Origin of the sequence: Brevibacillus sp. LEMMJ03 (assembly GCF_007197875.1) — a bacterium.
Classification (GTDB): domain Bacteria; phylum Bacillota; class Bacilli; order Brevibacillales; family Brevibacillaceae; genus Brevibacillus; species Brevibacillus thermoruber.
Genome location: NZ_VKJN01000012.1, coordinates 1 through 112597, shown reverse-complemented (window position 1 = coordinate 112597; position 112597 = coordinate 1). Strand labels below are relative to the sequence as shown.

At 58.1% G+C, this 112597-nt stretch carries 120 protein-coding genes, 2 tRNA genes, 1 other RNA gene, 1 pseudogene and 2 other annotated features (1 of these 126 cut by a window edge); of the genes and pseudogenes, 25 read left to right on the top strand and 99 right to left on the bottom strand.

Annotated elements, in window-relative coordinates:
• Positions 1 to 773 carry the 5' portion of a CpaE/TadZ family protein gene (locus FOI68_RS16135; protein WP_029097987.1) on the bottom strand. It extends 628 nt beyond the left edge of the window, so 773 of the gene's 1401 nt are visible here — the first part of the coding sequence; it begins with the start codon at positions 771 to 773; its stop codon lies off the left edge, out of view.
• Entirely contained in the window at positions 773 to 1498 is a 726-nt protein-coding gene (gene cpaB, locus FOI68_RS16130) for a Flp pilus assembly protein CpaB (protein ID WP_143863736.1), read from the bottom strand. The genes FOI68_RS16135 and cpaB overlap by 1 nt, the downstream gene beginning before the upstream one ends.
• Before the next feature lie 309 nt (positions 1499 to 1807).
• On the opposite strand from cpaB, the gene FOI68_RS16125 reads away from it, so the two are divergent.
• Positions 1808 to 2140 (top strand): FmdB family zinc ribbon protein, encoded by a 333-nt coding sequence (locus tag FOI68_RS16125; RefSeq protein WP_143863735.1) that lies wholly within the window; start codon positions 1808 to 1810, stop codon positions 2138 to 2140.
• Between the two features lie 342 nt (positions 2141 to 2482).
• Here the strand turns inward: FOI68_RS16125 and FOI68_RS16120 are convergent, their stop codons facing one another.
• Together FOI68_RS16120 and FOI68_RS16115 are read right to left on the bottom strand one after the other, a co-directional pair.
• Entirely contained in the window at positions 2483 to 3352 is an 870-nt protein-coding gene (locus FOI68_RS16120; protein WP_143863734.1) for a hypothetical protein, read from the bottom strand.
• A gap of 22 nt (positions 3353 to 3374) precedes the next feature.
• Positions 3375 to 3722 carry a hypothetical protein gene (locus tag FOI68_RS16115; RefSeq protein WP_221935124.1) on the bottom strand — a complete coding sequence of 116 codons (348 nt, stop codon included), beginning with the start codon at positions 3720 to 3722 and terminating at the stop codon, positions 3375 to 3377.
• 696 nt (positions 3723 to 4418) lie between these two features.
• On the opposite strand from FOI68_RS16115, the gene FOI68_RS16110 reads away from it, so the two are divergent.
• Complete coding sequence (locus FOI68_RS16110) at positions 4419 to 4781, top strand: FmdB family zinc ribbon protein (protein WP_035296661.1); 363 nt, start codon at positions 4419 to 4421, stop codon at positions 4779 to 4781.
• Positions 4782 to 5035: 254 nt separating this feature from the next.
• Positions 5036 to 5248, top strand: coding sequence for a GNAT family N-acetyltransferase (locus tag FOI68_RS24000; RefSeq protein ID WP_255433607.1), 213 nt, complete (start codon positions 5036 to 5038; stop codon positions 5246 to 5248).
• 227 nt (positions 5249 to 5475) lie between these two features.
• Here FOI68_RS24000 and FOI68_RS16100 read toward each other — a convergent pair whose 3' ends face one another.
• Positions 5476 to 6114 (bottom strand): hypothetical protein, encoded by a 639-nt coding sequence (locus tag FOI68_RS16100; protein WP_143863732.1) that lies wholly within the window; start codon positions 6112 to 6114, stop codon positions 5476 to 5478.
• A gap of 61 nt (positions 6115 to 6175) precedes the next feature.
• Here FOI68_RS16100 and FOI68_RS23560 point away from each other — a divergent pair, with 61 nt between their 5' ends.
• Positions 6176 to 6313, top strand: a complete 138-nt coding sequence (locus FOI68_RS23560) for a hypothetical protein (protein WP_185973969.1) — start codon at positions 6176 to 6178, stop codon at positions 6311 to 6313.
• A gap of 55 nt (positions 6314 to 6368) precedes the next feature.
• On the opposite strand, the gene FOI68_RS16095 is transcribed toward FOI68_RS23560, so the two are convergent.
• The 7 genes from FOI68_RS16095 to FOI68_RS16065 all read right to left on the bottom strand — a co-directional run bounded on the left by FOI68_RS16095 (position 6369) and on the right by FOI68_RS16065 (position 13195).
• Positions 6369 to 7133, bottom strand: a complete 765-nt coding sequence (locus FOI68_RS16095; protein WP_035296656.1) for a type III pantothenate kinase — start codon at positions 7131 to 7133, stop codon at positions 6369 to 6371.
• 11 nt (positions 7134 to 7144) lie between these two features.
• Entirely contained in the window at positions 7145 to 7990 is an 846-nt protein-coding gene (gene nadC / locus FOI68_RS16090; RefSeq protein WP_143863731.1) for a carboxylating nicotinate-nucleotide diphosphorylase, read from the bottom strand.
• Entirely contained in the window at positions 7980 to 9602 is a 1623-nt protein-coding gene (nadB, locus tag FOI68_RS16085; protein ID WP_143863730.1) for an L-aspartate oxidase, read from the bottom strand. The genes nadC and nadB overlap by 11 nt, the downstream gene beginning before the upstream one ends.
• A 324-nt stretch (positions 9603 to 9926) precedes the next feature.
• Positions 9927 to 10349, bottom strand: a complete 423-nt coding sequence (locus tag FOI68_RS16080; RefSeq protein ID WP_029097996.1) for a Fur family transcriptional regulator — start codon at positions 10347 to 10349, stop codon at positions 9927 to 9929.
• Between the two features lie 31 nt (positions 10350 to 10380).
• On the bottom strand, positions 10381 to 11220 hold the full coding sequence (locus FOI68_RS16075) for a metal ABC transporter permease (protein WP_143863729.1): 840 nt from the start codon (positions 11218 to 11220) through the stop codon (positions 10381 to 10383).
• A 31-nt stretch (positions 11221 to 11251) separates the two neighbouring features.
• Positions 11252 to 12022 carry a metal ABC transporter ATP-binding protein gene (locus FOI68_RS16070; protein WP_035296648.1) on the bottom strand — a complete coding sequence of 257 codons (771 nt, stop codon included), beginning with the start codon at positions 12020 to 12022 and terminating at the stop codon, positions 11252 to 11254.
• Between the two features lie 159 nt (positions 12023 to 12181).
• Positions 12182 to 13195, bottom strand: coding sequence for a metal ABC transporter substrate-binding protein (locus tag FOI68_RS16065; protein WP_143863728.1), 1014 nt, complete (start codon positions 13193 to 13195; stop codon positions 12182 to 12184).
• Between the two features lie 169 nt (positions 13196 to 13364).
• On the opposite strand from FOI68_RS16065, the gene FOI68_RS16060 reads away from it, so the two are divergent.
• On the top strand, positions 13365 to 13856 hold the full coding sequence (locus FOI68_RS16060; RefSeq protein ID WP_143863727.1) for a PCYCGC motif-containing (lipo)protein: 492 nt from the start codon (positions 13365 to 13367) through the stop codon (positions 13854 to 13856).
• Between the two features lie 132 nt (positions 13857 to 13988).
• On the opposite strand, the gene nadA is transcribed toward FOI68_RS16060, so the two are convergent.
• From nadA to glmU, 29 genes are all read right to left on the bottom strand, one after another.
• A complete protein-coding gene (nadA, locus tag FOI68_RS16055; protein WP_029098001.1) occupies positions 13989 to 14933 on the bottom strand; it encodes a quinolinate synthase NadA in 945 nt (314 codons plus the stop codon).
• A gap of 94 nt (positions 14934 to 15027) precedes the next feature.
• Entirely contained in the window at positions 15028 to 15891 is an 864-nt protein-coding gene (locus FOI68_RS16050; RefSeq protein WP_255433606.1) for an HAD family hydrolase, read from the bottom strand.
• A gap of 234 nt (positions 15892 to 16125) precedes the next feature.
• Positions 16126 to 16539: a hypothetical protein gene (locus FOI68_RS16045; protein ID WP_029098003.1), complete on the bottom strand. Its 414-nt coding sequence runs from the start codon at positions 16537 to 16539 to the stop codon at positions 16126 to 16128.
• A gap of 201 nt (positions 16540 to 16740) precedes the next feature.
• Positions 16741 to 17400 carry a hypothetical protein gene (locus tag FOI68_RS16040; RefSeq protein WP_143863726.1) on the bottom strand — a complete coding sequence of 220 codons (660 nt, stop codon included), beginning with the start codon at positions 17398 to 17400 and terminating at the stop codon, positions 16741 to 16743.
• A 232-nt stretch (positions 17401 to 17632) separates the two neighbouring features.
• A complete protein-coding gene (gene ftsH / locus FOI68_RS16035) occupies positions 17633 to 19558 on the bottom strand; it encodes an ATP-dependent zinc metalloprotease FtsH (RefSeq protein ID WP_029098005.1) in 1926 nt (641 codons plus the stop codon).
• Between the two features lie 69 nt (positions 19559 to 19627).
• Positions 19628 to 20167: a hypoxanthine phosphoribosyltransferase gene (gene hpt, locus FOI68_RS16030; RefSeq protein WP_029098006.1), complete on the bottom strand. Its 540-nt coding sequence runs from the start codon at positions 20165 to 20167 to the stop codon at positions 19628 to 19630.
• Complete coding sequence (gene tilS, locus FOI68_RS16025) at positions 20164 to 21591, bottom strand: tRNA lysidine(34) synthetase TilS (protein WP_143863725.1); 1428 nt, start codon at positions 21589 to 21591, stop codon at positions 20164 to 20166. Before tilS ends, hpt begins: the two co-directional genes overlap by 4 nt.
• Positions 21563 to 22018 (bottom strand): threonine/serine exporter family protein, encoded by a 456-nt coding sequence (locus FOI68_RS16020; RefSeq protein ID WP_035288859.1) that lies wholly within the window; start codon positions 22016 to 22018, stop codon positions 21563 to 21565. The genes tilS and FOI68_RS16020 overlap by 29 nt, the downstream gene beginning before the upstream one ends.
• Before the next feature lie 6 nt (positions 22019 to 22024).
• Positions 22025 to 22774 carry a threonine/serine exporter family protein gene (locus tag FOI68_RS16015; protein WP_035296642.1) on the bottom strand — a complete coding sequence of 250 codons (750 nt, stop codon included), beginning with the start codon at positions 22772 to 22774 and terminating at the stop codon, positions 22025 to 22027.
• A gap of 16 nt (positions 22775 to 22790) precedes the next feature.
• Positions 22791 to 23714 (bottom strand): serine/threonine protein kinase, encoded by a 924-nt coding sequence (locus tag FOI68_RS16010; RefSeq protein ID WP_176703322.1) that lies wholly within the window; start codon positions 23712 to 23714, stop codon positions 22791 to 22793.
• The gene (locus FOI68_RS16005) at positions 23704 to 24459 is read right to left on the bottom strand and encodes a VWA domain-containing protein (RefSeq protein WP_029098011.1); all 756 of its coding nucleotides are present in this window, start codon (positions 24457 to 24459) and stop codon (positions 23704 to 23706) included. Before FOI68_RS16005 ends, FOI68_RS16010 begins: the two co-directional genes overlap by 11 nt.
• 72 nt (positions 24460 to 24531) lie before the next feature.
• Entirely contained in the window at positions 24532 to 27006 is a 2475-nt protein-coding gene (spoIIE, locus tag FOI68_RS16000) for a stage II sporulation protein E (RefSeq protein ID WP_143863724.1), read from the bottom strand.
• Between the two features lie 294 nt (positions 27007 to 27300).
• The gene (locus FOI68_RS15995; RefSeq protein ID WP_065067590.1) at positions 27301 to 27666 is read right to left on the bottom strand and encodes a S1 RNA-binding domain-containing protein; all 366 of its coding nucleotides are present in this window, start codon (positions 27664 to 27666) and stop codon (positions 27301 to 27303) included.
• 42 nt (positions 27667 to 27708) lie between these two features.
• Positions 27709 to 28017: an FtsB family cell division protein gene (locus FOI68_RS15990; protein WP_029098014.1), complete on the bottom strand. Its 309-nt coding sequence runs from the start codon at positions 28015 to 28017 to the stop codon at positions 27709 to 27711.
• Between the two features lie 21 nt (positions 28018 to 28038).
• Complete coding sequence (gene yabQ, locus FOI68_RS15985) at positions 28039 to 28611, bottom strand: spore cortex biosynthesis protein YabQ (RefSeq protein ID WP_143863723.1); 573 nt, start codon at positions 28609 to 28611, stop codon at positions 28039 to 28041.
• Entirely contained in the window at positions 28608 to 28892 is a 285-nt protein-coding gene (gene yabP / locus FOI68_RS15980; RefSeq protein ID WP_029098016.1) for a sporulation protein YabP, read from the bottom strand. The genes yabQ and yabP overlap by 4 nt, the downstream gene beginning before the upstream one ends.
• 235 nt (positions 28893 to 29127) lie before the next feature.
• Entirely contained in the window at positions 29128 to 31155 is a 2028-nt protein-coding gene (locus FOI68_RS15975) for a copper amine oxidase N-terminal domain-containing protein (RefSeq protein ID WP_255433604.1), read from the bottom strand.
• Positions 31156 to 31320: 165 nt separating this feature from the next.
• Positions 31321 to 31989 (bottom strand): tetratricopeptide repeat protein, encoded by a 669-nt coding sequence (locus tag FOI68_RS15970; protein ID WP_029098018.1) that lies wholly within the window; start codon positions 31987 to 31989, stop codon positions 31321 to 31323.
• A gap of 90 nt (positions 31990 to 32079) precedes the next feature.
• On the bottom strand, positions 32080 to 32373 hold the full coding sequence (locus FOI68_RS15965) for an RNA-binding S4 domain-containing protein (protein WP_029098019.1): 294 nt from the start codon (positions 32371 to 32373) through the stop codon (positions 32080 to 32082).
• Between the two features lie 21 nt (positions 32374 to 32394).
• Complete coding sequence (yabN, locus tag FOI68_RS15960) at positions 32395 to 33870, bottom strand: bifunctional methyltransferase/pyrophosphohydrolase YabN (protein ID WP_065067589.1); 1476 nt, start codon at positions 33868 to 33870, stop codon at positions 32395 to 32397.
• A 30-nt stretch (positions 33871 to 33900) separates the two neighbouring features.
• Positions 33901 to 35538: a putative polysaccharide biosynthesis protein gene (locus FOI68_RS15955; protein WP_143863722.1), complete on the bottom strand. Its 1638-nt coding sequence runs from the start codon at positions 35536 to 35538 to the stop codon at positions 33901 to 33903.
• Positions 35539 to 35681: 143 nt separating this feature from the next.
• The gene (spoVT, locus tag FOI68_RS15950; protein ID WP_029098022.1) at positions 35682 to 36224 is read right to left on the bottom strand and encodes a stage V sporulation protein T; all 543 of its coding nucleotides are present in this window, start codon (positions 36222 to 36224) and stop codon (positions 35682 to 35684) included.
• A gap of 283 nt (positions 36225 to 36507) precedes the next feature.
• Positions 36508 to 37584 (bottom strand): peptidylprolyl isomerase, encoded by a 1077-nt coding sequence (locus FOI68_RS15945; RefSeq protein WP_044899267.1) that lies wholly within the window; start codon positions 37582 to 37584, stop codon positions 36508 to 36510.
• Positions 37585 to 37620: 36 nt separating this feature from the next.
• The gene (mfd, locus tag FOI68_RS15940; protein ID WP_143863721.1) at positions 37621 to 41169 is read right to left on the bottom strand and encodes a transcription-repair coupling factor; all 3549 of its coding nucleotides are present in this window, start codon (positions 41167 to 41169) and stop codon (positions 37621 to 37623) included.
• 108 nt (positions 41170 to 41277) lie between these two features.
• Complete coding sequence (locus FOI68_RS15935; RefSeq protein ID WP_029098025.1) at positions 41278 to 41508, bottom strand: anti-sigma-F factor Fin; 231 nt, start codon at positions 41506 to 41508, stop codon at positions 41278 to 41280.
• Between the two features lie 115 nt (positions 41509 to 41623).
• Positions 41624 to 42190, bottom strand: coding sequence for an aminoacyl-tRNA hydrolase (gene pth, locus FOI68_RS15930; RefSeq protein WP_029098026.1), 567 nt, complete (start codon positions 42188 to 42190; stop codon positions 41624 to 41626).
• 193 nt (positions 42191 to 42383) lie between these two features.
• Complete coding sequence (locus FOI68_RS15925; protein ID WP_143863720.1) at positions 42384 to 43007, bottom strand: 50S ribosomal protein L25; 624 nt, start codon at positions 43005 to 43007, stop codon at positions 42384 to 42386.
• A gap of 89 nt (positions 43008 to 43096) precedes the next feature.
• Positions 43097 to 44047 carry a ribose-phosphate diphosphokinase gene (locus FOI68_RS15920; protein ID WP_035296614.1) on the bottom strand — a complete coding sequence of 317 codons (951 nt, stop codon included), beginning with the start codon at positions 44045 to 44047 and terminating at the stop codon, positions 43097 to 43099.
• 24 nt (positions 44048 to 44071) lie between these two features.
• On the bottom strand, positions 44072 to 45454 hold the full coding sequence (glmU, locus tag FOI68_RS15915; protein ID WP_143863719.1) for a bifunctional UDP-N-acetylglucosamine diphosphorylase/glucosamine-1-phosphate N-acetyltransferase GlmU: 1383 nt from the start codon (positions 45452 to 45454) through the stop codon (positions 44072 to 44074).
• Positions 45455 to 45710: 256 nt separating this feature from the next.
• Between glmU and FOI68_RS15910 the strand changes: the two genes are divergently transcribed.
• Positions 45711 to 46730, top strand: coding sequence for a CobW family GTP-binding protein (locus FOI68_RS15910; RefSeq protein ID WP_035296929.1), 1020 nt, complete (start codon positions 45711 to 45713; stop codon positions 46728 to 46730).
• Positions 46731 to 46883: 153 nt separating this feature from the next.
• On the opposite strand, the gene spoVG is transcribed toward FOI68_RS15910, so the two are convergent.
• The 12 genes from spoVG to metG form a co-directional block, all read right to left on the bottom strand.
• A complete protein-coding gene (gene spoVG / locus FOI68_RS15905) occupies positions 46884 to 47171 on the bottom strand; it encodes a septation regulator SpoVG (protein ID WP_029098031.1) in 288 nt (95 codons plus the stop codon).
• 178 nt (positions 47172 to 47349) lie between these two features.
• The gene (locus FOI68_RS15900; protein ID WP_143863718.1) at positions 47350 to 47733 is read right to left on the bottom strand and encodes a RidA family protein; all 384 of its coding nucleotides are present in this window, start codon (positions 47731 to 47733) and stop codon (positions 47350 to 47352) included.
• Between the two features lie 7 nt (positions 47734 to 47740).
• Positions 47741 to 48571, bottom strand: a complete 831-nt coding sequence (purR, locus tag FOI68_RS15895) for a pur operon repressor (RefSeq protein ID WP_029098033.1) — start codon at positions 48569 to 48571, stop codon at positions 47741 to 47743.
• A gap of 57 nt (positions 48572 to 48628) precedes the next feature.
• Positions 48629 to 49507 carry a 4-(cytidine 5'-diphospho)-2-C-methyl-D-erythritol kinase gene (ispE, locus tag FOI68_RS15890; RefSeq protein WP_044899273.1) on the bottom strand — a complete coding sequence of 293 codons (879 nt, stop codon included), beginning with the start codon at positions 49505 to 49507 and terminating at the stop codon, positions 48629 to 48631.
• Between the two features lie 88 nt (positions 49508 to 49595).
• Positions 49596 to 50753, bottom strand: coding sequence for a YdcF family protein (locus tag FOI68_RS15885; RefSeq protein ID WP_143863717.1), 1158 nt, complete (start codon positions 50751 to 50753; stop codon positions 49596 to 49598).
• Positions 50754 to 51023: 270 nt separating this feature from the next.
• A complete protein-coding gene (locus tag FOI68_RS15880) occupies positions 51024 to 51206 on the bottom strand; it encodes a small, acid-soluble spore protein, alpha/beta type (protein ID WP_029098035.1) in 183 nt (60 codons plus the stop codon).
• A 173-nt stretch (positions 51207 to 51379) separates the two neighbouring features.
• Positions 51380 to 51652, bottom strand: a complete 273-nt coding sequence (gene veg, locus FOI68_RS15875; RefSeq protein ID WP_029098036.1) for a biofilm formation stimulator Veg — start codon at positions 51650 to 51652, stop codon at positions 51380 to 51382.
• A gap of 292 nt (positions 51653 to 51944) precedes the next feature.
• Positions 51945 to 52847: a 16S rRNA (adenine(1518)-N(6)/adenine(1519)-N(6))-dimethyltransferase RsmA gene (gene rsmA, locus FOI68_RS15870; protein ID WP_035296608.1), complete on the bottom strand. Its 903-nt coding sequence runs from the start codon at positions 52845 to 52847 to the stop codon at positions 51945 to 51947.
• Positions 52844 to 53398 (bottom strand): ribonuclease M5, encoded by a 555-nt coding sequence (rnmV, locus tag FOI68_RS15865; RefSeq protein WP_029098038.1) that lies wholly within the window; start codon positions 53396 to 53398, stop codon positions 52844 to 52846. Before rnmV ends, rsmA begins: the two co-directional genes overlap by 4 nt.
• 152 nt (positions 53399 to 53550) lie before the next feature.
• Entirely contained in the window at positions 53551 to 54636 is a 1086-nt protein-coding gene (locus FOI68_RS15860; RefSeq protein ID WP_029098039.1) for a resuscitation-promoting factor, read from the bottom strand.
• Between the two features lie 461 nt (positions 54637 to 55097).
• On the bottom strand, positions 55098 to 55877 hold the full coding sequence (locus FOI68_RS15855; protein WP_044899275.1) for a TatD family hydrolase: 780 nt from the start codon (positions 55875 to 55877) through the stop codon (positions 55098 to 55100).
• 19 nt (positions 55878 to 55896) lie between these two features.
• Positions 55897 to 57927, bottom strand: a complete 2031-nt coding sequence (gene metG / locus FOI68_RS15850; RefSeq protein WP_143863716.1) for a methionine--tRNA ligase — start codon at positions 57925 to 57927, stop codon at positions 55897 to 55899.
• A gap of 47 nt (positions 57928 to 57974) precedes the next feature.
• Positions 57975 to 58228, bottom strand: a binding site (T-box leader).
• A 436-nt stretch (positions 58229 to 58664) separates the two neighbouring features.
• Here metG and FOI68_RS15845 point away from each other — a divergent pair.
• Positions 58665 to 58916, top strand: coding sequence for an AbrB/MazE/SpoVT family DNA-binding domain-containing protein (locus FOI68_RS15845; RefSeq protein WP_029098042.1), 252 nt, complete (start codon positions 58665 to 58667; stop codon positions 58914 to 58916).
• 93 nt (positions 58917 to 59009) lie between these two features.
• On the opposite strand, the gene rsmI is transcribed toward FOI68_RS15845, so the two are convergent.
• The 16 genes from rsmI to FOI68_RS15765 all read right to left on the bottom strand — a co-directional run bounded on the left by rsmI (position 59010) and on the right by FOI68_RS15765 (position 71946).
• Positions 59010 to 59894: a 16S rRNA (cytidine(1402)-2'-O)-methyltransferase gene (gene rsmI, locus FOI68_RS15840; protein WP_029098043.1), complete on the bottom strand. Its 885-nt coding sequence runs from the start codon at positions 59892 to 59894 to the stop codon at positions 59010 to 59012.
• Complete coding sequence (locus tag FOI68_RS15835) at positions 59891 to 60196, bottom strand: GIY-YIG nuclease family protein (RefSeq protein WP_081656440.1); 306 nt, start codon at positions 60194 to 60196, stop codon at positions 59891 to 59893. Before FOI68_RS15835 ends, rsmI begins: the two co-directional genes overlap by 4 nt.
• The gene (locus FOI68_RS15830; protein WP_029098045.1) at positions 60147 to 60914 is read right to left on the bottom strand and encodes a tRNA1(Val) (adenine(37)-N6)-methyltransferase; all 768 of its coding nucleotides are present in this window, start codon (positions 60912 to 60914) and stop codon (positions 60147 to 60149) included. Before FOI68_RS15830 ends, FOI68_RS15835 begins: the two co-directional genes overlap by 50 nt.
• A 119-nt stretch (positions 60915 to 61033) precedes the next feature.
• A complete protein-coding gene (gene yabA / locus FOI68_RS15825; RefSeq protein ID WP_029098046.1) occupies positions 61034 to 61399 on the bottom strand; it encodes a DNA replication initiation control protein YabA in 366 nt (121 codons plus the stop codon).
• Positions 61400 to 61448: 49 nt separating this feature from the next.
• On the bottom strand, positions 61449 to 62264 hold the full coding sequence (locus FOI68_RS15820) for a PSP1 domain-containing protein (RefSeq protein ID WP_029098047.1): 816 nt from the start codon (positions 62262 to 62264) through the stop codon (positions 61449 to 61451).
• 3 nt (positions 62265 to 62267) lie between these two features.
• On the bottom strand, positions 62268 to 63248 hold the full coding sequence (holB, locus tag FOI68_RS15815; RefSeq protein ID WP_143863715.1) for a DNA polymerase III subunit delta': 981 nt from the start codon (positions 63246 to 63248) through the stop codon (positions 62268 to 62270).
• Positions 63249 to 63258: 10 nt separating this feature from the next.
• Positions 63259 to 63705 carry a YaaR family protein gene (locus tag FOI68_RS15810; RefSeq protein ID WP_143863714.1) on the bottom strand — a complete coding sequence of 149 codons (447 nt, stop codon included), beginning with the start codon at positions 63703 to 63705 and terminating at the stop codon, positions 63259 to 63261.
• 93 nt (positions 63706 to 63798) lie between these two features.
• The gene (locus tag FOI68_RS15805; protein WP_029098050.1) at positions 63799 to 64128 is read right to left on the bottom strand and encodes a cyclic-di-AMP receptor; all 330 of its coding nucleotides are present in this window, start codon (positions 64126 to 64128) and stop codon (positions 63799 to 63801) included.
• A gap of 140 nt (positions 64129 to 64268) precedes the next feature.
• Positions 64269 to 64925 carry a dTMP kinase gene (tmk, locus tag FOI68_RS15800; RefSeq protein ID WP_029098051.1) on the bottom strand — a complete coding sequence of 219 codons (657 nt, stop codon included), beginning with the start codon at positions 64923 to 64925 and terminating at the stop codon, positions 64269 to 64271.
• A gap of 7 nt (positions 64926 to 64932) precedes the next feature.
• Positions 64933 to 66420 carry an aminotransferase class I/II-fold pyridoxal phosphate-dependent enzyme gene (locus FOI68_RS15795; protein WP_143863713.1) on the bottom strand — a complete coding sequence of 496 codons (1488 nt, stop codon included), beginning with the start codon at positions 66418 to 66420 and terminating at the stop codon, positions 64933 to 64935.
• 105 nt (positions 66421 to 66525) lie between these two features.
• Positions 66526 to 66708: a sigma factor G inhibitor Gin gene (locus FOI68_RS15790; RefSeq protein ID WP_029098053.1), complete on the bottom strand. Its 183-nt coding sequence runs from the start codon at positions 66706 to 66708 to the stop codon at positions 66526 to 66528.
• Positions 66709 to 66756: 48 nt separating this feature from the next.
• The gene (locus tag FOI68_RS15785; RefSeq protein ID WP_143863712.1) at positions 66757 to 67770 is read right to left on the bottom strand and encodes a Rossmann-fold NAD(P)-binding domain-containing protein; all 1014 of its coding nucleotides are present in this window, start codon (positions 67768 to 67770) and stop codon (positions 66757 to 66759) included.
• A gap of 92 nt (positions 67771 to 67862) precedes the next feature.
• Positions 67863 to 68585 carry a glycosyltransferase family 2 protein gene (locus FOI68_RS15780; protein WP_029098054.1) on the bottom strand — a complete coding sequence of 241 codons (723 nt, stop codon included), beginning with the start codon at positions 68583 to 68585 and terminating at the stop codon, positions 67863 to 67865.
• Complete coding sequence (locus FOI68_RS15775) at positions 68539 to 70059, bottom strand: alkaline phosphatase family protein (protein WP_143863711.1); 1521 nt, start codon at positions 70057 to 70059, stop codon at positions 68539 to 68541. Before FOI68_RS15775 ends, FOI68_RS15780 begins: the two co-directional genes overlap by 47 nt.
• Positions 70037 to 71002 (bottom strand): lysylphosphatidylglycerol synthase transmembrane domain-containing protein, encoded by a 966-nt coding sequence (locus FOI68_RS15770; protein ID WP_185973968.1) that lies wholly within the window; start codon positions 71000 to 71002, stop codon positions 70037 to 70039. The genes FOI68_RS15775 and FOI68_RS15770 overlap by 23 nt, the downstream gene beginning before the upstream one ends.
• Entirely contained in the window at positions 70999 to 71946 is a 948-nt protein-coding gene (locus tag FOI68_RS15765; protein WP_143863709.1) for a GDP-mannose 4,6-dehydratase, read from the bottom strand. Before FOI68_RS15765 ends, FOI68_RS15770 begins: the two co-directional genes overlap by 4 nt.
• A gap of 303 nt (positions 71947 to 72249) precedes the next feature.
• Here FOI68_RS15765 and FOI68_RS15760 point away from each other — a divergent pair, with 303 nt between their 5' ends.
• Positions 72250 to 72768, top strand: coding sequence for a hypothetical protein (locus FOI68_RS15760; protein WP_143863748.1), 519 nt, complete (start codon positions 72250 to 72252; stop codon positions 72766 to 72768).
• Between the two features lie 4 nt (positions 72769 to 72772).
• On the opposite strand, the gene FOI68_RS15755 is transcribed toward FOI68_RS15760, so the two are convergent.
• From FOI68_RS15755 to hmpA, 11 genes are all read right to left on the bottom strand, one after another.
• Positions 72773 to 73039 carry a pro-sigmaK processing inhibitor BofA family protein gene (locus FOI68_RS15755; protein ID WP_029098058.1) on the bottom strand — a complete coding sequence of 89 codons (267 nt, stop codon included), beginning with the start codon at positions 73037 to 73039 and terminating at the stop codon, positions 72773 to 72775.
• A gap of 3 nt (positions 73040 to 73042) precedes the next feature.
• On the bottom strand, positions 73043 to 73279 hold the full coding sequence (locus tag FOI68_RS15750) for a DUF2508 family protein (RefSeq protein ID WP_029098059.1): 237 nt from the start codon (positions 73277 to 73279) through the stop codon (positions 73043 to 73045).
• Between the two features lie 15 nt (positions 73280 to 73294).
• On the bottom strand, positions 73295 to 74269 hold the full coding sequence (locus FOI68_RS15745; protein WP_143863708.1) for a CPBP family intramembrane glutamic endopeptidase: 975 nt from the start codon (positions 74267 to 74269) through the stop codon (positions 73295 to 73297).
• A 110-nt stretch (positions 74270 to 74379) separates the two neighbouring features.
• Entirely contained in the window at positions 74380 to 74976 is a 597-nt protein-coding gene (gene recR, locus FOI68_RS15740) for a recombination mediator RecR (RefSeq protein WP_029098061.1), read from the bottom strand.
• A gap of 13 nt (positions 74977 to 74989) precedes the next feature.
• On the bottom strand, positions 74990 to 75301 hold the full coding sequence (locus tag FOI68_RS15735; protein WP_029098062.1) for a YbaB/EbfC family nucleoid-associated protein: 312 nt from the start codon (positions 75299 to 75301) through the stop codon (positions 74990 to 74992).
• A gap of 32 nt (positions 75302 to 75333) precedes the next feature.
• The gene (dnaX, locus tag FOI68_RS15730; RefSeq protein WP_143863707.1) at positions 75334 to 77031 is read right to left on the bottom strand and encodes a DNA polymerase III subunit gamma/tau; all 1698 of its coding nucleotides are present in this window, start codon (positions 77029 to 77031) and stop codon (positions 75334 to 75336) included.
• A gap of 125 nt (positions 77032 to 77156) precedes the next feature.
• Entirely contained in the window at positions 77157 to 78590 is a 1434-nt protein-coding gene (locus tag FOI68_RS15725) for a PAS domain-containing sensor histidine kinase (RefSeq protein WP_143863706.1), read from the bottom strand.
• A 188-nt stretch (positions 78591 to 78778) separates the two neighbouring features.
• Positions 78779 to 79044: signal recognition particle sRNA large type (ffs, locus tag FOI68_RS15720), an RNA gene on the bottom strand.
• Between the two features lie 70 nt (positions 79045 to 79114).
• Positions 79115 to 80860 (bottom strand): HD domain-containing phosphohydrolase, encoded by a 1746-nt coding sequence (locus FOI68_RS15715; protein WP_185973967.1) that lies wholly within the window; start codon positions 80858 to 80860, stop codon positions 79115 to 79117.
• Positions 80861 to 81270: 410 nt separating this feature from the next.
• Positions 81271 to 82566, bottom strand: a complete 1296-nt coding sequence (locus FOI68_RS15710; protein ID WP_143863704.1) for an NCS2 family permease — start codon at positions 82564 to 82566, stop codon at positions 81271 to 81273.
• 216 nt (positions 82567 to 82782) lie between these two features.
• A complete protein-coding gene (gene hmpA, locus FOI68_RS15705) occupies positions 82783 to 84003 on the bottom strand; it encodes an NO-inducible flavohemoprotein (RefSeq protein WP_143863703.1) in 1221 nt (406 codons plus the stop codon).
• A 264-nt stretch (positions 84004 to 84267) separates the two neighbouring features.
• Between hmpA and FOI68_RS15700 the strand changes: the two genes are divergently transcribed.
• Positions 84268 to 84576: a DUF4870 domain-containing protein gene (locus FOI68_RS15700; protein WP_029098068.1), complete on the top strand. Its 309-nt coding sequence runs from the start codon at positions 84268 to 84270 to the stop codon at positions 84574 to 84576.
• A 43-nt stretch (positions 84577 to 84619) separates the two neighbouring features.
• Here FOI68_RS15700 and FOI68_RS15695 read toward each other — a convergent pair.
• A pseudogene (locus FOI68_RS15695) lies at positions 84620 to 84862 on the bottom strand (cation efflux transmembrane domain-containing protein); the annotation flags it as partial.
• A gap of 185 nt (positions 84863 to 85047) precedes the next feature.
• On the opposite strand from FOI68_RS15695, the gene FOI68_RS15690 reads away from it, so the two are divergent.
• The gene (locus tag FOI68_RS15690) at positions 85048 to 85374 is read left to right on the top strand and encodes an ArsR/SmtB family transcription factor (protein ID WP_143863702.1); all 327 of its coding nucleotides are present in this window, start codon (positions 85048 to 85050) and stop codon (positions 85372 to 85374) included.
• 67 nt (positions 85375 to 85441) lie between these two features.
• Positions 85442 to 85855, top strand: coding sequence for an ArsI/CadI family heavy metal resistance metalloenzyme (locus FOI68_RS15685; protein WP_065067571.1), 414 nt, complete (start codon positions 85442 to 85444; stop codon positions 85853 to 85855).
• Positions 85856 to 85923: 68 nt separating this feature from the next.
• Here FOI68_RS15685 and arsC read toward each other — a convergent pair whose 3' ends face one another.
• The 5 genes from arsC to FOI68_RS15660 all read right to left on the bottom strand — a co-directional run bounded on the left by arsC (position 85924) and on the right by FOI68_RS15660 (position 88630).
• Positions 85924 to 86349: an arsenate reductase (thioredoxin) gene (gene arsC / locus FOI68_RS15680; protein WP_143863701.1), complete on the bottom strand. Its 426-nt coding sequence runs from the start codon at positions 86347 to 86349 to the stop codon at positions 85924 to 85926.
• Between the two features lie 33 nt (positions 86350 to 86382).
• Complete coding sequence (arsB, locus tag FOI68_RS15675; protein ID WP_143863700.1) at positions 86383 to 87474, bottom strand: ACR3 family arsenite efflux transporter; 1092 nt, start codon at positions 87472 to 87474, stop codon at positions 86383 to 86385.
• Complete coding sequence (locus tag FOI68_RS15670) at positions 87465 to 87794, bottom strand: ArsR/SmtB family transcription factor (RefSeq protein ID WP_035296559.1); 330 nt, start codon at positions 87792 to 87794, stop codon at positions 87465 to 87467. The genes arsB and FOI68_RS15670 overlap by 10 nt, the downstream gene beginning before the upstream one ends.
• Positions 87795 to 87922: 128 nt before the next feature.
• Entirely contained in the window at positions 87923 to 88333 is a 411-nt protein-coding gene (locus FOI68_RS15665) for a hypothetical protein (protein ID WP_044899293.1), read from the bottom strand.
• Positions 88334 to 88538: 205 nt separating this feature from the next.
• Positions 88539 to 88630 (bottom strand) — tRNA-Ser (locus tag FOI68_RS15660).
• Positions 88631 to 88772: 142 nt separating this feature from the next.
• Between FOI68_RS15660 and FOI68_RS15655 the strand changes: the two genes are divergently transcribed.
• The gene (locus FOI68_RS15655) at positions 88773 to 89513 is read left to right on the top strand and encodes a pseudouridine synthase (protein ID WP_029098076.1); all 741 of its coding nucleotides are present in this window, start codon (positions 88773 to 88775) and stop codon (positions 89511 to 89513) included.
• Here the strand turns inward: FOI68_RS15655 and tadA are convergent.
• Positions 89504 to 89983, bottom strand: coding sequence for a tRNA adenosine(34) deaminase TadA (gene tadA / locus FOI68_RS15650; protein WP_035288896.1), 480 nt, complete (start codon positions 89981 to 89983; stop codon positions 89504 to 89506). The two genes, FOI68_RS15655 and tadA, sit on opposite strands and share 10 nt — an antisense overlap.
• A complete protein-coding gene (locus FOI68_RS15645; RefSeq protein WP_044899295.1) occupies positions 89983 to 90582 on the bottom strand; it encodes a nitroreductase family protein in 600 nt (199 codons plus the stop codon). Before FOI68_RS15645 ends, tadA begins: the two co-directional genes overlap by 1 nt.
• A 112-nt stretch (positions 90583 to 90694) precedes the next feature.
• Here FOI68_RS15645 and FOI68_RS15640 point away from each other — a divergent pair, with 112 nt between their 5' ends.
• The 7 genes from FOI68_RS15640 to FOI68_RS15610 all read left to right on the top strand — a co-directional run bounded on the left by FOI68_RS15640 (position 90695) and on the right by FOI68_RS15610 (position 96593).
• Entirely contained in the window at positions 90695 to 91198 is a 504-nt protein-coding gene (locus FOI68_RS15640; RefSeq protein WP_029098079.1) for a DinB family protein, read from the top strand.
• A gap of 167 nt (positions 91199 to 91365) precedes the next feature.
• Positions 91366 to 91866, top strand: a complete 501-nt coding sequence (locus FOI68_RS15635) for a ribonuclease H-like YkuK family protein (RefSeq protein WP_035296550.1) — start codon at positions 91366 to 91368, stop codon at positions 91864 to 91866.
• 247 nt (positions 91867 to 92113) lie between these two features.
• Complete coding sequence (gene glcT / locus FOI68_RS15630) at positions 92114 to 92977, top strand: glucose PTS transporter transcription antiterminator GlcT (protein WP_143863699.1); 864 nt, start codon at positions 92114 to 92116, stop codon at positions 92975 to 92977.
• Positions 92978 to 93108: 131 nt separating this feature from the next.
• Positions 93109 to 93618 carry a PTS sugar transporter subunit IIA gene (locus FOI68_RS15625; RefSeq protein WP_143863698.1) on the top strand — a complete coding sequence of 170 codons (510 nt, stop codon included), beginning with the start codon at positions 93109 to 93111 and terminating at the stop codon, positions 93616 to 93618.
• Entirely contained in the window at positions 93615 to 93878 is a 264-nt protein-coding gene (locus tag FOI68_RS15620; RefSeq protein ID WP_029098083.1) for an HPr family phosphocarrier protein, read from the top strand. The genes FOI68_RS15625 and FOI68_RS15620 overlap by 4 nt, the downstream gene beginning before the upstream one ends.
• A 240-nt stretch (positions 93879 to 94118) precedes the next feature.
• On the top strand, positions 94119 to 95561 hold the full coding sequence (nagE, locus tag FOI68_RS15615; RefSeq protein WP_143863697.1) for an N-acetylglucosamine-specific PTS transporter subunit IIBC: 1443 nt from the start codon (positions 94119 to 94121) through the stop codon (positions 95559 to 95561).
• Between the two features lie 114 nt (positions 95562 to 95675).
• Positions 95676 to 96593: a DUF7916 family protein gene (locus FOI68_RS15610; RefSeq protein ID WP_143863696.1), complete on the top strand. Its 918-nt coding sequence runs from the start codon at positions 95676 to 95678 to the stop codon at positions 96591 to 96593.
• Positions 96594 to 96659: 66 nt separating this feature from the next.
• Here FOI68_RS15610 and FOI68_RS15605 read toward each other — a convergent pair whose 3' ends face one another.
• Both FOI68_RS15605 and FOI68_RS15600 read right to left on the bottom strand, forming a co-directional pair.
• The gene (locus FOI68_RS15605; protein ID WP_029098086.1) at positions 96660 to 96854 is read right to left on the bottom strand and encodes a hypothetical protein; all 195 of its coding nucleotides are present in this window, start codon (positions 96852 to 96854) and stop codon (positions 96660 to 96662) included.
• 62 nt (positions 96855 to 96916) lie between these two features.
• Positions 96917 to 97135 (bottom strand): helix-turn-helix domain-containing protein, encoded by a 219-nt coding sequence (locus FOI68_RS15600; protein WP_029098087.1) that lies wholly within the window; start codon positions 97133 to 97135, stop codon positions 96917 to 96919.
• A 163-nt stretch (positions 97136 to 97298) separates the two neighbouring features.
• Here FOI68_RS15600 and FOI68_RS15595 point away from each other — a divergent pair, with 163 nt between their 5' ends.
• Both FOI68_RS15595 and FOI68_RS15590 read left to right on the top strand, forming a co-directional pair.
• On the top strand, positions 97299 to 97655 hold the full coding sequence (locus FOI68_RS15595; protein ID WP_255433584.1) for a helix-turn-helix domain-containing protein: 357 nt from the start codon (positions 97299 to 97301) through the stop codon (positions 97653 to 97655).
• A gap of 110 nt (positions 97656 to 97765) precedes the next feature.
• A complete protein-coding gene (locus FOI68_RS15590; RefSeq protein ID WP_029098089.1) occupies positions 97766 to 98302 on the top strand; it encodes an ImmA/IrrE family metallo-endopeptidase in 537 nt (178 codons plus the stop codon).
• Positions 98303 to 98430: 128 nt separating this feature from the next.
• Here the strand turns inward: FOI68_RS15590 and FOI68_RS15585 are convergent, their stop codons facing one another.
• Positions 98431 to 98763, bottom strand: a complete 333-nt coding sequence (locus FOI68_RS15585; protein ID WP_029098090.1) for a winged helix-turn-helix transcriptional regulator — start codon at positions 98761 to 98763, stop codon at positions 98431 to 98433.
• 242 nt (positions 98764 to 99005) lie between these two features.
• On the opposite strand from FOI68_RS15585, the gene FOI68_RS23555 reads away from it, so the two are divergent.
• The 3 genes from FOI68_RS23555 (at position 99006) to FOI68_RS23550 (ending at position 100905) form a co-directional block, all read left to right on the top strand.
• Positions 99006 to 99158: a hypothetical protein gene (locus tag FOI68_RS23555; protein ID WP_160297130.1), complete on the top strand. Its 153-nt coding sequence runs from the start codon at positions 99006 to 99008 to the stop codon at positions 99156 to 99158.
• Positions 99159 to 99334: 176 nt separating this feature from the next.
• Positions 99335 to 100126 (top strand): delta-lactam-biosynthetic de-N-acetylase, encoded by a 792-nt coding sequence (gene pdaA / locus FOI68_RS15580; RefSeq protein WP_029098091.1) that lies wholly within the window; start codon positions 99335 to 99337, stop codon positions 100124 to 100126.
• Between the two features lie 638 nt (positions 100127 to 100764).
• Entirely contained in the window at positions 100765 to 100905 is a 141-nt protein-coding gene (locus FOI68_RS23550; RefSeq protein ID WP_185973966.1) for a hypothetical protein, read from the top strand.
• 518 nt (positions 100906 to 101423) lie between these two features.
• Here FOI68_RS23550 and FOI68_RS15575 read toward each other — a convergent pair.
• The 8 genes from FOI68_RS15575 to guaB form a co-directional block, all read right to left on the bottom strand.
• A tRNA-Arg gene (locus FOI68_RS15575) sits at positions 101424 to 101500 on the bottom strand.
• Between the two features lie 85 nt (positions 101501 to 101585).
• Positions 101586 to 102866, bottom strand: coding sequence for an isocitrate lyase (gene aceA, locus FOI68_RS15570; RefSeq protein ID WP_143863694.1), 1281 nt, complete (start codon positions 102864 to 102866; stop codon positions 101586 to 101588).
• Positions 102867 to 102884: 18 nt separating this feature from the next.
• Positions 102885 to 104495, bottom strand: coding sequence for a malate synthase A (aceB, locus tag FOI68_RS15565; protein ID WP_029098094.1), 1611 nt, complete (start codon positions 104493 to 104495; stop codon positions 102885 to 102887).
• 437 nt (positions 104496 to 104932) lie between these two features.
• The gene (gene serS, locus FOI68_RS15560) at positions 104933 to 106222 is read right to left on the bottom strand and encodes a serine--tRNA ligase (RefSeq protein WP_044899310.1); all 1290 of its coding nucleotides are present in this window, start codon (positions 106220 to 106222) and stop codon (positions 104933 to 104935) included.
• A 154-nt stretch (positions 106223 to 106376) separates the two neighbouring features.
• Positions 106377 to 106604: a binding site (T-box leader), on the bottom strand.
• A 111-nt stretch (positions 106605 to 106715) separates the two neighbouring features.
• A complete protein-coding gene (gene pdxT, locus FOI68_RS15555) occupies positions 106716 to 107306 on the bottom strand; it encodes a pyridoxal 5'-phosphate synthase glutaminase subunit PdxT (RefSeq protein ID WP_029098096.1) in 591 nt (196 codons plus the stop codon).
• 10 nt (positions 107307 to 107316) lie between these two features.
• Positions 107317 to 108201: a pyridoxal 5'-phosphate synthase lyase subunit PdxS gene (gene pdxS, locus FOI68_RS15550; protein WP_029098097.1), complete on the bottom strand. Its 885-nt coding sequence runs from the start codon at positions 108199 to 108201 to the stop codon at positions 107317 to 107319.
• Positions 108202 to 108305: 104 nt separating this feature from the next.
• Positions 108306 to 109610, bottom strand: a complete 1305-nt coding sequence (locus FOI68_RS15545; RefSeq protein WP_029098098.1) for a D-alanyl-D-alanine carboxypeptidase family protein — start codon at positions 109608 to 109610, stop codon at positions 108306 to 108308.
• Positions 109611 to 109787: 177 nt separating this feature from the next.
• The gene (gene guaB, locus FOI68_RS15540) at positions 109788 to 111248 is read right to left on the bottom strand and encodes an IMP dehydrogenase (RefSeq protein ID WP_029098099.1); all 1461 of its coding nucleotides are present in this window, start codon (positions 111246 to 111248) and stop codon (positions 109788 to 109790) included.
• 170 nt (positions 111249 to 111418) lie between these two features.
• Between guaB and FOI68_RS15535 the strand changes: the two genes are divergently transcribed.
• On the top strand, positions 111419 to 112423 hold the full coding sequence (locus tag FOI68_RS15535; RefSeq protein ID WP_143863693.1) for a YaaC family protein: 1005 nt from the start codon (positions 111419 to 111421) through the stop codon (positions 112421 to 112423).
• Positions 112424 to 112597 lie beyond the last annotated feature (174 nt).

Below are 112597 nucleotides of genomic sequence, written 5' to 3'. Positions count from 1 at the left end.
TCCTGCCACTCCTCGGGGCGTACGTCCAGCGGATCTCGGCCGTGACGGCGAACCAGCTCGTGCAGCCGGGCATCGATTTCCTGCACCCAGGTGAACAGGTTGGGCGAACGCGGCAGATTGAGCGACGTGGCGAACGTGCCCAGATCCAGGTTAAAGTCGACTGCCAGCACCTTGAGCGGCCGTCCGTCCCGCTTTTGCAGGGAAAAGTAGACCGCCAGCTCCCGCGACAGAAAGGTCTTTCCCACCCCTCCCTTGGGGCCGTAGACGGTAATCAGGTGCTTGGTCGACGAGCGGCCCGCCAGGTAAGGCTGGACCGGTCTCGCCTCGGCGGCGTGCAGACCGGGCGTAGGTCCTGTCTCTCCGGCAAACGATGGGGCTCCTCCCGCCTGCACTCCCCCCATCGGCAGGACCTGCAGGGAAGCGAGCTGCATCGCCAGCGCCTCCAACTGTCCGGGCTGGATCGGCTTGGCGATCACCCAGATGCCCAGGTTGCGAAAAAACGGTTCCCACGCCAGCTCCCGGGTCCCGCAGGCGGCGATAAACGCCAAATGGGGAAACGCCAGCCGAAATTGCTGGCACAGCACGCCCCGTTCCGCCTCCTTGATCCCGCCCAGCAGCACCAGATCGGGCCGGGCGTCACGCAGCATCCGCCAGGCGGCTTCCACATTCTCCGCCTGGCCGCACGGCTCCAGCCACCGGCTGCCCGCCAACTGCTCCCCAAGCGCGCTGCCCACGGCGGGATCGTCATCCACGATCAGCAGTCGTTTTCTCACTAACGTTCCTCCTCTCCGTCGATCCATCGTTTTTTGGTCTTGATCAAGGCGCCGGCAAACGCCGCGTCGCCAATACCCGCTTTTTGCCCGTCCGCCGTTGACGCCTGTCCCAGGCGAATTTTGCCGTAGTGAAGCGCATGGGTGAGCAGAACGGCCTCGTCCAGTTCGAGCGACAGGGTCACCGCCTGCAGCCGGGGATGATCCCCCTCCATCTCCCGCTGGACGCCGATGACCGGCATGTTTTTCAGGAGCAGCCCCGTGTGGGCGCCGGCGTCGTCTTCAAACGATGCGTACACGTGCACCCGCTCCCCGACGGCGACGTAGGGTGTCACACCGGACACGTTGTCGACGGGGATGCTGATGCCGGTCATGGATGCGCCCAGTGCCCGCTCCTGCCCTGCTTCTCCCGGCCGTTCCACATCCTCCGCCAACAGCGGCCGTCCTCCCTCCACCCGGCGAGCAAGGGGCCGGCCGACAAAGCGCGGCGCCTCCTCCCACGCAATCAGCCCGGGCACCGGAGACGACTGCATGCGAAACAGGCCGCCCAGCGACAGCTCCGCCCGCTCCAGGTCGGACGCTTCCAGCCGTTGGCCGCTCTCTTTGGCGACTCCCTCCCGCAGTTTGACGTAGGCGATGGTGTGCGGCTTCAGCACGTGATATGCACCGGCCGCCACGCAGGCCGCCAACAGCAGGATCGCCACCAGCCGCAGCGGATGTATCGACATCCCGCAACCTCCTCTCCTGTGTTCTGCCATCAGCGTACAGGGGGACGGCGGGACAAAAAAAGCCGCTCCAGGTGTGGAGCGGCACAGACGGAGGACAAAACGTTTGGATTGACGGAGAAGCATGTTTCCAGGCAGAGCGACATGCGAAACCCTACCCAGCGGAGCAGCGATTTGCGGTTTACCCTTTTCTTTCCCGCCCTGAGATCATCCAGTCGCCCCCCGTCAAAAACCATGTTTATTTCCCCACCTCCCCGCATATGGACTTACTAGGGGGCAGCAACGAGACATTGCCAAAAAGGGGGAACGCCCATGCCCATTTACCCGTTTTTCTGTGAAACATGCGGTGTGTTTGACCTGCACCGCAGCATAGCCCAGGCAGCGGAGCCGGGCCACTGCCCCGAGTGCCGGAAGCCGGCGGCCCAGCTCTTTTCCCCGGTCGGTCTGGTTACCTCCTCCCAGGCGCTGCACACCCGGAGAGAGAAAAGCACGGTGCCCAACGTGGTGAAAAAGGAGCCGGCCCGCAGCTCGTGGTATCAGCACGGGCGGTACGGACATTTCGGCCATTACGAACATCACGAGCATCACACCCATGCCCACTCACACCGGTACGGCGCCTCTGCCCATGCCCCCAGCCGCCCGTAACGGATTGGCCATTGAGTCGTGGTATGATTAGAAGTACCTCGATCTTCCCGCAGGGCAGGTGGCTGGAATGATTTCGATTGAACAGGCGACGGCACGCGACGCCGACGCCATTTGCCGTATCGACGCGACCGTGCTGGGCGACATGGGCCGAAACGGGCAGCTTCGTCAGTGGTTACGCAGCTCGGCAAGACGGCGAGGTTGTGGTGCTTGCGGTCATGACCAGTCGTTTCTTCACCAGAGCTTTGTGGAGCCAGTTGTGCATCCGCGCCGTGAACGAAAAGGCATTGGCGAAGCGCTGTTCCTTCTCTCAGGAGCCGGTCTGTTCGAGTTTGACCGATTTCATTATCCGGTTGATGCCGGTTTTTCGTTCATCTTCTCTGTTACCTCTTTGATTTCAGCTCCTGCAAAATCTTTAAACAGATTTTCTGGAATATCGGTAATCACGTTGTATTCTTCGGTCGATTCATTTACTAATGCATCTTTTCCATCTTTTTTGTGATAGGTTACTGTTTTGAATGGAAGCCCGGTGCTTTCATCAATAAAAAGAAATCTCGTCACCTCACCGAACCTCGGGTGATTATCCGTGTGTTTCAGTTTGACAGCTTCTTTACCGTTAACCTTTTCTTTTCCCACTTTCTCTGCTTTTGAAAACTGCGCTTTTTTATTCTCAATCAAAGAAAGCTTATTTATTTTTTGATTTTCATTCGCGATAGCTTCGGGTAGCTTCCAAGTTTCTCCTACCAGTTTCCCTTCAACATTGCTGATAACATAAACACGGCTTCCGTTTTCCGTTACTATTGTTCTGTTTTGCAAATGATTGGCTGCATCGACAGTATCAACACGTTCTTCACCAGTGACAAGATTTCTCCATGTTTCAATGTAGCTGCCATCTTTGTTTATTACTTTAATATGTTCAATTTTCGGCTTCCCGTTAACAAAAGCACTATTTACTTCCTGATTGCTTGCTGTCGAATTTACTTCCTGATTGCTTGCTGTCGAATTTACTTCCTGATTGCTTACCGTCGAATTTACTTCCTGATTGCTTACCGTCGAATTTACTTCCTGATTGCTTACCGTCGAATTTACTTCCTGATTGCTTACCGTCGAATTTTGAGCTAGAACTGGTGAATTTGAAGTTGCGTTCGTAATCAAACAGATAGAGGCTACCCCGGCTGAAGCCAAGGCCCATGCAGCTTTTTTCTTCAAACTCATTTTGAACACCACCTAAAATTTTTTATTTTCTGGCATTAACCTTCATACCATCAACATAAGCTGCATTTCCCATAACATCAACTTGCCAAGCTCTCGGGTTACAACTAGAGGCCACTAATAATCCAGAAGCATAGACCGTACCTGTGTGGCTTTTATATTGTGAGCCCAACGGACATGCTTGAGCATAACTATAATAAGTGGAACCTGAATAAACAGAAGTAGTATCTTCAATATATTCACCGACACCGTCGTAATAAGCAAGGTAACCAGATTTCGAATAACCATAGGTGCTATCCGGGTAGTAGTGATGGAACCAATTCCAACCATCAGCATAGAAGTCAAAATCGTCGCTACTACCGTAAGCTACCACATCATCATTGTACGACAATGTTTTGATGATTTGATAACTTAATCCAGGCCCCGATCTAACATTTCGATCTCCTTTTAAGTTTTCAACATAACGTGGAGCTGCAACCGCCTCACAGGATGGTCGACTTTATACCATGCAAACTTTCCATAACTATGTAATTTTGGGTTATCCCTTCACTTTTTAATGTATTGCATCTTCTGATGTATCAAACCATTTTAAATCAGCCTCATCTTTTGCCAAGAAAGAACATAACCAAAAGAGAAGCAATATTGGAATAAAAATTTTCAAGTAAAATTTCCCTTTTCTAGTAGTTACGTTGGAAAAGAACCATGCATCTTTCAGTACCCGTCTACACGTGAGTCCATCACGTTCTTCCAGCCAAACATTACCATTGTTTTTCATAAATGTAAATAGGTCCTATTTCCGGTTTTCCGAATACAGAAAAGAGAAAAGTGCATCCGAAGTGGGGTTATCCAAATGAAAAAACCGGCGAAAACCCCGAAAAAGCCGCTCCAGATGTGGAGCGGCAGCTTGCAAGACGTTGTGTTTATTCTGTGAACGGTCCTTACCCTTTTCCTTCCCATATCCGAGATCACCCTGTCGTCCCCGTCAAAAACCATGTTTATTTCCCCACCTCCCCGCATATGGACTTACTAGGGGGCAGCAACGAGACATTGCCAAAAAGGGGGAACGCCCATGCCCATTTACCCGTTTTTCTGTGAAACATGCGGTGTGTTTGACCTGCACCGCAGCACAGCCCAGGCAGCGGAGCCGGTCCACTGTCCCGAGTGCCGGAAGCCGGCGGCCCGGCTCTTTTCCCCGGTCGGTCCGGCTACCTCCTCCCAGGCGGTGCGCACCCGGAGCGTGCAAAACACGGTGCTCCACGTGGGGAAAAAGGAGCCGGCCCGCAGCTTGAAGCATCAGCACGGCCGGTACGGACATTTCGGCCACCACGGACATCACGAGCACCACACCCATGCCCGCTCACACCGATACGGCGCCTCGCCCATGTCCCCATTCGTCCGTGGCAGGTTGGCCAGTGAATCGTGGTATGATTAGAGGTACCTCGATCTTCCCGCAGGGCAGGTGGCTGGAATGATTTCGATTGAACAGGCGACGGCACGCGACGCCGACGCCATTTGCCGTATCGACGCGACCGTGCTGGGCGATATTGGACGAAACGGGCAGCTTCGGCAGTGGATCACTGCCGGACGATGCTACGCAGCCCGGCAAGACGGCGAGGTGGTGGGGTATGCGGTCATGGACCAGTCGTTTTTTCGCCAGAGCTTTGTCGAACTGATCGTTGTGCATCCTTGCACCGTCAGCGAAAAGGCATTGGCAAAGCACTGCTCCTTTATCTGGAGGCGGTCTGCCCGACGGAGAAACTGTTCGTCTCGACCAACCTCTCCAACAAGCAAATGCAGCGCCTCTGCCGCCGGCTGGGGTATATGCCGAGCGGCATGATCGACAACCTCGACCCCGGCGACCCGGAAGCGTTTTCCTGCAAAAAGCCGCAGCGTTCCTGACGAAGCTGCGGCTTTTTGTGACGTATTTTTCGATTTGGAATTATTTTACTTTTTGCTAACTCGACAACCCATTGCTTTCCGTCTTTATTCCTTTCCATCTTCACGTTCAAAATGATCGTTTTGGATATATCGTCATTTACCCACAAACAGAAACGCTGGCCGTTTACCGAACAATCCGTACGGTAGTGTGAGAGGAAAGGGGATGGGGTAGCCTCTACCTCCTACTTTTATTGTTGGTAAATCATATTTCCATCTTTATCTAGTGCTACGATTTTAGCTTTCTCTTCCTTTCGAGGAGACACATACAGAAACTGTTTCTGGTCTTCACTTATCTTAATAACATACATACGATCATCAGTCGTAGTAATATTTATTTGTTTTACCCTTTTGTCATGTATATAGCCTGAATAAATTCGAAACGGCTTTTCTATCGTTTCATTTTCTTCAATTAGATCATTACCCACAGTCATTTGTAACGCAACAGGTACAGCGATTTCGGGCCCCTCATCGATTGTTTGAATTACCCAGCCTTTATCTTTGGGAAAGGCATGAACAAGCCCATAATGCAGCTTACCGTCCACCTTGAAGTTGATGGTGCAAAATATTGTCTTGCTTATTTTAGAGTAATTCGTAACCTCAAAATCACTTACCGATCTCGGATTATAATGCTTAACCAACCTCTCCTTGATAGGCTGTTCTATGCTTTTCTCGTCTGTTACATCGCCAACAATGGGGGGATTGTCAGCCGGAAATGTAGACTCATTTATTGATTGGGTAACTTGCTCGTTGTTTATTGATTTCTCGGTATTACTACATCCACTATATAGTAAAGCCAGTGTTAAGAATAGAATTAATCTTCGAATCATACAATCACTCCATCCTATTTTTTGCTTCTTGTAAAGACCTGTTAATGTCAGTTGTACTATTTTGTTTTCAACCAACCTCTCCAACCAGCAAATGCAGCGTCTCTGCCGCCGGCTGGGGTATGTGCCGAGCGGCATGATCGACAACCTCGACACCGGCGACCCGGAAGTGCTTTCCTGCAAAAAGCCGCAGCGTTCCTGACGAAGCTGCGGCTTTTTCCTTCCCACTGCGTACGCATTTCCTGCGCGTACGCCCCTTATTGATTCCGTTCGTAGATCAGGCGAAGTCCCTTCAAGGTCAGGTAGGGATCGACCACGTCGATGCACGACGTCTCGCCTGCGACCAATGAGGCCAGGCCGCCGGTCGCCACCACGGTAGGACGGGTTTTGTACTCGGCGATGATCCGCCGGACGATGCCCTCCACCTGGCCCACAAACCCGTAGTAGATCCCGGCCTGCATGGCGGCAATCGTGTTGCGCCCCACCACGCTGGGCGGTTTGGCGATCTCGATGCGCGGCAGCTTGGCGGCGCGGCTCACCAGCGCTTCCGTGGAGATGCCGATCCCCGGAGCGATCGCTCCGCCCCAGTACTGGCCCCGCTCGTCCACGTAGCAAAACGTGGTGGCCGTCCCGAAGTCGACGACGATCAGCGGCGCGCCGTAGTGGTGGATGGCCGCCACCGCGTTGACGATCCGGTCCGAGCCCACCTCGCGGGGATACTCGTACTTGATGTTGAGGCCGGTCTTGATCCCCGGTCCGACGATCAGCGGTTTGATACGAAAGTATTTGTCGCACATCCGCTCGATCGTAAAGTTGAGCGGCGGCACCACCGAAGAGATGATCACCCCGTCCACCTGATCCAGCGTCAGGCCGACGCTGTCAAACAAGCTGCGGACCAGCATGCCGTACTCGTCCTCGGTCTTGTTGCGGTCGGTGGCGATCCGCCAGTGGTGCCGCAGCTCTTCGCCCGCGTACAGCCCCATGACAATATTGGAGTTGCCGACATCCATCACCAGTAGCATGCGGGTTCCCCTTACCGTTTCCGTGTATTGAGATCGAGACTGATATCCAGCGCCTTGACCGAATGCGTCAACGCCCCGACGGAGATGACGTCCACGCCCGTCTCCGCGATGGCCCGGATCGTTTCCAGCGTGACGCCGCCGGAGGCCTCCACCACGGCGCGGCCGCCAATCAGCGCCACCGCCTGTTTCATCACGTCCAGCGGCATGTTGTCCAGCATGATAATGTCCGCCCCCGCGTCCAGCGCCTCCTGCACCTGGTCGAGCGTCTCCGTCTCCACCTCAATCGTCATCGTGTGCGGAACCGCCGCGCGGGCCGCTGCCACCGCCTGGGCAATGCCGCCGGCGCCCTTGATGTGGTTGTCCTTGATCATCACCGCGTCGTACAAGGCGTAGCGGTGGTTGTGTCCGCCGCCGACGCGGACCGCGTACTTCTCCAACATGCGCAGCCCCGGCGTGGTTTTGCGCGTATCCACCACCCGCGCCTTGGTCCCGGCGACGGCTTGGGCGTACTGGCTGGTCCGGGTGGCGATGCCGGAGAGGCGCTGCAGCAGGTTGAGCGCCAGCCGTTCCCCGCTGAGAATGGAGCGGACCGAGCCGCTCACTTCGGCGATCTGCTCCCCCTTTTCGACGCGGGCCCCTTCCTTCACCAGAGCGGTAAAAGAGAGCGCCGGATCCACGGTCTTAAACACCAACTGCGCCACCGGCAGACCGGCGATGACGCCCGCTTCCTTTGCGTACAGAATCCCGACGCCCTGCGCCTCTTCCGGGATGGTGCTCATCGTGGTCACATCGCCAAAGCCAATATCTTCCTGCAGCCACTCTTCGATTTTGCGCTGCAATTCCCGTTTACTCCACATCGTACTGTTCACTCTCCTCGCGCACGCCTTCGCCGATCGATTGGATGATGTGCTTGCGCCAAATCAGGTCGTCCTTGTTGGGGAAATCGATACGATAGTGACCGCCCCGGCTTTCCTCCCGCAGCAGCGCCGCGCGCGTCGTCAGCACGGCGGTATTCAGAAGGTTGAGAAACTCAAACGCTTCCCGGTCGCGGTACACACCGTAAAAGAACCGCTGCATGCGCTCCAGCTCGTCCAGCGCTTTTCGCAGTCCCTTCTCCTGCCGCTTCAATCCCACGTGGCGCAGCATCAGCTTTTGCAGTCGGACCCGCTGCTCCCGCGTGTCCACGCTGCGGGACGTCCGCTTTGGTTCCACCGCGGCAAACGGACGCACCTCGGGCAGCGGCGACAGTTCGCGGATGCGGCGAACGATGCGGTGGCCGAACACCACCGCCTCCGACAGCGAGTTGCTGGCCAGCCGGTTGGCGCCGTGCACCCCCGTGCAGGACACCTCCCCGCAGGCAAACAGCCGCCTGGTGGAGGTCTCGCCGTTCAGATCGGTCTGCACCCCGCCCATGATGTAGTGGCAGGCGGGCGCCACCGGAATCCAGTCCGTCACCATGTCCAGGCCGTACTGCAGGCAGAACCGGTAGATGGTCGGAAACCGGTGCTTGATCAGCTCTTCCGACTCATGGGTAATATCCAGGTACACGTAGGCCGAATGGGTCCTCTCCATCTCCGACACGATCGCCCGGGCCACGACGTCGCGGGGAGCCAGTTCTTTTTGCGGATGGTACTTTTCCATGAACCGTTCGCCGCTGGTGTTGCGCAAAATGGCTCCTTCGCCGCGCACCGCCTCCGAGATGAGAAAACGGGGCGCCCCCGGGTAGTACAGCGCGGTGGGGTGGAACTGGATAAACTCCACGTCCTTGATCCGCGCGCCGGCGCGGTACGCCATCGCGATCCCGTCTGCCGTAGCAATGTCGGGGTTGGTCGTGTAGCGGTAGAGCTGACCCGCTCCTCCCGTCGCCAGCACGGTTGCGTTTGACTCGAGGAAAAAGAGGCCGCCTTCCGGGTTCTGCACGATGACGCCGACGCACTCGCCGTCCTGCGTCACCACGTCGATCGCGAAGTGGTTTTCCAGCACGGTGATGTTGGCGTGTTCGCGCACACGGGCGGACAAGGCGCGGACGATCTCCGCCCCGGTCGCGTCGCCGTGGGCGTGCAAAATGCGCCGCTTGCTGTGCGCTCCCTCTTTGGTCAGCTCATAACGCCCCTGGGCGTCCTTGTCAAATTCCGTACCGTACGCGATCAGCTCTTTCAACCGCTCCGGCCCTTCGTGCACCAGCACCTCCACCGCCGCGTACGAGCAGAGGCCCGCTCCGGCGATCAAGGTATCCTGCCGGTGCAGCGCGGGGGAGTCCGATTTGGCCGTCACAGCGGCGATCCCGCCCTGGGCCCAGCGGGTGTTGCTGTCGTCCAGCCCCTTCTTGCTGATCATCACCACGTCGGCGTACTCGCTCGCCTGGAGCGCCGTGTACAATCCGGCAATCCCGGCGCCGATTACCGCCACGTCCGTTTTTACGCGAGGCAGGGAATGCAGGTCAAAGTCAACGATATAACGGGGGATCATACCACTGTGTCCCTTCTCTCTTCCGTGATCAAATGGCACATCTTGTCCCACTCATTATAGCAAATACCCGTTTGCAGCCAAAAGCCGGTATGCCGCCGGACAAACGAGCGGATGGCCGATTGCCGCTCGTTACAGCCAGCCGCGAACATTCACACTGCCTCCAGCCCCCTCGAACCCTGGAGCGGCTGAACAAAACGAAAACATGCCGCCCATCTCCAGGCGGCATGTTTCGCTAACACTTTCGTTGGCGGAAACCCCATCTCGTCCCTTTCTCTGAGGGATTCCCTTCCTCTCGTATCGTCGGCAGGCGGGCCATCCCCGCACTCACTGCGCCGCCCGGCACTCCTTGCACGTTCCGTACACCTCAAACTTGTGGCCGGTCACCTGGAATTCCTCCGGGATCGCTTGCAGCACGCTCATCGGACAGCCGGGCAGTGCCGACGTCTTGCCGCATACCGTGCAGATCACGTGATGGTGGTGGCGGCCGTCAGCCGAGCAGGCCAGCCGGTACTTCCCTTCCCCGTCCAGCTCCGTCTCTTCCAGGATGCCCAGTTCCACAAACGTGGAGATGTTGCGATAGACCGTGTCAAAGCTGAGAGAGGGGTAGTGGTCCTTGATTCGTTCCATGATTTCCTTGGCCGACAGGTACCGTTTCTCTGCCGCGCAGATGCGGATCATCTCTTCCCGTTTGCCGGTGTATTTGTACCCGTTTTCTTTCAGTATCTGCAGCGCTTCTTCTACCGTCATCGCCAACGCTCCTTCCCGCAAAACTATGGTCTTACCGCAGAGCGGCCCTCAGCCGTTTCACACCCAAGACCGCGAACAAGATGAGGACAGCCATCAACACTATGGTACCACCCGAAGCCCAGTCCAGCAGATAGGCAAGGTAGAGTCCGCCCAGCACGGACGTCTCCGCGAACACGATCGCGTACAGGATCGTCTGGTGGAAGCTGCCGGCAATCTGCAGGCTGGCCGCCACCGGAATGGTGATCAGCGCGGAGATCAAGAGCACGCCGACGATCCGCATCGACGCCGCGATCGTCAGCGCGACCAGCACCATGAACCAGAGGTTGATCGACCGGCGGGCCACGCCGGAGACGCGGGCAAATTCCTCGTCAAACGAGACGGCAAACAGCTCCTTGTACATCAAAAACACGGTGACCAGCACCACCGCCGCCACGCCAATCAGCGCATACAAGTCGTCCTTGGTCACGGCGACGATCTTCCCGAACAAATACGAGTACAGGTCGGCGTTAAACCCTTTGGCGATGCTGATCAGTACCGTAAACAGCCCCAGCCCGCCGGAGATGATGATCGGTATCGCCAGATCCTGATACGATTTGTACACCTTTCGCAGCCGCTCGATAAACAGCGACCCCGCCACCGAAAACAGCATGCCGAAAAACAGCGGATTGATCGCCTGAAACAGCGCCACCTTTTTGGACAGCAGCATCCCCGCCGCCACGCCGGAGAGCGTCACGTGGGACAGGCCGTCTGCCATCATCGACAGGCGGCGCACAATCAAAAACGTCCCCAAGATGGGACAAATCAGTCCAATCAGCACCCCGGACAGCAGGGTGTAGCGCAAAAAGTCATACTGCCACCAGTCAGCCAGCATGTTCATACTCCTTCTTTCCGTTCCCCGTTTGTCAATGATGGTGAGCCAGCAGCTTCACCGTGTCGCCGTACATCTGCTGCAGGATTCGCTCGTGATTGTGGGCAAACTCGTCCGCCGTCCCGTGGAAGTGCAGCCGCCGCTGCAGGCAGGCCACCTTGTTCACCCACTGGGTCATCACGCCCACATCGTGGCTGACGATCATCATCGTCATGCCGTTCTCTTCCTTGAGCGAGCGCAGCAGTTCGTAAAACTGGTCGATCGATTCCTGATCCACGCCCACCGTCGGTTCGTCGAGGATCAACAGTTCCGGCTCCGCCACCAGCGCCCGGGCGATAAACACCCGCTGGAGCTGACCGCCGGACAGGCTGCCGATCCGCTGGTCCAGCTTTTCCGTCAAGCCGACGCGTTCCACCACGTCCCGCACCTTCTCGTGATGATGCGGCTTCAGGCGGCGGAACAGCCCGACCTTGCCCACCAGGCCGGAGGAGACCACTTCCCGCACGGTAGCCGGGAAGCCACCCGCTCCGTGGGCGGCCTGCTGGGCGACGTAGCCGATCTTGGTCCAGTCGCGGAACCGGGAGAGCGGCTGCCCGAACAGTTCCACCTTCCCTTTTGTCGCCGGCAGCAGGCCGAGGATCAGCTTCATCAGCGTCGATTTGCCCGACCCGTTGGGACCGACGATGCCGACAAAATCGCCCCGCTCCAGCGTAAAGGTGACGTCGTCCAGCACCACTTTGTCTTCGTATTGAAAGGTGACCGAGGTGAGCTTTACCACGGCCTCTTCCTGATGTGTCCGTTCCATAAGACAATCCCTTCTCAAATCGGATTTGTTCTGATTTGCTTACTTCATCCTACTACGATTTGGCCGGTTTCACAAGGCCGCCGTTTACAGCAGACCCAGGCAAAACAGCAATTTCATAAAAAAGATGCCGCTTTGGGGGAGCGGCATCCGACGTGTCGATTATTGCAGCGCTGCGCGCAGCATGTTCAGATTGTCGCGCATGATGGAGAGATAATCCTTGCCGGACTTGGCTTCCTCCTCGGTCAGTCCTTCCAGCGGGTTGAGCGTGCCCGTTTTCACGCCTGCCTCTTTGGCGATCACTTCCGCCACTTTCGGAGAGACCAGCGTTTCAAACAGAACGTAGGAGATGTTGTGCTCCTTGACGTGCTCCACCAGTTCTTTCATGTCGGCCGGGGACGGTTCGTCCGCCGGGTTGAGTCCGGAGATGGCCACCTGTTCCAATCCATAGCGGTGGGCCAGATAGGCAAACGCGCTGTGGGAGACCATAAATTCTTTTTTCGGCGCTTTTGCCACCATCTCCTTGAACTCCTTGTCAAGCTGGTCCAGGTCGCTGTCCAGTTGCTGGAAGTTCTTCTCGTAATCGGCCGCGTGCGCCTGGTCTTTTTGCGCCAGCGCCTCCTTGATTTTTTCGGCCTGCGCCTTCAGCATGGTCGGGTCGAGCCACACGTGCGGGTCAAACTCCCCGTGCTCGTGCTCGTGGGCCTCCGCCGTGGAGCCTTCCTGGTGCTCCTCGTGACCCTGTTCCGCGGTCCCCTCCTGATGTTCGTCGCCGTGCTCGTGATCCTCCGCCGCCTTGAGCAGCTCCAGCCCTTCCGTGGCGTTGACCACAGCCGTCTTGTTTTTGTCGAGACCCTCGACCGCTTTGTCCACCCACGCCTCAAAGCCGCTGCCGTTGTAGATGAACAGATCGGCTCCCGACAGACCGACCATGTCCTGGGCCGTCGGTTCGAAATCGTGGGGTTCGACGCCGGTCGGCACGATGTTGACCACGTCGGCGTGATCGCCGGCGATCCGCTTGGCCGCGAACTCCAGCGGGTAGATGGAGGTGTACACTTTCAGTTTGGACGCGCCCGCATCCGCCTGCGGCGCGTTTTGGGAGGCTTCCTGCGCTCCGCAGCCGGCAAGCGCTGCCGCCGTGATGACACTCAGCATAGCCAACAGGCTCTTTTTCATCCTCACTCGTCCTCTCCAAATTCATAATCATTACGATTTACAAAATGTCGTTCTTAATTATACGGACAGTTGCCCGGAATGTAAATAGGATTTGTTCCGATTTATCTGTTTGCCTTCACACTTTCTGCACAAGGATATGATATGATTGTCGCGAGGAGGTATGTCCCGAATGAAACGGAAACCGTTGCTCTCCATCAGTCTCCTGGCCGCAGCCCTGATTGCCGGCTGCGCTTCACAGGATAACGCCCAGGGCGGCCACGCCGGTCACCAGCAGCACGCCCCCAACGGAGACCTGCAGGAACTGACCGCCTCGGCGGACCAACTGCCCAGCTTTTTGAACGACCTGGATCCCCGGATCGTAGAGGCCTACAAAATCGCCGCCGCCAACCGCGACCTGCTGAAATCCATCCCCTGCTACTGCGGCTGCGGGGAAAGCGCCGGCCACCAGCACAACGGCAACTGCTTTATCAAGGAAGAAAGGGAAGACGGCTCCATCGTCTGGGACGATCACGGCACGCGCTGCGGCGTCTGCATGGAAATCGCCGTCATCTCGTCCAAGCTGAAGCAGGAGGGCAAATCGGTCAAGGAAATCCGCCAGTTTATCGACAACACCTACAAGGAAGGCTACGCCGAACCGACGCCAACCCCGATGCCGTCGTAATCACGCGCATCCCATCCCGCAAGGAACGCTTCCCCTGCATGAATGCCGTAACCCCCCACAAGCAAAAAAACCTGCTCCCCCGCGCATTGCGCACAAGGGTGCAGGTTTTTGCCTGTTTGCTAGCCTTTTTCGTTACGCCGGCGCCACTTCCAGCATGCGCTCCAGCGAAGCGCGGGCCCGGTTGGCGACATCCTCCGGCACGTAGATTTCCGGTTTCATGTTTTCCAAGGCTTCCACGCATTTTTTCAGGTTGTTTACCTTCATGTTCGGGCAGACCAGGTACTTGGACGCGAAGATAAAGGTTTTGTCCGGACTGTCCTTCTCCAGCATGTAGCGCGTGCCGTCTTCGGTCCCGATGATGAACTCCTTGTGGGAGGACTCGCGGCAGAACTTCAGAATGCCCGTCGTGGAGCCGACGTAGTCCGCCAGGGCGACCACTTCCGGACGGCACTCCGGATGGACGACGACCAGCGCGTTGGGATGCTGCCGTTTCAGCGTCATGATGTCTTCGACGGAGAGCTGGTCGTGGGTGTTGCAGTACCCTTCCCAGATGATCATTTTCTTGTCGGTAAACTGGGAGACGTAATGGCCCAGGTTTTTATCCGGCACCCAGATGATCTCGTCGCTGTCAATTGACTCGATCACCCGTTTGGCGTTGGAGGACGTACAGCAGATGTATGTTTCCGCTTTCACGTCTGCCGATGTATTAATGTACGCCACGACTTTGGCGTTGGGGTGCTGGGCTTTGAGGCGGCGCAGGCCTTCCACGTTGACCATGTCGGCCATCGGACAGCCGGCCCGCTCGTCGGGGATGATCACCTTCTTGTTGGGATTGAGAATTTTTGCACTTTCTCCCATGAAGTGAACACCGCAGAACAGAATCACGTCCGCATCGGTCTCTTTCGCCTTTTGGGCCAAACCGAACGAATCTCCAATATAGTCAGCCACTTCCTGAATCTCCGGCCGTTGGTAGTAGTGAGCCAAGATGATGGCATTGCGTTCCTTTTTCAACTGCATCAGCCGTTCGCGTAACTCAGCATTTCGCTGCGCTTTTTTCTCTAACGCCAAGGCTTCCATGGATTATCCCCCTACATGGTGTCATAACTTAGGGCCATTGTAATCCCAACGCTCCCCCTTGTCAATGTATTGTCCTTGGGGGAACTGCTGGTTTTTACCCGCGCCCGAGCACGCGTTCCCGGATAAACCGGGCGACCCCGTCTTCGTTGTGGTGCGGGGCGATAAACCGGGCGATTGCCTTGATCGCCGGGTCCGCATTCTCCATCGCCACGGAGTAGCCGGCATGGGTCAGCGCTTCGCGGTCGTTGTCCGCGTCGCCAAACGCCATGACCTGTTCCGGCGCAAAGCCCCACTTGCGGCAAAAATAGAGAAGTCCCTCCCATTTGGATACGTGTTTGGGAATCACCTCGATGTTGTAGGGACCCGATGTGGTGATCGCCACGGCCTCGCTCCACTGTTCCAGCCGCCGGCGCACCGGTTCCAGCCGCTCCGGGACGGGGTGCCAGACAAACAGCTTGACGATCTCCGCCTCGCCTGTCGAGACCAGCCGCATCATCTCCTCCAGCGGTGCGACGCGGGACCACTCGTAAAACGAAAAGCGGCGCAGCGCCAGCCCTTCCACCGAAGTATCCTCCCCGATCAGCGATTCTATGCGCTCCCGGTCTTCCTGCACCATCCAGCGGTTGCTGGCCGTGTCGTGCAGCTCGTAATACAGCAGCTCCTGCCTCAGTGTATCCACCACTTCCCGCACCATGTCCGTCGGCAAAAAGGTGCGCTGTACCAGCCGTCCGTCCGCTTCATACACGGCCGCCCCGTTGCTGCAGACGTAGCCGTCAAACGGAAAGTCGTCAATCGGAAGCCGGGCCGACGCGTACGTCCTGCCCGTCGACAGCACCAGCTTGCAGCCGCTGGCCTGAAGCAGGCGGCACGCCTCCCGGGTCGCCTCCGTCATCCGTGCGTCCTCATTCAACAGCGTACCGTCCATGTCAAATGCCGCCAAGCGCAGTTGGGAAAACAACGCGATCTCCTCCTTTTGCTAAAAGAAAAGCGCAGGCTGCCGCTCCTGCACTTTTTCATTCCGTTCGTGTTCCGTTGATCCACCTTCACTGTACCCGATTCTGTCCCGAGTTTCAATAGGAGGTACGCATAAATCCCGATCACACCAGATGACAAGCGACGTAGTGCTCCCCGCCCACGTGCCGGTAAGCCGGGGGCTGTTCCCGAATGGTCCATCCAGATAATCTCGTTATACTCACCCATTTCTTTTTGTCAATTGTACATTTCTTTCAAATACAAGAGCAAACAGTAATGTTTCTGATACAGGAATGAGTGGATACAAAAAGGCAGAAACAGGGTGTATCTCATACATGTACCAAAGGGTAAACATGATCGCCAGCAATGAGTAGTAAATAAAGCTGTTTACGCTTATTTTTTGGGTCAACCACCGCTTGAACCATACACTCAAACCATTTTTGATTAGAGTAGCAATTGAAAACAAACCCCACAAGTAGAAAAAAGCAAAAAAGGGCATTTGTTTGGAAACCTTCTCGAAACTGTCCAAACCAGGGTCATAGTAATTGATTATTAACTCAAGGGCAGCCATGTAAGCACCCATGATAAGGTTAATACCCAACAATAACACCCATATCTGCTTGTTTTTCATCATTTTCTGATTCCCCCTCCATATATAGTACCATAAGAAAGCGAAAAATAACAAAATTTATTAAGAATTCATTTTTATGGAATTTCAAGTAGATACGTATCATGCATTACCCATTTCTTATCGAGTTTCTCAAGCGGGATTTCATCAGGAAAAAAGACCAACTCCCATAGGAATTGGTCCAATATAATATATTCACTTACAGATTTAATAATCCTTTTTCACCCTGACGATGTTAAACAGATAACGATCTTCTCCGTAAAAGCAATAGTTTTTCTTCTGATTACCGTCATCGTATACCTGAATGGAAGTAGAACCTGATCCATCCAGTACGATGGCATTCTTAGGATCCAAACCAATAAACTCAATAGACTGTTTCGCATGAGGAACAGTGACAGGGTCCGTGAATGCGATCAGATATGCATTTGTATCGTCCCAAGCGAAAATCGTTCGATAGGTAGGTAACTGGTATGCCAAAGGAGACCAATCCGATTCCGCAAAGCTGGTTCCCCCAATTACATTGGTAATATTGTCATAACGAGCTTTGACGTCATCCAAGTTTCGAGCATACATGTAGTCAGCCTTGATGGTTCCTTTCTTTTCATAAAGAACGGCTGTTTTTCTGGATTTCTGATTCTTGGCTGTACCGTTATACTCGTAGATCTCCGGAAGCGTCCGTCCTTTATAGGTTACCTTATCTCCTTCGTCAAACTCGTTATACGCAATGGAACGACCTTCTGTCGGTGGTTCGTCATAGCTGTCTGCTGCAAAGAACCCACCATTGATTCCCGTGTAATCAGTTTTGGACAGCGGGCGCAAAATGGTTTCGGTACGAATGTTATCAAGTTTGGTTTTGATAATGATCATCTCAGGGCCAAGTGAATGATTGTTTAGCGGACGGCCAAATTTTTTTCATATAATCAAAATATTTAGCCATAAGACATTTCCCCTTTCTGTTCTCTGAGCGACTTTGACCGGTCATAATGTCGCCTTCACCTATCTAGGCAAAAAACCAAGGTAAAAACTACCAAGAGAACATATTTTCTTTATACAGAAAAGGGAAATGTATGGAAAAGGAAAGGAGCGCTCTCGGCGCTCCTTATTCCTTCGGTTCTCCGTTTGTCTCTTCGTCCTTTTTGGGCTGGATATTGACCACGACGTCGCTGTTGTCCGCCGCGTCGTCTTCTTCCAGTTTGCCCGTTTCGATCAGCCGCTTGATCTGTTCCGCATCCAGCGTTTCGACGCGCAGGAGCGTGGTCGCCACCAGCTCAAGCTGGTCGCGGTGCTTGATGAGCAGCTCTTTGCATCGCTCGTAGCACTCGTTGATGATGCGCTGCATCTCCTGGTCGATCTCGTACGCGATCTGATCGGAGTAGTTGCGCTCGTGGCCGATGTCGCGGCCGAGGAACACCTGTCCCTGGTTGCGGCCGAACTGCATCGGGCCCAGACGGCTCATGCCGTACTCGGTGATCATGCTGCGGGCGATCGCCGTCGCGCGCTGGAAGTCGTTGTGCGCGCCGGTACTGATGTCGCCCAGCACCAGTTCTTCCGCGACCCGTCCGCCCAACAGACCGGTGATCTTGTCAAGCAGGTCGGACTTGGTGGCGAAGAAGCGGTCTTCTTTCGGCAGCATCACGGTGTAACCGCCTGCCTGACCGCGCGGAATGATCGTCACCTTGTGCACCATTTCCGCATTTTTCAAATGATAGCCGACGATGGTGTGGCCCGCTTCGTGGTACGCCACGAGGCGGCGTTCTTCCTCGCTGATGACGCGGGATTTTTTCGCCGGACCGGCGATGACGCGGTCGATCGCCTCGTCCACTTCTTCCATGCTGATCTGTTTCTTGTTCTTCCGGGCGGTCAGGAGAGCCGCTTCGTTCAGCAGGTTCTCCAGATCGGCGCCGGTAAAGCCCGAGGTTCCGCGGGCGATGACGTCCAGCTTCACGTCGTCGCCGAGCGGCTTGTTGCGGGCGTGGACTTTCAGCACCGCTTCCCGTCCCTTGATGTCCGGGCGGTCTACGGTAATTTGACGGTCAAAACGTCCCGGACGCAGCAGGGCCGGGTCCAGAATGTCCGGACGGTTGGTCGCGGCGATGATGATAATGCCTTCGTTGCCGGCGAACCCGTCCATTTCCACGAGCAGTTGGTTCAGCGTCTGCTCGCGTTCGTCGTGGCCGCCGCCCAAACCGGCTCCGCGCTGACGGCCGACGGCGTCAATCTCGTCGATAAAGATAATGCACGGCGCGTTTTTCTTCGCGTTTTCAAACAGGTCGCGAACGCGGGATGCCCCCACCCCGACAAACATCTCCACGAAGTCGGAACCGGAGATGCTGAAAAACGGCACACCCGCTTCACCCGCTACGGCACGCGCCAGCAGGGTTTTACCCGTACCCGGAGGGCCGACCAGCAGCACCCCTTTGGGGATGCGGGCACCGACCGCGTTGAATTTGCGCGGGTCCTTGAGGAAATCGACGACTTCCTCCAGCTCCGCCTTCTCTTCGTCTGCCCCTGCCACATCGTCAAACGTAACGCGTTTCTTCTCTTCGTTATACAGCTTCGCGCGGCTTTTGCCGAAGTTCATCACCCGGCTGCCGCCGCCCTGGGCCTGATTCAAGAGGAAGAAGAACAGGATGAAGATGATGACAAAAGGAATGATCGAGGTCAGGAACGTCAGCCAGATGCTGTTTCCTTCCTGCGGGCCAAACTCCACCCGTTTCACCTTTTGTTCATCAATCTTTTCGTTCAGCAGCGCGATCATATCCGAATCGTACAACGGCACATACGTAACGAACTTACCGCTTTCCTGTCCCGGAACTGCTTTCACCAACGTACCTTCCACGCGATAGGTGCTGCCCTCGGGACGGAGGGAGAGCTCGCTGATGTTGTTGGCTTGCAGTTGTACCCGGAATTCCTGATATGTAAGTTTCCCAACCTTATCAGTACCGGAGAGGATAAAATTCACGATCCCGACCGTGACAAGAAATATTAGTAGGTAGAACCCGGTGTTACGAAAAAAGCGATTCATTCCTTACCTCCTCTCACGAACAGACACTTTTCACATTTTACCATAGGAAGCAGGGTCTTCACAACAAAGCTACTTGGTGTAAACTTCCGGCTTCAACACGCCGATGTACGGCAAATTGCGGTAGTGCTCGGCGTAATCCAGCCCGTAGCCGACCACGAATTCGTCCGGAATGGTAAAGCCGCTGTAGTCCGGCGAAATGTCCACTTTGCGCCGCTCCGGCTTGTTCAGGAGCGTCACCACTTTGACCGAAGCCGCCTCCCGGTGGCGGAGCAGCTCCACCAGACGGCTCAGGGTGAGGCCGCTGTCCATGATGTCCTCGACGACCAGCACGTGCCGGTTCTGTACGGAGGTGTCCAGGTCCTTCAGGATTTTGACCATGCCGCTCGACTCCGTGCCGCTGCCGTAGCTGGACACGGCCATGAAGTCCATTTCGCAGGGGATGTTCATCTGCCGGACCAGATCAGCCATGAACAAAACAGCCCCCTTCAGCACGCAAATGACCAGCGGGTTTTTGTCCCTGTATTCCTCGCTAAGAATTTCGCCCAGCTCTTTTACTTTTGCCGCGATTTCTTCCTGCGTCAGCAAGATCTTCTTGATGTCCTGATTCATGATAAAACCTCCCGCCAATCTTCTCCAAACTCAACTTCCATGTACAAAACCCGCCTGGTCTGATCCTCGACAGGCGCAATGGCGGAACGGCGGACGCCGGGCACCCAGATCAGTTCCTCCCCCGACGCCACAAGCGGCAGTTTGTCCCGCCACGCCAGCGGAACCTTGGCGTCGATCAAGAGCTCTTTCAGCTTTTTGGCACGTTCCGCACCAAACGGGGTGAACCGGTCGCCCGGGGTTCGGCTGCGTACGAACAGCGGCCCGGGAAGCCGATCCGCATCAAAAACGGCCGCATTGTCCGGCAGTTGTGCCCAATCGACTGGGCTTTCACGAAAAGACGTATGTATCCTGGCTCCGCTCTCCGCGATCAAGGTCGTCCCCGGGACAGCGAGCGGATAACAAAAACCGTGTATGTGTCGATTCCGTCCATCCCGCTGAAAACGGACCTGCCCGTACATCCGCTGTACGGTCACCTGTTCGGGCAAATGCAGCTCGGCCGATGGACGGTTTCCCTCTATCATGTGCAAAACGGCCTCCACATGCTGCGAAGACCATTCGGTTTGCCTTGAGAGATAACTTAATATTAGAGTAATCATTCTCCTTTGTAAAGCAACGTCACAAGTTTGAAACTTGTCAATATCAACCGTTACAGCGTCCTGTTTCCTCCGGGTCACCACCTGTTCCAGCCGCCGTTCGCTTTCCCGCTGCAGATACGCCTCGTCCTGCCGCACGGCATCCGCGAGCGACAGGATGTGTTCGCGGTAGCGCTCGTTCACCTGCTCCAACAGCGGCATGACGTCCAGCCTGAGCAGGTTGCGCTTGTACTTTCGCGAGCGGTTGCTGCTGTCCTCACGCGGCGCAAGGCCGTTCTCGCGGCAGTAGCGCTCCAGGTCGGCCCGGCTGGTCCCGAGCAGCGGCCGCACCAGCTCGATTCTGCCCTCCTCCAGCCAGCGGCGCCGCGGCATGCCCGCCAAGCCGTGCAGCCTCGTTCCGCGCAGCAGCCGAAACAGGATCGTCTCCACCTGATCGTCGGCGTGGTGCGCCAGCGCCACTTTGCCCGCGCCGTGACGTTTTGCCACCTGTCTGTACAGCTCGTAGCGAATCGCCCGGCTGGCTTCCTGCGCCCCCATCCCCGTTTCTTCCATATAAGCGGGGACATTCCGCTCAAACAGGTGAAACGCGACCCCGAGCCGCCGACAGAGGGCCTCCGCGCAGCGGGCGTCCTCCCTGGCTTCCTCCCCGCGAAAGCCGTGGTTGAGGTGCACCGCGTGCAGCGTCCAGCCGTACGGATAGTGTTGATTTAACGACCACAAGATATGCAGAAGCGCCGTCGAGTCGTTTCCGCCGGACAGGCCGACCACGATGGTGTCGCCCGGTTTCAACAGGCCGTCCCGCTCAATGTCGCTGCGCACGTTTTCCAGCATGGCGGACTCCTTTCCAGATGGTCACGAGCGACATGCCAAAAATCAGCCCGAACGCAATCGCTCCGGCCACCATAGCCGTCTGCGTCGCCAGCGAAATCCCCTCCATGGTCTGACCGTTGACGAACGCAAGCATCGCCTTGTAGGCCAGCGAACCGGGCACCAGGGGAATGATGCCGGCCACGCTGAAGTTAGTCGACGGGACGCGCAAAAAGATGGAGAGCAGTTGGCTCAAGAGCGAAACTGCCGTCGCCGCGGCAAACGTGGAGAGGATCACTTCCGCACCCCCCAGCGGAAGCAGGGAAAAGACCAGCCACCCCGTCACGCCGGCCAAACCGCAGGCCAACAGCGTGCGGACGGGCACGTTAAACAGCATCCCCCACGCGATCGAAGAGAACAAGCTCAATCCCAAGCCTTTCAACAGTACCATCGCACCTCACCTCGTAAACCACAGGGTAACCGCTGTCGCCGCCGCCACGGAGAGTGCCGTGAGCAGCGCTTCCGCTCCTCTGGACACGCCGGCCACCAGGTCGCCGGCCATCAGGTCCCGAAGCGAGTTGGTAATGGCAATCCCGGGAAAGAGCGGCAGCATCGCCCCGATGATGAGGACGCTGATGCGCAGTTCGGGAAACAGCGCAACGAACAGCAGCGCCAGCATTCCGCCCAACAGCGCGGAGACAAACTCAAAGAAAAATTTTACCCGTAAAAACTGTTCAAAAAAATCCGAGCTGATCTTGACCGTTAATGCCGCCAACGCCGCCGGCAGCACTTCGTACCAAAATCCGCCGGCGAGCATGGCAAAAGAGCCGCTGGCAACGCCAGCCGCCACAAGCTGCAGCCACTGCGGATAGATGTTTTTTTTCTGATCGATTTCGCAAAGCATCCGATACGCCTGCTCCAGAGTGATTTGCCCGGAGACAAAGCGGCGGGACACGTCGTTGGCGAGCGTCACCTTGTTCAGATCGATGGTCCGGTGGGGGGTGCGGATCATGCGCGTATGGTCCTGCCCGTTGGCGCGGAACGAAAGAATAATGCTGGTCGGCGTCGCCGAGCTGTTGACCGAATCCATGCCGGCCGCCCGCGCGATCAACGTCATCGTCTCCTCCGAGCGGTACGTCTCGCCGCCGTTCTTCAACATGATTTCGCCTGCCAACAGGCACGTATCCATAACCAGGTCTGGGGACACCGACAAGTCACACCCTTCACATCATCCATGCGTAATACAGAGTCCCCGCAAGCAGCAGCAAGGAGGCGACAAACAGCCCTCCCACCAGCTTGCCTGCAGAGTCGGACGCCTGTTTGCCCCGATGGCCGGTCGTACGCTCGCGCACGATGGCGAGCATCTCCGACCGCATTTCCCCCGCCGACGCGTACTTGCCGTGAAACGCTTTTACGAGGGACACCCGGTACGGGTACAGGCTGTCGCTGTTCCGTATTATATCACAGAGCAGACCGGTTTGACGCGGTTCCTGGCGCCTGCTTTTCCACACCTCCGGATCGGCCGACAGACGCACGGCCATCACCGCCAGGGAAAACAGGTCGTACGCGATGTCCGCCCGCCGGTCACCCGCCTGCCAGGCGGCGCGGTCGTACTCCTCGGTGAACTGGCGGACCGCGTTCCCCATCTTGGTTACTCCGCCGAAATCAATCAGACGGACCTGCTTGTCCGCATGGGTGACCATCACGTTTTCCGGTTTCAGGTCGCCAAACACCCAGCCGTGCCGATGCAAAATCTCCAGCCGGGCCAGCAGTTGGATCATCAGGATGGGCACCCATTCGGTCCCCATCCGCTTGACATAGCGATCCAACTGCTCCCCCTCCAGGTACTCCATGGCGTAAAAGGTGAAGGTCCTGCCGTTGATGACCAGGTCGTCCACGTCGCTCACCAGCGGCGCCACGCGGACGTCCCGCCCCTGCTGCACGCTTTTCAGCACGTTCACTTCCATTAAAAGATCCATGCCTTCCGCCCCGATTTTGACGGCCCGGCGCACGCCTCCCTGAGCGGCCAGATAAACGGCGCCATTCGCCCCGCGTCCCAGCTCCCGCAGGACGCGGTACGACTTTTGGTTCCATTTTCCGCAAAACTGCAGGGGCAGGTCGGGTATCGCCGGTTTGTTAGAAGACATGGTCGCGCAGGCTGCCGTCGTCGTCTTCCGCTTCGGCGCGGTAGCGGTCGGACAGCGGGGCCGGGAGCTGGACGTGCTCAAAGAGCGCAATCGCTTCCACGATCGCCGGGCCGGTAGGCGTGATTCCGCTCATGGTCAGCCCTGACGTCAATTGATGCGCCTGGTCCACCTGATCCGTCCACGGAATGCGCACATCCAGATGCTTTTGTTTCCCAGGAAATGAACAAACGGCCATGCGGCTCTGCCCGCTGCGCGAGCGCAAGCTGATGCTGAAATCGTGGATCGCCTGCTGAACGGCGCTGAGCTTCGGCTTCATGCTGCCGGAGGTATCGACAAGCATGACCACGTCCAGGCGGCTTCGTTCCCCCAGCTCGTCCACCATGCCGGCTACCTGGACCCGTTTTTCCGGCGCCAGCACGTCCATGGCGGAATCGCCCAAAATCTCCTTCAATTCCTTGTTGACGACATGATGGATCGTTCGGGTCATCGCTTTTCGCGTCAGCATCTGCACCGTTTGCGCCAACTGCTGCGGATAGACGATGTCGTACAGGCCTCCGCCCGCATCCGCGATCTCGCGGATTTCCTTTTCCCCCTGCTCGCCCATTTCGCCTTTGTCAATGACGCCGATGACGTTTACCGTTATCCCTTGTTCCCTGGCCAGCGCCGCTGCTGCCACCGGGCTCATGCCGGCATTGGAGCAGCCGTCCGTGACGACCAGAATCTGCCGCAGTGTAGCTTCTTTCACAAAAATCTCCCCATTCTGCCTATATTTGTATTTTGATACCAGTATCGACAGGGGGGGAGAGAATCATACCTTTCAGCTCACGACCCGCGGCCGTTCCAGTTTGGGCATGCCGTGCACCTGGATGGCCGACCACTGCGGCACGAAGCGGTCGAGGCGGGCCACCAGCACAGTCATGTCGTCGACGATGCTGCCGGAGTGCTGCCGGATCACCCGCTCGAGCAGCAGGTCGGCCACTTCCTGCGGGTCGTCCGTCTGCAGTTCGGAAATCAACCGCTTCATCCAGGCCTGCCTGTTTTCGATGTGGCGGGGCGCCTCGTAGATGCCGTCGGACATCATGATCAGCAGGTCGCCCGGCTTCATCGTCCGCGAGACCACATCCACCTCGATCTCCTCCAAAATGCCGGCGGGCAGGTTGCTGGCGGTCACGGTGATGACGTCGTCGCCCCGTTTGATGAAGCTGGGGGTGGAGCCGATTTTGACAAACCTGGCATGGGCGGTCTGCAGGTCGATCAGCGCGAGATCGACCGTGGCGAACATCTCGTCGGTGGAGCGCAGCGCCAGGACGGAATTGACCGTCTTGATCGACAGCTTCTCGTCGATTCCCGACCGGAGAAGCTGCTGCAGCATGTCCAGCGCCGACTGGCTCTCCAGAAACGCCCGCTCGCCGTTGCCCATGCCGTCGCTGATCGCCAAGGCCATCTTGCCGTTGCCCAGATCCATCGTGCGGAAGCTGTCGCCGGACAGCAGCTTGCCGTCCTTGGCGGCTCCGGCCACGCCGATGTCGATGTCGAACGCTTTGGCGGAAGCGAGGCACATCCGGCACGTCCCGTCCTTTTGCGGCTCGCAGTGCCGCTCCCTCACCACGATGTTCTCGCCCAGGATCTCCGTCAGCATCGGGGCGACGATTTTGGCGCACTCGTCCCGTCCGTAGCAGGTCGGCTGGCTGATCTCGATGTCCACCTTGCCTTCTTCCAGATTATGGATTTCCACACGGCGCACGGACAGCCCCAGTCCTTCCAGCGCCTGCGACACCTGCTTTTCCTGCAGGGTCAGCTCCATGCCCTCCCGCTGAATCTCGCGGGCGAAATCGCTCATTACCCGGGAGACGCCCGACAGTTGGTCGGCCACCAGCTTCCGGCTTTCCCGCACCTGCCGCTTCAACTGCTCAAAGGACTGCTCCCGGTCGAACTCCTGTTCCATCACGGTCAGCACCTTTTCCACCTTGACGCATTTGCGCTCCCAGTCGCGCGGCGGGGTCACGCCGGCCAGCGTGCCGGTTTCGTACAGTTTTTCCGTCAGCCAGCGCATCCCCTGATACGTGGCCTGCGTTTCCTTTTCCCAACACTGTTCCTTTTTCCAGCACTTCTGGCAGGTAAACGAGGTCACCCGGCTCAGGAACACGTCCGCCTGTTCTTCCCGCTCCTCGCCGTCGGACGTCTGGGCGAAGCTTTTGGAAAGCTGCGTGAACAGCTCGGAGAACTGCTGGATTTTCCCCGCCGTCACGTCCCGCACCCGCCGCATGTACTCCTGATGGGACTGCAGGTTTTCCGGCGTGCCGGGGATAAACCGGGCCACTTTTTTCCACACGGCCGCCGGCGTCAGGACGAACAGGAGGATCGCCAATCCCGATTCGGCCAGCGACAGGTACAGGGTGTCCTCCGCCCCGCCGTAAATCGCCAGAATCGCCGTGCCGATCAAAAGCCCGGCGGAGACCCCCGCCTTGCCCGCCTCCTTGAGCAGTCCGGCCAGCAGCCCGGAAAAGGCGAGCAGATTGATTTGCAGCAGCGCGCTGACGTTGGCCAGGCTGAGGATGAGGCCGGTGACGACCCCCACCGCCGCCCCGATCGTCCCGCCCCCGGTAAAGGCAAACAGCAGCAGCAGGTAGCGGGTGAGCACGTGCTCCATGGAGACGCCCTCGATGATCCAGTCCACCGTCCCCGTCATCAGCGACGCCAGCAGGATGACCAGCGACACCACTTCTTCATTTTTCAGCGGTTCGTACGGTTTGGCCAAGTGGACGATCGACAGCGACTGGATAAAGATCAGCGTCAGCACGAAGCTGAGCACGCCCTCCACCGCCACCATCACCAGTTTGTACGTGGTCACCTGATTGGTAATGGCGGCAAACAGCAGATGGCTGACGAACACCGTCACGAACACCAGGAGAGGCGTCCGGGAAAAATCCTTCCGCCGGAACCGTTCACTCCATTTGCAAACGAACAGGCTGAGCGCGACGCTGACGGCCGCCTGCAGGCCCAGCGGGATCGTCTGCGTAAACGCGCCGAGGATCAGCGCCGCGGCCGAAATGATCACGCAATCCCGCCGCAGGTAGTACATCACCATGAGATACGGCACAACAAACGGCGACAGCTCCTCCAGGATCAGGGCCCGTCCGAGCAAAAAGCCCATCAGCAGCGGAAGGACATTCCATTTTTGCGCGGTATCGGCGACCTTCTCTCCCCAGCTTACCGTCGCCGCACTCCATTGATGTGAGACACGGCGCGCCCATACATGGCCCGTGCCGGTTATGTTCTTGTTTGCGATCATCGTTACACCACCCCGTTCTGGCTTCAATGTGGTTACCATTATACGGAGGCGGCCTTGTAAATTTTGTCAAAATACCTTGGCGTATTCACAGAATCGTGCGACAAATTCATTGACGCAATGGGACAAAAAAAAACCGACGTTTTTGGCGGTCAACGTCGGCTGACAGGTGATTCGCGCTTAGCGAAACGGGCTTATTATTACCATTCGTCACGTTTTTAAAATGCCCTTCCTCAATTTATCGTCAAATTGCGCATTTTTGTTAGAAAGAAAAGTGGAAAAAGTCAAAACTTTTATCTAACGCCCTCGTCCTCTCTTGTCCCGGTTTTTGCGCAGGGACAACTGGCGGTCTTCGCTGTCCTTGAGAAACCGGCTCAGCTTCTCTTCAAACCCGTCTCCGCGCTCCCGCTGGGGACGCGGCCCCCGCTCCTTGTCCTGGGCTTTTTTGATGGACAGGCCGATCTTGCCGTCACGGACGTGCAATACCTTCACCGTCACGACATCGCCCACTTTCAGGTACTGGTGAATATCTCTCACATACGTGTCCGCAATTTCGCTGATGTGCACGAGACCGGTCACTCCGCCGGGCAGCTCCACAAACGCGCCGAATTTCGTGATGCCAGTCACTTTTCCTTCAAGCTTGCTCCCTACCTCGACTCCCATGAAAGTGGAAAGCCTCCCTCTGCATGTAGATATCCTGTGCGACTATTCCGGAATCACGTATATGCTCTCCCCCGGCTTGGTGAAAAACCACTCTTTCCGCGCCAGTTCGGCGATGTACTCCTGGTCGTACAGACGGCTTGCCTTGTACGCCAGCTCCGCTTGCTGCTGCTGTACCTCGGCCGCTTCCTTCTTCAGGGTTTCCAGCTCTGCTTCTTTCTCGGACAGCATTCCACCCTGCAGGTAGAGCGTGTAGCCGATCCAGACAAACAGGCAGAGGACGAAGAACAGAAAGAGACGAATTCTCCGCTTTTGCCCTTTTCTGTTGACGTGAGAGGGGGATGGTGTAGTCATGTCAGGCCACCTCGGATGTCGTTACTCCTGCTTCTTCTTAGAGTGAAACCAATTCTTCCAATTGGTCCAAAATCCTGTTGATTTCCGGTACATTTTTTTCACCAAATGCCGACCCCATCTGGCAAAAGGAGACGCGGCAAAGCGCGCCAGCTTCCACCCAAACCCGAACACGGTCATCACGGCCGCATACAGAAACGCGAGCAGCATGAAGACCAGGCGGTAGACAAACAGGATGGGCCGGATGACGAGAAGGTCGATCACCCGCAATATGGTTCGATATAACCACTTACAAAATTTTATCACGGCCCTCAGGAATTGGATATACTTCTTACTTCCTATGACAAAATACACCCAGGCCCCGAACAGCATGCCGATAAAGATGGGAAACCGCACAATGCCGTCGTTCACCTTGACCAGGATGAAAAAGACGAGCCCCATGCTGCCCAGCCAGAACAACACGTCAAAAACAAACAACAGCCACGCCGGGAGCCTGCTTCTTCCCGTAAAGACGTGGTAGGTGTCGTACCCCATCCCCATCAACGCCCCGCACGCCGACATGACCAGAACCGTTTGAAACTGAACGGCAATGCTCACTTGAACAACTTCCCGAAGAATCCTCTGGACCGATCGCCGGCCTGCCCCTGTTCCAGATAGGCCATCTCGTGAACCAGGCCTTCAATCGCCACTTCTCCGGTCTCCAGACTAAGGTTTTTCATATGCAGGTTCTGGCCGCGTATGGTTAAAAAGCCGCCTTCCGTTTCCAGCAAAAACTCCTCGCTGTCAAAGCTTTCGACGTTTTTCACTCCGGAAATCGCCAGGCTGCGGCGGTTAATCATCACGACTTCGTGGCGAGGCCGCTTCATCTGGTCGTTCATCGTGCTCCCTCCTAACGTACCGCTTCTTGTACCATCGTATGGAGGGGGATGTCCTTTTAGACCAAAAAACAGCCCCACCGCAATGACGGTGAGGCTGCCGGTCGGCACGTCCTGCATGGCTGCGGGGTTTGGACGGAAACGGGAGCAGGCGAAAGCGGACGTTGACGCAGGCATGCACAAAACAAAGCCCCGTTTCCACGGAAACGGGGCAGGCTCGGACCGTGCTGACGTGCTGTTACTTGTACACGGTGTAGTTGCCGTTGTAGTAAGTGATCTTGTACTGCGTCCGCTCGGCGACGAACCGGAGCGGCACCACCGGCATGTTGTTGCGCGCCTGTACGGCGACCGGCAGCGTCACCGCCTTGCCGTTGACCGTCGCTGTCTTGGATCCCACTGTGAACTGGATGGTGGTGCCCCCGCTGACGATCCGCGCGGAGGTCTTGGTCCAGGTCACGGACATGCCGAGCGCGTCGCGGAAGAAGGACGCGGGCATCAGCGTGTGGCCGTTTACGGTAAACGGCGCAGCCGCCAGGGCTTGCGTCTTGCCCTGTTTGGTAAACGACGCCACGTTCGCCTTGAAGCTGACCCCGTTTGGCGACACGACGGTAACCGGGCGGGCGAACAGCAGTCCCGGCTCTTCGGACGAATAGACCCCGATGCTGTAGGTGCCCGGCGCCGCCGGTGCGGCGATGCCCGCCGACTCCAGTACGTTGACCTGAACCGGCACGCCGACCGGAATGTCCTGCGCGGGGTAGACGAGCAGATTCTGCCCGCGAACGCCGACGTACGCGGCCGCAACCCCGTTGACCGTCACGCTGTTCGGCTGGATGTACGCCGGTACGCGGAAGTCGAGCGGCAGCACGATTTCGACAAAGTCCTTGTTTCGCACCAGCGGCACGCCCAGCGCCTTGATTCCGACCTGCAGGCCGGTGACCGCCTGCGCCGCCGTTTTGGTCAGCCCCACCGTCGCCGTGCTGTTGTCCACCGCCACCGGCGTGGCGGGAGCTGCCGAACCGGTGATGTCGAACGGTTTGGACCAGTACTTTTTCTTGTCCACCGTGACGACCATCTCGTACGTTCCCGCTGTTTTCGGGTTGGTCACAAACGCCTCCAGGCCAAACACGATGCTCAGCTTGCTGCTGCTGGTGAACCGGCTGGGCGTGCGAAATGAGACCTTGCCGCCGCTGACGCCGACGTTGGACGCCTGTTCGCCGTTCACCGTGACCGCGTAGTCGGAGATGAAGGGCGGGACCATGTCCGCACTGGGGAACTCCACCGTGATATCGGTGCCGGCGCTCACCTTGGCGTCCAGATCCAGGTCCATCCGGTAGCTGCTGCGGGCTCCCGGGGCCTTGTCGGAGAGGGCAACGTCAAAGGACGCCCGTTTGGAAGCCTTGACTTCGACCTTCTCCGACTGGTAGGTACGGCTGTTGTACGACACCTTGTACACGTATCCGGTGCCGGCCTCGGACGGGTTCTGAATATCCGCCGATGTGGCAAACTCCAGCTTGATGTAGTTGTCTCCGTCCGCGCCGCTGGGCACTTCGATCCGCACGGTGTCGCTGTCCGTGACGGAGACGTTCTGGGCCTTGTAGCCGTTTACCTTGACGTCGGCTCGGTCGATGCTCTTCGGCAGCATGTCCTTGGCCGGGAAGTCGACGTAGATGTACTTGCCCTTTTTCAACTTGTCTGACGAGGACAGGCTGATTTTGCCCAGCGTCAGCGAGGTGGCGGCTCCTGCTTCATGGCTGCTTTGGCCGACCTCGAAAGTCTTGCTGCTGCTTGTGGATTTGCCGATGGAAATCTTGTGGCTTTTCGACGACTCGTTTGAGGTCTCCACTTTGATGGTGTAGTCGTCCTTGCTTTTCGGGTTGGTGATCTTGTCGACCGTCAGGGTCAGCGTGGTGCCCGCCTTCACCCGTTCATCCACTGTTACGTAGACGGTGGTCTTGCTCACCGACACGCTCTTGATGTCGATCGTGCCGCCCCGGTCATCCTCCAGGCTGACGTCCGACCGTTTCAGACTTTTGTAAACCTTGTACTCGGCAGGAAACTTGACGATGATCTCGTCTCCGGCCTTCAGCTCTTTGTCGATTTCAAACTCGATCGTGTATTCGGTCTCCTCATCCGTGTCCGTATCGTCGGCGGATACGTCCTCCACGGTCAAGGCATGGGCGGCCTGCGGAACCGCCGCGAACGGCCCGGTCAACACCGTGGCGGCCAACAGCGCGGACAAGCCTGTTTTCGCGCTTTTGTTCACCATAAACGCCTCCTTTTCCTGCAACTCTCTCCATGATAGGAAATGAGTGGGAAGGAAGTCGTTACAAACAGGTAACAAATCCTTGCGAACCGCTTGTTCCGGCTTGTTTCCCGCAGCCGTGTTCTCTACACCCTGATGGCCAGGAGGCCGCCATTCACGCGTCCATCTTCATCGATTCAGCCACGCCAGCAGCGCCCACCGCCGTTCCGTGCGCCGCTTGTAGGCCGGCAGTCCGCGATAGACCTCAACCGCCTCGCGAAACGCCTGCTTGGCCCGTTCCTTCTGCGTAAGCTCCGCGTACAGCTTCCCCAGCTTGTAATAGACCTCGCACGACGACGTGTGCATGGACGCCAGCTCTTCCAGGAACCCCAGCGCCTTTTCGCGCTGGTTGTGGGCGGCATAGGCTTCGCCCAGCCGGAGGTACGGTTCCCCGTATTTGACGCGCGGATTGAGCGTCAGAGCTTGCTGAAGCAGCCGCTCTCCCTCCTCCACCCGGCCCAGTTTGAGGCAGCAGATGCCGCGATCGCTCAGATACTCGGCCGATTCTCCCATCAACGGCGCTATCTCTTCCAGGTAGGCCAATGCCTCCTGGTACCGCCGCCTCTCCATGAGCAGCCGGGCGGCCTCCAGCTTTGCCGAGGTGTCGTGCGGATTGAGCGCCACCTGACGCTTGAGCGCAGCCAGACGCCGGTTTTGGCGAAACGGTTTGGTAATGTCGGGCAGCAGCCGGACAAAGCGAAGATCAAGCAGATACAAAAGAAGCAAAATGATGATCAGGGCCGCAAACGGGTTGCCGGTCAGCCACCACAAGATCGAAAACAAGAAGACTTTCCCCACGGTTTCTCCCTCTATTCTTCGCGTATGTTGTTCGCTTTTACTATAAGAGGCTCCCTGATCATTGTCAATTTTTGTGAGAAAAAGAAAAGACTACCCTCTGAGGTAGTCTTCCTCTTCCTTTTCGTCGCGCGGCACCGGCACTTCGCCCACTACGGTGTAGAGCGAAGCGGCCTCCTCCTTGCGCGGGTTTTCCTTGATGTCCTCCACTTTGACCACGACGATCTTCTGGCCGAAGCGGATCGCCAGCTTGTCGCCGATCTTGACGGTGCTGGAGGCTTTCGCGGGCCGGTCGTTGATCTCCACGCGCCCCTGGTCGCACACTTCCTTGGCCAGCGTGCGGCGCTTGATCAGCCGCGACACTTTCAGGTATTTGTCCAGCCTCATGGTCACGGTTCCCCCCTTCTTTTATTCGTGATGTTTCGCTTCCTCCCACCAGGCGTCCATCTCCTGCAGATTGGTCTCGGCAAAGGTACGCCCCGCCTGGCGCAGTTTCTCCTCGATGTAGGCAAAGCGGCGCTTGAATTTGCGGTTGGTCTTCGCCAGCGCTTCCTCCGGGTCCAGCTTGAGGAAGCGGGCGAGGTTGACGACGGCAAACAGCAGATCGCCCAGTTCGCCGGCGCGCTCTTCCGGCGCGGCCTCCCGCAGCTCCCGGAACTCTTCCTCCACTTTCCGGCAGACGTCGGCGATGTCGTCCCAGTCAAACCCGACTTCCGCCGCCTTTTTCTGCAGCTTGTAGGCGTACATCAACGCCGGCAGGTCGCGCGGGATGCCGTCCAACTGCGACCGGGAGCCCGGCTCGATGCCTTTGGCCGCCTTTTCCCGGGCCTTGATCTCCTGCCAGTTGGCCAGCGCTTCCTCCGCGTTGCCCGCGCTTTTGTCGCCAAACACGTGCGGGTGACGGCGAATCAGCTTTTCGTTCAGTCCGGCGACGACGTCGTCCACGGTAAAGTAGCCGTCCTCCGCCGCCATCTGGGCATGCAGCATGATCTGCATCAGGAGGTCTCCCAACTCCTCGCACATCGCGTCGGGATCGTCGTCGTCGATGGTCTCCAGCACCTCGTACGTCTCTTCGAGCAGATTCTTGCGGATGCTCTGGTGCGTCTGCTCCCGATCCCACGGACAGCCATCCGGGCTGCGCAGGATGGCGACGATCTCCTTCAGATAGGAGAACTGCCGGTAGCGCACCCGCTCCTCCTGCGTCGGCGCCACGTAGACCAACGTCAGGTTGCCGAAGTGATCCAACCGGTCCAGCTCGTACAGCGGCACCGTTTCGATCCGCTCCTGTCCGGCTACGCCGACCGCGGTCGCCACCGTGACCGGATACTCGTCCGGCAGCACCTCCATCAGCGTCAGCTTGACGTCGGAGGCCACAAACGTGTCATACACCTGGGCGATAATGGTGTGCAGCGCCGGATTTACCTGATCGGCCCGCATGTCCGTGCCGTCCAGCAGGGCAAACCCCTCGATCGGATCGATCTGCAGGCGGGCAAACAGCGGGTCGAGAAAACTTTGTCCGCCGCCGATCACGACGCGGATCTCTCCCTTCGCCTCCCGCTCCAGCAGCAGTTGGACGGTGCGCTCCGCCACCAGCGGATGACCGGGCACGGCGTAGACGATGCTGCCCTCCTCCGCCGTTTTTGCCAACAGCGTCTCGACAATCCGTTCGTACACCTCTTCAAACGTCCCGTGCTGTTCGTAAATCTCGTCGAACGACTCGTAGGCGACACCCTCCGCGGCCAGACTGGCCACCACCGGGTGCTCCCGGGTCCTGAGGTAGAGCCGTTTTGCCTGCTTCAGCGTACGGTAGACCCCGTACGGCAGTTGTTCCAGGTCGCCCGCGCCGAGTCCGACGACCGTAATCGTGCCCGCCGCATCACTCATGCGCCGTCCCTCCTTGTTTTCCATCTCGTCTCATGGTTCGCGCAGCAAACCAAACCGTTCCAGCAGCGCGGCGATGCGCGCCCCCTTCGGCAAAAAGCGGATATCGGCCCGCGTCAATCCGCCCGTTTTCAACAGCGCCAGCAGATAGACCACCGCGCCGGAACCGACCGCCGCCAGGCCCACCAGCGTGTAAGCCAGCCGGCTGGACGGGATCGTGTCGTGCAGCAGCAGCATGCATCCCCATTCCACCACAAGCACGACGACGGACATGATCAGCACCGACAAAAACGGCTTCCCGGCGATTTGCCGCCAGCCGATTCGTGCCTTGGTGTACTTGACGACACCCAGCACGTTGAGCCCCATGGCGACCAGATACGCCATCACGGTGGCAAACGCAGCGCCGGCAATGCCCCAGAACGGCACCAGCACCAGGTTCAGCACCAGTTTGACCACCACTCCGATCAACAGGTTGCGGGCCGGGCGCATCACCCGTCCCAATCCCTGCAGGATGCCGGCGCTGGCAATGCTCAGCGTGGCAAACAGGATGGTAAAGGCCTGGATGGCCAGCGCTTCCGTCCCTTTGTCGTCGCCGTAAAGCATGACGTTGATCGGTTCCGCCAGCAGCGCCAGTCCGACCGAAGCCGGCAGTCCCAGCAAAAAGGTGAGCCGGATCGCCACTTCCGAACGGCCGGCGATCAGCCGGTACTGCCGCTGTGCCACCGCCTCGCTGATCGCCGGAACCAGCGCCAGCGAGAGGGAGGTGGCGAAAAACGTGCCGAACTGAATCAACGGCTGCCCCCGGTCAAAGGCGCCCTTTGCTACTTTCGCCAATCCTTCCTCCATGCCGCTCCACTGCAGCATGTTGACGACGGTCAGCGAGTCCACCAGCGGGATCAAGGGCAGCACCAGCGCCCCCATGCAGATCGGCAGGGCGTAAAACACCAGGCTTCTCAGCACCTGCCGGTTGCCCCAGACCGCCACGTCGGCCGATTGCGTCACGCCCTCCCCGATCGGTCCGGCCTGCTTGTCCTTTTTCCAGTACCACAACAGGACAAGCACCGCGGCCACCGCCCCGGGAAATGCGGCAAAGACCGCGCCCGTCCCGGCCAAATAGGCGTCCTGGTAGACGCTCATTGCCCAGTAGGCGGCCAGCAGAATGAAAACGACCCGGATAAGCTGTTCGATCACCTGCGATACCCCGGTCGGCATCATGTTTTGATGACCTTGAAAGTACCCTCGCAAAATGGCTGCCATCGGCACGATGGGCAGCGACCAGGCGACCGCCCGGAGCGGGGTGACCAGGTGTTCATCCCCCATCAACCTGGCGATCAGCGGCGCCCCGCCGTACAGCAGCGCGAAGAAAAAGAACCCCAGCACCACCAGCGTGACGCTGGCGACGCGAAACGCCTTGCGCGCGCCGAGCACATCCCCGACCGCGACGCGTTCGGAGACGATCTTGGAGATGGCGATGGGAAACCCGGCCGTCGCCAGGATCAGCAGCGTGGTGTACAGCGGATACACCTGCATGTAGACATACAAGCCGATGTCGCCGGCAATGTTTTGGTACGGGATGCGGTACACTGCCCCCAGCAGCTTGGAGACCAGCCCGGCTGCCCCCAATATGGCCGCTCCTTTCACAAATTGGACGGATGCCTTTTCCTGAGCCATGCGCGTGATGTTCTCCTCTCCAAACACAAACTGCGTCCATTATATCACAACCGATCAACGGGAAGAAAAGCCGGGGATTCACGCGCGCGCCCCGCATCCGGACGTAAAAAAAACAGCCCCGCCGCGCGAGGCTGTTTGAAGCGTTACTGCTCCATCTGCTTGGCCAGGAAACCGGCCGCTGTCTCCGCCATTTTCATTTCCAGATCGCCCATCTTGGTCCCCTCGTTTTTCGTGAGGAGAATCACCGAGCCGATCGGGTCGCCGCCGGCCACGATCGGCGCGATTACAAAGGACCCGTACGTTTCGTTCAGGTCGCGGCAGATTTCATACGTGCCCGTATTCTTCTCGACGCGCGTTTTCCGCTCTTCCAGACATTTTTCCACGATGCTGCCGATCGCCTTCTCCAGGTACTCCTTCTTGGATGCGCCGGACACGGCAATGACGCTGTCGCGGTCGGAAATCAGGACGATATGGTTCAGGCTTTCGTACAGCGAGTCAGCATATTCCTTGGCGAAATCACCCAGTTCTCCGATGGGCGAATACTTCTTCAGGATAACCTCCCCGTCGCGGTCCACGAAGATCTCCAGCGGATCACCTTCGCGAATGCGCAGGGTGCGACGAATCTCCTTCGGTATCACGACCCGGCCGAGGTCGTCGATGCGACGAACAATACCAGTTGCTTTCATGTCATGTTGCCTCGCTTTCGTGAGAAGTGGGTTGTGAAAGGGTTGGTGGTTACCTGTATTTTTTCCTCAGATTCTCATTTTAACGACGGGTGACGACTGCAACATTTTCCAGCTTGTTTCCGTTACTCTCCCCCGGGCGGTAGCGAGTGACTATAGTATTCGCCGGTGCTTCAAGAATATGCGAGAAAACGAAAAAACAGGGAACTCAGGTTCCCTGTCTGTTCGACGGACATGGGCGAACGAGTCCCCCATCGGTGAAGGGACGGGACGTCAAAGGACCCCGTCACTTTTTGGCTTGTCCCGCAGCCGGTTTCGGCTCCGGAAGGTTGTACTTGGTGATCAGCTTGTCCAGCTCGGTTTTGCCGAATTTGTCGTACTCCTGCTCCAACGCCTGCGCGCGAAGCTGTTCTTTCATCTCGTCGAAGCTCTTTTGCTTGCGGCTTTCCACCTTCATCACGTGGTAGCCGTAATCGGTTTTCACCGGTTCGCTGATTTGGCCGATCGGCAGGTTCAGGGCGGCGTCCTTGAACTCCGGCACCCATTGGCTCACGTCGGCGTCTTCGTACAGACCGCCGGTGTCCTTGCTGCCCGGGTCGTCGCTGTACTCTTTGGCCAGTTTGGCGAAATCCTCCCCTTTTTTCAGGCGGGCCGCCAGATCGTTGGCCAGTTTGAGCGCTTCTTCCGGCTTCCGTTTCTCGGTGGAGATCAGGATGTGGCGGACAGAGGCGACGGTCAGCGATTCCTTGTTCATCCCGTCGTACATCTTTTTCAGCGCCGCGTCATCAATGTTCTTTTTCAGCACGTTGATCGAGTTGTTGATGAGCGTCATCTGATCGATCACGACATCCTTGGAAACGCCCTGGTTCTCCATCAGCTTGTCAAACTTGGCTTCGTCCTTGCCCAAGAGGCTGAGATACTGCCCCTTGATCTTGTCGAAGCTTTTCTCGGCCGTCTCCCTGGACTCTTTCTCGATGGCAGCGTCGGCTTTGGCGGCCAGGATTTTCGTCGCCGTGAATTCGCGGGCGAACGTTTTCAGCATCTCCTGGTCGGCCGCCTCAATCATTTGGCCCTGCATCGGATTGAGGAAGTTGATCACCCGCAGGAACGTCTCAAACTCTTTCCCGCTCAGGGTGCCTCCCTGGTACTCGACGACGGCGGCGTTGGGATCGACGCTGAACGGCAGGTTCAGCTTGGGAAACTGCGCCAGCGGATCGTTGGCATTGGCTTGATCACCCGCTTGTGCCGGTTGGTTCTGGTTGGTCGGTTTGGAAGCCTCCGCGTTGTCGTCTCCTTTTCCGCATCCGGTCAACAGCGCCACGACCAGGACGGCGGAAGACAAAATGGCTACAGATCGTTTCATGGAATGGCTCTCCCTTCCCGAAAAGCCCGTTCCCCCTCAGGAGACGGTGCTTTCCGTACTGGTGTCCTTGCGCACCAAGTGAAATTGACGCAGCAGCTTTTCTACAAGCTGCACGCCTTCATCTTCCTGTAACCCTTTTACTTTAACAGTAATGACGATCTGTTGTCCACCCGAGAGACCCAATCGCCTGCTCCAATTGCTGGCTAGCGCGAACAACGCGCCGCCGTCGATGTTGTTGTTCTGGCTGGGGTGCAGATACAGTTTGATCTCGTCCGGATTTTTCTGGCTGATCTCGGTGATGCGGTGTTTCAGCGCGTAGACGCGCAGGCGGGAGATGGTGAGCAGGTTCTCCACCGGTTTCGGCACGGGGCCGAAGCGGTCCAGCAGCTCTTCCGCCAGGTCGTCCACGTCCTCCAGGGAGGAGACGGCCACAAATTTTTTGTACATCTCGATTTTCTGCCGGCTGTCGGTGATGTAGAGCGACGGGATGTAGGCGTCCAACTGCAGGTTGATCTCCACCGGGGAGACGCTCTCCTGCTTCACTTCCCCTTTCAGCTCGTCGATCGCCTCTTTCAGCATCTGGCTGTACAGGTCAAACCCGACCGAGTTGATGAAGCCGTGCTGCTCGGCGCCCAGCAGGTTCCCGGCGCCGCGGATGGAGAGGTCGCGCATCGCGATCTTGAAGCCGGAGCCGAGCTCGGTAAACTCCTTGATCGCCTGCAGGCGCTTCTCCGCCACTTCGGTCAGCACTTTGTCCCGCTGGTAGGTAAAGTAGGCATAGGCAATCCGGTTGGACCGGCCGACCCGTCCGCGGAGCTGGTACAGTTGGGACAGGCCCATTTTGTCCGCATTGTAGATGATCAGCGTATTCACGTTGGGGATGTCGACGCCCGTTTCAATGATCGTGGTGCTGACCAGCACGTCGTAATTGCCTTCCAAAAAGTCCAGGATGATGCCTTCCAGTTCGCTCTCGTTCATCTGGCCGTGCGCCACGGCGACGCGGGCGTCCGGCACGAGCGCGGCGATTTGCTCCGCCATCTGCTCGATCCCCTGCACCTGGTTGTAGAGGAAAAAGACCTGGCCGCCGCGGGCCAGTTCCCGCTCGATCGCCTCCCGCACCAGCGCCGGGCTGTACTCCATGACGTACGTCTGCACCGGGAACCGGTTTTCCGGCGGCGTCTCGATCACGGACAGGTCGCGCACGCCGATCATTGACATGTGCAGCGTCCGCGGAATCGGCGTCGCGGTCAGGGTCAGCACGTCCACGTTGGTCTTCATCTGCTTCAGTTTTTCCTTGTGGCTGACGCCGAAGCGCTGTTCTTCATCGACGATCAGCAGCCCGAGATCGCGAAACTGAACGTCCTTGGACAGCAGACGGTGCGTCCCGATGACGACGTCCACCGTGCCTTCCTTCAGCCCTTTCAGCGCGGCGTTCTGCTCTTTGCGCGAGCGGAACCGGCTGAGCACCTCGACGCGGATCGGGTAGTCGGCAAAGCGCTCGCGGAAGGTCTCGTAATGCTGCTGCGCCAAAATGGTGGTGGGCACAAGCACGGCCACCTGCTTGCCGTCCATGACCGCCTTGAACGCCGCCCGGATCGCCACCTCCGTCTTGCCGTAGCCCACGTCGCCGCAGACGAGCCGGTCCATCGGCCGGCGCTTTTCCATGTCCGCCTTGACCTCGGCGATCGCCCGGAGCTGGTCCGGCGTCTCCTGGTAGGGAAACATCGCCTCAAACTCCCGCTGTTCCTCCGTGTCGGGCGAGAACGCGTGTCCCACGGCCGCTTCCCGGGCCGCGTAGAGCTTGATCAGGTCTTCTGCAATGTCCTTGACGGAGGACTTCACCTTGTTCTTGACGCGCTTCCACTCGCTGCCGCCGAGGCTGTAGATTTTCGGCTCCGCCTCTTCGCTGCCCACGTATTTCTGCACGTGGTCAATCTGGTCGATCGGCACAAACAGGCTGTCTCCGCCGGCGTACTGAATATGCAAGTAATCTTTATGAATTCCGAGAATTTCTTTGGTTTCAATCCCCAGGTATTTGCCGATCCCGTGGTTGACGTGCACGACGTAGTCGCCCGGCTTCAGCTCCAGGTAGTTTTTGATCCGCTCGGCGTTGGTCATCGTCTGCTGGACCTTGCGCGCCTTGCGCTGTTTCGGGGTAAAGACTTCCCCCTCGGTGATGACGACGAGCTTGTTCAGCGGCAGTTCAAACCCGGTTTGCAGGTTGCCGAGAATGATGGTCGGACGGCCGGGCGGGACTGATTCCACCGGCTCCGTCAACAGGTCCGCTTCCATCTCGTAATCGTGCAGCACCCGTTCCAGACGCTTGGCCCGCTCCAGATCGGCGGCCACGAAGACGATCTGGTCCTGCGATTTTTTCCAGCGGGCCAGCTCCGTTTTCAGCACGTTCATCTGGCCGTGGAAGTTTTGCATCGTCCGGCAGGTGAGATTGACGATGTTTTGCGGCTGCGTTTTCGGCGACTGGCGCAAAAACAGGGACAGGTAGACGATCTGCCGCTTTTTCGCGCCCACGGTCTCCTCGTAGGAGCGGGACAGGCTCAGGTTGGCCATGTACTCCCCTTCGGTGATCCGGCCGGTCAGCCACTCCGCCTCCTCTTTTTGGAGCTGCGCCGCCGTATCCAGCACGCGGGACGGTTCGTCCACGATCAGCACCGTGTCGGACGGCATGTAGGAGAGCAGCGTGTCGTTTGTCGGGTAGATGACCGAGATGTAGGAGTAGAGATGGGAAAACCGCTGTCCCTGCATCATTCGCTCCACGTCGGCGCCGATTTTTTGCACCACTTTTTCCTTGGCCGCCCCGTCCTTCAGCTTGGCCACCGTTTCGCCCAGCTTCTGCTCCAGCCGGACAGCCGCCTCCTGCAGCAGCGCGGTCGTGGCGATGACCTCCTTGGCCGGCCCGATCGTAAACGACTGGACGGACTCCAGCGAGCGCTGCGTCCCCATGTCAAACGTGCGGATCGAGTCGATTTCCACGTCAAACAGCTCGATCCGCACCGGCCATTCCGAGTCGATCGGGTAGAGGTCGATGATCCCGCCGCGCACGCTGAATTCGCCTTTTCGCTCCACCATGTCGACGCGCTCGTAGCCCAGCTCCACACAGCGGAGCAAAAACGTGTCGATGTCCAGTTCTTCACCGACCCGCAGTTCGATCTGCGCGTCCCGCCAGATGTGAGGCGGCACGACCAGACGGCGCACGCCGGCAAATGGCGCAACCAAAATACCCGTAAAGCCCTGGGCTAAACGGTTGAACACGTGAATACGCTGCGCCAGCATCTCGGGACTGGCGATCGCCAATTCGGAGCCGATCAATTCGTTTCCGGGGTAGAGCAGCACCTCGTCGGCGGGGAGGAGTTCGATTAGGTCCTCGTACACCTTTTGCGCTTGAAACATGTTATGAGTGATGACGCACATCGGACGGCCCGCCATCTGTTTGAGCGCGACCATCAGCGCCTGCCGGGCGGAACCGGCCAAACCGGAGACGAGCTGTTCGTGCAGCCCCTTTTCCAGGCCGGCGACAATTGTCCCGATGTTGGCGTCCTGTTTCATCGGGTTAATGATGACTTGCATCCATTAGTCCCCTCTCTGGTTTTTCTGTCATGCGAAAAGAAGCCTTAGCTCAAGAAGCCAAGGCCTTGTCCTTGCAAGCCTTCCACCGAAAGCCTTTCGTTTCCTATGTTATTGGAGCGGATTGCCGACCAGGGAAAGTTCCGGGTGCAGATCCAGCGCCTCACGGCAGTAGGCGCACGTGATGCTGACAACCGTGTCCCCCTCTGGTTCTTTGGTTATTATAAGAGCACGTTCTTCCGGGGTCAAGGAATCCAACCCCAACTGTGCTTCCGTCACGCGCGTGTCGTCAAATTCCGCAATCCTGATGCCGCAGCAGCGGCAGACATAGCGAAAGCTCACTCGCATTACACCCCCCGGCCATTCTACCGCTTAGTATGGCCGAGGGGGTGGAAAAACATACTAGACCCGCCGCCTGGAGCAAGCGGGTCCTTTGGCTCTCGGGCGCTTATCCGCGTTACTTCCGACTGTTGTAGTGGTTCATCACGATCTCAAACGGTTCTCTCGCCCACATCGCGGCGGCGTCGGCCGCCTGCTCCACGGCGGCGTCAATCACCGGACGCTCGGCGGCGGAAAAAGACTGCAGGACGTAATCGCTTACACTCCTTCCCGGTTCGGGGCGGCCGATGCCCACCTTGATTCGCTTGAACTCCTGGGTGCCCATGTGCTGGATCAGCGATTTGATGCCGTTGTGTCCGCCTGCGCTGCCCTTTAACCGCAGGCGAAGCTGGCCCGGAGGCAGATCCAGATCGTCGTAAATGACCACGACATCGTCCGGAGTCAGCTTGTAAAACTTCAGCACCTCGGCTACGGACTCTCCGGACAGGTTCATGTAGGTCTGCGGTTTGACCAGCAGCACCTTTTCCCCTTCAATCCGTCCCTCGCCGACGATGGCGCGAAACTTGTTCTGCTGTACGGGAATGTTCCACTTGTCGCTAATTTTATCTATGGCCATAAACCCTGCATTATGTCTTGTATCTTCATATTTTTTCCCGGGGTTGCCCAGTCCGATGATCACTTTCACGGTTGTTCCCTCCTAACCTCCCCTCATTGTACATAGAAAACCCCGCTCCGCCAAGCCGATGCGGTGCCCCGCGGTGCGGCATCCGTCCACATCGGCCGGCGCGGACCGTTTTCCCGCTCCGCCTTTCCTGCGACAACGCCAAGGAAGGGTCGCGGCCATAAGAAAAGCCCCGAACGTCCCGGGGCAGGAGCCTCTATGCGTTTTTGGCTTCCTCTGTCGGCGATCCCGCCTCTTCGGCCACAGCCTCGGCCGACTGTTCCGCCTCCACCGATTCGTCCGATTGGGCCTTCACCGGCAGCACGCTGACGATCACTTCCATCTCGTCAATCCCGAGATCGACATCGGGCGCGATCTCCAGATCTTTGGCCAGCACCACGTCCCCGATGTTGAGGCCGTCGACGTTGACGGTAAACGATTCGGGGATGCTCCCGGGCAGGCAGGAGATTTCCACGCTGTGGCGGACCAGGGTGGCCACCCCCAGCTCCGGGTCGCCCGACAGCAGCACCGGGACGCTGGTGTGCACTTTTTCATTCATGCTGATTTTCTTGAAGTCGGCGTGCAGGATGCTGCCCTTCACGGGATGACGCTGCAGTTCGTAGACCATCACGGGATGTTCGTTGCCGTTGATCACCAGCTTGAACGGCTTGTTGGTCGACTGATGGCGCAGGGCCTGATCCAGCTCCCGTCCATTCACCTGGATCGGCAGGTTCTGGACGTCGCTTCCGTAGACGACGGCCGGGACCCAGCCCTGGCGGCGCAGCTCGTTGTTCGTCGGCTGTTCTCCCTTGCGGCGGATGATCGCCTTGATCGTTTCCACAAAAAAACCTCCTCTGGACAGCTAGCAGATTCTTCCTACTCCCTAGCTTGTCCAGCGGAGGCGTATTTCAATCCCCTGACCGGGTTGTACTAATCAAACAGCTTGCTGACGGACAGCTCTTCGTGAACGCGGATGATCGCTTCCCCGATGATCGGCGCCACGGACAGCACCTTGATCTTGTCGATCATCCGGTCCTGGCTCAACGGAATGGTGTTGGTCACCACCAACTCGCGAATCTTGGAGTCGTTGATCCGCTGGATGGCCGGGCCGGACAGCACCGGATGCGTGCAGCACGCGTACACGTCACGCGCACCCGCTTCCACCAGCGCGTTGGCCGCCAGCGTGATCGTGCCGGCCGTATCGATGATGTCGTCGATGATGATTGCCGTTCTGCCCTCGATGTTCCCGACGATGTTCATCACTTCCGCCACGTTTGGTTCCGGACGGCGCTTGTCGATGATCGCGATCGGCGCTTCCAGGCGCTCCGCCAGCTTGCGGGCGCGGGTTACGCCGCCGTGGTCCGGCGAGACGACGACAATGTCCTGCAGGCCTTTTTCGGAAAAGTATTTCCCCAGAATCGGCACGCCCAACAGGTGGTCGACCGGGATGTCGAAGAAGCCCTGGATCTGCGTCGCGTGCAGGTCCATCGTGATGACGCGGTGCGCCCCTGCGGTCTCGATCAGGTTGGCGACCAGCTTGGCCGTGATCGGATCGCGCGCGCGGGCTTTCCGGTCCTGGCGGGCGTACCCGTAATACGGAATCACGACGTTGATGCTCTTGGCGGAGGCGCGTTTCAGCGCATCGACCATCACCAGCAGTTCCATCAGGTGTTCGTTAACGGGAGCACATGTTGGCTGAATCACAAACACGTCACAACCGCGAACGCTTTCGTTCAGTTTGATTTGACACTCGCCATCGCTGAAGCGGACTGCTTCCGCATTGCCCAGCGGCACGCCGATGTGCTCCGCAATCTCTTTCGCCAGTTGGCGATTTGCGTTGCACGTAAAGACCTTCAGTTTAGGATCGCGGTAGTTAGCCATGATATTTAAGAAAACCCCCCGTTGTTAATCCTTCTTGCCTTTGCGCGGCAGTTTGTTGGCATAACCCGGCTTGTTTACCTGACGCTCACGAGCGATGGCCAGCGCTTCGTCCGGCACGTCCTGCGTAATGGTGGAACCTGCGGCCACGTACGCGTTTTGTCCCACAGTAACCGGCGCAACGAGATTGGTGTTGCAGCCGATAAAGGAGCCGTCCATCACGACCGTTTTGTGTTTGACGGCGCCGTCATAGTTGACCGTAATCGTACCGCAGCCGATATTGACGCCCTCGCCGATCTCGGCGTCGCCCACGTAGCTGAGGTGCGGCACCTTGGTGCCTTTGCCGATTTTCGCATTTTTCAGTTCGACAAAGTCGCCGATTTTGACATTCGGGCCGATTTCCGTTCCCGGCCGCACATAGGCAAACGGTCCGACCGTAGAGTCTGCCTCCACACGGGCGTCGACCATGACGGAGTAGGAGATGGTGACGTGATCCGCCACCTGCACATTGGTCAAATCCGCCTGCGGACCAATCACGCAATCGGCGCCAATGGTTGTCCCTGCACGCAAAAACGTTCCGGGCTGAATCACCGTATCCGCACCGATCACCACGTCCGCTTCGATGTACGTGGATGCGGGATCGACAATCGTCACGCCGTTTTTCATATGGCGCACGGCGATGCGCCTGCGCATGTACGCTTCGGCTTCGGCCAACTGCGCGCGGTCGTTGACGCCCATCGTTTCATCCGGGTCCACCGCTTCAAAGGCGGCCACCTTTTCGCCCGCCTGCCGCAGAATGCCGATGCAGTCCGTCACATAGTATTCGCCTTGGGCGTTGTCATTTTTCACTTGTGCCAAGGCTTTCAACAATTTTTGATTGTCAAAACAGTATATGCCTGTGTTGATTTCTCTGATCGCCCGTTCCGACGGAGTAGCGTCCTTGTGCTCGACGATGCGCAGCACCTCGCCCGTTTCACTGCGCACGATGCGTCCGTAACCGGTCGGGTCGGGGACGACGGCAGTCAGTACGGTCGCAGCTGCCTGCTGCTCTTCGTGATAGCGCAAGAGAGCAGTGAGCGTCTCCTCGGACAGGAGGGGTACATCTCCGTACAAAATAAACGTAGTTCCTTCTTTCGCCTGCAAAAACGGTACCGCCTGCTGCACGGCATGGGCCGTACCCAACTGTTCCTTCTGCAAAGCGTACGTGACGCGTTCGCCCAGCGTGGAACGGACAGCGTCAGCACCGTGACCTACGACGACAATGACATCTTCCACCCGCATGGAAGCCAGCGTGTCCACCACATGCTGGACCATGGGCTTGCCGCAGACGGGGTGAAGAACCTTGTACAGCTTCGATTTCATCCGTGTTCCCTGGCCCGCAGCCAGTACCACGGCATGGATCTTAGACATGTCAACCCTCCAGCGTATAAGTTCCACAATGACTATATCTTAATCAAATGGTGATTTCAAGACGGTAGGCACTGGTTTCCGATGGCGATTTTTAGACGTTTGACGCCTGTTTCCCGCCTGGATTATGATGGGAGGGGAACCGAGAGCGGATCGCCGCAGGAATCGTCCGTCTTTTCCGAAAAAGAAAAACGGACTTCCCCCACCTCCGCCCTCCGTGTTCTCACCGTTACATGAAAAGGCAAGGGGGATGGACGCGTTGAGCGCTGGCGTATACATTTTGACCGGGTATCTGGGCAGCGGCAAGACGACGCTGCTGCAGAAACTGCTGGCCTATCTGCGGAACCAGGACGGCCGGGTCGTGGTCCTGATGAATGAGATGGGCGAAGAAGACATCGACGGCGAGCAGATTCAGGGCTTCGGCTTTCCGGTGAAAAAGCTGCTGGACGGCTGCATCTGCTGCTCCATTCGCGGGGAGCTGACGGACGGACTGAAGGACGTTCTCTCCTCCTTCGAGCCTGACCACATCCTGATCGAAACCACCGGCGTGGCCGATCCGGTTGACGTGGTGGACGCGCTTACCCATCCGGAGCTGTACGACAGGATGGAGCTCAAGGGAATCATAAGCGTCGTGGACGCTTCCCGCTTCCGCGACCTCAACTCCCGCTTCCAGTCGAGCGGCTCGCTGGTCAAGACGATCCGCAACCAGGTGAAGTACGCCGATTTGCTTCTATTAAATAAAATCGATCTGGTCACCCCGGAGGTGTTGGAAAAAGTAAAGGCCAAGCTGCTTGAGCTGAATCCGCACGCCCCGATCCACCAGACGATCCAGAGCGACATGGACCTGCGGGAACTGTTGAACGTCAAGCGCGCCGCCGAACGCAGCGCGGCGGAACGGGCCCGGGACAAGGCGGCCGGCTCTCCTGTGCAAAAAAGCATAGGACGAATGTCCGCCCTGGAAAAAGTGAAACGATCGCTCGGTATTTCAGCCGGTCAGCCGTCGCTGTACAACAGCATTGAGACCTTTTCCTACCATTTTACTGGACCGGTGGACGCAAAAAAGTTTGAGGATTTTCTCTGGGATCTGCCGAAAAACGTCTACCGCGCCAAAGGATACGTGCTGTTTAAAGGGCGGGAGGAACTGATTTCATTTCAGCACACCGACAATCAGGTGAACCTGTTTCCCTTCGAAAACTTCGGCCCGAAGATGGTCGCCGTCTTTATCGGCGAAGGGTTGGACAGGGAAAAAATCATAGCCGATCTGGAGGCCTGCTATTAGCGGAGGGCCGCTGCCGTCCAGCTCGTGGCCGGCGGCGGGTCGGCAGCCGGGCCGGGACCGGCCGAACAGCCGCGCCTGGCGTCTTTCTGCCGGCCGCTCCGGCAAGAACAAAGCACCCAGTCGTCGCGACCGGGTGCTTTTGTTGGGCTTGAATCAAGCGCCTGCTTCGATGGTGTTCTCCTCTTCCTGACCGACGCGCTCGTATTCAGCCAGCACAGCAGCTTGAATCTTTTCGCGCGTGGCAGAGGAGATCGGATGTGCGATGTCGCGGAACTCCCCATCCGGGGTGCGTTTGCTGGGCATCGCAACAAACATGCCATTGTTCCCGTCAATGACACGGATATCATGAACCACGAATTCATGGTCAATCGTAATGGACGCAATGGCTTTCATTCGACCATCCGTATTCACGCGGCGAAGTCTGACGTCTGTTACTTCCATCAAGTTCACTCCCTTTATCTATCAAAGCGTTTAGGAGTAATTCCACGCTCTGGGTAAATATTCCTGCTGGGTTACCGAATTTTTGCAAAAAAAACTATAATTTTATCTCCCCTGCCGAATAAATTGGAAAAAAACAAGCCCGACACTGCCTGGGTGTCGGGCTTGTCATACCTGATGTTTATTCTCCCGTGTACGCAACGACTTCAATTTCCACCTTCACGTCGCGCGGCAGACGGGCCACTTCCACCGTGGAGCGGGCCGGTTTGTGATCGCCGAAGTATTCGGCGTACACTTCGTTCAGCCGGCCAAAATCGTTCATGTCCTTGATAAACACGGTCGCTTTCACCACGTCGGAGAGCGTCAGCCCGGCTTCGGCCAGGATCGCCTTGATGTTGGCGAACACCTGGTGCGCCTGTTCCACGATATCCCCTTCGACCAGGGTGCCGTCCGGGCGCAGCGGAATTTGGCCGGACGCAAACAGGAACGGGCCTGCCTTGGCCGCCTGGCTGTACGGACCGATCGCCGCCGGCGCCTTGTCCGTCGAAACAAATGAAATCGCCATCTGTCCATTACTCCTCTCTCTCGTGAAAATAACTGCCCAGCTCGATCTCGATCTGCTTGCCCTTGACGTCCACATCGCGCAGCTTGGCCAGCGAGACGTACTCGTCCACGAGGCGGTCCGTGACGTCAGCCGTCTCCACCAACACGCCGCAGCCCACCACGGTGGCGCGGAACTCCTGCAGGAGATCGATCATGCCGCGAATCGTGCCGCCGGCCTTCATGAAATCGTCGACGATCAGGACGCGGGACTGTTCGGCCAGCGCACGGCGGGCCAGCGACATCGTCTGAATGCGCTTGCTCGAGCCGGACACGTAATTGATGCTGACCACGGACCCTTCCGTCACCTTGTTGTCGCGCCGGACGATCACGACAGGCACGTTCAGATAAGCGGCCGTCGCGTAGGCGAGCGGAATCCCCTTGGTTTCCACCGTCATGACCACTTCCACGTTCTTTTCCGCAAAGGCGGTGGCAAACAGCTTGCCGATCCGGGCCATGGTGGCCGGATGACCGAGGATGTCGGACATGTACAGGTAGCCGCCCGGCAGCAGGCGGTCGGGATTTTCCAAATGGCCGATCAGTTCGCGCATGAAGTGAAGGGCGTGTTCCGTCTTCATCTGGGGAATGTACTTCACTCCGCCGGCCGCTCCCGCTACCGTTCGCAGCGCGCCCACACCCTGGCTCTCAAACGCTTCCTTGATAATGGACAGGTCTTCGCTGATGGACGACTTGGCCGCCCCGTACTGTTCGGCAAACATGGTGAGTGGAATCAACGTGTGGGGATGGGCGAGCAAGTGCTGCGTCATGTCGACCAGACGCGCACTTCTGCGCATTTTCTTCATGATTCTTCCTCCAAAAAACCGAATATTATGGTGCTAATGTATCATTTCCATACGGGTTCATGCAAGCATTTCCCCATCCGGCATCCCCAGCATGCGGGCGACGAACACGTCTTTGACAAACCCGCGCAGCGCGTTGTAGATACGGTGCACCTTCGCTTCCTTTTGTACGAGGGCAAACACGGTCGGGCCGCTCCCCGACATCAGCACGCCGTCCGCTCCCGACTGCTCCATCAGCTCCTTGATCTGCCGCACTTGCGGGTGCATGGCCAGCGTCACCTCTTCCAGCACGTTGCCCATGGAGCGGCACATCAGCGAAAAATCCTGTTCGCGAATCGCCTTGATCATCTGTTCCGTCGAAGGATGGCAGGCGATCTCCTGAACGCGCAACTGGCCGTACACGTCAGCAGTGGAGACCCCGATCGGCGGTTTCGCCAAAATGACCCAGCAGGGAGCGGGAGCCGGCAGATGGGTGATCTGCTCGCCCCGCCCCCTGGCGAGTGCCGTGCCGCCGTAGACGCAAAACGGCACATCGGATCCGATTTCCGCCCCGATGGCGGCCAGCTCGTCCAGACTCAGCCCGAGGTTCCACAGCTTGTTCAGGCCGCGCAGGGCGGCTGCCGCGTCACTGCTTCCCCCGGCCAGTCCGGCGGCTACGGGAATCTGTTTGTCGATATACACATGTACGCCCTGGCGCACCTGATAGCGTTCACGCAGCAGCACCGCCGCCTTGTAGGCGTGGTTGCGTATGTCGTCCGGTACAAAACTGGCAGAGCAGTCCAGCGTAATGGCGCCGTCCTGGCGCAAGGTCAGGTCTACGCGATCCGCCAAGTCCACCGTGGTCATCACCATTTCCACTTCGTGATAACCGTCCGGCCGTTTGGCCAGCACGTCGAGAGTCAGGTTGATTTTGGCGGGCGCTTTGACCGAGATACGCATGTTGTTCACCTCTGCCTACGTTCAGATTTCCTAGTCTCTTATTGTAGCACAGGGGTTCTCTGCCATGCCAGTTGGACGGAAGAAAAGCCTATCGCTGTTTTCCGGGATACGCCCAGATGCCCGACGCTCTCAGCAGGTCACGGTAGGTGACCAGCCGCTCGTCTTTCGTCACCTGCTGCGCCTCCTCGATCGTCGGGTAATCCAGGCTGGCCGCATGGCTAAATCTGACGCTCCCGCTGCCGCCGTTCATCTTCGCGTATAATTCGCCGGCTTCGCGAAAGACGGTCAATGCCCGTCTCATATGGCTCGCGCTGGTCACCAACGTGACGTCGCGGATCCCTTCCCTCTCCAGGATCGCCGTCGTAAACAGGGCGTTTTCCACCGTGTCCGTCGACTTGTTCTCCAGGAGGATGCGGTCCTGGTCAATCCCTTGGGAGACCAGCCACCGGCTCATCGCATCCGCTTCGGTGACGCCCTGCTTCGGCACTCCGCCGGTAACGATGATGTTGGCCTGCGGGTATTGTCTGGCGACCGCCAGGCCCGTTTTCAGCCGGTCCACGAGCGGCTGGCGCATCGAACCGTCGTCCGCCAGCGCGTAGCCCAGGATCACGATCGCGTGCCGGGTTTGCGGCAGCCCGGCCGGAACCGCGGTGTTGAGCCTGCCGGCCAGGATCTCGTCTGTCGCCCGCAGCTTTTCCAGATAGGCGGCCGTCCTTTGCGGATCGATCGTCCGCAGCCTGGACACGGCCTCCTGAAACGCCCGCTCGTCTCCGTTCGCCTTGGAGTAGACGGCGAACAGCAGGGTGGCGTTGAAATTGTCAGGGTCCAGGCGCAGGATCTGCCGGTACGTCTGCAGGGCTTCGGGCAGCTTTTTCTGGATGACCTGCGTCGACGCCAGCGAAAACTTCAGATCCAGATTGTACGGATCGAGGATCGTCGCTTCCCGAAAGGCGTGTTCGACCACATCGTATTTGCCTTTCAGGGTGATGCCCTTGAAGATTTCCTTTTCCGCTTGCTGCAGGTCGCCGCCGTGCCAGTAGTAGTACATGGCCGTGTCGACCAACTGATTGATGCGGACGGATGTGGGCTCGTCGTTTTGGATGACGCTCGCCGGCGCTTCCGCAGACGCTGATGGCGGCGGCTCGGGAGTTGCCGCCTCCGTTTGGGCCGAAACTGGCGTATAGAGCGCCGCAGAGATGACAAGAGCGGCCACTGTTCCCCGTACGATTCCCTTGCTTTTCCACATGCTTCCCATTCCTCCTGTCGCTGATCGATCTGTTTGGTGCGTAACCCTCGCCTGTTCCCGGTCTGCTGCCCGCTTTCACCTCCTGAAAAAAGCATGAGCGTCCGGAGCAGAGGGACTCGCCCCTGCCGCTTCCGTTCGCTCATGCCTAGTTCGCCTAGTGACACGCGTGTGTATTTTTCTGAATATTCTATCATAATAGGCAATGCAGAGCAACTGCCGCGAAACCAAAAACGCAGGAAGAAGCCGGGTTGCCCCGGCCCGTCAACGAGTTTATTTGGCATTCTGTTTGGCTAACGCTTCCTCGGCGATCTGAATCGCGCGTTTGACCAGATTCCCGGCATCGCGCGTGGTGATGGCGCCCCAGCCTTCGGTTTTCACCGTGTCGTAAAACCCCAGCTCCTTGGCCAACTCCATCTTGAACGCTTCAGACATGATGCCTCGTCTGCGACCCATAACATCCTCCTTTTCCCGTTGACAGCCTTAGTATGCGCGAGGCCGGGCAAAAAAACCCCGGCCGCTGTCTCGATTCAGCCGACACCGAAACGGCGCCGGACGTATATGATATCGAGTACACCGAACCGGGGACGACAGGAAGGCAAAAACAAAACAGCAGAGCCCCCAGGGCTCTACTGCTGTACAAAAGTAATGCGAATGTGCTCGTTGTCACGGCACACTGTCAATTCTACTGTTTCCGTCAAGATGTCAGCATAGCTGTATGAAACTCGCTCAAACAATTGGTCGTCATCAAGCTTTACAACGAATACAGATGGGTACGTTTCTTCGAGGATGCCCGTCCGTTCGACGGTTTTGCGGCGACCGCCATTGGCTTTCAGCAGGATGCGTTCGCCAATGTGCTCGTCTAAACTGCGTTTAATGTCAAGTAACGCGTTTCTTGCCATTGTTCCATCCACCTCGCTTGATTCCATTATAACAGTCTATGCTTATTTTGTCAAAGAAATAAAAAATTATAGCAACCAAAATCAGTTCTTGTCAACGGTGTTTTTTTCGTGAAATCAGCGGATTTTTGTCACATGGCTTGTCCGGGGACAGGCACGTCCGGCAAAAAAATTCCCGACCGACTTCCTCCGTCCCATTATCATCGTGCCCTCAGATGGCTGAGACAGTCCCCTTTCGACGAAAAAAGAGACTGTCCCAACAATCCGAACGCCCCTTGTTTCCAAGGGGCGTTCCTCATGTTCGATGCGGCATCAGATTGCTGCGGCGGATGGCGTTGGCGAGCCGGGCAAATTCTTCGATGCCCAGGGTCTCGCCGCGGCGGCCGGGGTCGATCCCCAGCTCAGCCAGCAGCCGAACCACATCGTCTTTTTGTGTTTTGTCGAACAAACCGTTCATCAGGTTGTTGAGCAGCGTCTTCCGCCGCTGCGCAAAACAAGCCCGTACCACGCGGAAAAACAGCGCTTCGTCGTCCACCTCGACAGGAGGCTGCTTGCGGATCGTCAGCTTGATCACGGCGGAATCGACATTGGGCCGGGGAATGAAAACGCTGGCCGGCACCACCATCGCCACTTCCGTCTCCGCGAAAAACTGCGCGGCGACGCTGAGCGAGCCGTAGTCCTTGGTACCCGGCTTGGCAGCGATCCGGTCCGCCACCTCTTTCTGGATCATCACCACGATATGCTCCAGCGGCAGCCGTTCCTCCAGCAGCTTCATCAGGATCGGCGTCGTCACGTAGTACGGCAGGTTGGCCACGACGCTCACCTGTTCGTAGCCAGCCAGCTTGTCCGCCAGGAGCGCCCGCAGATCCAGCTCCAGCACATCTCCGTGCACCACTTCCACGTTTTCATAGGGAGCCAGCGTTTCCGCCAGGATGGGCAGCAGCCGTTGGTCGATTTCGACCGCCACGACACGGCCGGCGGCTCTGCCCAACTGTTCGGTCAGCGCGCCGATGCCGGGACCGATCTCCAGCGCCGCCTTCCCCTTGTCCAGTTCGGCCGCCGCCACGATGTTGTGCAGAATGTTGGTGTCGATCAAAAAGTTTTGGCCCAGGCTTTTCTTGAACGAAAAGCCGTACTTCTCCAGGATTTCCCTGGTCCGCGTAGGCGTGGCGATATCTTTGCCGACGGCTCGGGTCATGGCTGCTCCCCTCCTTCGTCAATGGCCTTCATGGCGGCGAGAAACTCCGCCCGGCTGATTTGAAAGGCGTTCAGGCGCTGCAGCATCTGCTTGGCGTTGGCGTACCCGATGCCCAGCCGTTCGCCCAGTTTGATTCGCCGCTCCTTGGAATCCGGACCCGAGGTCAATCCGTAGGCGATCATGTCGTCGGGCGTGATCTCCCCGGCCTGATCGGCCATCTCGGTACGCACCTCGGAGAGCGCGCGGACGATCACCTCGGGGGAAGCGTTCTCCACGCCGATGTCCCCTTTTTTCGTCCCGTCCTCCTGGGTGATGAACGCGTGCTTGCAGCCCGGCACCGCCCGGCTGATGATCTTGCGTATCCGCTCTCCCTGGTAATCGGGGTCGGTAAAAATAATGACGCCGCGTTTTTGTTGGGCCAGGCGAATCTTTTCGATCGTTTTCGGGTTGATGGCAGACCCGCCCGTCTCGATCGTGTCCGCCTGGACGGCCCGCTTGATGGCGGCCGTGTCGTCCCGCCCTTCCACGACGATGACTTCTTTGATCTTCATGTCGCTGCTCCCGCTTTCCTACCGTGTTGGAATGGTATTAGTGTACACCAAAAACAAGTTCCGTTTCTGTCCGTGTGGCTGAAACGTTTCCGCTCCCCACCCGTCATATTGGTAAGACAGCAAACAGAAGACAGGAGCGCAGGCTCCTGTCCCTAAGGCTTGTGCGGTCCGATAATGTAGACCGTGCGATTTCGCTTGCGGCCGAACTGGACCGCTTCCGCTTCGGTGCTGACGAACACGTCGATCTTGTGACCGTGTATCGCTCCGCCCGTATCCTCCGCCCGACGATACCCGATTCCGTCGATAAACACCCACCATCCCAGCGGAATGACTTTGGGATCGACGGCAATGGTGTGCCCGGCTTTCGCCTTGACACCGGTAGCCGTGCGGCCATAACCCGGCGAGCCGACGGGTTTGCCTCCTCCTGCCGGAGAGTAGGCGGTCAAAGTAACCCCGTTCAGTACCTGTTTCGGCCGGAACACTTTGCCGCCGCGGGAGACCAACCCCGCTGCGGCAACGACCCGTTTTGACGTGTCGGCTTGAACGGATGCGGCCGTTCCCACCGCGACAATACGGTCTTTTTTCGGTGTGATGACATCTCGTTTCACCAGTTCACGGGATATTTCTTTGCCGTTTTCCGTGACCAGTCTGTAGTGCGCGATGGCCTTCCCTTCCTGCCCGCTTTGCAGTACGCGGGTCTGTCCCTTTGTCAGAGAACCATCGCTTTTGCGAATTTCCTGGTATGGCACGCGCTCCTCCACCGTGACGATCCGTTCGCTGACGCGCGTGACGGAGATCGTCGAGTCTTTGGAGAGAGACGCTGTCAGTGCCGGTTCCACCCGGTCCTGTTTGCCCAGCGTGATTCCCGCGTCCTTCAAGACGCCGGCGACGTCACGGCTGAGCGTTTGCACGACTTTTGTCTGCCCGTCCACGTGGACAGGGATTGCCCAGCGTGTATGTAAGGTAATGGTTGTTCCGTTGGTGATTTTGGTGTCTGCGTCTGGCTGCAGGTAATCGCTGTCTGTCACCGCAATGTGTCGTTCTTCCAAAAACTGCTCGACGGTTTGCGCCTTGGTCCCCACCTTTTGGGTGACGCCGTCCAAGGTAAACGTGACCTGCTTCGGTTGCGTTGCTTGGGCAGAAAAATAGCCAATCATGGGTACCAGCACCAGAGCGAGACCGCCCAGTACGGCAATCGCTCGCTTCTTCTGCCGTTCCCATACCGTGCGTAACTCCATTTCCCACACTCCTTTTTCCTAGAAAAGCACAAGGCTTTTCCTGTCTGGTCAGGCAAGGGTGATGAAATCGCACCAATATTTTGGAAATTGGCCAGTTCTGAACAAGGTCGGTCTTGATTGTATGCTACTTTCTCCGGTTTGTCAAATTGCCCCCTTCCTAGATCCAAATGATGATTGCTACCAGCCTAGCAAAAAGCGAATGGCGAATGGAAGCAAGTTTGTGTCGAGCATCTCTGTCGAGGAGAATGGAATCGTTCGACATATGGACTATGGTATGCAGGGCAAAACGGCGGGAGAACCTGGCTTGGCGGGAAACGCTCAGCCGCCTGCCGGAAAACGCCGCCGGATGTGCGCAAAGAACAAGCCGGGATTTGATTTGAAAAAAACAGGGCCCTTCTGCGATGCGCTGATGCGCGATCACAGAAGGGCTTTCGTCATTGGTCATGCGGCTTCGGACACGGTTATTCCGTACGGGCCTCCAGCCGGAACAGCCGGCGGGCATTCTCGGCGGTGATCCGGGCCATTTCCTCGTAGGACAGGCCGTGGATGTCGGCCATTGCCTCGCAGACGTAGCGGACGTACCCGCTCTCGTTTCGTTTGCCGCGATACGGGTGCGGGGTCAGGTACGGGCAGTCGGTCTCGATCAGCAAACGGTCGAGCGGCACCTTGGCCGCCACCTCCTTCGGCTGCTTCGCGTTCTTGAACGTGAGCGGACCGCCGAACGAGATGTAGAAGTTCATGTCGAGCGCCATTTTGGCCGTCTCCCAGCTCCCGGAAAAGCAGTGCATGATGCCGCCCACTTCGGCCGCCTTCTCCTCCCTCAGAATCGTGATGACATCCTGGTGGGCGTCCCGGTTGTGAATGATGATCGGCAGGCCCAGCTTTTTGGCCAGGCGGATCTGCTTGCGGAACACCTCCGCCTGCACGTCCCGCGGCGAGGTGTCCCAGTAGTAATCCAGACCCATTTCTCCCAGTCCGACCACTTTCGGGTGGCGGCTCAGCTCCTCCAGCCACTCCAGATGCTCGTCGGTCATGTCCTTGGCGTCCTGCGGGTGCCAGCCGACCACGGCGTAGATGAAGTCGTAGCGCTCCGCCAGCTCCAGGCAGGTGGGGATCGTCTCGGCGTTGAAGCCGATGTTGACGATGGTGCTCACGCCGTTTTCCCGCGCGCGGGCAATCACGTCCTCACGATCCTCGTCAAACTCCCGGGCATTGAGGTGCGCGTGCGTATCGAATAACACGGGATCGACCTTCCTTTCCCTACTTCACGATTGCTCCGTTCGGCATGCTCGGATCGACGGTCGCCAGCGTCAGTTGATCGCCTGCGGACGCGGCCAGGATCATGCCCTGCGACAGTTCGCCGCGCAGTTTCACCGGTTTCAGGTTGGCGACCAGGATCACCTTTTTGCCGATCATTTCTTCCGGCGTGTAGTACTTGGCGATGCCGGAAACCACCTGGCGCTTCTCATAGCCGAGGTCCAACTGGAGCACCAGCAGCTTGTCGGCGTTGGGGTGCTTCACGCACTCGACGACTTGCGCCACGCGCAGTTCCACTTTGGCAAAATCGTCGATCGTGATTTCCTCTTTCGCGTCCGCCGGTTTGTCGTTTGCCTGTGCATCGGTTTGGTTCGCGGTTGTCTCTTTCACGGATGCTTCTCCTTTCAACGCTTCCTGTTTTCGCTTGTTCTCTTCTGCCTGACGGCGCGCTTCCGCCGTGGATTCGTCGATGAACGCCAGCTCCGCCTGCACGTCCAGACGCGGGAAGAGCAGCTCCTTGCGGCTGACCGTGCTGCCGACCGGCAGGCCTCCCCAGACGCCGGCGGACTCCCAGGTCAGTGCTTCCGGCTTGTCGAGGATGCCCAATTGGTCCCAGATTTTCGCCGGGGCTTTCGTCATGAACGGCTGAATCAGGATGGAGACGATGCGGATGCATTCCGCCAGATTGTACATGACGGTGGCCAGGCGGCCTTTGGTCTCGTCGGATTTGGCCAGGTTCCACGGCATGGTCTCGTCGATGTACTTGTTGGTCCGGCCGATCAGCTCCCAGATGTGGGCCAGCGCGTTGCTGAAGCGCATTTCGTCCATGTGCTCCTCCACCAGCGCTTTCGTCTTGGTGGCAAGTTCGATCAGGCTGTCGTCCGGTTCGCCCGCCTCCTGCGGAGCAGGCACGATGCCGTCGAAGTATTTTTCAATCATCGTCGCGGTGCGGCTCAGCAGGTTGCCGATGTCGTTGGCCAGGTCATAGTTGAGCCGCTGGATGAACGACTCCGGCGTAAAGACCCCGTCCTGGCCGAAGTTGATTTCCCGCAGCAGGAAGTAGCGCACGCCGTCGGAGCCGTAGCGGTCGATCAGAAGCTTCGGATCGATCACGTTGCCTTTGGATTTGGACATCTTTCCGTCCGGCATCAGCAGCCAGCCGTGGCCGAACACCTTTTTCGGCAGCGGCACGTCCAGCGCCATCAGGAGAATCGGCCAGTAAATGGTGTGGAAACGGAGGATGTCCTTGCCCACCAGATGGACGTCCGCCGGCCAGTATTTGCGAAACTTGCTGTCGTCGTCGGACAGGTAGCCCAGCGCGGAGATGTAGTTGGTCAGCGCGTCAATCCAGACGTAGATGACGTGCTCGGGATCGTCCGGCACCTTGATGCCCCAGTCGAAGCTGCTGCGGGAGACGGAGAGGTCCTGCAGACCCGGCTTGAGGAAGTTGTTGATCATTTCGTTGCGGCGGGACTCCGGCTGGATGAAGTCCGGATTCTCCTCCAGGAACTTCAGCAGCTTGTCCTGGTACTTGGACAGGCGGAAGAAGTAGTTTTTCTCCTTCACCTTTTTCACTTCGCGGCCGCAGTCCGGGCAGAAGTAGCCTTTGTCCGTCTTGCACTGCGTCTCGGTCCAGAACGCCTCGTCCGGTACGCAGTAGTAGCCCTCGTATTCGCCCAGGTAGATGTCTCCCTGGTCCAGCAGCCGTTTGAACACCTTTTGCACGACTTCCTTGTGGCGCGGCTGGGTCGTACGGATAAAATCGTCGTAGGAGATGTCCAGCTTTGCCCACAGATCCTTGATCCAGTCGACAATCGGGTCGATAAATTCAAGCGGCTGCTTGCCGTCTTCGGCCGCCCGCTCCTGCAGCTTTTGCCCGTGCTCGTCCGTACCGGTCAGGTAGTAGACGTCGTAGCCGCGCAGCCGTTTGTAGCGCGCCATTGCATCGGCGGCAATGGTGGTGTAGGCGTTGCCAATGTGCAGCTTGTTGCTCGGATAGTAAATCGGCGTGGTAATGTAGTACGTCGGTTTCATGCAACAAAACCCTCCTGACATACGTTAAAAAATAAAAGCCCGCCCCAGATTGGGACGAGCCTTGTTCTCGTGGTACCACCCAAATGCTCCGCCTTCTCGCGAACAGCGGACTTGTCGAGTCAGACTGCTGCTGACTCACCCGTAACGCAGGCTTGCGTCGCAGACTACTTGGCGCCGGAAACGGCGGTTCATCCGCGAGACTCGGGGGCCATTTTCGGCTTGATCGCTTATACCGGTTCGCAGCTACCCCGGCTCTCTGTCATAAGGATGGCAAGCCTACTCTTCCCGTCATCGTCGTTCGCTATGAAATACCTGATTCACCCTCTATTGTACACAACCGCCTCATTTTGTAAACCACCCGCCTGCAACTTTGCGGCGGGACAGACGCTTGACGGGCAAAAGGGCAAAAAAAGGAATCAAGGGGAAAAAAGGCCACTTTTGTCGAATCACCTTCTCTATCATTCGACATAAAGTGACGAATTCGCCCCTATGCGCTTCCAGTTACTTTTTTCCAAGATACCGATGAATATTGATGTCGAGCACATGCAAACAATGATGCTGTACATATCTGTCAAACCCGCGCCAGATGTGGCTTCAAAGATTTGTAAAAATCATATTGACACCTTTGGGAATCGCTGGTATGATGAGAACAACGGAAATTGTCGAATATTGACGATTAATAATCCGATTTGCACAATAAACGACACTGGGCAACATTGTGAGAGGAGAGACGATTCATGATGAAATCGACGGGGATTGTACGTAAAGTGGACGAGCTGGGCCGCGTGGTGATTCCGATTGAACTGCGCCGCACCCTGGGCATCGCCGAAAAGGACGCGCTGGAAATTTACGTGGACGGAGAGCGCATTATCCTGAAAAAGTACGAGCCTGCATGTATTTTCTGCGGCAATGCGGACCGGGTTTCCTATTTCAAAGGCAAAATCATTTGCCAGGACTGCCTGAACGAACTGCCTGCGGTCAAGCGTTAATCGTCCGCTCAACCATACAGAGCCGCTTTGTACGAAGCGCTGCCGGTAAGACGAAGGAGGCCGGGGATGACTCCCCGGCCTTTTTTCATGCGATCACGCTTCCGGATCGCGGTGGTATTCATTGTAGACGTCCCGCCTGGACAGGCCCCGGTCGTCCGCTGCCTTCTTGATCGCTTCCTTTTTGCTCATGCCTTGTTCGCAGTAGCGGTCGACATGCTCCCGGATGTCAAGCGGCTGCCACCAGGCCGCTTCTTCTTCCGGAGCGGCCGGCGCGCCGCGGTATCCTTCCACGATCAGGCAGTACTCGCCTCGCGCCTCCCCCGCCGCCAGCCAGTCGATCAGCTCCCCCAGCGTGCCGCGGGCAAACTCTTCGTAGCGCTTGGTCAACTCCCGCGCCAGCACGGCCCGGCGATCGCCCCAGGCTTCCCGGATCGCCTGGAGCGTTTTCACGATGCGATGGGGCGCTTCGTAAAACAGCAGCGTCTCCGGGTAGCGCTCCAGCCGCTGCAGTTCTTCCCGGCGGTCTTTGTTGTCGCGCGGCAAAAAGCCGCAAAACACAAAGCGGTCCGTCGGCAGGCCGGAGGCGATCAGCGCGGTCAGCGCCGCGTTTGCGCCGGGGACAGGAACGACGGGAAAGCCGGCCGCCACGGCATCCCGCACCAGATCGGCCCCCGGGTCGGAGATGGCGGGCAGACCGGCGTCACTGACCAGGGCAATCCGCTTTCCTTCCGCCAGCCATTGCAAGAGACCGCTGCCGCTGGCCTCCTTGTTGTGTTCGTGGTAGCTGACCGTCCGCTTCTCAATCTGAAAATGGTTCAGCAGCTTGCGGGTTTGCCGGGTGTCTTCGCAGGCGATCACATCGACGGCCCGCAGCGTCTCCAGACAGCGAACCGTGATGTCGTCCAGATTGCCGATGGGCGTGGCCACCAGGTAGAGGACTCCCGTCTGTTCGTCGGCGAAACTGCGCTGGACGTTCATGACTTACGACCACCTTCCTCGATCAGTTCTTCCTTTTGAGAGCGGGTCAGGCGTTTGATCGCTTCCTCCCGCCTGATTCCCCACGAGCGGTCCGTCCCTTCTTCCCAATACATCAGCTCCACCGGCCCTCGGCCCCGCGTGTACTTGGCCCCTCTGCCCTCGTTGTGCTCCCGGATGCGGCGGGCCAATTCCGTGGCATACCCGGTGTAATAGGTCCCGTCCGCGCAGCGCAGGATGTAGACAAAGTGGCTTTTATGCGAGGGAATCCCGCTTTCCGAAATAGATCTCCTGCAGTTCTTCACAGTATTCCTCTCCGTTTTCGTAGACAATCAGCGGCGGCTGGATGCGCAGTTCCGGCCTGCCGTTGCGCATCCCCTCGATCAGGAGCATGTTGGGCTCGGCGTCGCGGCGCGGGTAGACCAGCCGCATCCGCTTCGGCTCGATGCCGTACTGGCGCATCAGCGTGATGATGTCCACCAGGCGCGTCGAGCGGTGCACCAGGGCGATCTTCCCGCCGTTTTTCAGCAGTTGGCTGCCCACCCGAATGACGTCTTCCAGCGACAGCAAGATTTCGTGGCGGGCGATGGCAAAGTGTTCGCTGACGTTTTTCTCGCCGCTGGTCGCCGGCATGTACGGCGGATTGCAGGTAATCAGGTCAAACTTGCCGTGCCCGAACAACTGCACGGCGTCCTTCACGTCGCCGTGGTGCATCGTGATGCGCGATTCCAGCCTGTTCAGCTTGACGTTCCGACTGGCCATGTCATACAGCCGCTCCTGAATCTCGATGCCTTCAAACACCGCTTCCGGCGACCGCGTCGTCATGATCAGCGGGATCGCGCCGTTGCCCGTGCACATGTCGAGCACCCGTCCCCGTTTGGGCACCGACGCAAAGCGGGCAAGCAGCACCGCATCCATGGAGAAGCAAAATACTTCACGGCTCTGGATGATTTTCATTTCATGGGTGAGCAGGTCGTCAATGCGCTCCGTCTCGTAGAGCGGCACGTTGATTTCCGGTTGCATCCGTTGTTCCATACTCCTTTTTCCACCATCAGTCTGTAACGGCCTCTGCACGTTGTCTGCAAAAAGCGACCTGCCGCAATGCTCAGGTCGCTTCGGTACAAAAAGGCCATGCTATCCTGTTATTTGTGAACACCGCCGCTGAGGAAGGAGAGGCAGAACAGGCAATCTCCCTCTTTGCGCAGGCTGCCGAAATGAACGTTGCAAATGTGAAAACCTTCCGCATACAGCCGCGCCAGATTGTCATAGCCTTCTCCGACCACTTTCTTCTTGGCGGTTTCCTGCTTGACCGTTTCTTTTGGTTCCGGCGGCGGACTGGCTGTCTTCTTGTCCAGCCGATTGCGAAGGTGTTGGTTCTCCACGAGTAATTGGGCGTTTTCCTCCATCAAGACAACGATGACGTCTTTCAATTCGCCAATTTCCCGATACAGATCGCCAATTCGTTCCTCGATGCTGGCCATCTTGACGAAGATTTCCCGTTTGTCCACTTGCTCACCTCATCCCCGCTACCCAAATCTAACCTGCTCTGTCCTCTCGTTAGTCAAACGTCGGATGACCCACGACAATCTCATCGAGCGCAAATTCGATGACGCGCTTGTTTTCCGAAAGCTCTACCTGAACGGACTGGTCGAGCACGTTGACGGAGACGACACGCCCTTCGCCCAACGGCGTGGTCACCGTCGCGCCGATGTCCGGCATTTCGTCCCGGGTGCTTTCGTAGTTGTCGTTTTCGTATTTCAAACAGCACATCAGCCGGCCGCAGAGACCGGAGATTTTGGCCGGATTCAGCGAAAGGTTTTGGTCTTTTGCCATCTTGATCGACACCGGCTCGAAGTCGCCCAAAAACGTAGAGCAGCAGAGCAGCCGGCCGCAGGGCCCGATGCCGCCCAGCATTTTCGCTTCGTCGCGCACGCCGATCTGGCGCAGTTCGATACGGGTGCGGAAGACAGAGGCCAGGTCCTTGACCAGTTCGCGGAAATCCACCCGCCCATCGGCGGTAAAATAAAAGATGATTTTGTTGCGGTCAAACGTGTACTCCACGTCGACCAGCTTCATCTCCAGCTTGTGTTCCTTGATTTTGGTCTGACAGATGGAAAACGCGTTTTTGGCGGCCTGCTTGTTCTCCTCCACCTGCTTGGCATCCCGCTCGTCCGCCATCCGGATGACCTTCTTCAGCGGCAGTACGACATCCTTGTCGGCCACTTGTTTGCGGCCGATCACCACTTTGCCGTATTCGACCCCTCTCGCCGTTTCCACGATGACGTGCGAATCCTTTTCGATCGGCAGTCGGTCGGGGTCGAAGTAATATATTTTGCCCGCTTTTTTAAAGCGGACGCCCACAACCTCATACAAAGGTTATCCCTCCTGGATTTGAAGAACCAACCGCTCAAGGGCCAACTGTGCGTTGGCGTTTCGCTCTATCCGATTTTTCGTTTCCATGACCAGATCGATCCCATGCAAGAGCTCGGCTTTCGTCCAGACCAGGGCTTGTCCTTGCAGCACATCCTGTTGGTCGCTGTTGATGAGATGGGCATGCCTGTCTACTTGCACGTACAGGATATCGCGCAGCCAAAGGATGAGCAAATCCAAAAAGAGGGGCAGTTCCTCCTTTATTTTGTCGCTTTTTTGCAACAAATCGTGAATGGTATAGAGCGCAGCAGCATTGCGCTGTTTGCACTCCTGCACCAATTGTATCACTAGATTTCTAAGCTGTGCAAACCAATCTGACTGGCTGAGCACACGAGCTTCTTCCAGATTTGTCGTGATGTGGGAAGCTGCCCGGGCGATCCCGGCCGGCACGCCTTCCGCCTGCAGTTGCTCGGCGATGACGTCGGCGGACAGCGGCGTGAACGGGACAATCTGGCAGCGCGACAGAATGGTCGGCAAAATGGCGTGACTGTGCTCCGTCAGCAGCAGCGCGACGACTCCGGCCGGCGGTTCTTCCAAAAACTTGAGCAGACTGTTGGCCGCCTGGGTGGTCATCCTGTCCACGTGCTCGATGATGTACACCTTGTGAGCCGATTCCACCGCCCGCATCGCCATCTCCTTTTGCAGGGCGCGAATCTGGTCGATCTTGATCGAGGCCCCGTCCGGCTCGATCAGCAGCACGTCGGGATGGTTGCCCGCCTCGATCCGCCTGCATGTGAGACAGGCCCCGCAGGCGTCCGCCTCCCTTTCCGGACAAAAAAGAGACTTCGCCACATGCAGGGCCATCCGTTTTTTTCCTGCACCCTTGGGACCGGCAAACAGGTAAGCGTGCGCCAGCCGCCCGTTTTGCAGACTATGATGCAGCAGTTCCGCCGCACGCGGCTGCTGCGCAAACATCGTCCATGTCATCTTGTTCCACCTAAAAGTACAAGTTGATCAGCATGCCGCGAATTTCGCCGATGCGGGCCAAAAGGTCGATCATCGGCGCCTGATCACTTAACAGTTCGTCGGCAAGCTTGAGCAGTTCCGCGTCCACTTCCTTGACAATCTTGTACAGCCGGCTGCGTCCCCGGCGGTTTACACCCCGCCTGTCGTCCAGCGCGATGCCGTGCTTGACGGCCTCTTCCATGAACTGCTTGACGAGATTTTTGTAATGGTAGAAGTCGCGGATGGAGCGGGAACGGGCCAAAATCTGTCCCTGTCTGTCAATGTCCTGCAAAAGCCGGGTCAGCCGCTCCTGCGACATGCGCTGGTCCTCGCCCTTGATCAATTCCCCGAAATTCGCTCTTTCCACCTGCGGCCCTTTGCGCATGTCGGCCGCCTTGAGCAGATCCACCTTTGGCCTGGGCCCGTCTCCGATTTTCATGCCGCTCCCTCCGTCCCCTGTCCGATCGTTTTCTTCCTTCAGTATAAACGAAAGCTGGCTGAAAAAGGAGGGGGGTCCCCTTCCATCAGACGCCTAGAACGAATGGAACTGCTCGACATCCAGCACAAACACGGCGGCACCGCCCACCTGCACCTCGAGCGGATACGGCATGAACGAATCGACGGCATTGCTCAGCGGCGAGACAGGCGTGACCATCTGTTTGCGGGACTTGCAGTGCTGCTGAATGATCTCGATCACTTCCGGCACGTTTTCGTCGCTCGTTCCGATCAAAAACGTCGTGTTGCCGGCACGCAAAAAGCTTCCCGTACTGGCCAGCTTCGTGGCACGAAATCCTTTTTTCACCAACTGCTGCGACAGACGACCACTGTCTTTGTCCTGAACAACAGCAACCACCATCTTCATCGGCTCTCACCCTTTCCGCACGCGTTTGGTATCTGGGGGTACCTGTCTTCCTTCATTGTATGAAGAAAGGCTGGACGGTGTAACGATATTCTTCTAAAACATAGTATACAGCATGTACATACCCGGACGGTACTTAAACCTTACAGACGCGAACCTTGCAGACGCGCCTCCAGCGCAGCCAGCGCCTCTTCAAAGACCCGGTCCATCGGCTGTTCCGCGTCGATGACGACAAACCGCTCGGGAAAGCGCTCCATCACCAACCGGTATCCTTCCCGCACTTTTTCGTGGAACCGCAGGTCTTCCATGTCGAGCCGGTTTACCTCCCGCCCCTTGGTCGCGTTGATGCGGGCCAGACCCACTTCCGGCCGCACGTCGAAAAACAGCGTCAGGTCGGGCATGCAGTCTTCCACGGCAAAGCGGTTGATGGCAAACACTTCGTCGATGCCCAGGCCGCGCGCATACCCCTGGTACGCTAGACTGCTGTCGATGAAGCGGTCGCACAGGACCAGCTTCCCCGCCGCCAGCGCCGGCAGCACCCTTTCAGCCAAATGCTGCCGCCGTGCCGCCGCGTACAGCAGCGCCTCCGTCCGCTTGTCCATGGTGACGTGCTCCGGATTGAGGATGATCGACCGGATCTTCTCCGCGATCTCGATGCCGCCCGGTTCGCGGGTGAGGATCACGTCCCGTCCCCGCGCCCGCAGTTCGTCGTACAGGCGGGCGATGACGGTCGACTTGCCCGCTCCGTCGCCTCCCTCGACGGTAATAAACCGGCCTTTTCCCTTCGTTGTCACACACATGCTCCTTTCACACTCGTTGTCTCTCATCAATTACCCGTATCGTCTGCAGCCGGCCGTCCTGCACCCCGTGGAAGCGGGTCTGTCCCTTGCGAAGCTCCAGCAGCAGCTCCAGCAAATCGGCGTCAATGCGCTCACCCGGCACCAGCAGCGGAATCCCGGGCGGATAGGGGATCACCATTTCCGCGGCGATCCGTCCCAGCGCCTGTTCCAGTGCCACCGCCTCGTGGGGGGCGTCTATCGCTTCGTGCATCGGCATCGCCTGTTCGCGCAAAAAGCTGGAGGCCACCACGCCCGGCTCCACCATTCGCACCGCTCCCGGCCGTCTCTCGGGGGAGACGGATTCCAGCAGCCAGGCCAGCGCGTCGAGATCATCCGCGGAGGTCCCGGCGGAGGCGGCCAGCAGCACGAGGCCGCTCTCGGCCAGTTCGGGATAGATGCCGTGTTCCTCCAGCAGCCGCTTCAGTTCGAATCCGTCCGCGTCGGCGGAGCGCAGCACCAGCAGCAGTTTGAGCGGATCCCATGTCGCGCAGACGCTGTTTGGCACTGGCCCCGCCAGCTCCACCCACGAGACGCGACCCAGCCGCTCTCGAAGCTTGTCCAACTGCGGCAGCAGCCGTTCCCACTCCCGGGCCGCTTCCGTCACCAGGTGGCGGCGCGCCAGGTCGAGCGAAGCCATCAGCAGATATGACGGGCTGGACGACTGTATCAGCGCCAGATTACGCGCCAGACGCTCCCGGTCGATCCGCTCGCCCTGGATATGCAGCATGGACGACATGGTGAGCGCTCCGGTCATTTTGTGGGTGGACTGCACGGCGGCATCCGCTCCGCTCTGCATGGCGGAAGGGGGAAACGCAGGGTGAAAGCCGAAGTGGGCCCCATGCGCTTCATCGACGAGGAGCGGCACGCCAAACCGGTGGACGGCCGCCGCCATCTTGGCCACATCAATCCCCATGCCGTAGTAGGTCGGATTGGTCAAAAAGACCGCCTTGGCATCAGGATGGGCCTGCAGGGCGCGTTCCACGTCCTCCCGCCGCAGTCCGACGGCGGTGCCGGTCGCCGGATCCACCGCCGGCACGATGTACACCGGCGTCGCCCTCGCCAGGATGATGCCGTGAAACACGGACTTGTGGCAGTTGCGCTGGACGAGAATCTTGTCTCCCGGACGGCAGACGGTCATGATCAGCGCGATGTTGCCCGCCGTGCTCCCGCCGACGAGAAAGCGCGTCTCCTCCGCGCCGAAAGCCTCCGCCGCCAACGCCTGCGCCTCGGCAATCACGCCCTCCGGCTGATGCAGGTCGTCCATGCCGGTGATCTCCGTCATGTCCAGTTCGAGCACGGGCCCAAACCGCTCTCTGCCGTGATGGTCAAAGCTTCGCCCCATCTTGTGACCGGGCACGTGAAACGGATGGGGACGGCGCATGGCGTGCCGTACCAACTGTTCGTACAAGGGAGCCCGCCGCTGCCTCTCCCAAAAGTCGGCGCTTCTTTCCCGCACGGTCATTCACGTCCTTTTTTCAGAGTACCTTTTATTGTAACACGATTTGCACCCGCGGAACGGAAAAAGGCATCGGGGGTGCCGATGCCTTTTGGCCGAACGTGTCTACGCGTCTTCCGTGAGCCAGATGCGCCGCATCTGATGAATAAAGAACGTGTATTTTTTATCCTGCACGTCCGTATTGACCATTTCCTGTTCGCAATGCTGACAGATAAACTGCTCACAGATGGCGATTCCGTCCGTCCGTTCCTCTTCACAGACGATACATCGCTGAGCGACCCTTTCCATTGTGCAAACGCCTGCCCTTTTCCTCAATCTACCAACCATTATACCCCATTATAATCCACTCCATTCCCAAACGTTCGTCTTTTCCCCGATGGTTCGGTAGATCATCGGCAGCGCCTCCGCTTCCGGCAGCGGAAAGCAGGCGCAGGCATCGACGACGATGGGTTGGCGCATCTGCCTGATCAGATCGGACAGGGGCAGTTCCATGAGGTCGGGGTCAGGCGAGGCGACGACCAGCAGATCGGCTTCGGCAAGCGCTGATTGCCAGGTGGCGCACCGCTCCCCTGCAGTGCTTTCACCGTTCGGAATTTGCTCGTCCCGGGGAATGTACAGCCGCACCTCCTTGTCCGCCAGCCAGCCTGGCGGCATCTGCTGCCACAGGCTCGTCGGCCCCCACAAGGCGACGCGGCGCACGTTCGTCTTACTCATGACGAAGCGGCACTGGCGGACCAGCCACCTTCGCAGCGCCGCACGATCGTTCCGCTGCGGATCCAGCCAGCCCTGGCCGACGCGGCTGTCCATGCCCAACGCACGCGCGACCGTCTGCAGCCGGACGCCGCGCCGGTCGCAGCTCTCTCCCAGGCGGAGGTAAAACCGCTCCTTCCAGGCCAGATACCGCGGCAGTTGGCGGATGACCTCCTCCGCTTCGCGCATCCCGCACACCATCGCGATCACGTCATGCTCCGCCAGTTGGCGGCAGAGGATGCGGGTCCAGGGGCTGTTGGGATCTCCGCCGACCAGCGCCCGGTCGCCGCCGGCAAAGCGATACAGGCGCACCACTTCCCAGCCGGGATATTGGGCCGCCAGCGCTTCCGCCGCTGTGCCCACAACCCGGTCGCCGTATACGAGCAGCAGTCCGGGACGGTCCCACTCGGCCAGGCCCGCCGACAGCCGCGCGGCATCCGACTCCCCCGCGACCAGGAAGCCGCACGCCCCGGCCGCTGTCCGTCTCCGGTTTTCGGCCGGCGCGACGGATATGCCGATCGCCGCCAACTCCCGCACCAGCGCGTCAGGGAGCGGTTTCTCCGACACCTGTACGAGCACCGTCACACCTTTGCTGGACACCTCATGCACTGCCTCCTTTTCCCGCCGCCGCTCCCCTGTTCGACCGCGCCCGCCAGGCCGGACATGCCTTCTGATCCGGGCATGCCTTCTGATTACGAGTCAGGCTGGCGGGGAGAGACCGGCCGGCGCATCTCCCGCCAGACCGCCGACAGCACCTTGGTGACGTAGGGCACAAAGCGGATAAACGAACGGCCCGTCGTCCGCACCTGATAGCGGATGGGAATCTCTTTCATCCGGTAGCCCTTGCGCACCAGGTTGAGCGTCATCACCTGCGCGTAGTTGTAGTCGTGAATGATTTCCAGATCGGCCAGGGCTGCCCGGTTGAACGCCCGCATCCCCGATTGACCGTCGGAGATAAACCGGCGCAGCAGGATCATCTGCAGCGCGGTAAACAGGTAATTGCCGAGGCGGCGGTGCCATTTCATCCCTTTTATCGTACCCATAAAACGGGAGCCCATGACGTAATCGGCTTCCCCCGCCAGGAGCGGCGCGACCAGTTCGGGAATCTGCTCCGCGGGATACTCGTTGTCGGCGTCGATCATGACGGCATAGTCGGCGCCCCGCTCGTACGCCTCCCGCAGTCCGGCGCGAACGGCCGCGCCGAGGCCGGTATTGATCGGCATCGTGTAGATTTCGTCCGCTCCCGCTGCCAGCGACACGTCCACCGTCCCGTCGGTCGAGCCGTCGTCCACCACCAGCACTTTCACCGTCAATCCGGGGAAAAAGGAGCGCGGCACGTTGCGGATCACTTCGCCGATCGCTTCCTCTTCATTTTTTGCCGGTATCACAATGTATAGAAGGGCCTGCTGCCTCATGGATGTTCTCTCCCGTGTCGTAACCTTGCGTGCGGAGGGCGTCCACCAGCACGGGGCCGCGCGATTTGTCCGGATACGGTGCCCCCATCAGATACGCGATCGTGGGAGCGACGGACACCAGCGAGTTCCACTCCCGGACGACGGCGCCCTGCTTGATCATCGGACCGTGCATGATAAACGGTACGTAGCGCTCTCCTTCGTCCAGGTGGCCGTGACCGCCGATGCCGTCCGACTGGCCGTGGTCGGCACAGACGATAAACGCCGCCTTTTCCAGTTTGCCCCGCTCCCGCAGCCACTCGTAAAACGAGGCGATCAGCGCGTCCGCCTCCGCGATTTTTTCCAGGTATTCATCGTAAAAGACGCCCCGGCTGTGGCCGGTCTGGTCGGTGGCGATCAGCTGCACGACCAGGACGTCGGGGTCGCTCTCCTCGACGATTTGCCGCGCCCGGCGCATGATCGTCGGATCGGCGACGTCGTTTTTCATCACCGCCGTAAACGTCTCCACGTCCTCGCCAAATGCGTCGACCAAATGGGCGCAGGCGAGCATCACGCCCTTCTTCCCGATCTTGCGCAGACTGTCGAACAGGCTTTCCGTCCTCACGCCCAGCTTGTACACCATGTTGCTGGAAATGCCGTGCTCGCGCGGATAGGTGCCGGTAAACATGGAGGAAAAGCAGACCACCGTGCGCGCCGGGTAGACCGTCTCCATGTTGGCGTACTCGGTGCCGGTCTGCTTCAGCCAGTCCAGAAACGGCGTTTTCGCCTGAGCCAGCCGGTCCTTGTTGCAGCCATCAATCACTATCATATACACCTTGCTCGCCAATGGCTTGGACGGTTGGACATTGTGGGTGTAGGTGGGGATTTCTATCGGTTTCCAGGTGAACAGCCAGCGGTGGATCAGGAAAGCGTACACCCCGACGGCTGCCGCAAACAACAGCGGCGCAAGACCCGGTCCGGCAATCCCCGCTTCGGCCGCCGAGCGGCAGCACCACTCCATCACCAACAGGGCCGTCAGGAACTTCGGAATCTGTTCCTGCGCGTTGCCGCTGGTGGAGTCGCTGTTTTTCAACACCAGCTTCCAGAACCGCGTAAAGTTCCACAGCGTGGTGCCGATGCGCAGATGGTAGTAGATCGTGCCCCAGAAGATGACCGTAAAGAAAAAGTACATGCCGATCGCAAGCCATATGAGCGGCCATACCCCCGCCTGGGCAAAGAGCGCGCAGGCCGCCAGCAGCGGCAGCCACAGAAAGAACCGCAAACGCAGCGGAAAATCGTACAAAAAGTAGACAGCCAAAAGCGGCAGCGTCCAGAGGAGCGCGAGTGCCGCATCCGCCCAAAAGGACGACAGCCCCCACGACTCCCAGTGGTACAGGAGAAAGATGCCGGTCACAAAGACGGGGGTAAACGGCTTTCCTTCATTCAGCACATTCCAGCACCGAGCGGCGATCTTTTCAAATGTCGACGCTTTTGTCATGGTCACCCTCCTCACTCGCCTCGCGGGCCTCCCGGAACAGCGCCAGGGGCGATAGCGACAGACGCCAGGCGGCAAGCCCGCCCGCGACAAACGAATAACAAAACTTGAATCCGTGCGACAAAATCGCCACCTGCAGGGCAAACGCCAGGGAGTGGCCTGCCGTCTCGTGCAGGAGGGAGGCCATGACCGCTTCGTAGGTGCCGATGCCGCCCGGCGTGACGTGAAAGGTCTGCCCGATAATCGTCAGCACGTGGACCAACAGGGCGGACGCCGTTTCCAACTGCCCGCCAAGCGCCCTGACGACCGACCAGACGACCGCTGCCTCCAAAAGCCAGCCGGCCGCCGTCAGGAAAAAGGCGGTCAGCCCGTGCGGCCCTTGAAAAAACGCCCGGCGATAGCGGGCGACAGCCGGAAAGCGGCGCTCCGCGTACCGCGAACCGGCCAGTACGGCTGCAGCCGCAGCCGCCGACACGGCGACGGCCCAGGCAAGCCTCTCCCCGTACCAGAGCTGGATCTGCCGGGGAGCGATCAACAGCAGCGCGGCCGCCGCCAGGGCAGCCAGGCCGGCCATGTCCATCAACCGGTTGCCGGCCACGCTGACGACCGCCGCGCTCCACGCAAATCCTTCGCGCCGGCGCAAGAGGGCCATGCGCGCCAGCTCGCCGGCCTTCACGGGCAGCAGATGGTTCAAGAGCAGCCCGATGTGATGGTAGTACCACAAGCGCAGGACCGGCACCCGATGGACCGTCTGCTTTTGCCATGCCCAACTGCGCAGCCAGAAGGCGGCTCCGTAACAGACGGTCATCGTCAGCAGCAGGCCGGGATGGGCGGCCAGCTTTTGGACGCCGTCGATCAGCGCCGACGCCTCCATGCGGGTCACGATCAGATAACCGGAAACAACCAGCAGCAGCCAGCCAACCGCCCGAACGATCTTCTTCCTCACTGTTTTCTCCACCACCTGTAGTACCGTTCCAAGCCCTCCTGCAGCGTCACCTGCGGCGTCCATCCCAGCAACCCGCGCGCTTTGGCGATGTCCGCCCAGGTGCCGGTCACATCCCCCGGCTGGGCGCCGCGAATCTCAATACGGGCCTTTTTGCCGGTCACATGCTCCAGCGTCTGCACCAGTTCGAGCAGGCCGACGGGCCGGCCGCTGCCCAGGTTGTAGACCTGATAGCCGTCCATGTGTGCCAATGCCGCCCCGATCCCGTCCACAATGTCGTCCACATACGTGTAATCGCGCATGGAGTGCGGGTCGTACAGCGGCAAGGGCTGCTCGTCCGCGAGCAGCCGCAGAAAACGGGAGATGGCCATGTCCGGCCGCTGGTGCGGTCCGTACACGGTAAAAAAGCGCAGGCAGGTGACCGCCATCCCGTACAGATGGGCGTACGTCCGGCAAAACACTTCCGCCGCCAGCTTGCTGGCCGCATACGGCGAGCAGACGGCCAGGTCCGCCTCCTCTTCCCGCAGCGGGCCGGTCAGGGCGCGCTCCCCGTAAACGGACGACGACGAGGCGAACAGAAAGCGGCCGACGCCGAACTGCCGGGCCAGTTCCAGCAGTTGCACCGTTCCTTTTACATCGATGTCCACGTACGTCAGCGGCTGCTCCAAAGACCCCCGCACGCCGGGAATCGCGGCGAGGTGAATCACCGCATCCGGCCTGTGCCGGGACAAGACCTCCCGCATGGCCGCTTCATCGAGAATATCGGTCCGGTAAAAGGAAAAGTCGCCGTGGCGGCGCAGTTCGTCGATCCGCGCCCGTTTGAGGGACGGATCGTAATAGGGATGGAGCTGATCGACCACGGCAAGAGCGTACCCCTGCTCCAGCAGGAAGCGGCACGTGTGGTAGCCGATGAAGCCCGCTCCGCCCGTAACCAAAACGTTTTTCATGGCAGGTGGCTCCTTGCAGAAAAAGCCGATGGCTGACGGCCACCGACTCGAACGTTCTTGTCTGTCCGTGAATGAGAGCGGCGACGGCAAACGCGCTTCCGGTTCGGAAGCTTTTCCGGCGCCCGCAGGTTGTGAGATAATAGGGGAAAACCGAAAAAGAATTCCTAATCATGATAATCATTCTCAGCGAGAATTATATAGGGAGAACCCTGCCCTGTCAATTGGACAAAGCCTGGTTCTCCCCGGACCCGGATCGGGTCTGACCCCGCTCGTACACATGTAATCGCAGAGGTCATTGACGTGATGAAAGAGCAAACCATTTACAGCTACAAACTGCTTCGCCGCTTTCGCTGGCGATTGGCGGGCTGGCTGTTCCAGCTCCTGCTGATCGGCCTGTTTCCGGTCGCCGCCTCTCTCTGGCTGAAGATTCCGGCTGATCGCCTGGTGGTGACGCTGGCCGTGCTCCCGGCCATCGCCGCAGGTCATCTCTGCCTGTTCCGGCTTTACGCCCGCCTCCGTTCGCACCACCCGCAAACCACGCCGGACCTGCTCGTGTCTCCCTGGTGGGGCGCCGGCTGCCGCCATCCCGTTCCGCTCCGCGCATACCGTGGGGCGGAGGCGACCGTCCTCGCCGGCAGCCTGTTTTTGGCGGCCGCCGTCTTCGTCTGGGTGCCGCTGCCGTACGGAATGGCGCTGCTCTGGGGAACAGCCGTGCTGGGCTTGCCCCGCCTGCTTGCGCTGCTGGCCTCGCTGCGCCAGCCTCCGCACTGCCGGGTCAAGTACGAGAGCGGCAGCGTCGCCTTTTTGCTGACCGACGGCTGACCGCCTACATCACCCACAGCTTGATGATGATCAGCGCGGCCAGACCCGGCAGCCGCAGCAGCCCGGTCAGCAGCGCCGTCACCGGATTGATCGGAATGTGGAAGTCGGCCAGTTCTCCGACCAGATTGGCGAAAAACAGCAGCACCGCGCCGATGACCAACTGCACGGCGACAAACCCCGCCCAGCGGATCGGCCCCATGACCGACCTGCTCGCGGCAATCACCAACAACAGACCCGTGACAATCAAGGCGATGACCCATCCCGTACTCATGACTCATCCTCCCTGCGCGTGCCGGCGTTCCCGCTCCCGTTTTGCTTGCGCGAGCAGGAACATGTAGCGCTTTTCCGTCAACTGCAAATAGTAAATGGCATCCTCCAGCCCGTTGTCCGGCTCGCTGATTTCCATGAGATGACGGGCGTGCTGCCAATCCAACCGTGCGCGGTCGACGGCTTCGTCCAACGCCTCCGGCCCCCAATGGACGGCCGCTCGCGGTTTTCCCCACAAACTCACTTCTCCCACGCCCCTTCAGTGAAAGTAGTGCAGCACACCGGTCAGATTGTTGATCACATGCAGCACGACAGCCCCCCAGATGGACTGAAACCGATGCCGCAGGTAGCCCAGGCACAGGCCGATGACAAACAGCGGAGCCAGCAGGGCGACATCCACATGCATCAACGCAAACCAGAGGCTGCTGAGAACAATGCCGACAAACGCTCCCCAGCGCCGAACCAGGCAGGTCTGAATCACGCCGCGGAACAGCAGTTCCTCGGCAATCGGCACCAGGATGCCGATGACCAGCACGGATGCAGCGACCGCCCAGATATCGCCGTCTTTGGCCTGAACGATTTCCTGTTCGATTTGCCGCTCCCGCTCCGAGTCCAGCGACAGGTGGAACCAGTCGGCCACCGGGGTGGTGACGACCGCGTCCAACACCCGCGTGATCAGCAGCAGCACCACCACCAGCGCGGCGATCATGCGCCCGATGCGGCGGGGACGGCAGACGCCGATCTCGTCCATCCGGCCGCGAAACCACAAAGGCACCACGACCAGGATAAACAGTTGAAGCGACGCCGACTCGAAAAAGCTGCCGACCGATCCCTCGGGAAACACGGGGTGCGGCAGTACCAGGCCGTACAGCAGCAGCGTGCAGGCGTGAAACACCTGCAGCCAGGCGACGACATGCAGCAGATCCGCCCACGCCGGTGCGGGGCGATGCCGCAGCCAGGCCGTCCGCCGTCTGTCCCGCCAGACGTTGACGGCAAAGCCGATGGCCGCGACAAAGCTGAAGACCGCCACAGCCAGCACCGTCAGCGACAGCCACAGCTCAGGAACCTCCGCAGTCGACACGATCCACCGGCCATCCGGTCCGCGTTCAAAGCGGAGCATCATCAATTCGGCGACAAACACGATCCAGTACCCGACAAACAGCGGAATCGCCCAAGGCGCAGACCTGCGCTTCTCCGTCCCGCCCCGCAGCGACATCCCCGGTCCTGTCAGCATCTCCTCACACTCCTACTTCAATCTATGTCTTGTCCAGACAAAAAAGTCCTCGCGCTCCCCATCTCTTGCGAACACGAAAAAAGACAGGGAGTCCCCGTCTTTTTCTTGTCCTACAATTCCCGGCGACCTTCCAGGGCCTTCGTCAGCGTCACCTCGTCGGCGTACTCCAGATCGCCGCCCACCGGCAGTCCGTGCGCAATCCGCGTCACGCGAATGCCGAACGGCTTGATCAGCCGGGAGATGTACATGGCGGTGGCCTCGCCCTCGATGTTCGGGTTGGTCGCCAATATCACTTCTTTTACTTGATCGTCGCTCAACCGCTTCAAGAGGTCAGGGATGCGGATGTCCTCCGGCCCGATGCCGTCCATGGGGGAAATCGCTCCGTGCAGGACGTGGTAGTACCCGTCGTACTCCCGCGTCTTTTCCATCGCCACCACGTCCTTGGGCTCCTGCACGACGCAGATGATGGAAGCGTCACGCCGCTTGTCCCGGCAGATGTGGCAGGGGTCGATATCGGTGATGTTGTTGCAGACGGAGCAGTAGTGGAGCTGCCGTTTGGCGTTGACCAGCGCTTTGGCCAGATCCAGCACGTCGTCCTCTTTCATGTTGAGCACGTAAAACGCCAGGCGGCTGGCCGTTTTCGGCCCGATGCCCGGCAGTTTCATAAAGCCTTCGATCAATTTGGATACCGGTTCGGGATAGAACATCGCCTCGTACTCCTTAGAACAGACCCGGAATATTCAATCCTCCGGTAAATCGGCCCATTTCCTTGGCGATCATTTCATCGGCCTGTCGCAGCGCGTCGTTGACAGCGGTCAGCACGAGGTCCTGCAGCATTTCCACGTCATCCGGGTCGACCACTTCCGGCTTGATCGCGATGTCGACAATCTGTTTGTGGCCGTTCGCCTTGACGGTTACCGCACCGCCCCCCGCAGAGCTTTCCACCACTTTTTCCTTCAGGGCCTCCTGCGCCTTTTGCATCTCTTCCTGCATCTTTTTCACTTGTCGCATCATTTGTTGCATGTTTTTCATCGGGGTGTCCTCCTTCATTTTGCCGGTTCAGCTTATTCTTTCACTTCGACAAGTCCCTCGCCGACCAGGCGAATCGCCTCGGCGACAAACGGATCCTGCTCTTCCTGGGCGGGCTGTTCTCCCTGCCCGGCCTGCTGGCAAACGCTCTGCCACTCTTCCTCCATCACGGAGAGAAGCTGCAGCGGCCGCCCCAGAACGCCCAGCATCACCCGCTCCACGACGCCCTTCAATTCCGGCTCCATGGTTTTCTCACAGTGAATGGGACTGGTAAAGGTGACGACGACGGCGTCGCTGCCGGCAGCAGCCGGCTGCCCGTTCACCAACCAGGCCTGATATTGAATCTTGATCTTTTTGACATCGGCCAAAATCTGGCTCCACTGCCCGCGTACCTGCCGGGTCAGTGCTTCATCAACCGCCTTGGCCACCTCTCGCACCTTGTTCATCGGCGTGCGGGAACTTCCCACGGCGGCAGCCGGACGGCGCGGTTCCGCCCTGCGCGGCTCTTCCGTTCGCGGCTGGGCGCTCGCGTGCGCCTGTCCCTGCATCAGTTGGGCCAGCCGCTCCTCCAGCGTACGGACCCGGTTGGCCAGTGCGGCCAGCTCTCCTCCTCCGGCCGCGGCCGTCTCCGGCGCAGCGGCAGCCTCTTTGACCGGCTGGCACAGTTTGACCAGCGTCAGCTCCACCAGCACGCGGGCGTACGTGGACCACTTCAACTGGGCCAACGCCTGATTGCAGGTTTCGATGGCGGCGTATACATCAGGCAGCGCGTACATCCCGGCCACCTGGGCAAACTGGTCGTCCAGCATCGTCCGCTCGACAATCTCTTCCAACTGCGGAGCGGTCTTGAACAGCAGCATGTCGCGGTAGTAGTAGAGAAAATCCTGCAAAAACTGTTCGGGATCTTTTCCCTGCACCATCACCCGGTCAAAATGCTCCATCACCCGGGCCACGTCCCGTTCGGCGACGTATTTGGCCAGAACGGAAAAGTGCCCCTGGGAGACGGTGCCGGTAATCTGCATGATGTCGGAGGCCCGAACCTCGTCTTTGCTGTAGCTGATCGCTTGGTCCAGCAGGCTGAGCGCGTCCCGCATCCCCCCTTCGGCCATTTTGGCGACCAGGTGGAGGGCCTGCGGTTCCACCCGCACTCCCTGTGCCTCGCAGATGTATGTGAGCCGCTTCACCATTTCCTTCAGGGGAATCCGGTGAAAATCAAACCGCTGGCAGCGCGAGATAATCGTCGCCGGCAGCTTGTGGGGCTCGGTGGTAGCCAGGATAAAGATGACGTGGGAAGGCGGTTCCTCCAGCGTCTTCAACAGCGCGTTGAACGCCTCCGTCGTCAGCATATGCACTTCGTCGATAATATACACCTTGTACCGGACGTCGCTGGGGGCAAACTTCACCTTGTCGCGGATGTCGCGGATTTCCTCGACACCGCGGTTGGACGCGGCGTCAATCTCCAGCACGTCGGTAACGGAACCATCGGTAATGGCCCGGCAGGTGGCGCACTGGTTGCACGGCTCGCCGTCCTGCGGCTGCTCGCAGTTCACCGCTTTGGCCATGATTTTGGCCGCACTCGTTTTGCCCGTACCACGGGGACCGTTGAACAAATAAGCGTGGGACAGCCTGCCTTCACGCAACGCGTTGCGCAAAGTGGTCGTCACATGCTCTTGTCCCACCACGTCTTGAAAGGTTTGCGGTCGGTATACGCGATACAGCGCGGTATAAGCCATGATGGTGTGACACTCCAATCTGCACAGTCCTCTTCCGAATCCTAACTATTATACACCATCCGCCCTTGCTCTTACAAAGAAAACGCCCCGTGCGGACGACGGGACGCCGGGCTGGATGACGGTTGTCAGAGATACGGGAGCAAGATGTGAAACGTGGTGCCGTATCCTTTGGACGAAACGCGGATTTGGCCGCCAATGTCGTGAATGATTTTCTGACAAACGGAAAGCCCCAGCCCCGTCCCCTCTTCCTTGGTCGTAAAGAATGGATCGAAAATTTTGTCGATGATGTACAGCGGAATGCCCGGACCGGTGTCGTGGATGTCGATGCTGACCTTGTCCCCGTCCGGATCGATGTGATGGGAAATGTGCAGCGTCCCCTGCTCCCCCATGGCCTCGATGCCGTTTTTGCAGATGTTGATGAAGACCTGTTTGAGCAGTTCCGTGTCCCCCACCACCAGCGGAAGCTGTCCCCGCGAGGAGAACTGGACGTCGATGCCGAACAGGAGCGCCTGCGACTCCACAATCGGGAGAATCTCCTCAAACACCGTGTTCAAATCGACCAGGGAATACTGGACGTCGCGCGGCTTGCTCAGCAGCAGAAATTCGCTCACCAGCGAATTGATCCGGTTGATCTCCGTCAGCATGATTTCCGTATAGGTCCGTTCCCGCTCCATGCCGTTGTCGCTGAAGGATTGCAGGAACATCTGCAGAAAGCCCTTGATCGACGTGAGCGGATTGCGGATCTCGTGAGCCGTGCCGGCGGCAATTTGTCCGATCATCGCCAGCCGCTCGTTCCGTTCGATTTTCTGTTCAAACGAGCGCAGGTTGGTAATATCCTTGAACAGGACGAAAGCACCGGCGGTTTTGCCGGCCTCGTCCTGAAGCGTATGGGCGTCCACGATCAATTCGTAGCGCTGGTTGTCGTTTGTCCAGGACGTGGCGATATTGTGCAGCTTCACCCCGTCGAGCAGCTCCCGCTTGATCAGGCGGTGCTCTTCGGGAATGCCGACAAACACATCGTCCACGTGCCGGTTGAGCACTTGCAGCCGCTCCATTCCGAGGAGTTTGCAGGCCGCGTGGCTGGCTTCGACGATCCGTCCCTGTTCGTTGAGCACGAACAACCCCATGCTGGTATCGGTGGTCAGTTTTTCCATCAGCCGCTGCGACAGCGCGTAATCCGTCTCTTTGGTCAACTGATACAGGTGAACCAGAAACAGCGGCTCCTCCTCCGTCTGCTGCACCAAAATCATGGCCGGCGTTTTGCCGCTTCTGCCCTGCCTGTCACGCCATTCCACCTCTGCCGGCATGTCTGCCTCCGCTTCCCGGCGCAGCAGTTCCTGATACAGTTGTTCGATGGAACCCCGGTACGGCAGCAGGACGTGAAACGGCTGGTTCACGAGTTCTCCGCGTTGGTACCCGGTGACGCGAAGAAGCTGTTCATTCACTTCCACGATACATCCCGTTTGCGCCACCAGAAATACGGCAGTCGGGAAGTATTGCAAAAATTTCTGCAATCGTTTGGACGAACCGGCGAGATGTAACGAGAATGATGCACTCACAGCTTGTCCCCCCTGACCCTTGACGTTTTTACAGGCAATCACCGCTCTCTACACATTCGTCACCCCATCAGGAATGACCTGCCTGAACAGAAGGATTCTGGAAGGAAATGTTTCGCTAGGGATCGTCAGAAATCAACAAAAAGTGGCCTGTTCCTCACGAACAGGCCACTCGACTTTCCTGGAGAAGACCGTGCACCTATCTTCGATACTCCCCATCCAAGCGTTACATATGGAGGCAGCTCAGACCAGGCTGCCCTGCGGCACACGCGATGATCCACTTATGGCTGCTTCCTTCCGGACCTGACCAGGTTCATGGGTTCGCGTTGCACAGGACCCGATCCTCAACACCGCCGCCCATATGGCAGCCTTACATGAGAAGACCTCTGATAGGAATTCGACCCTGCTATTGCGGATTGCAGGTTACAGGGCACCGCAACCTCCCCGTCTAGCACGGCACAATTAGCATACCAAAGAACAGGAATGATCGCAAGGCAAAAAGCCATCCATAACAGGAAAGGGTCCCCTTACGTGACGTTGGCCGCCGTTGTCTGCACATCATTCCTGGCGTCGGGCGAAGTCATGGCCGCGGCAATCGCCTCATACGCCCGGCAAAACGCACGGACGATCTCCGGGTCGAATTGAGTGCCGGAGCAGCGGACGATTTCCGCATACGCTTCTTCTGCCGTCATCGCCTTGCGGTAGGAACGCGTCGATGTCATGGCGTCAAAGGTGTCGGCGACGGCCAGAATGCGCCCCAGCAGGGGAATGTCCTCCCCTTTCAGTCCGTCCGGATACCCGTTTCCGTCCCAGCGCTCGTGATGATGGCGGACGCCGGGACTGACGTGGGCCAGGCTCTCGATCCGTTCCACGATGTCGGCTCCGATGGTGGTGTGCAGCTTGATCAGTTCGTACTCCTCGTCATTCAGCTTGCCTTCCTTCAACAGCACCCGGTCGGGAATGGCCACCTTGCCGATATCGTGCATCAGCCCGGCATAACGCAGATCGTTCCGGGAAATCGTTCGTTTTTTCGCGTCATCCCAATAGTCGTAGATGAGCAGCGCGTACCGGGTCACCCGCTCGCTGTGGCCGGCCGTGTACGGATCTTTCATCTCGACGGCCAGGTAAAAGCTGCGGACGATCTGGTCCATCCCTTTCTGCATGTACTCCCGTTCCCGCCGGATCAGCGTGTCCAACTGTTCAGCCATCTGGTTAAACTTGTTTCCCAAGCGCGACAGCTCCTCCATCCCGTCCACCGGCACGCGAATGGAAAAATCCCCTTTCTGCAAGGCCTCCGTCGCTTCGACGAGGGTGGAAATCGGCCGGTCAATCCAACGGGCGACCTGCCGGGCCACAATGGCGGCAAACAGCACCACCAGCAGCGTGCCGATCAGCAAAATCAGCTCCAGCCGGCCGAGATGACGGTCAATCGCCGCGGCCGGCAGCAGTTCCACATAGGTGTTTCCCGTATGCGGGGACACGTATCGAAAGAGGTGCACCATCTCGTTCAGCCGGCTGTCATACCGCACTTCTTCCGTTTGGCCCGCATTGTGCATCCGTCCCAAATCGGCATAGGACTCCTCCTGCCGCCCTGCACCCGATGGCTCCGGCTCGACCCGAATCAGCAGGTGTCCGTCTGAGGCAAACACCAGCAGCGTGCAGTGGTGCCGCTTGGTGTCCGTGTTCAGCCACCTTTCCAGGAGATCGGGCTTCCATTCCGCCACCAGCACGGCGAACGGCCGCCCCTGCGCGTTCGTTACCGGCTGCACCGCGTACAGCCAGGACGGATCGGCCCCCGCTTCCGCTCCAGGCAGCAGCCGGGGAGCGCCGCGCTCATCCTCCAGTGTGTCGCGGTACCATGACAGACGGGGGAAGTCTCCGCCCGTCCAGTGCGCGTCGGGAAACAGGGAGAGACGTCCACCGTCGTCGGCGAGCAGATGGACATTGCGGACGGAGGGGTTCCTGCGCTGAAAGTCCCGGAACAGTTTCTCCGCCGCAGCCGTTTGTGCGCTGCGCGGCAAAAGCGCCAACTGTCCCTCCGTTCCGCGCACGGCCGGTTCGTCAGCCAGCCGTTGGACGCTGTCCAGCAAAAGCTGGGCATACAGCGAAAACTGCTCGTCCGTGTGCCGCAAACGCTCGCGAATGCTGGTGGCGTACTGTTCGTACACCGCCGTTTTCGCCGCGTCGTAATTGACAAAGCTGACGACGAGTATCGGGATCAGGCACAAGCACAACAGTGCTGCAAATAAGCGGTCTCTTACCTTGGTAAACAACGGCCTCCCCCTTGTTTCGCCTGCTTCCTTTCCCGAGGTGGACGGCATAGGCTCCCTCCGACTCTGCACACGCTGGGAAAATCTCCAGCCGTCCGGGAACGATGCTCACATCGGTGACATTCTTTACCTACCACGCGGAAGCAGAGCGTAAACCTCTTCCTGGCGTTTTTGCAGAAAGGTTCCAATCCTTTTCATACATGGACAACCGCACGCCGCCGAACTGCCCACGGCCGTCTTCTCCTCCCGCGCTGTCCCGGGAGAGCCGGTCAGCCTGCTGCAGGGGACTGGCGTCGCCATCATCCCGCTCGGCATCGCCTGCCCGGCATGGTCCCGCTGCCGGGAAAACAAAAAACTCCCTCCTTCCCGCAACGACGGGAACCGGGGGAGTTTCCTTGCGCCTGCCGGACATGCTAGTGCGGCAGAAACGCCAATTGATAGGCAAACAAAGCGGCAAACAGGTACACCAGGGGATGGGCCTCCCGCCACTTGCCCCTGAGCGCCTTCATCAACGGATAGGAGATAAAGCCGAGCGCGATCCCCGTCGCAATGCTGGAGGTAAGCGGCATGCTGACGATCACGAGAAAGGCGGGAAACGACTCGTCCATCTCCTCCCAATGGATATGACGCACGCTGCCGAGCATCAGCGAACCGACGACGATCAGGGCCGGCGCGGTGATGGCGGAGAGGCCGGAGACGGCGCTGACGAGCGGACTGAAAAACGCGGACAGGCCGAACAGCACGGCCACCACGAGAGCGGTCACCCCCGTGCGTCCGCCCGCCGCCACTCCGGAGGCCGACTCGATGTACGCCGAAGTGGGGCTGGTGCCGAACACGGAGCCGATCAAGGTGGCCACCGAGTCGGCAAACATCGCCCGCTCCGCCCGCGGCAGCCTGTTGTCCACCAGCAGCCCGGCCTGTTTGCTCACGCCGAGCACCGTCCCTGTCGTGTCAAACAGGGTCACCAGCAAAAACGAGAAGACGACCGCGTACAGCCCGTATTGACCGACGTCGGAAAAGGCCTGTACGGGATTGGAGACGATCAGCCCCTCCGGCAGCGTGGGCACGGACACGATCCCCTTTTCAAACGAGAGCTGACCCGTGAAATAGGCGATCAGCCCGGTCGCCACCATCCCGAAAAACAGCGCGCCGTTCACATTGAGCGACAGCAGCACCAGGGTGACGAACAAGCCGATCAAGGCCAGCACAACCTTTGGCGAGTGAAGCTCGCCCAGCGTCACCAGGTTGGTCGGGTGGGCGGTGACCAGACCGGTCAAACGCAGGCCGATAAAGGCGATAAACAGGCCGATCCCGGCGGTGATGGCGTGTTTCAGATTGTCCGGGATCACCTCGATCAATTTGGAGCGCAGCGGTGTCAGCGACAGCAGCACAAACAGCACCCCCGCCACAAACACGGCAGAAAAGGCGATCGCATACGTCAGTCCGCCCTCCGCCTTGACCACCGAGTAGGCAAAGTACGCATTCAGCCCCATCGCCGGCGCGATGGCGATCGGGTAGTTGGCCCACAATCCCATGATCGCGGTTCCCACGATGGTGGCGATAATGGTCGCCGTAAATCCCTGTTCAAACGGGAGCCCGGCGTCCGCGAGAATCAGCGGGTTGACCACCATGATGTAGGCCATGGTGAAAAACGTGGTAACCCCCGCGAGAAGTTCCTTTTTCCATGAAAACGACCGATGAGCTTTCATGATGACTTGTTCTCCCGTCCGTTACTAGATTCACACGTTACCAGTATGTACGATCCGAGCTCACCGTATCAAGGGGCACGGCGGTCCCGGCCGGGCAGAACGGCTGCGGCGCAGGCTCCGCGGCCAGCACACCAGCGCGGTGTCGAAAACAGCAAAAAATCCACAGCAAAAAATCCTCCGTCGGCTTCGGAGGATTTTTGCCGGGATCACGATTCGTTACGCGTTCAGGCTGCCCATCGGCCCGAAGAATTCGAAGTGGATGCGTTCTTCCGGCACGCCCCAGTCTTGCAGCGCCCGGTAGACGGTTTTCATGAACGGCACCGGTCCGCAGAAGTAAAAATCGGCCTGGTTGTCGGGCAGAATCGACTGCAGCCACGGCAGGTCGATGTAGCCTTCCTTGTCAAAACGGCGCTCGGCCCGGTCGTCTTCGGTCGGCTGCGAATATACTACATGGAAGGACAGCGCCTCGTGCCGATCGGCCAGCGCGGCCACGTGCTCCTTCAGCGCGTGCGTCCGGCTGCTGCGCGCGGCGTGGATAAAGTGAACGCGCCGCTGCGGCTGCCGCTCCACCAGCGTATTCAGCATGCTGACCAGCGGGGTGAGGCCGACGCCCCCGCTCAGCAGGACGACCGGCGTCTCTTTTGACGTATCCAGCACGAAGTCGCCTGCGGGCGCGCTGATGGGCAGCACGTCTCCTTCCCGGACGTGGTCGTGCAGGTAGGTGGAGACGATGCCTGCCGGTCTGCCTTCCGCGGCATCTTCCCGTTTGACGCTGATCCGGTAGTAATCCTTGCCCGGGCTGTCCGACAGGCTGTACTGACGGATGTGCGTGTAGGTTTCGCCCGGAATCGCCAGTTTCACGCTGATGTACTGCCCCGGCTGGAACGTCGAAATGGGGCCGCCGTCCTGCGGTTTCAGGTAGAACGAGGTAATCACGTCACTCTCTTTCACCTTTCGGGCCACGACAAAGTTGCGAAAATCCCGCCAGCCGCCGGGCGCCTGCTCCGCTTCGCGGTACAATTCGTCCTCCACGCTGATGAACACGTCGGCGATGACGCCGTACGCTTCCGCCCACGCGTTGATGATCTCGTCGGTCGCCGCGTCGCCGAGCACGTCCTTGATCGCCGCGAGCAGGTTTTTCCCGACGATCGGGTAGTGCTCCGGCTTGATGCCCAAACTGCGGTGTTTGTGGGCGATTCGCTTCACTTCCGGCAGGATGGCTTCCAGGTTTTCAATGTTGGCCGCCGCCGCATAGACCGTGTTGGCCAGCGCCGTCTGCTGACGCCCCTGCTTTTGGTTGACGTGGTTAAAAATATTCAGCAGTTCCGGATGGTTGGTCAACATCATCTTGTAAAAACGGGTCGTAATCGTCTTACCATGTTCCCTAAGTACAGGAACAGTCGACTTGATGATTTCTATCGTTTGTCGGTTCAGCATGTTCGCTCCTCCTCGACGATACCGTGATCGTTTGTGACGCCTTCAGTATAAGGCGTTGCGATCTTTTTCACTGTGATTGCAATCACATCGCAAGTGGAGGTTTTGTGAACACCTGAGACGCGAATGATGCGTGTCGGGCTGCCGCGATCCCTCCGTCTCCGGTCTGACCTGCCGATCGCGCTTGCGCCGGTTGGGGGGATTTGGAAATATGAGGTACAATAAAGAAGCAGTCATGAATGTTCATCACGACAGGGAGGTAGCAGAATGGATCACAAGGGAGTCAAGGCGATCACCCATGCCAGCACGTTTTTCGCGCCAATCCTGGTGCCGCTGGTTGTCTGGCTGCTGATGCAGGACCGGGACGTAAAAAACCTGGCCCTGCAGGCATTGCTGTTTCATATCATCATGAGCGTACTCCTCTCGATTTCCTGGGCGCTCTCATTTGTCCTGATCGGTATCCCGTTCCTGCTGGCATTTGGCTTTATGGCACTCTACTATCCGATCAAGGGGATCATTTACGCGCTGCAGGACAGACCGTTCCGCTATCCGGTCATCGGATCGCTGATCGGCTAGACGGACACCACGGAAAAGGCGGGAGTGAAACGCTTCACTCCCGGGTCGGAAAGCGGGGAGTCGGCTTTTTTTCCGCCAGCACACTGCCAACGAAGACAAACCCTTGATTGACGGCATCGGCAACGGAGTGCATGGCCGAAGCAAACATCGCCCCGCTTCCGCTCATAAAGGCCGCTGCCCCTTTCACCAGGGCCAAACCGGCATTTTCCACCGCTGCCGTGGCGGAAGACGTGTTACCCTTTTTTGATCCACTTCCAGATGGATTCCATGAGAACCCCCTTTTCAGACATGACTCATCATGAACATGGGAGGCAATCAGCCTCTCCTGTCTCCGGAAATCTTGCGTTTGGAAATTATTGTAGAACAAAAAAGGGAGGCGATCAAACATGCGAGGTGGTATCTATTGACAGCGAAAAACCGCAGGGTGTATGCTTATTACATCAAAAAAAATTGATGAAAGGGACGGACACCATGAAACAGCCTCAGGCAGCCATCGAACCTACCGACGCCTTCTTTGAACAGTACGAAGCCAAATTCAAGGCATTGGCGGAAAGCAAGCGCCTGCGAATCATGCACGAACTCACCCGGCGGGGCAGCGTGTGCGTCTGCGATCTGGCGGACGCGATGGGGATGGCGCAATCGAAACTCTCCTACCACCTGAAAATCCTGCTGGACGCGGAACTGATCACCAAGGAATCGGACGGGGTCTGGAATTACTACAGCTTGAACCACGCGGAAGTAAACCGCCTGCTTTCCGACGAACTGTGCTGCATCTTTCGCCGCAGCGGCTGCTGCTGATTTTTTCTCTTTTCATCAAATTTTTTCGATGTTTATATCAAAAATATTTGATTTAGGAGGAGCTGCCATGAAGTACGTGCATGTCGGCATCAACGTCACCGATCTGGACCAATCGGTCGCCTTTTACAGCAAGCTGTTCGGAACCGATCCCGTAAAGAAAAAGGCGGACTACGCCAAATTTTTGCTCGATGCTCCCGGTTTGAATCTGACGCTGAACCTCGTCGACGCCGTCAGCGGCAATCAGGTGAATCACTTCGGGTTTCAGGTGGAGCGGGCGGACGAGGTCCTCGTTCACCAGAAGCGTTTGGAGGATGCCGGCCTGCCGATTGCCAAAGTGGAGGCCGATACGACCTGCTGCTATGCCGTTCAAGACAAGTTTTGGGTCGTGGACCCCGACGGCAACGAGTGGGAATTTTTCTACACCAAACAGGACGCCGACGTCCGCAGCATCCAAACCGACAAAAGCTGCTGCACGGCCTGAAAAAACGAACCAATCACTTCCCTGCGGACGGGGAAGTGATTGGTTTTTCCTGAATGCTCTCTCTCGGGTTATTCGCCTTCTCTCAGAAACCGTTCGATGCGGTTCCTGATGGCATCGCGGACGCTGCGAAAGCTGTCCATGATCTCCGCCTCGGTACCGGAGGCTTTGGCCGGGTCGTCGAAGCCCCAGTGCCATTTGACCACATGCTTGTTGGCAATCACCGGGCAGTGCTCATCCGCGTGGCCGCACAGCGTAATGACGTAATCGGCGCGGTTCAGCACTTCCGGGTCAATCACATCCGACGTCTGGCCGGAGATGTCGACACCGGCTTCTTTCATCACTTGTACCGCGCGGGGGTTTAGGCCGTGCGCTTCCAAACCGGCGCTGCGCACTTCATAGCGGTCTGCGCCCAACGCTTTCAAAAATCCCTCCGCCATCTGGCTGCGGCAGGAGTTTCCGGTGCAAAGAAAGTAGACGAGCGGTTTTTTGTTCATGTCCGATTCTCCTTTTTCTCGATTGCTGTCCGTTCACGCTTTGGACTTGTGCGGAAAAAACGTTTGCCGAAACCGGAGGGCGACGTTGACGAGGGCAATCATGACCGGCACCTCGACGAGCGGTCCGATGACGGCCGCAAACGCCGCTCCCGAGTGGATGCCAAAGACGCCGACCGCCACGGCGATGGCCAGCTCGAAGTTATTGCTCGCCGCCGTAAACGCCAGGGTTGACGTCACGGGGTAATCCGCGCCTGCCTTTTTCCCCATGAAAAACGAGATGAAGAACATGACGACAAAATAGATCAGCAGGGGAATCGCGATGCGGATGACATCCAGCGGCAGTTGAACGATGACCTCCCCTTTCAGGGCAAACATCACGACGATGGTAAACAACAGGGCAAGCAGGGTGATCGGACTGATTTTCGGGATAAACACGCGTTCATACCAGTCACGCCCCCTTGCCTTGACGAGCAGGAAGCGGGTGAGCATGCCCGCCAGAAACGGGACGCCCAGGTAAATGAACACGCTCTTGGCCACTTCCGCCATCGTGATGTCGATCACCATGCCCTTTAGGCCAAACCAGCCGGGCAGGACCGTTACAAACACATACGTATACACGGAATAGAACAGCACCTGGAAGATGGAGTTGAACGCGACCAGCCCCGCCGCATATTCGGTGTCTCCTTTGCATAAATCGTTCCAGACGATCACCATCGCAATGCAGCGGGCCAAGCCGATCATGATCAACCCCACCATGTATTCCGGGTACCCCTGCAGAAAGACAAGGGCCAGCACAAACATGAGGACCGGACCGATGATCCAGTTTTGCACGAGCGAAAGGGCCAGGACCTTTCCGTTTCGGAATACGCGCCCCAGTTCTTCGTAACGAACTTTCGCCAGCGGCGGATACATCATCAAAATCAGCCCGATCGCGATCGGAATGGATGTCGTCCCAGCCTGGTACTGGTTGAGATAGGCGACGACATCGGGGAAGAACACGCCCGCGCCCACTCCGACAACCATGGCGGCAAAAATCCACACAGTCAAATAACGATCAAGGAAAGATAATTGCTTCCCCACACCCTCAGCCACTCGCTCTTTCACTCCTTCCGGTTTTACTCGCATGTGACCAACAGCCCTTTGTCCTCCAACTCTTTCAGTGGGCCGGACATATCGGGCAGATGACGCAGATGGAACCCGATTTCCTCCAGTCTATGTTCGTTCAACGAATAAAACACCCACTGCCCCTTTCGCGTCTCCCGCACCAGACCAGCCGTTTTCAGGCGGCTCATATGCCGCGACACGGCCGGTTGGGAAATGTTGAAGATCGGCACCAACTCGCATATGCAGCACTCGCGTACGCGCAGCAAGGCAATGATCTTCAGCCGGGTGGGATCGGCGAGGGCTTTCAACGCGTCAGCGATGGTTTCAAAGTGATCGGTCATGGCTGCCTCCCATACATTATGATCATATAACTATATTGTTATTTTATGCGGACAAAAAATCAATACGTAATTTTTTATAATGGTGTCCACATCCATCCTGTTGTGATTGGATGTCGTGAATAAAAACATTATTGCGCCTCCATTTTTCTCTTCACTTCAACCCCCTGTACTTCCCATGCAAGAAAGAATACGTTACGCAATGTGAACACCAGATTTCCGGCATAAATGGCACGGATTTGATTGTGGTGATCATAGTCGATGATCTCAAAAGCTGCCAATACCTGCGCTTCGTCTCCTGAATTTGTTACCTCTTTCACCTCGACTCTGGGGCGGCCAAGTTTTTCTTCATCGGCAAATTGATAAAATGAACGAATCTTATCAATATCTTCTTGTTTCAATTGTGAACGCTGCACATCACCGGTTCTCACTTTATCAATAGCAGCTTCCACTATTTCAACAGGCGACTTCTTGATGGTGTCCAACGCAATCGTGGCGAATAGGAAAACAACAAGGCATCCAAACAGGAGTTTTCTCTTCATCGTGCTTCACCTCGTACTGGTAGTGAAAAAGAGCTCCGAACAATAAATGGAGCTCTCCGATTCGGCATGCAATTCCATTTTATCTCCTTTCATCTGGATAACAGTTACAAAATAGAAAAAATCACGGCAATTTGTTAATCTGCCGCAAAAATAAAAAGCACAAGCTGGACGATACTGCCAACCTGTGCTTAGCTTGCAATCTGTATGGCGGAGAGAGTGGGATTCGAACCCACGCACGCCTCACGACGCCTAACGCATTTCGAGTGCGTCCCCTTATGACCACTTGGGTATCTCTCCACTGTGTGCTTGAAACAAAATTAAATATAGCAAAAGATCGTCCAAAGCGCAAGAGTAAATCCATGCCACCCCTTGATTTGCCGTCGGCGTTGGGCCAATATAGTAACAGCACAGCGAAAACGATGAGAAACGGGGAATTCAATTGAAGCGAGAGCGTTTGGACAAGGTCCTCGCCAACATGGGATTGGGGACGCGCAAGGAAGTGAAGCAACTGGTGAAGCAAGGGCTGGTGGAAGTGGACGGCTCCGTCGCCACTGATCCCGGCATGCACGTGATACCGGAAGAGCAGGAGATCACGGTCGAGGGGGAACCGCTCAACTACAAGCGCTGGCTGTACATCATGCTGAACAAGCCGCCCGGCGTCGTCTCCGCCACGGAAGACAACCTGCACGAGACGGTGGTGGATCTCCTGCCGTACGAGTGGGGCCACAAGGTACACCCGGTCGGCCGGCTGGACATCGACACGGAAGGGCTGCTGCTCCTGACCAACGACGGACAGCTCTCCCACAACCTGCTGTCGCCGAAAAAGAAGGTGGAAAAGGAGTACTTCGCCCGCATCCAGGGCCGCGTCACCGACCAGCACGTGGAGGCGTTCGCCCGGGGCGTCGAGCTGGAGGACTTTACGACCCTGCCGGCCAAGCTGGAGATTCTCTCCTCCGGCGACGTCTCGGAAGTCAGGGTCACGATCATGGAAGGGAAATTTCACCAGGTGAAGCGGATGTTTGCCGCGTTTGGCCTGCAGGTGGTCTACCTGCAGCGTGTCCGCATGGGGCCGCTTCATCTCGACACGACGCTTTTACCCGGGGAATTCCGGGAATTGAGCGAGGAAGAATTGGAACAACTTCGCCGCCATATCCAGAAGGACAGCCCGGTTCAATCCTGACCGGGCTGTTTTTTCTTCCGCAGACCGCGAAAAAAGTCTTTCAGCATCTGGCCGCACTCCTCCGCGAGCACGCCCTCCACTACCGGCACCTGGTGGTTGAATCGCGGCTCATCCAGCAGGTTCATCAAGGTGCCCGCGCATCCTGCCTTCGGGTCGCGGGCCCCGTACACCACCTGCTCGATGCGGCTCTGCACAATCGCTCCCGCACACATCGGACACGGCTCCAGCGTCACGTACAGCGTGCAGCCAATCAGCCGCCATCCGCCGAGCCGGGCGCTGGCCTCCCGGATGGCGATCATCTCCGCGTGCAGGGTGGGATCTTTTTGCGTCTCCCGCAGATTGTAGCCGCGTCCGACGATTTCCCCGCCGCGCACGATGACCGCCCCGATCGGCACCTCGCCGATGGCCGCCGCCTTTTTCGCCTCTTCCATCGCGGCTCTCATGTATGTCTCGTGTTCCTGCATCTCCATCACGTGCGTCCAAATACCCCTTCAAACACAGTCTCGGACAGTTCCCGGCGTCCCGACGGTTTTTCCCGCTCCTGCAAATGCTCGGGCAGCGCGTCCTTTTCCCCTTGGTAGCCGATGGCGATTACCGCGTGCAGCTCGTATTCGTCCGGCACGCCCAGCACTTCGCGCGCCTTGTCCGGGTCAAAGCCGCCCATCGCGTGGGTAATCAGGCCGCGCCGGGTTGCCTCCAGGGCCAGGTATCCCCATGCCGCGCCGGCATCAAACGCATGGGCCCGGTTGTGCGCTCCCTTGACGTTGACCGTTTTGGACAGGATCAGGGCCAGCACCGGCGCTTTTTCGCACCAGACGCGGTTGCCGTCCGCGATGAACGGGTAAAAGCGCTCCTTATCCTCCCGGCTGCGGGCCAGGATAAACCGCCAGGGCTGTTCGTTGCTGGCCGATGGTGCCCAGCGCGCCGCTTCAAACAGGCTGAACAAAACCTCGTCGGGAACCGGGTCCTGCTTGAATGAACGGGGCGACCAGCGATTGAGGAAGACCGGGTCCACCTCGTAGGACGCTTTCCGGTTTTCTTCCACCTGGGGCAGGTACTTGTTCATCATCGTTACCAAACCTCCTTCTTTTTTTTTACAGAAAGGAACTGGATAAAACCTGCCAACCTGGAGTATAATAGAGAACAAATGTTCCTATCACTTTATTGAGGGAGGGTTTTTCATGTTTTCAAGCATTTCGTCTTTTGTCCAGGTATGGGAAAACGAGGCGCAGGCGACCCAGCGGATTCTCGACGCCTGTACCGACGAGTCCCTGCAGCAGCGCGTCACTGCCGAAGATCGCACGCTGGGCCGGATCGCTTGGCACATCGTGACCACCGTTCACGAAATGATGTCCCGCACCGGCCTGCAATTTGAAGCGGCCGACGAGCACCAGCCCGTGCCGTCCTCCGCCCGCGACATCGCCGAAGCGTGGCGCAAAACCAGCGCTTCTTTTGTAGAAGCCATCCAGTCCCAATGGAGCGACGCCACCCTGCAGGAAGTGCGCGAGATGTACGGCGAGCAATGGCCAAACGGCCTCACCCTGTACCTGCTGATCCTGCACATGGTCCATCACCGCGGACAGATGACCGTCCTCATGCGCCAGGCCGGTCTTCGCGTGCCGGGCGTGTACGGACCCGCACGCGAAGAATGGAGCCAGATGGGCATGGAGCCGCCTGCCCTGTAATCGCCCAACCAATCCGCCGCCTCGACCGTCTCTCTCCGCGTCTCCGGAAAGAACGCCGAGTTCCGCGCGAGGTTTCGTCTCCTTCCATTCACATACTCTCTTTGTGTTTACATACATTAACAGTGTAAGCGCACGAATGTATACAACCTCTGTGAGGGGGGATGTGAGTGGGAGTAACCCCTGTTAGCCCCGTCCTGTTCGACCGGTTTCACAGTCCGACGATCGGGCTTCTGGACAAGGCAGCCGTCTTTTCCAACATCGAGCAAACCGTATCCTCGACAGCCGGGACGTACGAAATCATTGTCGGCGCCGACTCGAAACTGCGGAACCGCGGCACGTCCTTTGCCATCGTCATCACGCTGATCCGTCACGGTCGCGGCGGCAAGTTTTTTTACCATACGTTTCAGGAACGGCATTATTCCTCGCTTCAGCAGCGCATTTTCCAGGAGGCGTTTTACGCCGTGGGGTTGGCTTCCGAACTGCGCCACTATCTGCGTGAACGCAATATCGACATCCCCATCAGCCTGCATTTTGACATCGGCAAAAACGGTCCTACCCGTAAGTTTATCCAGTCATTGCTAAGTCTAGCAAGAACCAACCACTTCCGGGCGGAAATCAAACCATACGCGTATTGCGCTTCCACCATTGCTGACAAGTTTACCAGATAGGAAACACCCTTCGCGGAACGCTGCCCAGCCTTCCGCCTTTTTTGTGCGGCAGGGAACGATTTCGCTTCGCCCGCGTCTTTTCCCTGCATGATTGACAACGGCAATCCGGTGCGTTATCATGAAAATGGAGTGAAGCGTTTTCACATAAGCGTGTTACTGGTAATGCAGGCATGAGCTGAGAAGATCTTTTTTTACCCAAAAAAGGTTTTTTCAGCTCTTTCTTTGTTGGTAAGGTGGGTGGTAACGGGTGTCTCGTGAACAGGAAAAACCGTATACGATCACGCGCGTTCTGAACCACAACGTCGTTCTCGTCGAAGAACCCGGCTCCGGCCAGGAGATTGTGCTGTTCGGAAAAGGCATCGGCTTCGGCACCAAACCCGGGAACACCATCCTTCCCCACGACGCACGTGTCGAAAAACGCTTCCGCTTGGAAAATGAAAACCACCAGCAGCAGTACCGGACCCTGCTCAGCCAGGTGGACTCGGCCGTAGTAGGGATCGCCGAAGAAATCATTGCCCTGATTGCCAAGGAAATCACGCCGCACGTAAACGAACACGTCCATGTCGCCCTGCCGGATCACATCCAGTTTGCTATTTACCGCCTGCGCAACGGCATGGAAATCGTGAACCCGTTCCTGTTTGAGATACAGACGTTGTACAGCAAGGAATACGCGTTGGCCAAACGAGCGGCCGAGATGATCAAATCGGCGTTTTCCCTGGAGATACCGGAGAGCGAGATCGGCTTTCTGGCCCTGCACATCCATTCCGCCGTCAGCTATATGCCGGTGAGCAAAGCGGTCCAATTCACCAACATCATCACCGAGCTGGTCGGCATTATCGAGGAGCGGACGGGCAGATCCATCGAACGCAACACGATCGATTACGTCCGCCTCATTACACATCTGCGGTTTGCCTGCGAACGGATCCGGCAGCAGAAATCGATTCACAACCCGCTGTTGGACCGGTTGAAGGAGACCGCTCCGGAGGCCTATGCCGTGGCCGAGGAATTGGCCCGGCACATCTCGAAGCGGCTGGAGATGAACGTACCCGAAGATGAGATCGGGTACATGGCGATGCACGTGTTCCGGCTGACCCAGCAGCCCTGCGAATGAACAGAATCAATACCTGCGTGTTACTAGTTCGACTAGGCATGAGCGGTGAGAGCATGCGGACATAGCAAGAATGCCGCATGGATTCCCCGTTCATGCCTTTTTTCGTACAGCAGACGCAAAAGGAGGAGCTTATGTTACGCAGTTTGTTTTCCCGCAAAAAAAAGCAGCAAGAAGTGACGATCCTGGCCCCCTTGACGGGCGTGGTGGTGCCGTTGAGCGAAGTGCCCGACCCGGTCTTCGCGCAGCAGGTTGTCGGCGACGGCGTAGCGATCGATCCGACCGAAGGAGTGCTCGTCTCCCCCGTCGACGGGAAAGTGACCCATCTGTTCCCTACCCATCACGCCATCGCCCTGACCAGCGACAGCGGCCTGGAGATTCTCATGCACATCGGCATTGATACGGTGAAATTGAAAGGGAAAGGGTTTACGCCGTTTGTGGCCGTCGGCGATCAGGTAAAAGCCGGCGACAAGCTGATCGAATTTCAACTGGAAACGATCCGGCAGGCAGGATGCGCCACGGTGACGCCCGTGGTCATCACCAACGGCGATGTGGTCGCCGAGAAACAGGTGGTCGCCCCGCCCAACGTGCATGCCGGTCAGGAGCCTCTGATGAACGTCGTGGTAAAAGGAGGCACAGCATGATTCAGTTTCAGGTAACCGTCACGGCGGAAGGCGGGCTGCACGCCCGCCCGGCAGCCCTGCTGGTGAGCCGGGCCTCTCAATCCCGGTCGACCGTCACGCTGGCCAAAGGAGACAAACAGGTGGACGGCCGCAGCATCCTCAGCGTCATGACGCTGGGAGCCGCACAGGGCGACGTGCTGACCGTACAGGTAGACGGCGCCGACGAGGAAGAAGTGGCCGCCGCCATCAAGGAGCTTTTCGACAAAGAATGTAAGGTGTAACAGGTATATCCTCCGTGGAACACGCTCTATCTGTCCACGGCAGAAGAGGTATCCCGTTAACTGAAAGGCAAAACCGAATCACCGGTTTTGCCGTCACCAGTTTGCAAACGTTTTCATCTGTTATTCTCCATTCGTCAGACGAGTCACTCTCCGGCTGTGTCCTTATTTTATCGCTCCTTTCTGAACTCCGCCGGAGAGCGGCTTTCTGAATATCACTTTCATCCCAAGGAGGTTTTCTCTATGCTTGCTTTTCTGCAAAGGCTCGGGAAAGCGCTCATGCTCCCGGTAGCCGTCCTGCCGGCAGCGGCGCTGCTGGTGTCCATCGGTCTTCTCGACTACGAGAAGAACATCCCGCTCGGATCCACAGTGGGCGGCTTTCTGAACACGTACGTCGCTCCCTTCCTCAATGCCGGCGGCACTGCGATTCTCGGTAACCTGGCCTTGATTTTTGCGGTGGGTGTCGCCATTGGTTTTGCGGGGGACGCGATTGCCGCCCTGGCGGCGGTCTTGGCTTACCAGGTGCTGGTGGGGGTACTGGCCAAAGTGCCCGCCGCCATGCCGTTCATCGATGACAAGGTGGAACTGAACATGGGCGTTCTCGGCGGATTTTTGGCCGGCGGTGTAGCGGCTTACTGTTACAACAAGTACCGCGACGTCAAGATGCCTGATTGGCTCGGTTTCTTCAGCGGCAAGCGGTTTGTTCCGATCGTGACCTCTCTGTTCATGGTGGTTATCGGGATCGTCATCGGCTGCGTCTGGGGACCGATTCAATCCGTATTGGACGCCTTCGGGAACTGGGTCGTCGGGCTGGGCGGCATCGGCGCGGCCATCTTTGGCTTCTGCAACCGTCTGCTCATCCCGTTTGGCCTGCACCACGTGCTCAACGCCATCGCCTGGTTCCAAATCGGCAGTTTTACCGATGCCGCCGGAAAAGTGGTTCACGGCGACCTGTGGCGCTTCTTTGCCGGTGACAAATCGGCCGGCATGTTCATGACCGGCTTCTTCCCGATCATGATGTTTGCCCTGCCCGCAGGTGCTTTCGCCATTATCCACACGGCAAAACCGGAAAAGCGGAAAGCCGTCGCCGCCATCTTCCTGAGCTCGGCCCTGGCTTCCTTCCTGACAGGGATTACGGAGCCGATTGAATTCGCGTTCATGTTTGTGGCTCCCGTACTCTATGTGGTTCACGCCGTCCTGACGGGTATTTCCGGCTATGTTGTGTACGCCCTGGGCATCAAACACGGCTTTGGCTTCTCCGCGGGTCTCATCGATTATCTGGTCAACTTCCATCTGTCGACCAACGCGCTGCTGATCATTCCGGTCGGCCTGGCATTCGCCGCGGTTTACTACTTCCTGTTCCGCTTCCTGATCGTCAAGCTGAACCTGAAGACGCCGGGCCGCGAAGACGACGAAGAGGGGACGGCAGCCCAAGCGTCCGGCAGCGGCACGATGCAGGAAAAGGCGCAAAAAGTGCTGGCCCTCATCGGGGGCAAGGAAAACATCGTCAGCGTGGACGCGTGCATCACCCGCCTGCGGCTGGTCTTGAAGGATGACAAGGTCGTCAACGAAAAAGGCCTGCGCGATCTCGGGGCGGCCGGCGTAATGAAACTGGGGCAGGGCAGCGTACAGGTCGTCTTCGGTCCCCAGTCGGAAGCGCTGAAGGACGAAATCAAAAAGATGTAAGCCCCGTATCGACGCTCGCCAGACGACGATGCACTTTCCCACCCGGCCGCGCCCTGCCGCGCCGGGTGGGCTGCTTTATGTCGGCACGACATTGTTGTCACAGGGAGGAAGACGATGAAACGATTGTTGGACTGCACTGCTTCCGATTTTTCGCAGATGACCGGGCAGGATTTGAAGCAGGCGATCAAGGCCTCGGAAGGGCGGGTGCTGGTGGCCGAGGTGATCTCCGCCGTCGCCCCGCTCTACCCCAGCGTCACCAACGCGGAACTGGCCGCCGCCTTTGGAGCCGACATGATCCTGCTCAATTTCTTTGACGCGTTTCAGCCACACGTGGAGGGACTGACCGCCTCCGCACCCGATGAGACGGTACACGAGCTAAAACGGCTCATCGGACGTCCCGTCGGCCTCAATCTGGAACCGGTCGATCCACAGGCCAGACCGGCGGAACAACTGCTCACCCTGCCCCCAGGGCGGCTGGCCTCGGCGGAGACCTTTGCCGAGGCGAAACAGCTCGGATTTGACTTCCTCTGCCTGACCGGCAACCCCAAGACCGGAGTGACCAACCGGGAAATCGGGCAGGCGATCCGCACCGCCCGTGAAGTCATGGGCGAAGACATGTTGATCATGGCCGGGAAAATGCACGGCGCTGGCGTAGCAGATGAAGCCGGCGGCGATTTGGTGGGAGAGCAGACGATCGTCGGATTTATCGAAGCGGGGGCGGACATCATCCTGCTCCCCTCGCCCGGCACCATTCCCGGCATCACGCTTGATGCGGCCAAAGCCATGGTCGATCGGGTCCACCGCCACGGCGCGCTGGCCCTGCTGGCCACCGGCACCAGCCAGGAAGGGGCGGACGAGGCGACCATTCGCCAGATCGCGCTGAACAGCAAAATGGCCGGGGCCGATCTGTATCACATCGGCGACGCTGGCTACACCGGCATCGCCATCCCGGAAAACATCATGCACTACTCCATCGCCGTACGCGGAAAACGGCATACCTATGTGCGGATGGCCGCATCGGTCCTGCGGTAACGCCAGGCAGCACAACGAAGCGGTTTCCCCGCGGGCACTTCCGTTCGGGGAAACCGCTTTTCTTCATCACGGCACCCGCCCGGCAAACGGGGCGGTCAGCGCCGCTTCGCTCTCCCTTTGCAGTTCCCGCTCAAACGACTCCAAGCGCCGGAGAAAATCCTGGCAGGCAGGAACGCTTTGGGGCTCCATCATCGCAAGCTCGTACGCCAGTGTCTTTTTCCAGATTTCCAACTGCCGTTTATTGGCTTCCCGGGCTTCCACCTCTTTCCCCCCCGACCGATCTCTCGCCGTATCGTTCTGTGATCTGCTCGCCTCTTTTTTTGTCATATCAGCAAAATCAAACACTGAAACAAGTCGCGCAGTTCGCATTTCAGCTTTCTGGCCAATACCGGCAGATGGTTCGCCTTGAAGTCGTACTCGCCCTTTTCGTACTTCAGGTAGGTAGACGCGTTCTTGAAGCCCAGCGATTCCGCCATGTCCTGCAACGTGATCCCCGTTTCGAGCCGTCGTCTTGCGATGAACTCCAGGTTGACCCTGTCCAATCGGCATCCCCCTTTATTTGCCAAATCAGCAAATTCTTAACCATTATCATACCGTTTCAATTTTCACAAAGTCAACATGTTCTTTGTCAAATTAACAAAGTTGTGTTTTCCGTTATGGAAAATTGTTAGAATGATTATTGCCATAGCGGAAAGGTTGTGACGAATGATGTCAACAGTCGGTCAACGGATCAAATGGCTCCGGGAACAAAGGCGGTGGTCCCAAATCCAATTGGCCGAAAAATTGCAGATTCACAACACGGTGCTCTCGCGGATTGAGTCGGGTGAGAAAAAGAGCGTGGACAACCATCTGCTCTCGAAAGCTGCCGATGTGTTCAACGTCTCCGCCGATTTCCTCCTCGGCAAAACGGATGACCCGACACCGTCGTGGGGAACCCGGAAAAACCCGGAGGAGCATATTTCGTTCTTTGACTTGGAGGGATTGAGCCCATCCGAGATTGAAGAAGTGAAAAAGCACATCGACTATTTGCGGTGGAAAGCCCGACAGTCGGACAAACAATGACCGGCAGGGGCAGGACGTGCCATTCCGAACACCTGTCCCGTCCCGTGCACGGCATTTTCTTTTTGTCGCAAAACCGAACATATGTTCTTTTGCAAAAAGGGGGAATGAACATGCTCCGCGATTACAAACAAACGGATCTGGAAAAATGGGTGGGCGCTTTTTATGCCGAACTGGGGATGCGGCATGCGGGAGATCTGCGCGAGGAAGCGGTCGCCGACGCCCTCGGCATTGATCTTGTGTACCGCCCTTGCCCGTCGATGCGGTACGAAGCCGGCCGCTACCGCTGCATCACGATCAATTCCGCCCTGCCCAGGCCGGTCCAGCGGGAACAGTTTTTTCATGAGCTGGGTCACATTTTGCGCGGTCACACCGGGAAACAGCTTGAGATGAGAAAATCGTTCCGCGACCTGCAGGAGGCTCAGGCTTCGCAGTTTCAGCTTTACGCGGCCCTGCCGTTTTTCATGGTATCCAAGTTGAGACTCACCGACTGCCAGACCCATCCGGCCTGCTTGCTGGCCCAGGAGTTTGGAGTGACCCGGCAGCTCGCCGAAAAACGGCTCGCCCAGATTCGCCGCCGCATCATCAGCGAACGCCTGCACCGCCAGTTTGTCGCCGGCCTCCACGGCAGGGGCCCGCGTCCCGCTTGAGATCCGCTCTGCCGCCGGAGCATGTCCGAAACATGTCCCATTACGGGAAGCGTCCCCGCACGAAAAGACGCGGTCCTTTCCAATAAATCAGCGCCGAACACATGTCCGGCGCTTTGTTTGTGGTCCATTCAGTTGGCTGCTTCCTGATCCAGTTCGATCCACATTTGTGCCCATTTCTCGACGCCTTTGATGATCGGTTCCAGTGCGCGTCCTTTATCCGTAAGCGAATATTCCACCCTCACCGGAGCGGAATCCGTATAGACCTCCCGATGTACGAGTCCTTCCTTCTCCAAATCCTTCAGCCGTTCCGACAAAAGCCTGCCGCTGATCGGAAGCGCCTCTTCAATCGCACAAAAACGCTGCGGTCCCGAAAGAAGCTGGTGCAAGATCAGCCCTGTCCAACGCTTGCCGAGCAGATGCATGGCTTTTTCAAACTTCGGGCACAGAGAAGACTGCTTCATGGAAATCACCTCATTCTCCATTCAGTATACCGCTCTTTTTTACTTGCATCAAAACCTGGACTGTAACAATCGGGCGGAATGGGCCGTGTAGTCGATTCCCGTAATGGCGGGCATGACGTTTGCCGTCTACGGCTGCAGCCCATTTCAAATGGGGCCGGAAAACGCGGCCGTTCCCCCGCCCGTATGCCGCCCCCTGCGGATCGGCATGCTAGTGAATGGAAACGTCAGGAGGTGAGTGCTCCATGCCCGGCCAAAAGGACAGGGCCAAGGCCATTTTTGAAGTGGAAGACAAGGTTCCGGTCGGTTCCGTTGACAAGACCCGAGCCGGAACCCCCGATCGCTCCGAGCAGTATCCCATTCCGGCCCCCCGTCCCGTTCCCTGGGAGGAGGCTTGAGGACGTCCGGCCTTCCCGGTCCATGCGGCAGGGGAAGGCCGCTTTGTTTGTGGCACCGCGCTGTTCCTTTCCCGAAGAGCCTTGTCGCGGTACGGTACATAACTTCCCAACATTGTTGGGACAATATCGCTAGGAGAAAACGGGAAGCCTATTGTCACAAAGGAGGGCGGGTTACCATGAAGCGCTTCACCATTCTTTCCGCTGTCTTGCTGCTCGTTACCATCGTTACGGCACATGCGGCTGCCCATCCGGATACGGCGTACCATTTTGGCTTTAAAAAGAGCAGGGACGGCCAGCTTCCTTCCATCGACCAGGAAGGATTCAAGTCCGTTGTGGAGAAGCACGGGGCCATCTTTTTGGGGGATACGACCAAAAAAGAACTGTTTCTTACCTTTGACAACGGGTACGAAAACGGCTACACGGGGCAAATTTTGGACACGCTCAAGGCCAAAAAGGTGCCGGCCATTTTTTTTGTGACCGGACATTACGTGAAGGACCAGCCGGAACTGGTTAAACGGATGGCGGACGAAGGGCATCTCATCGGAAACCACTCCTGGAGCCACCCCGACATGACGACAATCCCCAACGCCCGCATCAGGGAGGAGTTGGAAAAAGTACAGACGGAAGTTGCCCGGATCGCTGGTCAAAAAGAGATGCGCTTTTTGCGTCCCCCCCGAGGAATTTTCAGCGACCGCTCCCTTGCCGCCTGCAAGGAGTTGGGCTATACCAGCGTCTTCTGGTCGATTGCCTACAAAGACTGGGACACCAAGGTGCAGAGAGGCTGGCGGTACGCGTACGACAACGTCATCTCGCAGCTTCACCCGGGTGCCGTCATCCTGCTGCACGCCGTCTCCCGCGACAACGCGGAAGCGCTGGGCGCAATCATCGACGAGGCGCGCAAGCAGGGGTACGAATTCAAGAGCCTGGATCAGTTGGTCCCGCAGCAGCCCCCGACACCTGTTCCGTAAAGCGGCCTGCCGGGAAAGGGCTGCCTGTTCGTCCCTACCCTGTCATGGAAAAAGCGGCGCGTTTGTTTGAAGCGATGCCGCTTTTGACACGGAAAAAACCGACGCGTTCTTCCCCGACTGAAGCCGCCTTTCTTCTCAACCCAAACCGCCCATACACGGATTGGACGCCACGAAAAAACCGTCTCCCATCAGAGAGACGGTTTTTTGCCCAGGTCCGTTTTCGTTCCTGTATCTTCACGGTTTTCTTTATAACAATCCATGCAAAGCTCATTGTTATTTTCAATTTCGTACTCCGTTAGACGAACCTGACATACTCGACATTGTCTTTCGGTCAATACCAAGTTCAATGAGTATACCCCTTTCTTCTCACGGTAGTCATTTTCATTGTATCTCATAAATGGGAGCAATGAATAAGCCCGATGTTAAAATTGTGTGAATTCTTAATAAAATATTGCCAGTTTTTTGTAGTGGAATACCTGCGCCATACGCTACAATCAAGGGGTTAATAAAGGTTGCAGTGTGTCTCGGCCAAAGTGGAACTGGATCATCCCGTGAGATAGCCATATACGTTTTCCTTTCAGATTCATTACAAGAAAGAAGAAAACTCGTCTGTTTTTACAACCCAAGGAGGAACTTTCATGATGAAAAAAATGATCAGTCTTAGTGTCATTCTGGCGATGCCTGTTTGGATTCTATGGGGGTGCTCAGCCATCTCCACAACAGTCACCCACAAATGGAAAAACAGGAAGAAAAAGGGAATAAATCAGCATTGTCTTTAACGAAAAAGAGGTCAAACTACCAATCAGGCAAATACCGCCTATCAATCAGTTCTTGGAACAATTGGATCCAACGCAGCGTGAACAAGAAATGTCACGCTTTCGGATTACCACATTTTCCTCCAAGACGGGCGATCTCTATGCTGATGTAGGATATACAAGAGACCATTCTTTCACGACCCTTGCCAAGTGGAAGCAACAAGACAAGCCCACTAAAACGGTAAAAATTACGTTTGACCTTTAACGCGTGCGTGAATGCCGATGAAGTCCCAGGCGGTCACTTCGTCGTTGTACTGAGCCGCCCCCCTTGTGGGGAACGTCTATTGTACAGGGCCGGAGCGCGGCAACGCTCTTGGCCCTTTTTTGTTTACGCAAATTAATGTACCCTGCATACATTTTTATGGTATCACAAATCGCCGTCCCTTCGACAATGGGTATCGAATCCTTTGCATGGAACCTCCTATTTCTGCAGCAGCACAATCCGTAAAAAGAGAAAAAACCGCGCCATCGCGCGGTTTTTATGGCGTCCCCGAGAGGACTCGAACCTCCGACACGCAGTTTAGGAAACTGCTGCTCTATCCTGCTGAGCTACGAGGACGTAATGCACCTACCTTAATTATATGAAGGATGACGACTTTTTGCAAATGGGAGGACCAGGGACAATGCCCCGGTCCTCCGTTTCATCAGCTATGGGTAAACTGCTCTTCCTCGGTGGAGCCTTTCAAGGCCGTGGTCGAAGAGGTGCCGCCGGCGATCACCTGTGCCACTTCGTCGAAGTAGCCGGTGCCGACCTCCCGTTGGTGGCGGGTCGCGGTATAGCCGTACGCCTCGCTCGCGAACTCCGCCTGCTGCAGCTCGGAGTAGGCGGCCATGCCGCGCTCGCGGTAGCCCCGGGCCAGCTCAAACATGCTGTGGTTGAGCGTATGGAAGCCGGCCAGAGTGACGAACTGAAACTTGTAGCCCATCTCGCCCAGTTCATCCTGGAAGCGGGCGATGGAATCTTCATCCAGCTTCTTTTTCCAGTTGAACGACGGGGAGCAGTTGTACGCGAGCAATTTCCCCGGGAATTGCGCGTGGATCGCTTCCGCGAACCGGCGTGCTTCCTCCATGTTCGGCTCCGAGGTTTCGCACCAGATCAGATCAGCGTACGGCGCGTAGCTGAGGCCGCGGGCGATGGCCGCGTCCAGCCCGCCGCGCATGCGGAAGAATCCTTCGGGTGTGCGCTCGCCGGTGAGGAACGGCTTGTCGCGGTCGTCGATGTCGCTGGTGATCAAAAAGGCGCCGTTGGCATCCGTGCGGGCGACGATCACGGTCGGCACGCCCATCACATCAGCGGCAAAGCGGGCTGCGACCAGATTGCGGACGGCCGACTGCGTGGGAATCAGCACTTTGCCGCCCATGTGGCCGCACTTTTTCTCCGAAGCCAACTGGTCTTCGAAGTGAACGCCGGCGGCTCCCGCTTCGATCATGCCTTTCATCAGCTCAAACACGTTGAGCGGTCCGCCGAAGCCCGCTTCCGCGTCAGCCACGATCGGCGCAAACCAGTAGATGTCGCCGGTCCCTTCCGCCTGCTGGATCTGGTCGGCGCGCTGGAGCGCCTGATTGATCCGCTTGACCACCTGGGGAACGCTGTTGGCCGGATACAAGCTCTGATCGGGGTACATGTGCCCGGCCAGGTTGGCGTCGGCCGCTACCTGCCAGCCGCTCAGGTAGATGGCTTTCAAGCCCGCTTTCACCTGCTGGATCGCCTGGTTGCCGGTGAGGGCCCCCAGCGCCTTGATGTGGTGTTCCGTGTTGAGCAGGTGCCACAGCCGCTCCGCCCCCAATCTCGCCAAGGTATGTTCAATCTGCACCGAACCGCGCAGCCGGACGACGTCCTCTGCCGTATACGGGCGGACAATTCCCTTCCAGCGCTCCGCCTTCCAGCTTTCCTCCAACTGTCTGATCGCCTCTTGCTTGTTCATCCTCTTCCACTCCTTTTTTTATTCAAGATAGCCATAGCCCGGGATGGTCAAGAACTCTTCGAATTCGTCAGCCGTCACCAGCCGCAGAAACAATTCGCCCGCCAACTGGTATTTGCCGCTCTCGTACCGTTCCCGGCCGATGGCTTGTTTCAACGTTTGCAGTTCCTCGCTCAACCACTGTTTGACCAGTCCGGCGGTAATCTTCCTCCCGTCCGGCAGCACGCCCCGGCGGTGGCGAATCCACTGCCAGACCTGGGCGCGGGAAATTTCCGCCGTAGCCGCGTCTTCCATCAGGTTGTTGATCGGCACGGCGCCGTGGCCGCGCAGCCAGGCTTCGATGTACTGGATGCCGACGCTGATGTTGGTCCGCACCCCCTCTTCCGTAATCGGCCCTTCCGGCACTGCCAGCAGATCGGCCGCCGTGACCTGCACATCCTCCCGCTTGTACCAGATCTGGTTGGCTTCCGGCATCAGGCGGTCGAACACTTCCATCGCCACCGGCACCAATCCGGGGTGGGCCACCCACGTGCCGTCATGGCCGTCGTAGGCTTCCCGCTCCTTGTCGGCCCGCACCTTGGCCAGCGCCTCTTCGTTTTTGACCGGATCGTTTTTCACCGGGATTTGCGCCGCCATTCCCCCGATGCAGGGCGCCTGCCGCTTGTGGCACGTCTTGACCGCAAGCGTGGTATACGCCCGCATGAACGGCACCGTCATCGTCACCAAAGCGCGGTCGGGGAGGATGACATCGGGCTGGTTGCGCAGTTTTTTGATGTAGCTGAAAATGTAGTCCCAACGGCCGCAGTTGAGTCCGGCGCTGTGCTCCCGCAGCTCGTACAGGATTTCATCCATTTCAAACGCGGCCAGGATCGTTTCGATCAACACCGTCGCCTTGATCGTGCCGCGCGGAATCCCCAGTTCGTCCTGGGCGAACAGGAAGACGTCGTTCCACAGCCGGGCTTCCAGGTGGTTCTCCAGTTTGGGCAGGTAAAAGTACGGGCCCGATCCGTTTTCCCGCAAGACATGGGCGTTGTGGAAGAAATACAGCCCGAAGTCAAACAGACTGCCGGAGAGCGGCTGCCCATCCAGCAGCACGTGTTTCTCCTCCAGATGCCAGCCGCGCGGACGGACGATCAGCACAGCCGTTTTGTCCTTCAGCGCGTACTGCTTGCCTTCCGGACTGGTGTAGGAAATGGTGCGTCTCACCGCATCCCGCATGTTGATTTGTCCCTGGATCGTGTTGGCCCATGTCGGCGAGTTGGCGTCTTCAAAATCGGCCATAAACATCCGGGCTCCCGAGTTGAGCGCGTTGATCACCATCTTGCGGTCGCCGGCCGGACCGGTAATTTCCACCCGGCGGTCCTGCAGGTCGGGCGGCAGGGGAGCCACTGTCCAATCAGCCTTGCGAATGTGGGCGGTCTCGGGCAAAAAATCGGGCAGCTTCCCGCAGTCAATCTCCTCCTGCCGTTTGCTCCGCTGTTTCAACAGGTCCCGCCGCCTCTCGCCAAACGCCCGCTCCAGCTTGATCAAGAATCGAATCGCGTCGGGGGTGAGAATTTCCCCATACTGCGGCGGCAGCTCGCCGGTGATGGTCACTTCGGCAGGGTAATGGTTGGTGTGCAGCGTAGTCAAAGCAGGTTCCTCCTCTCCTGAACCGGAACGTTATTATGATACAGACGACAAATGATGCAGACTATTATAGTACAGCACCAGCAAAAAAAATGACCTTAATCCAGATACCCGCTGCCGCTGCAGTGGCTGCAGCTTACACAGCCGTCACCGTGACAATGATGGCACGCCACCCCGTGCTCGTCATAACCGGCCCCGCCGCACTGCGGACAATTTTGTTCGCCGTTTCCTTCACACCGAGAGCAGTTCATTATCGTTCCCTCCATTCCTGTATTAATACAATACTCAACTGTTTTGTTGTTATTATATAACAGAGATTCGTACAAAGCAACAGCATTTTCAAAAAATTCCGCCGCTGATGTCACAAACAAAAACGGCTCTCCATCCCGTGGACAGAGAGCCGTTTTTCCCTATGCTGGTTGTCTGTGCACCGCACACCGTCAGCGGCTTTCCTTCGGCGCGATCTTTTCCAGGCCGCCCAGGTACGGACGCAGTACTTCCGGAATGACGATGGAGCCGTCCTCCTGCTGGTAGTTTTCCAGCAGAGCGGCCACGGTGCGGCCGATTGCCAGACCGGAGCCGTTGAGCGTATGGACGAACTCCGGCTTGCTCTTCGCGTCGCGGCGGAACCGGATGTTGGCCCGGCGCGCCTGGAAGTCCTCAAAGTTGGAACACGAGGAGATTTCCCGATAGGTGTTGTAGCTCGGGATCCATACCTCCAGGTCGTACTTTTTCGCGGCGGTAAACCCTAGATCGCCGGTGCACATGCTCATCACGCGGTACGGCAGGCCGAGGAGCTGCAGCACTTTTTCCGCGTTTTTCACCAGTTTTTCCAGCTCGTCGTAGGAGTCTTCCGGTTTGACGAACTTCACCAGCTCCACCTTGTTAAACTGGTGCTGGCGAATAAGTCCGCGCGTATCGCGGCCGGCCGAGCCCGCTTCGGAACGGAAACAAGCGCTGTACGCGGCGTAATAGAGCGGCAGGTCGGCTGCGTCGAGAATCTCGTCGCGGTGCATGTTGGTCACCGGCACCTCGGCTGTCGGGATCAGGAAGTAATCCGGCCCCTCCAGCTTGAAGGCGTCTTCCTCAAATTTGGGAAGCTGGCCGGTGCCGGTCATGCTGGTGCGGTTGACGATGTACGGCGGCAAAATCTCTTCGTAGCCGTGTTCGCCGGTATGCAGATCCAGCATGAAGTTCATCAGCGCCCGCTCCAGACGCGCGCCCAGCCCCTTGTAAAAGACAAACCGGCTGCCGGTTACTTTCGCCGCCGCTTCAAAGTCGAGGATGCCCAGATCGGCAGCCAGCTCCCAGTGCGGCTTCGGCTCAAACGCAAAACGGCGCGGTTCGCCCCAGGTCCAGGCCACCACGTTGTCTTCTTCCGACGTACCGATCGGCACGCTCTCGTGCGGCAGATTGGGCAGGCTCAACAAGATCTGCTCCAATTGTTCGTCCAACTGGCGCAGTTCTTCGTCCAGCGCCTTGATGCGCTCGTTTACCTGTTTCATTTCGGCGATCAGGTGGTCGGCGTTTTCCTTGTTGCGCTTCATGATCGCCACCTGTTCGGAGACCGTGTTTCGTTTATTTTTCAACGATTCCGCTTCTTGAATCACCTGGCGCCGCTTTTCATCCGTTTCGGCAAACCGGTCCAGCGCGGAAATGTCTTCGTTGCGATGTGCCAACCGGCGTTTTACCTCTTCCAAATCGCTGCGCAAAACTTTCACGTCAAGCATGGAAATCCCTCCTAATCCCTATGATCACTGGAAAGCTTCTTTTGTCCAGTCGAACCCCTTTTTGCAGGGCGATCGGAAAGCGCGCGTTCCTGCGGCACACTTCCCGCATCAGACGCACCTGCGGGCAGGACAGTAAAAAACACCCGTCCCCTCTGTAAGGGACGAGTGTCGTATACCCGCGTTGCCACCCTTGTTGACAAATGCGTCGTACGTTTCCATCCGCATTTGCCCACTCTCATCCGTCGTAACGGGACGGTTCCGGGCAAAGTTTGAACCTTTGCCACTCCGAGGTGGATTCCTTTGCACGCCGGATCGGTTTTCACCCGCCACCGACTCTCTGGGCCTGGCTCATGCAAAGTACTAGCCTCATCATCGCATTCCTTATCCGTACTTCTATTGTTAACTGTACTACAGGTTCTATACCTGTGTAAAGGAGGCGGTTGACAAAAAAACCGGCACCACGGACGGTACCGGTTTTTGCTGCGGTGTGGGATCAGGCCTGAACTTTATCGGCCCGGTACTCCTTCACCATGTCGAGGAAGAATTTGTGGATGCGCGCATCCTCCGTCAGTTCCGGGTGGAAGGCAGCCGCCAGGTAATGGCCTTGGCGGGCGGCGACGATTTTGTCTTCGTACTTCGCCAGCACCTGACCGTTTTCTCCCAGTTCCATGATGTACGGCGCCCGAATGAAGACAGCCGGAAAATCGGGAGCGATGCCCGCCACGGGCAGATCGACTTCAAAGCTCTCCTTTTGACGTCCAAACGCGTTGCGCTCCACCTTCATGTCCATCAGACCGAGGTGGCAGTCTTCCTGGCCATTGATGCGGTTGGCCAGCAGGATGGCGCCGGCGCATGTGCCGAAAATCGGCTTTTTGGCTTCGCCAAACTGGCGGATGGCTTCCATGAAGCCGTATTTGTGCATCAACTTGCTGATCGTGGTGCTTTCCCCGCCGGGGATCACCAGACCGTCCAGATCGTCGAGCTCTTCCACTTTTTTCACCGGGACCGCTGTTGCTCCGACCTCTTCCAGCATGCGGATGTGTTCAGCAACAGCCCCCTGCAGGGCAAGTACGCCAATTTTCATGTTGTCCACCTTACCAGCCGCGCTCTTGCATGCGATCCGCTTCGCGCAGTTTGGAGATTTCGATGCCCGGCATAGCCGTACCCAGTCCTTTGGAGACGCGGGCAATCAGATCGTAGTCGGTGTAGTGCGTCGTCGCTTCGACGATGGCGCGGGCAAATTTCTCCGGATTCTCCGATTTGAAGATACCGGAGCCGACGAACACGCCGTCTGCCCCGAGCTGCATCATCAGCGCAGCGTCGGACGGCGTAGCCACACCGCCGGCGGCGAAGTTGACGACCGGCAGCTTGCCGTTTTTATGAACGTATTCCAGAAGTTCGTACGGAGCACCCAGGTTTTTCGCTTCCGCCATCAGTTCGTCGTAGGACATGCTTTGCACTTTGCGGATCTGCGCCTGCATCGTGCGCATGTGGCGAACCGCTTCCACGATGTTGCCGGTACCCGGCTCCCCTTTGGTGCGGATCATGGATGCGCCTTCACCGATGCGGCGAAGTGCTTCGCCGAGATCGCGGGCGCCGCAGACAAACGGAACCGTAAAGTCTTTTTTGTTGATATGGAACATGTCGTCGGCAGGAGTGAGCACTTCGCTCTCGTCGATGTAGTCGACGCCCATCGCCTCGAGCACGCGCGCTTCAACGAAGTGGCCAATCCGTGCCTTGGCCATGACCGGGATGGATACGGCTTTCATTACTTCTTCCACGATGCCCAGGTCAGCCATGCGCGCCACGCCGCCGGCCGCGCGAATATCAGACGGTACGCGTTCCAGTGCCATAACGGCCACGGCACCGGCCGCTTCCGCAATCCTTGCTTGTTCGGCATTCACGACGTCCATGATGACGCCGCCTTTTTGCATTTCAGCCATACCTTTTTTAACGCGGGACGTTCCTACTTGTACCATGCTTTTTGCCTCCTACCCAAGTGGACTCAGGATCTGCACGTTTGTTGCAAACGTTGTCTTAATATTCACCATTGTAAACGAAGTGCGATTTTCGGCACAACCACCTATTTGCCCGTGACGCTGCTGAAAATGTTACTAATAAACTGGATGATGCTGCGGAAGAACAGGCGAATCCAGCTCGCTTCCTCCACATCTTGACCGGCCACGAGGTTGACGCCCGCCTTGGCCGCGTCCTCCGGCTGCAGGTAGTCGCTGTCCTTTGCCCCTTCTTCTTTAAAGGCCACTTTCCCGATGACCTGTCCTTTCGTCAGCGGCGCATTCAGATCCTGGAAGGTCACGACCGGCGTAAACTTGGTGTCCTCGCCGATTTTGGTCAGGACGGTTACCTCTTCGCCCGTTACAGCCGGTACGGTCAGGTCCACACCGTTTTTCACCGGCGCGGTTTCATAGCCTTTCACCGCGGCTCCCTTCTCCAACTGTTTGGTCAGCTTGAAGTTGCTGAAGCCGTAGTCCAACAGCTTTTTGGTCTCTTCGAAGCGCTTCGTCTCGCCGTTTGCCCCCATGACGACGCTGATCAGGCGCATGTCGTCCCGCGTTGCCGTACCGGTGAAGCAGTGTCCCGCCGCCTGCGTATAGCCGGTCTTCAAGCCGTCTACCCCCGGATAGTAGTTGAGAAGTCCGGGAAGCATCCAGTTGTAGTTTTTCTTTTTGATCTCGTTTGGCATACCTTCACGGAACGCCAGCACCGGAATTTTGGAGTATTCCAATGCTTCCGGGAAATCGCGAATCAGCGCGCGGGCCAGGATCGCGGAGTCGCGTGCCGACATCATGTTTTCCTTTTGCTCGGTTTGCGGTGCGTACGGTCCCAGATCGTCGGTGGGCAAACCGGTCGACGTCACGAACGAGGTGTTTTTCATTCCCAGTTCCTTGGCCTTTTTATTCATCATCGCCACGAAGTTGGCTTCGCTGCCGCCCACTTTTTCCGCAAGCAGCACGGTCGCGTCGTTGGCGGACACGATCGCCATGGCCTTGTACAGATCCTTGACGGTATGGGACTCGCCCATGTTCAGGTAGACGCCGGCGGAATCCGGCATTTTTGCGATGTAAAAGGCGTATTCGCTTACCGGGACCTTTTCGTCCCACTTGATTTTCTTTTGTTTAATCGCTTCCAGCACGAGGTACTCGGTCATCATCTTGCTCATGCTGGCCGGCGGCAGCGGCACGTCCGGATTGCTGCTGTACAGCACCTTGCCCGTGGACGCTTCCACCAGAATGGCCGATTTAACCGCCAACTGCAGGTTGGGCTGTGCGGCTCCTGCGCCAACGGCCATGCCGCCCCACGCGGTCAAAAACACAGCGACAGAAAGGAACAGCCCCATCAATCGCCTTGTCCATCTTTTTTGTTTCATTTGCTTTACTCACTCTCCCGTTTCTGTCGTTCTTCGCCACGATTGGCATGAGCACACAAATGTAAGTGTACCATACAAGCAGGCCTTCCTTGAAGCTTGTTTCGACCTGTTTGTCCGTGTCGGAGACTAGAAAAAAACCCCTTTCCAATCGTGAAAGGGGTTTTTGCGTCGATCGTCCTAGGAAATGGAGTAGTTGGGTGCTTCTTTGGTAATCTGCACGTCGTGCGGGTGGCTTTCCCGCAGACCGGCACCGGTGATTCGGACGAACTGGGCGTTGTCGATCAGGTCCTGAATGGTTTTGGCCCCGCAGTAGCCCATGCCGGCACGCAGTCCGCCGATCAATTGATAGACAACGTCAGCCAGCGGCCCTTTGTACGGAACGCGGCCCTCGATGCCTTCCGGAACCAGTTTTTGTTCGTTTTCCTGGAAGTAGCGGTCCTTGCTGCCCGCTTTCATCGCGCCGATCGACCCCATGCCGCGGTACACCTTGAACCGGCGGCCTTGGTAAATCTCGAATTCGCCCGGGCTTTCCTCGGTTCCGGCGAACAGGCTGCCGATCATGATCGCCGACGCGCCCGCTCCGATCGCTTTTGTCAGGTCACCGGAGTATTTGATGCCGCCGTCGGCAATAATTGGAATATTGTACTCGCGGGCAACGCGGGCACAGTCGTAAATGGCGGTAATCTGCGGTACGCCGATACCGGCCACGACGCGGGTGGTACAGATGGAGCCGGGACCGATCCCTACTTTTACCACGGAGGCGCCTGCTTCGATCAGGTCGCGGGTCGCCTCTCCGGTAGCCACGTTTCCCGCCACGATGGTGAGGTCCGGATAGGCTTGTCTCAGCTTTTTCACCGTATTGATGACGTTGACGGAGTGGCCGTGTGCGGTATCCACTACCAGCACGTCCACGCCGGCCTTCACCAGCGCTTCCGCCCGTTCAAACGTGTCGGCCGACACCCCGACTGCCGCACCGCAAAGCAGACGTCCCTGCTTGTCCTTGGCCGCGTTCGGGTACTGGATCGCCTTCTCGATGTCCTTGATGGTAATCAGCCCTTTGAGAACGTTGTTTTCGTCCACCAGGGGCAGCTTCTCGATCTTGTGTTTTTGCAGGATGGCTTCCGCCTGCTGCAGCGTCGTTCCGACAGGAGCCGTCACCAGATTTTCTCTGGTCATGACATCTTTAATGGGAGTGGAGAAGTCGTGCACAAAACGGAGGTCACGGTTGGTAAGAATCCCGATGAGGTGGTTCTGCTCATCGACGATGGGGACGCCGGAAATGCGGTATTTGCCCATGAGCTCGTCCGCATCGGCGACGGTATGGTCCGGAGTCAACGAGAACGGATTGGTGATGACGCCGCTTTCCGAACGCTTGACGCGGTCCACTTCGCTGGCTTGTTGTTCAATGGTCATGTTTTTATGGATAATCCCGATACCGCCTTGACGAGCCATGGCAATAGCGAGCTTAGATTCTGTCACCGTGTCCATGCCGGCGCTGATCAGGGGAATGTTCAAGGTAACGTTTTCGCTCAGCTTCGTCGTGATGTCGACGTCCCGGGGAAGCACTTCCGATCTGGCCGGAATGAGGAGAACGTCGTCAAACGTCAAACCTTCTTTCACGAATTTGTCTTCCCGCACAGTAATAAGCTCCTTTCGCCAAAATATTTTATCGCCAGTGTAACAAACGGCTTAATTTACTGTCAAGGAAAGCTTGTATCGTTCGGGTATACCATCAATTATCCAGATAAATCAAAAAAAACATCAGGAAAGCGTTACCATAATACGAAAGTTAACCAAAGGTGATGACGATGCAGGATGCTTGGTCCGCGCTGCGCTTGCTGGAAACGGAGCCAGCCGCGCGCAGGTATTTGTCCCACTGCTACCAAACCAGGGGGCTGCCGCACCCCGACCGATTGGCGTTCCACCAGAGCACCCGCTTTCTTTACACCTGGCAGCAGGCGCGGCAGTTTTACGAGACGGCTCATGGCGCCTCGCTTTCGGTTCGGCCGCTGCTGCTGTTTTACGGGTATGTGCATCTGCTGAAAGGATGGCTGATTACCTGCGACCCCGACTATCCGCAAAACAGCCGCGTGCTGCAGCACGGCGTGACCACGCGCAAGCGGAAGCGCGGTGCTTACCACCTGTTGGAGGATGAAGTGCGGCCGCAAAAGGAAGGGTTGTTCGCCCATCTGGCCCGTCTATTCGGCCCTACGCCCCTGCAGGATCGGTACTCGCTGGATGAGCTGTTTGCGTCCTTGTCGGAGTTGGGCGGTCCGTATGCAGCCGTTACCGGAAGGAAATCGCCGTGGGTCCGCGTTGGTCTGGACATCGCGCAGCTGCACGACGACAAACAGGGGACCGTGTTCCGGGTGACGTTCCCCGCCGGTTCTGACGGGCCGCTGGCGTATTCTCCCGAGACGTTTCGGCAGTATGTACGGCGGCTTGCTCCCGACGGCTGCGACGCTTTCCTGTTTCAATGGGTGGACGGCACCGGCAAGGAAGCTGTTGTCCCTTCGACCGCTCTTTCGGAATGGGAGAGGCACCCGCTGTTTTCTTTTCATCACGGCTCCCTGTACTTTTGGAACGGTGCGCCGGAAACGCTTCTTCTGCCAATCTGGGCCAGCCACTACCTGATTCTGTACGTGCTCAGCATGCTCTGCCGGTACGAAACGGAGTGGTGGGGGGAGTTGGCCCTATCTCCCGCCTACGCGGAGCGATATCTCGTGGAGTGCTTTCTCGACAGCCATGCGCACACCCTGCCTACGGTTATTCTGAAGCAAATGCAAAAAAACAACCCCCTCTTTTGCGAATAAGAGGGGGCAAAACAAAACAGCCTTCCCAACGACATTGTTGAGAAGGCCGTACCTCATTCCCTGAAAACTGGATACGCATGGGTGGCAGTGGATTATAGAGTGGATAAGTCCTCGACCGATTAGTATTCGTCAGCTCCACGCGTTGCCGCGCTTCCACACCGAACCTATCAACCT

What these genes read in the sequence shown, in the direction of transcription:
- cpaB (WP_143863736.1), bottom strand. Translation starts at nt 1,498, where the DNA reads ATGTCGATACATCCGCTGCGGCTGGTGGCGATCCTGCTGTTGGCGGCC.
- FOI68_RS16125 (WP_143863735.1), top strand. Translation starts at nt 1,808, where the DNA reads ATGCCCATTTACCCGTTTTTCTGTGAAACATGCGGTGTGTTTGACCTG.
- FOI68_RS16120 (WP_143863734.1), bottom strand. Translation starts at nt 3,352, where the DNA reads ATGAGTTTGAAGAAAAAAGCTGCATGGGCCTTGGCTTCAGCCGGGGTA.
- FOI68_RS16110 (WP_035296661.1), top strand. Translation starts at nt 4,419, where the DNA reads ATGCCCATTTACCCGTTTTTCTGTGAAACATGCGGTGTGTTTGACCTG.
- FOI68_RS16100 (WP_143863732.1), bottom strand. Translation starts at nt 6,114, where the DNA reads ATGATTCGAAGATTAATTCTATTCTTAACACTGGCTTTACTATATAGT.
- FOI68_RS16095 (WP_035296656.1), bottom strand. Translation starts at nt 7,133, where the DNA reads ATGCTACTGGTGATGGATGTCGGCAACTCCAATATTGTCATGGGGCTG.
- nadC (WP_143863731.1), bottom strand. Translation starts at nt 7,990, where the DNA reads ATGTGGAGTAAACGGGAATTGCAGCGCAAAATCGAAGAGTGGCTGCAG.
- nadB (WP_143863730.1), bottom strand. Translation starts at nt 9,602, where the DNA reads ATGATCCCCCGTTATATCGTTGACTTTGACCTGCATTCCCTGCCTCGC.
- FOI68_RS16080 (WP_029097996.1), bottom strand. Translation starts at nt 10,349, where the DNA reads ATGACGGTAGAAGAAGCGCTGCAGATACTGAAAGAAAACGGGTACAAA.
- FOI68_RS16075 (WP_143863729.1), bottom strand. Translation starts at nt 11,220, where the DNA reads ATGCTGGCTGACTGGTGGCAGTATGACTTTTTGCGCTACACCCTGCTG.
- FOI68_RS16070 (WP_035296648.1), bottom strand. Translation starts at nt 12,022, where the DNA reads ATGGAACGGACACATCAGGAAGAGGCCGTGGTAAAGCTCACCTCGGTC.
- FOI68_RS16065 (WP_143863728.1), bottom strand. Translation starts at nt 13,195, where the DNA reads ATGAAAAAGAGCCTGTTGGCTATGCTGAGTGTCATCACGGCGGCAGCG.
- FOI68_RS16060 (WP_143863727.1), top strand. Translation starts at nt 13,365, where the DNA reads ATGAAACGGAAACCGTTGCTCTCCATCAGTCTCCTGGCCGCAGCCCTG.
- nadA (WP_029098001.1), bottom strand. Translation starts at nt 14,933, where the DNA reads ATGGAAGCCTTGGCGTTAGAGAAAAAAGCGCAGCGAAATGCTGAGTTA.
- FOI68_RS16045 (WP_029098003.1), bottom strand. Translation starts at nt 16,539, where the DNA reads ATGATGAAAAACAAGCAGATATGGGTGTTATTGTTGGGTATTAACCTT.
- FOI68_RS16040 (WP_143863726.1), bottom strand. Translation starts at nt 17,400, where the DNA reads ATGATCATTATCAAAACCAAACTTGATAACATTCGTACCGAAACCATT.
- ftsH (WP_029098005.1), bottom strand. Translation starts at nt 19,558, where the DNA reads ATGAATCGCTTTTTTCGTAACACCGGGTTCTACCTACTAATATTTCTT.
- hpt (WP_029098006.1), bottom strand. Translation starts at nt 20,167, where the DNA reads ATGAATCAGGACATCAAGAAGATCTTGCTGACGCAGGAAGAAATCGCG.
- tilS (WP_143863725.1), bottom strand. Translation starts at nt 21,591, where the DNA reads ATGCTGGAAAACGTGCGCAGCGACATTGAGCGGGACGGCCTGTTGAAA.
- FOI68_RS16020 (WP_035288859.1), bottom strand. Translation starts at nt 22,018, where the DNA reads ATGGTACTGTTGAAAGGCTTGGGATTGAGCTTGTTCTCTTCGATCGCG.
- FOI68_RS16010 (WP_176703322.1), bottom strand. Translation starts at nt 23,714, where the DNA reads ATGTCTTCTAACAAACCGGCGATACCCGACCTGCCCCTGCAGTTTTGC.
- spoIIE (WP_143863724.1), bottom strand. Translation starts at nt 27,006, where the DNA reads ATGATCGCAAACAAGAACATAACCGGCACGGGCCATGTATGGGCGCGC.
- FOI68_RS15995 (WP_065067590.1), bottom strand. Translation starts at nt 27,666, where the DNA reads ATGGGAGTCGAGGTAGGGAGCAAGCTTGAAGGAAAAGTGACTGGCATC.
- FOI68_RS15990 (WP_029098014.1), bottom strand. Translation starts at nt 28,017, where the DNA reads ATGACTACACCATCCCCCTCTCACGTCAACAGAAAAGGGCAAAAGCGG.
- yabP (WP_029098016.1), bottom strand. Translation starts at nt 28,892, where the DNA reads ATGAACGACCAGATGAAGCGGCCTCGCCACGAAGTCGTGATGATTAAC.
- FOI68_RS15975 (WP_255433604.1), bottom strand. Translation starts at nt 31,155, where the DNA reads ATGGTGAACAAAAGCGCGAAAACAGGCTTGTCCGCGCTGTTGGCCGCC.
- FOI68_RS15965 (WP_029098019.1), bottom strand. Translation starts at nt 32,373, where the DNA reads ATGAGGCTGGACAAATACCTGAAAGTGTCGCGGCTGATCAAGCGCCGC.
- yabN (WP_065067589.1), bottom strand. Translation starts at nt 33,870, where the DNA reads ATGAGTGATGCGGCGGGCACGATTACGGTCGTCGGACTCGGCGCGGGC.
- FOI68_RS15955 (WP_143863722.1), bottom strand. Translation starts at nt 35,538, where the DNA reads ATGGCTCAGGAAAAGGCATCCGTCCAATTTGTGAAAGGAGCGGCCATA.
- spoVT (WP_029098022.1), bottom strand. Translation starts at nt 36,224, where the DNA reads ATGAAAGCAACTGGTATTGTTCGTCGCATCGACGACCTCGGCCGGGTC.
- FOI68_RS15945 (WP_044899267.1), bottom strand. Translation starts at nt 37,584, where the DNA reads ATGAAACGATCTGTAGCCATTTTGTCTTCCGCCGTCCTGGTCGTGGCG.
- mfd (WP_143863721.1), bottom strand. Translation starts at nt 41,169, where the DNA reads ATGCAAGTCATCATTAACCCGATGAAACAGGACGCCAACATCGGGACA.
- FOI68_RS15920 (WP_035296614.1), bottom strand. Translation starts at nt 44,047, where the DNA reads ATGGCTAACTACCGCGATCCTAAACTGAAGGTCTTTACGTGCAACGCA.
- glmU (WP_143863719.1), bottom strand. Translation starts at nt 45,454, where the DNA reads ATGTCTAAGATCCATGCCGTGGTACTGGCTGCGGGCCAGGGAACACGG.
- spoVG (WP_029098031.1), bottom strand. Translation starts at nt 47,171, where the DNA reads ATGGAAGTAACAGACGTCAGACTTCGCCGCGTGAATACGGATGGTCGA.
- FOI68_RS15900 (WP_143863718.1), bottom strand. Translation starts at nt 47,733, where the DNA reads ATGGCGATTTCATTTGTTTCGACGGACAAGGCGCCGGCGGCGATCGGT.
- purR (WP_029098033.1), bottom strand. Translation starts at nt 48,571, where the DNA reads ATGAAGAAAATGCGCAGAAGTGCGCGTCTGGTCGACATGACGCAGCAC.
- ispE (WP_044899273.1), bottom strand. Translation starts at nt 49,507, where the DNA reads ATGCGTATCTCGGTCAAAGCGCCCGCCAAAATCAACCTGACTCTCGAC.
- FOI68_RS15885 (WP_143863717.1), bottom strand. Translation starts at nt 50,753, where the DNA reads ATGTGGAAAAGCAAGGGAATCGTACGGGGAACAGTGGCCGCTCTTGTC.
- FOI68_RS15880 (WP_029098035.1), bottom strand. Translation starts at nt 51,206, where the DNA reads ATGGGTCGCAGACGAGGCATCATGTCTGAAGCGTTCAAGATGGAGTTG.
- veg (WP_029098036.1), bottom strand. Translation starts at nt 51,652, where the DNA reads ATGGCAAGAAACGCGTTACTTGACATTAAACGCAGTTTAGACGAGCAC.
- rsmA (WP_035296608.1), bottom strand. Translation starts at nt 52,847, where the DNA reads ATGACCCGAGCCGTCGGCAAAGATATCGCCACGCCTACGCGGACCAGG.
- rnmV (WP_029098038.1), bottom strand. Translation starts at nt 53,398, where the DNA reads ATGAAGATCAAAGAAGTCATCGTCGTGGAAGGGCGGGACGACACGGCC.
- FOI68_RS15860 (WP_029098039.1), bottom strand. Translation starts at nt 54,636, where the DNA reads ATGGAGTTACGCACGGTATGGGAACGGCAGAAGAAGCGAGCGATTGCC.
- metG (WP_143863716.1), bottom strand. Translation starts at nt 57,927, where the DNA reads ATGAAACCGACGTACTACATTACCACGCCGATTTACTATCCGAGCAAC.
- FOI68_RS15845 (WP_029098042.1), top strand. Translation starts at nt 58,665, where the DNA reads ATGATGAAATCGACGGGGATTGTACGTAAAGTGGACGAGCTGGGCCGC.
- rsmI (WP_029098043.1), bottom strand. Translation starts at nt 59,894, where the DNA reads ATGAACGTCCAGCGCAGTTTCGCCGACGAACAGACGGGAGTCCTCTAC.
- FOI68_RS15830 (WP_029098045.1), bottom strand. Translation starts at nt 60,914, where the DNA reads ATGCAACCGGAAATCAACGTGCCGCTCTACGAGACGGAGCGCATTGAC.
- holB (WP_143863715.1), bottom strand. Translation starts at nt 63,248, where the DNA reads ATGACATGGACGATGTTTGCGCAGCAGCCGCGTGCGGCGGAACTGCTG.
- FOI68_RS15810 (WP_143863714.1), bottom strand. Translation starts at nt 63,705, where the DNA reads ATGAAAATCGGAGACGGGCCCAGGCCAAAGGTGGATCTGCTCAAGGCG.
- FOI68_RS15805 (WP_029098050.1), bottom strand. Translation starts at nt 64,128, where the DNA reads ATGAAGATGGTGGTTGCTGTTGTTCAGGACAAAGACAGTGGTCGTCTG.
- tmk (WP_029098051.1), bottom strand. Translation starts at nt 64,925, where the DNA reads ATGTGTGTGACAACGAAGGGAAAAGGCCGGTTTATTACCGTCGAGGGA.
- FOI68_RS15790 (WP_029098053.1), bottom strand. Translation starts at nt 66,708, where the DNA reads ATGGAAAGGGTCGCTCAGCGATGTATCGTCTGTGAAGAGGAACGGACG.
- FOI68_RS15780 (WP_029098054.1), bottom strand. Translation starts at nt 68,585, where the DNA reads ATGAGGCAGCAGGCCCTTCTATACATTGTGATACCGGCAAAAAATGAA.
- FOI68_RS15775 (WP_143863711.1), bottom strand. Translation starts at nt 70,059, where the DNA reads ATGACAAAAGCGTCGACATTTGAAAAGATCGCCGCTCGGTGCTGGAAT.
- FOI68_RS15765 (WP_143863709.1), bottom strand. Translation starts at nt 71,946, where the DNA reads ATGAAAAACGTTTTGGTTACGGGCGGAGCGGGCTTCATCGGCTACCAC.
- FOI68_RS15760 (WP_143863748.1), top strand. Translation starts at nt 72,250, where the DNA reads ATGAAAGAGCAAACCATTTACAGCTACAAACTGCTTCGCCGCTTTCGC.
- FOI68_RS15755 (WP_029098058.1), bottom strand. Translation starts at nt 73,039, where the DNA reads ATGAGTACGGGATGGGTCATCGCCTTGATTGTCACGGGTCTGTTGTTG.
- FOI68_RS15745 (WP_143863708.1), bottom strand. Translation starts at nt 74,269, where the DNA reads ATGCTGACAGGACCGGGGATGTCGCTGCGGGGCGGGACGGAGAAGCGC.
- recR (WP_029098061.1), bottom strand. Translation starts at nt 74,976, where the DNA reads ATGTTCTATCCCGAACCGGTATCCAAATTGATCGAAGGCTTTATGAAA.
- FOI68_RS15735 (WP_029098062.1), bottom strand. Translation starts at nt 75,301, where the DNA reads ATGAAAAACATGCAACAAATGATGCGACAAGTGAAAAAGATGCAGGAA.
- dnaX (WP_143863707.1), bottom strand. Translation starts at nt 77,031, where the DNA reads ATGGCTTATACCGCGCTGTATCGCGTATACCGACCGCAAACCTTTCAA.
- FOI68_RS15710 (WP_143863704.1), bottom strand. Translation starts at nt 82,566, where the DNA reads ATGAAAGCTCATCGGTCGTTTTCATGGAAAAAGGAACTTCTCGCGGGG.
- hmpA (WP_143863703.1), bottom strand. Translation starts at nt 84,003, where the DNA reads ATGCTGAACCGACAAACGATAGAAATCATCAAGTCGACTGTTCCTGTA.
- FOI68_RS15700 (WP_029098068.1), top strand. Translation starts at nt 84,268, where the DNA reads ATGGATCACAAGGGAGTCAAGGCGATCACCCATGCCAGCACGTTTTTC.
- FOI68_RS15690 (WP_143863702.1), top strand. Translation starts at nt 85,048, where the DNA reads ATGAAACAGCCTCAGGCAGCCATCGAACCTACCGACGCCTTCTTTGAA.
- FOI68_RS15685 (WP_065067571.1), top strand. Translation starts at nt 85,442, where the DNA reads ATGAAGTACGTGCATGTCGGCATCAACGTCACCGATCTGGACCAATCG.
- arsC (WP_143863701.1), bottom strand. Translation starts at nt 86,349, where the DNA reads ATGAACAAAAAACCGCTCGTCTACTTTCTTTGCACCGGAAACTCCTGC.
- arsB (WP_143863700.1), bottom strand. Translation starts at nt 87,474, where the DNA reads ATGCGAGTAAAACCGGAAGGAGTGAAAGAGCGAGTGGCTGAGGGTGTG.
- FOI68_RS15670 (WP_035296559.1), bottom strand. Translation starts at nt 87,794, where the DNA reads ATGACCGATCACTTTGAAACCATCGCTGACGCGTTGAAAGCCCTCGCC.
- FOI68_RS15665 (WP_044899293.1), bottom strand. Translation starts at nt 88,333, where the DNA reads ATGAAGAGAAAACTCCTGTTTGGATGCCTTGTTGTTTTCCTATTCGCC.
- tadA (WP_035288896.1), bottom strand. Translation starts at nt 89,983, where the DNA reads ATGGAGATGCAGGAACACGAGACATACATGAGAGCCGCGATGGAAGAG.
- FOI68_RS15645 (WP_044899295.1), bottom strand. Translation starts at nt 90,582, where the DNA reads ATGATGAACAAGTACCTGCCCCAGGTGGAAGAAAACCGGAAAGCGTCC.
- FOI68_RS15640 (WP_029098079.1), top strand. Translation starts at nt 90,695, where the DNA reads ATGTTTTCAAGCATTTCGTCTTTTGTCCAGGTATGGGAAAACGAGGCG.
- FOI68_RS15625 (WP_143863698.1), top strand. Translation starts at nt 93,109, where the DNA reads ATGTTACGCAGTTTGTTTTCCCGCAAAAAAAAGCAGCAAGAAGTGACG.
- FOI68_RS15620 (WP_029098083.1), top strand. Translation starts at nt 93,615, where the DNA reads ATGATTCAGTTTCAGGTAACCGTCACGGCGGAAGGCGGGCTGCACGCC.
- nagE (WP_143863697.1), top strand. Translation starts at nt 94,119, where the DNA reads ATGCTTGCTTTTCTGCAAAGGCTCGGGAAAGCGCTCATGCTCCCGGTA.
- FOI68_RS15610 (WP_143863696.1), top strand. Translation starts at nt 95,676, where the DNA reads ATGAAACGATTGTTGGACTGCACTGCTTCCGATTTTTCGCAGATGACC.
- FOI68_RS15595 (WP_255433584.1), top strand. Translation starts at nt 97,299, where the DNA reads ATGATGTCAACAGTCGGTCAACGGATCAAATGGCTCCGGGAACAAAGG.
- FOI68_RS15590 (WP_029098089.1), top strand. Translation starts at nt 97,766, where the DNA reads ATGCTCCGCGATTACAAACAAACGGATCTGGAAAAATGGGTGGGCGCT.
- FOI68_RS15585 (WP_029098090.1), bottom strand. Translation starts at nt 98,763, where the DNA reads ATGAAGCAGTCTTCTCTGTGCCCGAAGTTTGAAAAAGCCATGCATCTG.
- FOI68_RS23555 (WP_160297130.1), top strand. Translation starts at nt 99,006, where the DNA reads ATGCCCGGCCAAAAGGACAGGGCCAAGGCCATTTTTGAAGTGGAAGAC.
- pdaA (WP_029098091.1), top strand. Translation starts at nt 99,335, where the DNA reads ATGAAGCGCTTCACCATTCTTTCCGCTGTCTTGCTGCTCGTTACCATC.
- FOI68_RS23550 (WP_185973966.1), top strand. Translation starts at nt 100,765, where the DNA reads ATGATGAAAAAAATGATCAGTCTTAGTGTCATTCTGGCGATGCCTGTT.
- aceA (WP_143863694.1), bottom strand. Translation starts at nt 102,866, where the DNA reads ATGAACAAGCAAGAGGCGATCAGACAGTTGGAGGAAAGCTGGAAGGCG.
- serS (WP_044899310.1), bottom strand. Translation starts at nt 106,222, where the DNA reads ATGCTTGACGTGAAAGTTTTGCGCAGCGATTTGGAAGAGGTAAAACGC.
- pdxT (WP_029098096.1), bottom strand. Translation starts at nt 107,306, where the DNA reads ATGAAAATTGGCGTACTTGCCCTGCAGGGGGCTGTTGCTGAACACATC.
- pdxS (WP_029098097.1), bottom strand. Translation starts at nt 108,201, where the DNA reads ATGGTACAAGTAGGAACGTCCCGCGTTAAAAAAGGTATGGCTGAAATG.
- FOI68_RS15545 (WP_029098098.1), bottom strand. Translation starts at nt 109,610, where the DNA reads ATGAAACAAAAAAGATGGACAAGGCGATTGATGGGGCTGTTCCTTTCT.
- FOI68_RS15535 (WP_143863693.1), top strand. Translation starts at nt 111,419, where the DNA reads ATGCAGGATGCTTGGTCCGCGCTGCGCTTGCTGGAAACGGAGCCAGCC.